The sequence below is a fragment of the Arthrobacter sp. BE255 genome, assembly GCF_031457335.1.
GTDB lineage: Bacteria > Actinomycetota > Actinomycetes > Actinomycetales > Micrococcaceae > Arthrobacter.
Genome location: NZ_JAVDWK010000004.1, coordinates 57,672 through 171,939 on the forward strand (window position 1 = coordinate 57,672; position 114,268 = coordinate 171,939).

Below are 114,268 nucleotides of genomic sequence, written 5' to 3' on the forward strand. Positions count from 1 at the left end.
GCTCTTGGTCCCGAGCTCGGCATGCAGCCGGGTGAACATCCGCTTCACCTGTTCAGGGTTGGCGTAGCCGGTCGTGTCCGAGAGTCCCACGGTGTCGGCGCCGGCTTCGGCGCAACGAACCGCCATTTCCAAGACCCAATCTTCGGAGACCGGGCCTTCCATGGTGCAGCCGAAGGCGGTCGACAGACCCACTTCAACACTGACCCGGCGACCTTCGATGGTGTCGCGGTAAGCGCAAACACGGGCAACCTCCTCGATCGCCTCTTCAGGCGTCTTGCCGATATTGGCCATGCTGTGGAGTCTGGAAGCGGAAACAGGCATCGTCAGCGCGTGAGTGCCGGCTCCGATCGCGGCTTCCGCCCCGCGAAGATTGGGCACGAGCGCCAGAACATTCAGCCCATCCAGAGTGAGCGCGTGGGCTACGACCTGCGCCGCGTCCGCCATCTGCGGCAGCCTTTTCGGAGAGACAAAGGAACCCACTTCAATTTCACGCAGGCCCGAAGCGGCCAGAGCCGCTATCCAGGCATTCTTTGCAGTCGTGGGCATGATGCGGTCAACGCTCTGCAACCCGTCACGGGGCCCCACCTCACTAACGAGAACGTCGATCTCTGAACTGCTGCTCATGATGCCTCCCGGCGTCGTAACCTCTAATTTACAGCTACCTTTCTGCTGTGCAGAATGATAGTGCGTCTGATAGAAAGTGTAAGAGGCGTCACAGCGCCACGTCAAGTGTCGGAGTCTCTTCAGACCCCTCACCTACAATCGAAGGATCGGTCCGCGCACTGGCGGAACGGGCAAAGGAGACTAAATGGCCGAGCAACGAGTGGAAGCCGTCGAAAGGGCGTTGGCCCTGTTGGACTGCTTCAGCGACGGTTCTGAAAGCCTGTCTCTCGCACAGCTGGCAGAGCGAACTGACATGTACCGGAGCACCATCCTGAGGCTTGCTGGGTCGCTTCAGCGCAACGGCTACCTGACTCGCAGCGCGGAGGGCCAGTTCCGCCTCGGGGCCACGCTCTGGCGGCTGGGTTCCCTCTACGAGCGCAGCTTTAAACTCGCGGACTACGTCCGCCCGGTACTGGCCGACGTCGCCGAGCAGGTCGATGAAACCGCGGCCTACTACATCCGCGAGGGCGAACACCGGATCTGCCTCTACCGCCACGAATCCCGCCAGTCCCTGCGCCACCACCAGGATGAAGGCGCGGAACTTCCCCTGGACCGCGGCGCAGGAGGTCACATCCTCACCGCCTACACCACCGGCACCGGAGAGTTCTACGACAACGTCCGCCAGGCAGGGTTCTACATCTCCATGGGGGAACGCAACCCCCAGGCAGCTGCCATCGCGGTTCCGGTCTTCGGCGTACACCATAGGTTCATGGGCGCCCTCGGAGTCATCGCAGCTCTCAGCCGGACAGATCAATCACGCGCCGAGGAGATCAGGGACATCCTGCTCGTCCGGGCAGCTGCATTATCGGCAACTCTCGGCGGAACCACAGATAACGCCGCCACCACCGCGCCGGCAGCCCTTTAGAAGGAACACCCGCGGACCTGCGACTGCGACGGTCGTTCCGCACGGACACACTCCGGCCTCTTGTGTGGGCATCAGCGGCGACTTCGATGCAATTCCGCACAGTCTCGATGACATCCGGAGCTCGCCCTACACTGTCGGCGCACTGATCGACGATCCTCGCGAACTGGTCTGACGAGCGACCACCAGATACGCGCGCGTGGACCACCGGAGTGGGGCGTGGCCGCTGTCGGAACGCACTCCTGTGCTAGTTTCGGCCGCGCCCCACGCCACGCGCGGCGGGACGCGTCGTCGCAACGATCGTCCTGTCAACCGGGAGATAGTGCTCGCTATGATGGTGCCATGACCCACTGACGTGCCGTCACTGGAGCCCCTCCTACAGGCCGCGGACGGCTTCTTCTTCCATGAGGGCATCCGCGCCTTGGGCATCAATCGCATCATGGAGACGTCCCACACGCCGATCATGTCGCTGTTTAGCAACGTGGGCTCGAAGGACGGGTTGGGGGCTGCCTACCAGGAGCGTCGTGGCGGACGCAACTCGCTGAGCTGGCGGCCGCGGCCGGCGGTCCCGATCCGTCGGGACTGCCCGCCCAGCTGATCTCGCTGCTCGACGGCGCACCGGCGGCCGCGGTCCTGTATCGCGACTCCTCGGGTGCCGCCCGAACGCCGGCCGAGACCCTGATCGATGCGGCGCTCGCCTCGGGACCGGCCAGCCACGCTCAGGCGGACGCTCACCTCGGCGCGTAGAGCTCGTCGATCTGCTCGGCGTACTTCGAGATGATACTCCTGCGCTTGATCTTCATCGTGGGAGTCAGTTCCTCGCTGCCGGGCAGCCACTCCTGGGCGACGATCTTGAACTTCTTGATCTGCTCGACACGTGACAACTGCGTGTTCGCACGCTCCACACCGGCCGCGACCTCGGCGATCGTGTCGGGATCATCTATCGATCGCCCCGCCGCTCCATCAGGGTCGAGCGTGAACAGCGCAACGTTGTAAGGTCTGCCGTCTCCGACGCACACCGCCTGGCCGATCAAAGGGCTGGAGGACTTCAGCCAGGTCTCGATGTTGGCGGGCGACATGTTCTTGCCCGCCGAGTTGATGATGATCTCTTTCTTGCGGTCGACAAGCCGTACGTAGCCGTCGGCGTCGATCGCGCCGATGTCGCCCGTGTGCAGCCAGCCGTCTGCGTCGAGAGCCTCAGCGGTCTGCTCGGGCTTGTTGCGGTAGCCCTGCATGACCGTCCCTCCACGAATGAGGAGCTCGCCGTCCTCAGCGACCTTGACCTCAACGCCGGGGATCGGGACCCCGACCGTGCCGACGCGGATGCCCTCCGGCGGGTTGACAGTCGCAAGGCACGAGGACTCGCTCATCGCCCAGATCTCGCAGATTGGGATGTTGGCGGCGGCGAAGAACTGGAACACATCGGGCGGCGTCGGTGCCGATCCGGTGAGGAACCACGCGGCCTGGTCGAGGCCGAGCTCCTCGCGGATCTTCGAGCCGATGATCTTCGAGGCGATCTTCGCCTTCAGCGCGAGAGCGGGGCGGGCAGTCTTGCCCGCCTGGACCACCCGAGCGTTCTCGATCCCGGTGCCGATGGCCCATCGCATGAGCGTGCCACTGATGCCGGGATCCGTCTCGATCTGGACCTCCAAGGCGGCCTTCGCCTTCTCCCATATGCGCGGGACGAGCAGGAACATCGTCGGGCGCACCTGCTTCACGACGTCCATGAGTGCCCGGGGGTCCGCGCAGCACGTGACAGTGAATCCCCAGGCGGCCAGCGGCGAGTAGTGCCCGCTCCATCGGTCACCGATGTGCGCGGCGGGCAGGAACGACACTGTGCGACCGCCCGGCGTTACCGGCAACGCCCGCTGCAAGCCGCGGATCTCGCTCATCATGTTGCCGTGCGAGAGCTCTACCCCCTTGGGCGAGCCCGTCGTGCCGGATGTGTAGATCAACGTGAGGAGGTCATCGGGGGTGATCGTCGACCACGCCGCCTCCAAGTCGAAGTCAGGATCGCCGAGCTTCTCCAGCTGGTCGAGGCCGAGGGTGCCGTTCGGCTCGCCGTCGACCACGATGATGCGATCGATCGGGATGCCGTCGTCGCGCACCGCCTCGATACGCTCGACAAAGTCCGTCTCGGTGATGACAATCTTGTTCCCGGCGTCCGCGAACATGTATGCGATCTGGGCCGGTGCCGACGTGTTGTATACCGAGAAGGCGACAGCGCCCAAGTGCATCACGGCGAGGTCGACGATGTGGAACTCAGGCCGGTTTGTCAGCATGATGCCTACGGTGTCACCACGTCGGACACCCAGGGCCGCGAGACCGGCCGCGATTCGGCGCACCCGCTCGGCGAGGGTGCCGTAGGTCACCGAGACGCTGCCGTCGGGGGTGCGCAGTGCAACCTGCCCCGCCCGGGCGGCCGCGGTGATCTGAAATGCCTCACACACCGTCTGCGCTTGCAGCGCGCGTTCGAATGCTTCGCCAGTGGCAGCATTGGCGGTGCTGGTTGCCTGCATGTGTGCCTACCCTTCCATCTTTCAATCGTCGGCACAGAGCGCATCTGTGCCGTCATTACGAGAACTCATGTATAAATCCGTCACAATATCGTCCGGGCGAGCCCGGCCACGAACCGGGTAGCAGAAATACCAGCAGCTGCTCCACTGTGGGGGGCCGTGCTGGCTGAGAAGGCTTCTACCTGCTGCCCGATGTCCATCAATTCATCTCCTTCATCGCATCAAGACCGGCGTCCAGCAACGGCTGGATCAGGTCACCGACGTCGTCGTAGCCTGACCCGACGGTCTGGCCGTGGAGGTGCCGGTAGTGGATGCCCTCGATGATCGCGACAAGCTTGAAGGTCGCGAGGCCCATATAGAACCCGAAGCCCGAGAGGTCACGCTCGCTGCCACGGGAGTAACGCTCGACTACCTCACCCGCGTCGAGGAAGCCAAGCGCGGTGGACACGTCACTGACGTCGTCAATGCCCGAGGCGCCGAGGCCGGCGTACACCAGCATCAGCGCAAGGTCGGTGAGCGGGTCGCCCAACGTGGCCATCTCCCAGTCGAGGACCGCCGTCACCTCGTCGGAGTCATCGACGAGCAGGTTGTCCAGACGGTAGTCGCCATGCACGATCCCGACGGCCGACTCGAACGGCACGGAGTCCGCCAATCGTCGGTACAGCTCGTCAGCCATCGGCAGGTCCCGCGTGTACGACGCGTCGAGCTGCTTCTTCCACAAGACAACCTGACGACCGAGGAAGCCGTCCGGACGACCAAAGTCGGCGAGTCCGACAGAAGCCGGGTCGACGGCGTGCAACGTCGCCAGCGTGTCGACCAGATGCTCGGAGATCGCCCGAGTTCGTTCAGGCCCGAGCGGTTCGACCTCTGCGGCATGGCGGTAGGGCGTGCCGGCACAGCGCTCCATGACGTAAAAGTCGGCACCGAGCACGGAAGCGTCCGTGCACATCGCAAACGTCTTGGGGACTGGCACCTCGGTGCCCTGGAGGGCCGACATGACGCGAAACTCGCGGGCCATGTCGTGAGCGCTGGTCAGCACGTGCCCGAGCGGCGGTCGGCGGACGATCCACTCATGCACCCCGTCGGTCATGGCGTAGGTCAGGTTGGACCGTCCCCCGGCGATGAGCGAACCCCGAAGTCGTGGACCGGCGCCGGGGATCTCGGCCGCGAACCATGCGCCGAGCGCTTCGAGGTCGATGCCGGGAAGACTCTTCATCTCGGTCATCACGCCACCACGACCGAGAGCACGTCCGCCACGCACGCTGGCTTGTCGCCGCCCTCGCGCTCCAACGTCACGCGGGTGGAGACCTTGAAGCCCGCCGAGCTGGCTTCGACAGCCGTCAGCTCAACGCCAGCGCGCACACGGGAGTCCACCGGCACGGGAGACGTGAAGCGGAGCTTGTCCGAGCCGTAGTTGACGGTCATCGAGACCCCGTCGACCGTGTAGACCTGCCAGCAGAGCATCGACGTCAGGCTCAGAACAAGGAATCCGTGGGCAATCGTGCCACCGAAGGGGCCCTCGGCCGCCTGCACGGGGTCGACGTGGATCCACTGATGGTCGCCCGTGGCGGTAGCGAACGCGTCGATCTGCGCCTGATCGATCGTGTGCCAGTCAGAGTAGCCGAGGTGCGTGCCCACCGCGGTCTCGAGATCGGCGATGCCGTCGAAGACCCTCATGCCTTCGGCCCACCCGCGACGTATAGCACCTGACCGGACACGAAGCCTGCGTCCTCGCCTGTGAAGAACGACACGGCATGAGCGATGTCGGCGGGTCGTCCCCCACGACCGACCGGGATATCCTTGACCACGAACGCCGCGAACTCGTCGAACGTCATGCCCATGCGCTCCGCGGTGGCCACCGTCATCTCGGTCTCGATGAATCCCGGGGCGATGGCGTTGGCGGTCACGCCGTACTTGCCAAGCTCGATCGCGAGCGTCTTGGTGAAGCCCTGGATCCCGGCCTTGGCGGCGGCGTAGTTGGCCTGGCCGCGGTTGCCGAGCGCAGATGTGCTGGACAGGTTCACGATGCGGCCCCATCCCGCCTCGGTCATGTATTGCTGCACTGCGCGGGTCATCAGGAAGGCACCCCGCAGGTGGACGCCGATCACGGCGTCCCAGTCCGCGGTGGACATCTTGAACAGCAGGTTGTCGCGGATGATGCCTGCGTTGTTGACTAGCACGGTCGGCTCGCCTAGCCCGGCGACGACCTTGTCGACGGCGGCCTTGACCGCCTCCTCGTCGGCGACGTCGGCGCCGACCGCGATCGCTCGGCCGCCGGCGGCCTCGATCTCGGCCACGGCGGCCTGGCACGCAGCTTCGTCCAGGTCGAGGACGGCGACGGCAAGGCCGTCTGCGGCAAGGCGCTTGGCGACTCCTGCGCCGATGCCGCGTGCGGCTCCGGTCACGATGGCGGTGCGGGTCGTGGTGGTGGTCATGCGGTGACTCCTTGGGGATAGGGATTGGGGTCGCGCACCAGCTCGGCGAGAGCGGCGCGGGTCGACAGATGGTCCACGTGAAGCAGGGCCCGCAGGCCCGAGGCCCGAGCACCAAGGACGTTGGGCTCGGCGTCGTCGATGAACAGGACGCGATCGGCGGGAAGACCAAGTCGTTCGAGGGCCAGCTCGTAGATCGCGGGGTCAGGCTTGCGCAGGCCCACCTCGCCAGAGATCACAACCGGGTCCATCAGCGCGTCGATCCGCGCGCGGGGATAGGTGTTGCCCCAGCTGTTGGACAGCAGACCGACCGCGAGCCCTGCCTCTCGCAGCTCCTCGGCGAGCGTGAACATCACGGGATCGGGCCGCATCGTGGCGAACAGCCGGCCCAGCATGCCCTCGGGCACGACGGCGGCGCCGTCAACGCTCCGCAGCTCGGCGGCCAGCAACATCTCGAATTCAGCGATGCTCAACTCACCGGTCTCCAACCGGTGGACCGGCGTTCCGGTCTCTGCGTCGCGCGACATCCATGCGCGCAGTACCTGGGAGAACGTCTCCGGCACGATCGAGTCCGCAGCCAGCCAGCTGTCGATCGACAGCTTCACGGACGTGGTGAGCACGCCACCGTAGTCGAAGAGAATCGCATCAATGTGCCGCACCGACTGACTCACTCCCCCGCTGTGGTGAGGCTGAGCCCGCCGTCGACGACGACAGTCTGGCCCGTGAGCCACCCGGCATCGTCGGAGAGCAGGTGGGCGACGATGCCGCCGATGTCCTCCGGCACACCCAGGCGGTTCATCGGGTACCCCTCGGTGACCTCGTCCTCCCGACCCTCGAACAGCTTGGAGGCGAAGCGGGTCTTCACGACGCCCGGCGCGACACCGTTGACCCGGATGTCCGGACCCAGTTCGACGGCCATGAGCTCGGTGAGCGAGTTGAGCATCGCCTTGCTCGCGCCGTAGAAGCCGATGCCCGGCGCCGTGCGGATGGCCGACAGGGACGACACGTTAACGATCGCGCCGCCGTGCTCCTTCATCCAGGCCCGGTAGACCTGCTGGACCCACGCGACCGCGGCGATGCAATTGACCTCAACGATCTTGCGGGCGGCGGCCAGATCGAGGTCCACGATCGGCCCGTATACCGGGTTGATCCCGGTGTTGTTGACCAGGAAGTCGATGCTCCCGAATGTCTCGATGGTCTGCCGCACGACGTCGGCCTGGTGGTCGGGGTCGTCGGCTCGGCCGGCGACGCCCAGCGCACTCCCGGGCCCACCGAGCCCGAGGACCGCCTCATCCAAAGCCTCCTTCTTCCGCGCGGTGATGACCACACGCGCGCCCTCAGCGACCAGCCGTTCGGCGATGGCCAGGCCGATGCCCCGGCTCGCTCCGGTGACGATGGCTGTCTTTCCGTCAAAACGCTTGCTCATGTCCGTGCCTTTCAGTTCAGTCGCTCGATGACCATCGCCATGCCCATGCCGCCGGCCATGCACATCGACTCGACGCCGTACTGCTTGTCGTGCCATTGCAGCGAGTTGATGAGGGTGGAGGTCATGCGGGCACCCGTCATGCCGTACGGGTGGCCGACCGCGATGGCGCCGCCGTTGACGTTCAGCTTCTCCAGCGGGATGCCGAGCTGCTGGGCGGATCCGAGTGCCTGGACCGCGAATGCCTCGTTGATCTCGAACTGGTCGATGTCGGCCAGGGACATGCCGGCGTTGCGCAGCGCGGCCGGGATCGCCTCGACCGGGCCGAGGCCCATGATTTCCGGCGACAGGCCGGTCACCGCCGTGGAGACGATCCGCGCCAGGGGCGTGAGTCCCAGCTCCTTGGCCCTCGTGTCACTCATGACGATCACTGCCGCAGCGCCGTCGTTAAGAGGACACGCGTTGCCGGCCGTCACGGTGCCGTCGGGGCGGAACACCGGCTTGAGGCCACTAACCCCCTCGATCGTCGTCCCCGGCCGCGGACCGTCGTCGGCCGAGACCACGGTTCCGTCGGGCAACGTCGCCGGCGTGATCTCGCGCGCCCAGAAACCCTGCTCGATGCGCTCACAGGCCAGGTTCTGGCTGCGCACGGCGAACTCGTCCTGCTCCTGGCGCGACATGCCCAGGACCTGCGCGACGTTCTCGGCTGTCTGGCCCATCGCAATGTAGAGGTCCGGCAGGTTCCCGGCGGTGCGCGGATCGACCCACGTCTCGGCGCCATCGCCCGACCGCCGCCCGGTCAGCGCCTGCGCGCCGGCGAAGACCGGGTTCCGTGCCTCCGGCGCGTCGGCATAGCCGTGCGCATACCGGCTGACCGTCTCGACCCCGGTCGAGATGAACGCGTGCCCCTCGCCTGCCTTAATCGCGTGGAAGGCCATGCGGGTGGTCTGCAGGCTGCTGGAGCAGTAGCGGTTGACGGTGACTCCGGGCACGTGGTCCAGCCCGCTCAGCACCGCGACCGCACGGGCCAGGTTGTTGCCTGACTCCCCCGCCGGCTGGCCCACACCGAGCATGAGATCGACCACCTCGGCCACATCCAGCTCAGGCACCTTCGCCAAGGCTGCGAGAACCATCTGGACCGCGAGGTCGTCGGGACGGATGTCCTTCAGAGAGCCCTTGCCGGCCCGTCCGATCGGGGAACGGGCGGTGGAGACGATGACTGCTTCAGGCATGGAAAGCCTTCCTAATTAATGGGAAACGTACTGGATTTCCGCTGTCGTTCCGGACGCGGTGGTGGTGATGTCCTCAGACCGGGTCGGCTACGTGGATCATTCGCTTGCCGACGTTCGTCCCGTTGAGAACGCCTATCAGGCCCTCTGGGGCCTTCTCGAGCCCCTCGAGGATGTCCTCGGTCACCGTCAGAGAGCCGTCGTCGAGCCACCCTTGCAGTGCGTGGTAGGCCTCGTCGTTGCGATCGGCGAAGTCGGTATAGAGGAACCCGCTCATCGTGAGGCTCTTGCCGATCAGAATTCCCGGCACACCGCGCGCACCGCGCGCCGGGTTTGTCGTGTCGTACTGCGACACGACCCCACAGCAGACCACCCGGCCACCGTTGGCCATGACGCTGAGAGCGTTGTCCAACGTCGTGCCGCCGACGTTGTCGAAGAAAACGTCAATGCCATCGGGGCAGGCCTCTTTCAACGACTTGCGGAAGTCGTCGTCTCGATAGTTCACTGCCGCGTCGAACCCAAGCTCGGAGGTGAGCCACTCCTGCTTCTCCTTGCTGCCGCAGATGCCGATCACCCGGCAGCCGTGCAGCTTGGCGATCTGCCCCACGAGCGTGCCCGTGGCGCCGGCAGCCCCAGACACGACAACGGTGTCCCCCGGCTTGGCCTCACCGACGGCGAGGAGGCCGAAGTACGCCGTCAGGCCGGTGATGCCCAGGACGCTCAGGTAGTACGACAGCTTCCGCGTGGGGACGAAGGGGTGTAGGTCGTCCGCATCGACGACGGCATAGTCCTGCCACCCAAGGTGGCCGGTGACGAAGTCGCCGACCGCGAAGTCCTTGCTGCGGCTCTCGACCACCTGACCGATGGCGAACGCGGGCATCGTGTCGCCGACCTGGAGGGTGCTGCGATATGCGACGCCCTGGAACCAGGCACGCTGGGCGGCGTCGATGGAGATCCACAGCACGCGGCACCGGATGTGTCCGTCGGGCACCTCCGACAGATCCACGCTCTCCAACTCGAAATGCGAGGTCTCGAGGTGCTCACTGGGCATCGCTGCGACGCGCCACCTCTGGTTCGACACAATCACGAGATGACCACTCCGGGAATCGCCGGCAGGAACTTCCGCAATCCTTCGTACTCCATGACCTTGAGTGTGTCGAGGTACTCGACGACCTCGACGATCTTGCCCTCGCGGCCCCGCACGAGGAGCACGTAGTCGTTCTCATAGCCCTCGCCGGTCGCCCGCACGGTCAAACGCGCCCGGATGCGGGCAACGCTCCTGCCGCCCTCGGCTTCGAACTCCTCGTGGATGTCTACGTCTGTGCCAGCCGCCCGGTCGTACGCCCCGAAGGACATCTTGTTCAACGCGACCACAGCCTCCTTGCCCTCGTGGGTGCCGCCGATGCGACCGAGTGTCACGGGCAGCGTCCAAGTGATGTCGTCGGCGTACAGCTCCTGCATCGCGGCAACATTGCCCAACGCGTGCGCCAGGTCTCCTGCAAGTGTGCTCATGTGCGGGTGTTCTCCTTGTATACGTAGTTTCTGGATGACAGCCGACCCAGCACTCCTCGCACCGTGTGTGCGTGAGTCACTGGGCCAGCCCTTGGGTGTCGTCAGGTCCGCCCTGGCGGATCGTGTCTCAGACCAGTGCCGAGTCCGGGACCTTATGGGACAGGTGCTCGAAAAAGAACTCACGCGCGGCACTCGACGAGATCTCGAACGCTTCACCGGTGTACGCGTCGAAGTGACCGCCCGGGATCCACACGAGACGCTTGGGCTCCGCCGCGGTGTCGTACGCCTCCTCGGACCACTCGCCCGGGGTCACGACGTTATCGTCCTTGGCGATCACCATCAGCAGCGGCGTGGGAGCGACGAACTTGAGGAACTCGCCCGCCTCGTAGCCCAGCTCCGTCGAGCGCAGCGTCACCTCATTGCGCCACGCAGTCCCCTCGTAGGCCGAGAAGAACGCGTAGGCATCGGGCGTCGGCAGGACTGCCAGCTGCGTGGGGTCCGCGGTGACCACGGGGATCATCGCGGGCGCCTCACCACGCGCTCGCGCGAGGCGATCGGCTGCCTGCCCGTCCCACGCCGCCTGCCAGAACTCCTTGGGAACGTTCGCTTCGAAGGTGCGCCGTCCCGCGACAGCCGGCACCTGGCCGCACACGGCTTTCACACGCCGGTCGATCGCCGCGACCACGAACGCGTTGCCGCCCGAGTAGCTGGAACCCCACACCCCGATCCGCGAGGCGTCAACATCGGGCCGCCCCTGCGCGTAGGTGATCGCGTGCTGGTAGTCGTGGATCTGGTCCCACGGGTCGATCTCCAGCCGCGGCTTGCCTGGAGCAGCATCTGAGGCGCCGAGCCCCCGGTTGTCGTAGACCACGCAGGAAAGGCCGGCGGCGCTGAACGCCTCGGCGAAGGGCTCCAGACCCATCTCCTTGGTGCACGAGAAGCCGTGCGACATGACGATGCACGGCGCCTGGCCGGACACACCCTCTGCCTTGTAGAACCAGCCGCGCAGGGTAGTGCCCTCAGCGTCGAACTCGATGTCTTCGCGCATCGGAGTCTCCTTGTCAGTAAACGTTACGAATGGTGGGTAGGTGGAACGGGGTGCGTGCCGCGCCGCTGCACGCACCCCGCCTCAAGGTTTAGGTTGATGCGAGGGTGCCTTTCATGCAGGCGACATTCGCATGTCCTCGCTCGGGTTCCCGGCGACGTACGGCGAGCTCCGGTTTTCCTTGTACCAGCGCTGCTCTGCCTCTGAGTGAGGCACCGGCGGAACCATACCGTCGATTTGCCAGGTTTCGAACGGCGCGGCTTCGACGTGGAACTCCACCTCGTAGCCGCGGTCAGCCGTGTACGGCTTGAGAAAATCGTTGACGTTCTCGAAGTACCGCCGGAGGATCTCCTCGACAGTGATGCCCGCAAGGGCGGCGGCCCCCTCGTTCGTACGGGCAATGTGGACGACCTCGATCTGGATGAAGTTGCTGCGCGACTCACCGCCGACGTAGAAGTCGTCCGCCTTGATCTCGTGGAAGACCACCGAGGTGTAGAACCGCGGCAGCACGAAGCCGAGATTCTCCCGCGACCAGTCAGATGAGTAGATGTTGGTGATCTTGTCGGCCAGATCAGCCTTTTCTTCAGGGGTGTAGGCATTCTCCGGGGTGAACAGCTGCCACAACGGCATGATGTGCTCCTTCTTCTGGATGATGGGTGAGTGCGAAATGGCACACCGCCAGGACTTGCCCGAAACGCTCGGCTTCTTTGCCCGAAACGCTCGGCTCCTTGTGTGCGGCACGCGGTTCGTGCGGACCCTCAGTAATGGACTTGCCAGCAGCACGAGAAAGTGTGCTCCCGGTCACATCCACCATACGAGTAAGTGACGCCAGCTATATAGGTGGAACGTGCCGAACACCGGTACAGAACCGACACGCGTGGCCACCGCCGGACTCACCCGATTTCGTAGGCCGTGCACGGGAACCGGAACCCGGTCCCGCCACCATGTCGTCATAGAAGTCGGGCATGGTGGACGCCCGCCCACGGAAGCCGGGCTTCCGCTTCTCGAAGAAGGCCGCCACGCCTTCCTTGCTCTCGCCAGTCCTGGTCCAGAACATGGCGAGGAAGTCGATCCGATGAGAACCCTCGGGTGCGCCAGGCTGCTGTTGCGGCGCATCATCTGGCGCGTGCGGGCAACGGTACGGTGATGGCCTGGCCCTCGTCGGCGCTTGGTGTCGACCGGATGTCTGCTGTCATGCCGGTCAGGGGGTAATGAGAACCTTCAGGCTCTCGCGCGCGTCCATCGACTTGTAGCCCTCGGGTACCTTGTCGAGCCCGATGGTGAGATCAAAGACCTTTCCGGGCTCGACGGTGCCGTCGAGGATGCCGGGCAGGAGCTCGGCCATGTAGGCACGGCTCGGCGCCGGCCCACCGTTGAGGGTGATGTTGCCGCCGAACAGGCTGCCGAAGCCAATCGGGGCCTTGTTGTACTGGGGGACGCCCACACGACTGATCGTGCCACCGGGGCGCACCACTCCGTACGCTTGCTCGTAGGCCGGCATATGGCCTACCGCTTCCAGGACAACCTCACTGCCGTACCCGCCGGTCAGCTCGCGGACCTTCGCGACGCCCTCCTCGCCGCGCTCGGCGACGACGTCGGTGGCGCCGAACTCGCGGCCAAGGTCAGTGCGTGCGCTATGCCGGCCCATCAGCACGATCTGCTCGGCGCCGAGCTGTCTCGCTGACAGTACGGCGAGCAGCCCAACCGCGCCGTCGCCGATCACCGTGACGGTGCTGCCCGGCTTCACCCCGCCCATTTTCGCCGCGTGATACCCGGTGCCGTAAACGTCCGACAACGTCAGCAGCGACGGCATCAAAGCCGGGTCGGGCGCGACAGGCAGCTTGAACAAGGTTCCATCCGCGAGCGGGACCCGGATCGCCTCGGCCTGACCGCCCTCCTGGGCAAGCGAGTCCCAGAAGGTACCGTTCTCACAGGCCGTCTGCAGCCCCGCGCGGCAGAACTGACACGTGCCGCAGGAGAATGCGAACGGCGCGACGACCAGATCGCCCTTGCTCAGCGTCGAAACTTCCGACCCGGTGTCCTCGACGATGCCGATGAACTCGTGGCCCATATGTGCGGGACCCTGCTCGGCACGCATCGAGTGGTAAGTGTGCAGGTCGCTGCCGCAGATGCAGCTGGCAGTGATGCGGACGAGGGCATCGGTAGGAGCCTCAACCTTGGAGTCGCGGACGTCCTCGACGCGGACGTCGCCTGCTCCGTATATCAGGGTGGCGCGCATGGTGATTCCTTTCTGGGCGGCGGTTCGCCGCTGGTGTCGCGCGGTGGCGCGAACGGTTTTTGGGGGCGGGCTGGGCTCGGGTCGTAGGGGTGCTCTCGGCGCCGCCTGACTTGCACAGGTACGGCGTGAATTTCGGGGTCAGCTCGGCGTTTGTGCCGGGACAGACACACGCGGGTCGCAGAGCTGCATCGGCCAGTCCACCTTGCTCATGAGGGTTCAGGCGCGCACGAAGTCGACTCCGCCGGCGGTGAAATCGGCTTCCAGGCCCTCGATATGAAAGGCGGCAATGTTGTCTCGCTCACCGCTGACGAAGCGCACCTCGCCGCCGTCCAGAACGATCCGGTCACCGTCGGCTTCCGTGCCGAGGGCGGCTGCCCACGTGGCTGCAAGCTTCGTCGGCTCGAGGGCTGTCACGGTCGCTCCTGTCACCCTGCCCGGACCCGTCACCGCCGGGGCCTGCGCGATCCACTCCGGACCTGCCCAGCGCCACGATTCCGGCTCCTTCATGCAGTCGAGCGTGATGATCGCGCCGGGAACGTCGCGCGGGTGAATGTGGATGTCCGTGTCGCCCTCGACCTCGTAATCGAAGATGACCCGAAGGCCGAGCCGGTCGATGCGCGCACGGGCGGCGGCGAGGTCGTCGACTTGGAACATTGCCATGTACGCGCCGTCGCCACCGAGCCGGTCGAGGTGCCGACCGGCGGCCGTGTTCTCCTGGACCGGAGAGATAACCTCCACGAACGTGTCTCCGAGCGCCATGACGGCGTTGTGGATACCGAAGAATGGGCCGACCACGGGGTCGCGGAACGGATCGGCGAGCGGGAGCGCCTCGCGAAGCGTCTCGACGACCGCGTCGAGGTCCTGCGCCACGAGAGTGGCCTGACGGAGGCGGAGCATGCGTTTTGTTGTTGTTGTCATGTCGACAACGTTAGTGACCGCTCTCCCCCATGGGCTAGGCGAAATCTGCCCCACATCGGTACAGTGTCGCCAACACACTTGGCGTCGGCGAACTCTGCCGCTGCCATCGCACTGGCCCCAATTTGCCGTCTCGCCATGACTCGTCGACGTCGAGGCTGTCGAGGCCCGGTGCCAACCCGGCAATGGCACGATGTGTGCCGATACAGAAGCCGCAGGAGTCTGCGTGCGAGACGACCGCGGCGAACGCGGACACGAGGTCGAAGGACACGAGCATCGTGGCCCGGTCGCCTTCGTGCACGGTCGCCACGCCTCGGTCGGGGCGGGTGGACTGCGTCAGAATGTTCGTTCGTCCTCGGCTTGGATGTTGGTCTTCCCGTCCCCTTAAGGTGTGGTCTTCTGGGTCGGTTGCGCCCAACTCGCCAGGAGCTGCAGCGCGGCGGGCTCGGGGAGCCGGCCTCGGCAGTAGGGACGGTGATGGCCTGGCCCTCGTCGGCGCTTGGTGTCGACCGGATGTCTGCTGTCATGCCGGTCAGGGGGTAATGAGAACCTTCAGGCTCTCGCGCGCGTCCATCGACTTGTAGCCCTCGGGTACCTTGTCGAGCCCGATGGTGAGATCAAAGACCTTTCCGGGCTCGACGGTGCCGTCGAGGATGCCGGGCAGGAGCTCGGCCATGTAGGCACGGCTCGGCGCCGGCCCACCGTTGAGGGTGATGTTGCCGCCGAACAGGCTGCCGAAGCCAATCGGGGCCTTGTTGTACTGGGGGACGCCCACACGACTGATCGTGCCACCGGGGCGCACCACTCCGTACGCTTGCTCGTAGGCCGGCATATGGCCTACCGCTTCCAGGACAACCTCACTGCCGTACCCGCCGGTCAGCTCGCGGACCTTCGCGACGCCCTCCTCGCCGCGCTCGGCGACGACGTCGGTGGCGCCGAACTCGCGGCCAAGGTCAGTGCGTGCGCTATGCCGGCCCATCAGCACGATCTGCTCGGCGCCGAGCTGTCTCGCTGACAGTACGGCGAGCAGCCCAACCGCGCCGTCGCCGATCACCGTGACGGTGCTGCCCGGCTTCACCCCGCCCATTTTCGCCGCGTGATACCCGGTGCCGTAAACGTCCGACAACGTCAGCAGCGACGGCATCAAAGCCGGGTCGGGCGCGACAGGCAGCTTGAACAAGGTTCCATCCGCGAGCGGGACCCGGATCGCCTCGGCCTGACCGCCCTCCTGGGCAAGCGAGTCCCAGAAGGTACCGTTCTCACAGGCCGTCTGCAGCCCCGCGCGCGGTGCGCTCGACGACGTATTGAGCACCCCCGGAGCGGGAGGTCAAGATGCGCCCCAGATCTTCTTTAGTGGGCCAGCACAGGATGATCGAGCGTTTTCTCCGCTGGCCTTGTCGGCCTTATGGCGACGGCACAATCTGCCTGGACTCAGACTGCGTCCGCGGCTGCCTTAGCGGTCTCGCGATACTGCAGTGCGCTTCCAGCGGAAAACTGCAGGCTCCAGAGATTGCCGTGATGTGGGTACTTCGTGACCATGACGGTCACCAATTCCTCCACATCCTTGGCAACCTCGTAGGCAGCGGCGAAGTCGCGGATGTAGGAGCGCGTCTGGGCGATCATGGTCTCGACCGCGTGGTCATCGCCGTCAGGCCTACGGTGTCCGGCCACGATCATACGAGGATTCAGGCTTTCCACCAGATCCACCGTCTCCAGCCAGTCGGACCACTCCTCGGGCGTCGCGAGGCCCAGCATCGGGTGGATCTCGTTGTAGATGGAGTCGCCCGCCACCACGACGTCGATCTCGGGCACGTGCACGATCGAGGTGGGATGGATGTCGGCCTGCTTGACCTCGATAATGTTCACCGCTGATCCGTCCACGAACAAGGTGCGTTCGTCGATCGGTTCCGGAAGCGGCCCTAGTGTCACGCAGGCGTCACCGAACAACATCCTCCACTGCTCCTTGTGCAGCTCCATTCCTTCCTTGATGGCATCGACCACGTCGGGCAGCGCCACGCACCGTGCGCCCGGGAACCGCTCGAGGAGCGGCCCGAGCCCCGCATAGTGATCGGCGTGCGCGTGGGTGATGTATATCGTCGTCAACGACTTGCCCGTGCGCTCGATCAAGTCCCCAAGTTCTCGGACGTCCTCCTTCAGATACAGCGCATCGATCAGGATCGCCTCCGTCGGGCCGCTGATCAGCGTTGCGCTGGTCGGCGAGAACTTGCCGCTGATCATCTCCGGCCAATCTGCCGGGATGTCGGGCCACCGCCCGACGAACGACGTGGCGCGGATCGGCGGAACGGTTACGGGCGAGTGCTTTTCAACGTCCATGACGTACATACCTCCTGGGTTCGACCTGAGAGCCGCACGAGTAGGGACGTGCTGCCGGTCATCTCGAACCTACGGGGGTGCGATGTGCGTCACATAGGCCGAATGCGCCCGACACCGGTACAAAAATGACACGAATCGGACACATTCCCTCTGTGTCAGCCTGCTTGTGAACCAGTGGTTCTTGATGTGAGGGTGCGCCGGTGTCGGATCCAACTGGTACAACAGCGCACACTCTCACAGCGGTATCGTCTGGCACACCCCGGATCGGCCTTCGGCGGCACCTGGATCGACGTACAGACAGCCCGCCAGGCCACCCTCGACACCGCTTGGCGGACCAACCCCGCCCGATTCAACCGGCGCCCCACCACACCCCAATTGCCAATCGAAGTCTAGACCAACGACCCCGCCAAGCGGTTCCAAACAGGTTGACATCTTCCGATTGGACTCACGACGGCGTAAAAGTCCGACGACGGTCCTCCTCACGGTCCGGACCTAACCGCAAGACTGGTCACAGAAGATCACGCTTCATCAGCTTTGCGGTGGGCGTGCAGTCCTCGGACAGCTCGGTGGGATGCGTATATTGACACCGAGATCGAGTTCAGGATTAGCCGAATGCAGGCGCGGACGTCAACAGGTCTCCGCCCAAGCGCGCGAAGACAGCAGATCCGAATGGAGTCTTGACGGTGTGACGGAGATTACTGTAGACATGAGCTCGACGTCAGGCTCAGATTCATCTTCCGGCCCTTGATCTCGGGTCGCGGACTACACGTCGAAACGATCACATCTTCTGGGCTTGGCCCGGGAGTCCTGCCTCGTTGCGCGAGCCGGCGACGAGACATCTACTGGAGAGGCCCCACCATGTCCACACGAAGGCGCTGCACGGCGCTGATCAGTTTCGCTCTCGCAAGCAGCCTCATCCTCGCCGGATGCGGTGGCAGGTCGACCGGCTCGAGCGATGACAGCACGGTCGACATCCTGGTGCTCACTCCCCTGAGCGGACCAGCCGCCACCCTGGGCCAGACAGGCAAGGACGCATTCACGGCGGCGGCAAAGGTCGTCAACAAAGAGGGCGGCATCCTCGGTCGCCAAGTCAAGCTGACCTTCAAGGATGACCGTTTCGATCCGGTCACTGCGCAGCAGATCCTGAAGGAGTCACTCAGCTCCGACAACCCGCCAGACCTGGTCTTCCCCGGTCAGACCAGCCGGGTAGCAGTGCCCCTCATGCCGCTGCTCACGCAGGCGAAGATCCTGTCGATCGGTTCGTCGGCTTCTCCCTTGGCCAACGATCCGAAGAAGTTTCCGTTCGCGTTCAACCTGCTGCCCCCGGCCGACGAATACGAGAAGCCCATCATCAAGCGCCTCAGCGAGCAGGGCGTCAAAAAGGTGGGCGCGATCCTCTCGGCCGAGGAGAGCGGCGCCATCGCCGCCGACGCGCTGGCGCGTCAGGCCAAGGAGTACGGACTCGAGATCGCGTTCGAGAAGATCGACGCCGAGGCCGTGGACGCTACCCCGGAGCTTTCGCGGCTGAAGCGTGACAACCCCCAGGCCCTCATCACCGAGGGCCTCACGAGCCCGGCCACTTTGGGCGTCTTCCTGAAGAGCAAGAGCAAACTCGGCTGGGACATCGAGACGTACTTCGGCCAGACCAATGCCGCGAACAGCATCGAGAATGGCACCGAGGAGCAGATCCGCGGCAGCTTCGTGCAGTCGGCAGCGATCAGCGTCAAGGGTACGAAACTGCAGCAGACCGACAACTTCAAGACCTTCCAGAAGGCTGTCGACGCTGAGGGAGCGACGAAGAACTACCCACTTTTCGTGTCCGCGCTCAACTACACCTCGCTCCTGATGCTGCGGGCCGGCGCCGAGAAGGCCGGCTCCCTCGATGGGACCAAGGTGGCCAAGGCGATCGAGTCGTTCAAGACCGCCGAGGACATCCCCGGCTGGTTCCTCACGGAGAACCCCGGCTTCTCCGCTGATCGCCACCAGCCGGTCTGGAACCCGGAGGACTTCGCGGTGGCGAAGCTCGGCTACCCGGGCTACGACCCGGCCTCGGGCCTGTTCCTCCCCGAGGGCAGTTGACGCACTGGCCGGCGTCCGTATCCACAACATCTTCCATCGGAGTCAGCATGACCATTGTCTGGGCCGGGCTATCCCTGGGGGCGGTTTACGCTCTCGTGGCGCTGTGTCTTAACATCACCTACTCGAACACCGGAATCTTCAACTTCGCCCAGCCTCACTTCCTCATGGTCGGCGCGTTTGCCGGCTACGAGCTGCAGAACCGTTGGGGCGTCCCGCTACCTCTGGTCCTGCTCGGGTGCGCGATCATCGGCGGACTCGTTGGCTACGTCGAGGAACGCCTGGCGATTCGCACCCTGGGCGGAAGCCGCGGACACACCGTTCTCGTCACGATAATCGGCTTCGCCGTCGTGCTCGAGGGATTCATCATCGTCGCGTGGAGCACCGATCCTTATACCTTCAAGTTCATGGAATCAGCGCAGGCCCTGGACCTCCTGGGCGGACGCGTGCTTCCTATCGACCTCGTGCTCATCGCCCTGGCCTTCAGCCTCATGATCCTGCTCGTCATGATCCAGCGGACGAAGTGGGGCCTCGCCGGCTCCGCGGCAACCATGGACAGCGACGTGGCCCGCCTCCGCGGCATCAACGTGGAACGCGTGACCACCGGCGCCTTCATCGCCGCAGGAGCTCTCGCCGGCGCAATCGGGCCACTCGTGGGATCCAAGATCGGCATCGTCCACAGCATGGGCAACAACCTCGTCGTGTTGGCGTTCGCCGCACTCGCGGTTGGCGGCTTCGGCAGCTACGTGGGATGCATCCTCGGCGGTTTCATCACCGGGCTGCTGCAGCTGGCCACGACATATCTATTCGGTAACGACCTGCCGCTCATCATTCTATTGGCATTCCTGCTGGTCACGCTGCTGCTGCGGCCTACGGGAGTTCTCGGCGCGAGGAGTCTGCGAAGTGTCTGAATCAACCAGCCCGGTGGTCGTTTCACGACCCGCGCTCAAGCATGGGTGGGTCATTCCCCCGATCATCGCCCTTCTGTTCATCCTGCTCGGCCCCAGCATCTTCGGGGTGCATGACCAACAGCAGATCCTGCTCGTGGCGATCTACACATTGATCGTCCTGGGACTCAACCTGAGCTTTGGCTTCGGAGGCGAGCTCGCCTTCGGTCAAGTGGCGATCTTCGCGGTCGGCGCCTACACGACAGCCATCCTGCACTCGTACGGCCATACGGACCTGTTGCTGGCCGGCATGGTGGCGATCCTGGCCGCAGCCGTCGTCGGGTTCGTGTCCGGCATACCGGGAATGCGGCTGAGCCATCACACGCTCGCGCTCACGTCGTTCTTCCTGGTCCTCGTGCTGCCCGACGTCATCGCGATCTTCGACATGTACACCGGTGGACAGACCGGACTGTCGGGGATCATCTTCCCGACGGTGCTCGGCCAGACGCTCGACACCGACGGCTTCTTCATCTTCGTCATCGCGACGTGCTTCGTAGCGATCGTCTGCATCAGAAACTTGGTGCTGTCCCACCACGGCGAGGCGCTCAGCGTGCTTCGCGAGAGCCCGCTCCTGGCGGAGTCCCTCGGGCTCTCGGTCTATCGTCTGCGGATCTTCGCGTACGTCGTCGGCGGACTTCCAGCAGGCGTGGCCGGCGTCCTCTGGGCCTACCTGTCGGGCTTCGTCTACCCGGACACCTTCCTGCTGTCCACCTCCATCGCGATCCTTGCGGCGTCCGTAGTCGGCGGATCGCGGAGCATCTACGGGGCCGCCATCGGGTCGGCCCTGCTGATCTTCGGACCCCTCCAGGCGTCGGCGGCGCAGGAGTACTCCCTGCTCATTTACGGCGTCTTCCTTGTCGTGGTGGCAGTCGTCGCGAGGGCGGGACTCGCCGGCCTCGGCTGGACTGCCATGACCCGTGTCCTGCGCCGGCTCCCGGCCACGCTCACCCAGCCCGGGGAGACTCTCGACGAGGGCTACGACAGTGCCTCCAGCCCTGGTGAGCGACTGGTCGTCGAGGGGGTCACCAAGGCGTTCGGCGGTCTCCAGGCGCTGCAAGGGGTCAACCTCGCGGCAGAGCCGGGCCAGATCACCGCGATCCTCGGCGCCAACGGTGCCGGCAAGTCCACGCTGCTCAACGCCGTCTCCTGCTTCGTACGCGCCGACAGCGGGAGGATCCTCGTCGGGGGCGAAGAGATCCAGAGCCTGCGTCCGCACCGTGCCGCTCGCTTGGGCATTGGCCGGACGTTCCAGACCCCGCTCATCCCCGAGGAGCTGACGGCGCTCGAGGTCGTGAGGACCGGGCGTCTGCACATGCGTAGGGCAGGGCCCCTCGCGACGCTGCTCCGGCTGTCGAACTTTAGGAGGATCCGCCGCGACGACACACAGGCGGCCCTCGCCGCCCTCGCGTTCGCGGGCCTGCTGCACCACGCCGATCAAGAGGCGCGGTCGCTGCCACTCGGCACCCGCCGGCTGCTGGAGGTCGTGAGAGCGTTCGCCGGCCAGCCGAGCGTCGTGCTGCTCGACGAGCCGGCCGCAGGTCTCGACGACACCGGCCTGCGGGACCTGGCAGAGCTGCTGGTCCGTTTCCGCGATGCTGGCGCGACGGTCGTGCTGGTGGAGCACAACGTGCCCTTCGTCCTCGGCTTCGCCAATGCCGTCCATGTCATGGGTCTGGGCAAGGTCATCGCCTCAGGCACTCCCGACGAGATCCGCAACGATCCCGAAGTCATCGCATCGTACCTCGGCAACCGGACCGCCCCCGTCCCGGCCGCCGAGTCGGCCACCATCCCTCCAGCAGATGAGAGCGACCATGTCTGAAGCCCTGATGACTGTGACCGGCCTCCGAGCCGGCTATGGCGACATGATCGCCGTGTGGGACATCTCCCTGGAGGCGAGGCCCGGTCGGGTCACCGCCTTGGTGGGCCGCAACGGAGCAGGCAAGTCGACGTTCCTCAATGCCGTGGCCGGCCTGCTCCCGGTCCGGGCCGGCACGATCACGTTGTCCGGCTCCGACGTCACCCACATCCCCGCACACGAACGTGTGACACACGGGTTGGCACTCGTTCCCGAGGGCAAGCGCATCTTTCGCGCCATGACGGTCCGTGAGAATCTCATGCTCGGGCAGTTCAGCGGTCGGTCGAAGGGCACGGAGAGCCAGACCATCATGGCCGAGATGTTCGACCGGTTCCCTGCACTGGGCCAGCGGCCGGACGCCCAGGCAGGATCGCTCAGCGGCGGTCAGCAGCAGATGCTGACGATCGCCCAGGCGCTGTCGTCGCGACCGTCTGTGCTGTGCCTCGACGAGCCGTCGTCGGGTCTGGCGCCGATCGTCGTCGATGAGGTGTTCGCCATCGTGCGCGACCTGCGCGCCGAGGGCTATGCGATCGTGTTGGTGGAGCAGCAGGTCGAGGCGGTCCTCAACGGGATCGCGGACGATATCGTGATCATCGACCAGGGTCGCATGGTCCTGGCCGACGAGGCTGCCAACGTCACGCTGGAGCAGATCATCCAGGCGACGCTGCACGGCGCAGCGTGAGGGCCGGCCCGTCCTGGCATTCCGGCAACGGATCGTGAGTTCGAGCGCGACAGATAACAGAGCATCGACTCTCCACACGTTGATCCGTGGCAGGAGGTCGGTGCGTTGTCTGTTGTCTGTTACTGGCGCGCTTATTGGCCGTCGCGACGATGGCTCGATCAGCTCGGCCGTCGGCGGACCGTCCTCGGCCAGGTTCACCGGCTCGTCCGGGGCGCGCCGTCGCCTTCGGCGATGATCGCGATCGTCCATATCCCGAGCGCCTCCCAGAAGGTCAGCGCACCGAGCTTGCGACCGGATTCGGCCGCGTAAGTCTCGGCTATCTCCTGCCGCGACGCGGATCCCTCCAGTGTGGAGGCCTCGAACAGGCCGCTCGGCGGGTCGGACGGTTCCGGCCAGTACGCCACCGTTGAACCGAGGTCGGCCAGGGGGTCCTCCAAGGTCGAAAGCACCCAGTCGAGCGTCGTCCGCAGGCCGGCCGTGATCGGGTCGTGGATGACGTTGCGGATGTGTAGGTCCCTGTGGACCACGGCGAGCGAGGTCTCGCTGGGGGTGTTGTTCTGCAGGCGCGGTCAGCCTGTCCAGGGTCGGACGGTCCCGGGTGCGGCTGGCATCCCACTGGCGACTCCAGCGCTTCAGCTGCTGCTGGGCGTACGCGGCGAGTGGCTTGCCCGGGCGCTCAGTCCGACGCGGTCGAGGTGGACGGCGTGGAGCCGCGCCAGGACCCGGGCCAGCTCGAGACCGATCTGGTGCCGTTGCTCCTGGGTCAGGGCCTCAGCGGCCGTCATCCGGTCCACGACGAGCCCGTCGACGTACTAGGCGATCAGCGCGGGAGCGTGCAGATCGCAGGGTCCTCGGCTAGGGCAACCACTCCAGGTGTCGGCACCGGCGTCCCGGCCAGAGCGGAGAGGATCTTGTGCTCGCGTGAGACGCCGTGGGCGGACGCCAGCAGATTTCCCAAGGGGGGCCGGCGTGCGACCCAGCGGTTGCCTACCTCGTCTGTCAGCTCGTAGGTGAGGTTGGACTGGCCAAGGCCGATCCGCTTCGCCGTGAACGTTCCCTTCTTTTTCTGTTCTGATCTGCGTCGCGACGCCGCACCGTGGTGATCCACAGCGCGGCGTCGCGGCACTTCAGCAGTTCAGCGTGCGACGACGGAATCCCGCATCCGCTTGAGCTCGACCCGGGCGATGGTGCGCTTGTGGACCTCGTCGGGTCCGTCGGCGAGCCGGAGGGTGCGCTGGTGCGCGTAGAAGCTGGCCAGAGGGAAGTCCTCGGTCACGCCGCCGCCACCGTGGACTTGGATCGCGCGGTCGATGATCTTGAGTGCCATCTGAGGACCGGCGACCTTGATCGCGGCGATCTCGACGCGCGCCTTCCGGTTGCCGACGGTGTCCATCAGCCACGCCGTCTTCAGTGTAAGGAGGCGGACCATCTCGATCTCGATCCGCGCCTCCGCGATCCAGTCCTGGATGTTCGAGCGGTTGGCGACGGGTTCACCGAAGGTCACCCGGGTCTGCGCGCGCTGGATCATCAGGTCGAGGGCACGCTCGGCCATGCCGATCGAGCGCATGCAGTGGTGGATCCGACCGGGTCCGAGGCGAGCCTGACCGATCATGAACCCGTCACCCTCGCCGGCGAGCAGGGCCGTCGCGGGAACCCGGACGTCCTCGAACAGGATCTCGGCGTGTCCCTCACGGTCCATGTAGCCGAAGACCGGCAGGCCGCGGACGATCGTGACGCCCGGAGTGTCGATCGGGACCACCATCATCGACTGCTGCCGGTGCACCTCCGCGGCCGGGTCAGTCTTGCCCATGACGATCAGGACCTTACAGTTCGCGTGGAGGGCGTTCGAGGCGAACCACTTGCGACCGTTGAGGACGTATTCGCCCCCGTCCCGCACCATCGAGAGCTCGACGTTGGTGGCGTCCGAGCTGGCCACGTCAGGCTCAGTCATGCAGAAGGCCGAGTTGATTTCGCCGGCCAGGAGCGGCTTGAGCCACTTCTGCTTGTGCTCCTCGGTGCCGAAGAGCTGGAAGACCTCCATGTTGCCGGTGTCCGGCGCGTTGCAGTTGGTCGCCTCCGGGGCGAGCTTGGGGCTTCGTCCCATGATCTCGGCGAGGGGTGCGTAGTCGAGGTTGCTGAGGCCCGGGGATCCCCACGCCTCGTCCTCGTGCGGGTGGAAGAGATTCCACAGCCCGCGCTTGCGCGCTTCGGTCTTCAACTCCTCCAGGATCGGGGGGTGGAAGTAGGGGTTGCCCGACTCCGCCATCTGTGCGTCGTAGATCCCCTCCGCCGGGTAGACGTGCTCGTCCATGAAGGTGAGCAGCTTCTCCTGGTATTCGCGGCTACGCTCTGAAAACTCGAAGTCCATCTCAATTCCTCGTCTCATTGTTGGGCAAAATCGTGGTGTCGCGCGGCGCGGTCGCGCCGGCGGGTCCTTAGGTCGTGTCGGCAACCCGTTGGGCCGTCATCGTCCTGTTACCCCCGTGCCAGCCAACGGGGAAGCTTGGGGTCTGCTTCGCGACGAAGGCGCCCACTGCCGCGGCGTGTTCGTCGGTCAGGCCGGTGGCCTTGTGCAAGGGCACCTCGGCGTACATCGAGGAAGTGAGATCCTCCTGGGGTGCCCGCAGAAGGTTCTGCTTCATCGCTTCGAGGGCATGGGAGGGTCCGGCGGCCAGGCGTCCGGCGATCTCGCGGGTGCGCTGCTCGAGCTCGTCCTCTGGGGCGAGCCAGTTGATCAACCCAAGAGACAAGCACTCCTCGCCGCAGATCCTGGGGTAGAGGAACATGAGCTCCCGCGCCTTGGCGGGCCCTACCAGCCGGTCCAGCAACCACGCCGCGCCGAAGTCACCGGCCAGCCCGACCGCACCGAAGGCGGTCGCGAACACCGTCCGCGGCGATCCGATGCGCAAGTCAGCAGCGAGGGCAAGTCCGATGCCCGCGCCGGCGGCCGCTCCAGAGATGGACGCAAGCACAGGCTTTGGGCACCGGTGGATGCGGCCGACCGTCTCCTCCTGATCGCGGCGCTGCATATCGACGGCGGCCCGGTCGATCTCGGCGGCGCCGCCTCCTTCGCCACCCTTCGCGTGAAAGGCCTGGATGTCCCCTCCGGAGCAGAATGCGCCGCCCGCGCCAGTGAGGACGATCGCTCCCACCTCGCGCAACGACTCCATCTCGTTCAAGGCGGCCGAAAGTCCTTTGATCATCGCGCCCGAGAGTGCGTTGCGGCGATCGGGGCGATTGAGCGTGATGGTGCCGACGCCGTTGGTGACTTCGGTCAGAACCTCGTCGCCGACAAGGCGGCTGTCCTCAGCAACCACTGGGAACCACCTGCCGCAGCGTGTCGGCTACTCGGGCGAAGCAATGAGTCCGCGCTCTGCGCGAAGGGATGGCATATGAACTTGAACTCACCCTCATATTCATAGGCATACGATACCACACGGAGAACGCGCCACTGCTCGCTGCGGATGGGGCCGCTTCCCCGGTGCAAGGCGAAGCCACACCCTACGTGACAGTGCGGTTGATGGCGGGCGCACCACTCCGTCGAACCACATCCGAGGGTGGAGTGGTCGTGGTCGCCAAGGACGCGAAGACGCGCTCTGCCCGGGCTCCGGCCTTAGCCGGTCGTCATTTCTTGTCGGCGGCTTGAGGCATGGTGAGGTCGTGTTCGATGCGTAAAGCGTTACACCAAAGCCGGGTCGCGGTGTAGACGAGCTCCTCGAAGTCGCCTCCGTCGTTGAGTACGAATGTGGCGAACGCGAACCTGCTGATCATGCCGGAGAGTAGGCGCGAGGCCATCACAGGATCGACGTCGGGATCGGCTAGACCTCGCGCTTGAAGGTCCTTGATCGCGCGGGCATTTCGTTCGACGAAGACCCAGCCGCGGGCCCGCCGCAACTCCCGGACCTTGGGGTCGATACTCGCGACCTCCTCCAGCAGCTGCATGAGTTTCGCATTGCGACGGAAGCTCTCCAGGTAGGCACGATTGCTCGCCTCGATGATCGCGGCGGGATTATCGACCCCGTCAACGTGCTCCATCCCGGGGTGGAGCATCTCGTTCTTGGTCGCCTCCATGACTGCGGCGAAAATCTCACCCTTGTCCAGGAAGTAGGTGTAGAAGGTGCCGGTGGCGCACTTGGCCTCGGCCGTGATGTCGGTCAGCCGGGCATCGAGGTAACCGTCGCGCTCGAAGACGACCCGCGCAGCGTCGACTAACGCCTGGCGGGTGCGGATGCCTCGTTGCGAGAGCGGTGGCCTGCGAGCGGTATCTTTGGTCACGAACGTCCTTCTCCTTCACCGGCTGCCAGATTGCCTCGTCCACGTCCGGCAAGGCGAGAACTCCGGACCTGGAGAGTCTATCGTCTCACCAGGTCGGAGGTCCTGGCGCCGCCTCTGCGGCAACGCGGTGCTTTAGGCCTTGGCCGGTTCCCGTTGCAGTCGAACCTGCGCGCGAATTTCGTATTCAATTCCAGCGCACCCCGCCGCAATGGCCGCGGACGACAGGCGACGCCGGCGGATCAGGTGATGCGCAGCGCGTTAGCCCACAACCGGGTCAGGGAGGCGACCAACTCCTCCATGCCCCACGGGTCGCCCATCACGAAGGCGCCGTAGGCCATCCGGCTCACCATGACCGACAGCGCGGTCGCGGCAAGGAAGGCGTCCACCTCGGGGTCCGCAATCCCGCGCGCCTGCAGGTCCTTGATGCTCTGGGCGTTGCGCTCCGCGAAGGCGCGGCCGCGGGCACGACGGAGCGCCCTAACCCCCTCATCGACTGCGCTGACCTGGTCCAACAGCCGCATCAGCTTCGCATTTCGCCGGTATGCGGTCAGATACGCCCGATTGCTGGCTTCTATCACCGCTAGCGGAGCGTCGCTGGGAAACATCCGCCTCACCTGCGGGTGGACCATCTCCTCCTGAACGGACTCGAGGACAGCCGCGAAGACCTCCTCCTTGCTCGTGAAGTACGTGTAGAAGGATCCTGCCGCCACTTTGGCCTCAGCGGTGATGTCAGAAAGCCGTGCGTCGAGGTATCCGTCACGCTCGAAGACAGTGCGCGCAGCCGCCACGAGGGCTGCCCGCGTGCGAGCCCCGCGCGCGGTACGGGGTGATTCCTTTGCCGAACCGCCGTCGCGTCTCGGCGCTGATCCCAACGAGTCCATGACTGAACCTAACCTGAAACCGACGTCAATGTCTATTCCCGTTCGATGCGACCGCGGGGGCACGGGGCACTGGGCAGGAGCCAGGGAGAAGTTACTCGGGGCCCAACACCGCTTGGATATCGTCTTCTCTCGATGTCGATCGCGTTCCTGCTGCTACGTGGACGCCCCCGCGTTCGGCCGTCCGTTCATCGCGAACCCTGACCTGCCGCGCCGGGTTCGCGATCGGTGCCGCGCTCAAGGAGCCGGGCGGTGTCGCCGATGATTGCGCTGCACGCACTCGCGTCGCGTCGCTGGTGGTCGGATCGCGTCGCTTCCGTACCGATGTCCGGCAGGTTTGACCTATGTCGCGGCGCGCGGCGCCTCCTATGCTGGCGTGACCAGCGGCACTTCGTTCGGGCAGTGTTCGAGTGGGACCCTGCCAGTTCGGACCGACCGCACCGCTTGCCGCCCCTCCCCTACGAAGCCACCCGCACCTACTCTCAATTGGCGCTGGCCCGAGTCGACCGATGGGTGGAAATTCCCGGGGGAAAAGCTGCAGCACAAACAAAACAATGAATTGCGATACGAAAGGCGCCACCATGAGAGACCATGCAGATTGGAAGGATTTGGCCGGCAGGCAGGTCCACGTTCAGAAAGAAGGCCGAACTATCCGGACCGGGCATGTCAAGGACGTAACCGTTACTGCAGACGCTCTCTGGCTGGAACCCTACGGCGTCGAACCTCGAACCCTGTATGAAAAAGCGCAGGGCTATAACGCCCTACTTATCCGACCCGGCGAGGTGCGCAAGTCATGATCATGCAGGATGTGGAACCCATCGAAATCAAGGTCCGAGACAGGGCCTCCATGGACCGCTGCATCACTGCGGCGGTCGACCGGATGATCGAGAGTGCCAGGCGGCAGCGGACGAACGGCATCTTGGTGACCCGGTTCGGAGACGGACACTTCGTCGTCGGCCTCAGCGATGCAGTCCCCTTTGGCTACACGGATCAACTCGATTCGCGACGCCAAACCGCTTAACTGACTGCGGACACTGTTCCCGATCGTCCATCCGGTCGGGCCCAAAAGATCCCCGGGAGATGGTCCGGGGCTGACACGCCCGCCATGCCAACGGACAGTCCCCATGAGGTTTGTGGCGTACGCCACTTCTTGATATCTGCGCCAACCCGGAATGCGACATTGTCTCTTCGACCGTTCGAAGGAGGAATCGAATAGCTCTGACGCGCATATGCGACTGAGGGGCGCGATTTTCCTATAGGGACTCGTTGTTCATCCGTAGCGTTGCAACAGTGGCGCCTCGTTCGGAGCCGCGCCAACCACACTGGAGGTTACGATGAGCAGCAAAACCCCTTCCTCGAAGCTAAGCCGACCGGTCCGTTAGTCTCTAGAGGAGCGAATTATGCCTGATTCCGATGTTGACCGGTCCCTGACGATCGATGACTTTGCCGTTGTCCGTCGCGCTGACACCCGCTGGGCGGACAATGACATGTTTGGTCACCTGAACAACGCGGTCTACTACCAGCTCTTCGATTCGGCCATCAATGGGTGGGTTCTGGAAGCCACGGGAGTGACGACAGGAGCTCTTTCGGCCCGCGGGGTTGTGGCGGAGTCCGGCTGCAAGTTTTTCCGGGAAGTCGGGTTTCCCGATGCGATCGTCATTGGCATACGTATCGCACACCTGGGGCGGAGCAGCGTCATCTATGAACTAGGGCTGTTCAGCCCGGTCCGGGATGGAGACCCGGACCCCGCGGTGGCTGCGCTGGGGCGCTGGGTTCATGTATATGTTGACCCTGCGGCGGGCAGGCCGGTCTCCATTCCGGAACCAGTCAGGTCGTTGCTGGAGCTGACCGCGGCATTCACTAGAGCCTGATTTAGTCGCGTCTGGGGCCCGCTTTCCGTGCGAAAGCGGGCTCCGAATGCAGCAGCGTTAGATGCCATCGGTGTTGAATCGTTTCCAGCCCGACCACAAATCGTGCGAGCCGATCCTGGGCGGTGTGCATAGCTTCTGTCCTACTTCAAGCTCCTACCCAACTTGTGCAAGTGCAGGAGATCCCACGCACGCCGTCGGGCAAATTCAGCGCTTTCGCCTGAAAGCATTTCTCTTCTCAACACAACCAAAGCTTAGGCAAGACCCAAAGGGCGTCCTGGGCGGAAGGAACGAACGTGAAAATCCTTGGTGCGGTACTCGAAGTCAGCGGAGCAGCACGGCCATTCGCCGCATCGCAACCAATATCTATTGCTGAGCTGGAGCTGGACGCTCCCGGTAAAGGGGAGGTCCTGGTCAAAATTGAAGCAGCAGGTTTATGCCACTCGGATCTGTCAGTAGTGGACGGCAACAGGTTGCGCCCTCTCCCAATGTTGCTCGGTCACGAAGCTGCCGGACGAATTGAGCAGCTTGGTGAGGATGTCCACGATCTGCAGCTGGGGCAGCGTGTCGTGATGGTCTTCCTCCCGCGGTGCGATCACTGCGCCGGTTGCGGCACCGGCGGCCTAATGCCCTGTGAACGGGGCAGCCGGTCCAATACCGCGGGAACCCTGCTCGCAGGAGGCGTCCGGCTGCACCGCGGATCCGAGGAAATCAAGCATCATCTCGGTGTATCCGGCTTTGCAACACATGCCGTCGTTGACCGACATTCCGTTGTGGCGGTAGATGATGATGTGCCCCCGGACATCGCTGCCGTACTGGGTTGTGCAGTATTAACGGGCGGCGGGGCTGTTATCAACGCGGGCAGACCCCAACCCGGACAAACCGTCATCGTTGTCGGATTGGGCGGTGTCGGGATGGCCGCACTTATTACGGCTCTTGCCCAAGACGGCGTCAAAGTCATCGGCGTCGACGGACTACCGGAGAAACTGCAGATGGCCCGGGAGCTTGGAGCATCAGCGGCGTATTCTCCGCAAGACATCCTGGACCACAAAATCAGGGGATCTGTGGTCATCGAGGCGGCGGGCAATGCGCGAGCCTTTGAAACGGCCGTTGCCCTGACCGCACCAGGGGGACGCACCGTAACAGTCGGCCTGCCAGCACCTGATGCAACCTCAGCAATTTCCCCGCTCGCGCTCGTAGCAGAGGCCAGAACCATCATCGGAAGTTACCTGGGCTCCGCAGTTCCGTCACGGGACATACCGATCTTCGCCCAGCTATGGCGTGAAGGGAAACTACCCGTGGAAAAGCTCATATCTTCAAGGATCGGACTCAACGACATCAACGAAGGAATGGATCAGCTGGCAGACGGTAGGGCCATTCGCCAGATCATCATGTTCAATGGCGACTCGACAACATGAGCGTTATTGATCCGCGGACACAAGCCAGGAGAACAGTCCGTCGTCTTCCTGAGGGTTTCGCCTTCGCTGGAAGTGCGACAGCCTTCGTCAGCCTCTATGTTGCTGGGGGAGCGCCCACCCCGCTCTTGACGTACTACCAGCAGCAATGGAACTTCGCCGTGCCCCTGCTGACGCTCGCATTTGCCGTCTATTCCGGCGGGTTCCTTATTGCCCTCCTCACTGCCGGGTCCCTTTCGGACCACCTGGGCCGCCGCCCCGTCCTCCTCGGCGCCCTGTTCGTTCAGCTCGCATCGATGGTCATGTTCCTCACTGCCACTGATATCGGGGCAGTCATCGCCGCCCGTATTGTCCAGGGAGTGGCCACCGGAGCCGCCACCAGCGCCTTCAGTGCCGCTCTGGTGGAGCTCGCCCCACCCAGCAAGAAGAAGCTGGGGACCGTCCTTGGCAGTGTTGGCATTGGAGGCGGATTGGCCGTGGGGGCCTTGCTGGCAGGATTGGCCATTGAGTATGTGCCACGGCCGGATGTGCCCGTCTTTATCGCCCTGACCGCGATCACCGTGGTTGGCATAGTGGTCATTGCCCTTGCCCCCGAAAGCGGCCTGCGCAGGCAGGGCGCCCTTCGCTCCCTTCTCCCCCGGATCACAGTCCCGGCGGCAGCCCGCGGTGAGTTCCTCGGAGCAGCTCCCGCGGTCGCCGCCGGCTGGATGCTTGGAGCCCTGTCCCTGGGCCTGGCCCCGTCCATCGTGCGGCACGTGTTCCAGATCGACAGTGGCCTCCTCATCGGTTTCACGGTTTTTGTTGGACCGGCCGCCTCTGCGGTTACGGGCCTGGCACTCATGCGGGTTGGTTCCCGTCATGGAATGATCCTCGGCGTCATAGCATTGATCGTCGGGACTGCAGGGATTCTGTCCGGCGTACTGGCCGGCAGCCTGGTGCTCATGGTTGCAGGCCAAGTGGTGGGCGGGATTGGCTTCGGGGCAGCCTTCGCGGCGGCATTGCGCCTGCTCATGCCTCTCGCCGCAGCACAGGAAAGGGGCGGACTGATGGCAGCGGTGTACATCCTGGCTTACGGTGCCTTCAGCATCCCCGTCATCCTGGTGGGACTACTGACCCCTTCGGTAGGCCTGGTCCCGGCACTTATCGCCTACGGAATCGTCACCGTCCTCCTCGGCGCCATCAGCCTGTTCCGCCAGATAAGCACCCCACCATCCCTGCGTTCAGACGGGCCCTAGATGGGCCCCGGCACGACAACCGTGGCTGAAAATACTAATCAGAAAGATTTTGATCTACGGACGGGATCCAGACGTCGGGTGCAGACGACCGCGTGGGCAGATATGTCTAATCGAGATCTTCACTTATAGCGGATGTTGTCGGCTGCGAATACCTGCCGCGCAGATGTACAAGGCGGAGCACCCCTTGGTAAGGGACGCATAGCTGTAAGGTTCGGGCTTTGCAGCAGCCGGGACGACAAATCAGCCATACCGACTGCCCGGTTGGGGTACACCCCAACCTGACATTAGGCAGAAAGGCAAGGAGGTGTGGCTATTATCGCTATTTGGCGGCGTTCTGTGATCGCTTTTGGCGTAAGCCTCGACATGCCCACAAACGATCGTTTCCGGCGAGAAGCCGCGACGGCCGTACGGGACTCCACTGCAGCGCCCCACGAACCAGGGTGAGCAAACTCAGCGCCGCGTTCGCCGCCGCCGTTGACGGTGTCCATGTGGTCCGGCGTTGCGCGGAGTTCGCGCCATCGCTCAGACCCGCTAAAGAAGATCGACGCATGCCCGGGGAGAATCCTACAAACGCAGATGACTCGTCGCGGAAAGGGGTGCCCGGGGCGAAAGACGCCCCGGGCTGAGGCTCAGCGCGGGTGATGCTGTGTGACCAGCTTCCCGAGGCGTCGGAGACCGATCGCGTCTGCGATGGTTGGTGATACGGCGTTCACCGCCGACATCATCCGGAGCATTCCGCCGCCCATGACGTGCAACGGACGTCGGGTTCGGATGGTGGTGAGGATTTCGCGCGCAACCTGCTCGGGCTCGACGAGAGAGACCCCCGCCTTGCGCCACATGTCGAAGAATGCCGACTCCGACTCGGTGTTGGCGGGCGCCGGGCCGAAGAAGGAAAGAGACACATCGGTCCCGGCGAGCTCGCGGTTGGATGCTTGCACGTAGCCTGCCAGCGCGCCGCGGGTTGCTGCGTAGGCGCTCATCATCGGGAGCCCCACCCGGCCGTCCATGGCGCCGCCGAGGTGGACGATGACACTGCCGCCGGCTTGTTTGAGCATTCCCGGCAGGAAAGCCTGGGTCGCGAAAATCGGCCCCTTCACGTTGACCGAGAGCAGCGAATCGATATCTGCCGGCGTGTACTCGTCGATTGCCTTGCGCGGAGAGATGCCCGCGAGGTTCACCACCGCGTCGATCCGGCCGAGGTGATCGAAGGACTTGGCCGCGAGCTTCTCGAGGCTCGCCGGATCGGAGACGTCGGCGCGCACATAGATGGCCGAACCGTCCTTGCGACCCGTCAGTGCTGCGGCATCGTTCTCACTCCGCGCGGCAAGCACCAACCGGAAGCCCTCGTTTGCCAGAAGCCTGGCCAGCGCATGACCGAACCCTCCGGTCACACCAATCAGCACCGCAGTAGGCGCGCCGCTCGCTCCGCCACTTCTGTTCATTCCGGACATCTTTTGTTCCCTTCATGTGTATTAGATACCACACAAGTATCTAAATTGGTTAAAAAAACTAAATTGGTTAAATAAATAGGTGAGGCGTGCCTCGGTCGGATCAGGGGTTAGATGGGCCGAGCCCTGATCTTCGCGACCACGTCCGCCAGTGAGGTTCTCCGCAGTTCTCCTTCGAGGACTACCTGCGCTTCAGCCCGCACTTCACCCAGAACGTCCTTGATGTTGCGGCTCACGACACAGTCGCCCCTCGCGGGATAGGTGTGGATAGCAAACGGCTCCGGCGGCGTGACAGCAGAGTAGATGTCCAAGAGAGAGATGCTTTCGGGATCCCTCGCCAAGGCGTACCCGCCGGACTTTCCGACAGTCGAATCCACCAGGTTCGCCTTCGACAGCTTGACGAGGATTCTCTTGACGAAAACAGGGTTCGCGTTCACGCTGCCCGCGAGATGTTCAGACGTGAACGTTCCGTTGAAGTGCGCTATCGCCGCCAGCACATGCACGGCGATGGAGAACTGGGTATTCGCGCCGGGCATATTTCGATACTACAGCAGTATCTATTCTCGCGCAATCGAACATGCTCAACTCCGATCCCTCGCGCGGCACGGCGCCCACGCCCCGCGGGATCCGCCCCTGTCAGCTGAGGCGTGCTTCAACGAGGTCGAGCGGGTCACTGCTTCGCCATGCGCGGGCCAGGATGACGGCACCTTCTGCGGCGATCACGAGGAGCGTGGCGCGTTGCGCCGCCTCGGCCGGCTCGACTCCAACCTGTTCGAGCCGAGCGGCAAGCGCCTCGCCTGTGGCGGTGAAAGCAGCCTGGGCCCGGTCCAGGATCACGGGGTCGCGTCCACCAGTCGTGACCCCGGCCATCGCACAGCCCGCACGAAAGTCTGTTCCCTCGACCACCCTGCGCCAGATGTCGATATAGCCGGAGACCACCTCCTGCGGAGTCCGCGCAGGAATCTCGTTGATCCGGTCTTGCATCCACTGCAGGGAGTGGTCGAGGGCGAGTTCGACCAGTTCGACGCGGCCGCGGGGGAAGTGATGGTAGACGGAGCCGCGCGGCGCCCCGGTACGCGCAAGTACTTCGCGGGTCGACATGCCCTCAAGTCCTCGCTCGGCGATCAGGAACCACGCCGCCTTGATCATCGCCTCGCGCACGCTCTCTGCCATACGGACCATCCTTTCTCATCGGGCCGCGGCTCTCCAATCGCGCGTCTATGGTATGTTACATAGCATAGCGGGTCGCTTGGACCCTGACCAGCCGCACGAATCTGTTGCCCTACGAAAGACCAAGGAGCCCCACATGGCCACCCTCCTCCACCTCGACTCCTCCATCAACGACAACGACAACTCCGCGTCCCGCGCTCTCACCGCCCTCTTCCGTCAGGCGTGGGAGAGGGAGCACCCGGAGGGCAAGGTGATCTACCGCGATCTCGCCGCCGAGCCACTGCCCCACATCGACACCGCCGCGCACTACGCGTGGTTCACCTCCGAGGGCGAGCAGAGCCCCGAGCAGCAGGCCGCCTACGCTCTGCGCATCCAGCTCATCGAGGAACTGGAGGAGGCGGACGCCATCGTCATCGGCGCCCCGATGTACAACTACTCGGTGCCCTCCACAGTGAAGGCGTGGATTGACCACGTCTCCGCCGCGGCCCGCACGATCCTAGCCGAGCACCGCACCGCCGCGGGCAAGCCGATCACGGTCGTCACCAGCCGGGGCGGCTCCTACGCCCCCGGCACCCCGCAGGAGGGCAACGACTACGTCCAGAACTACCTGGAGGCCGTGCTCGGTGGCCTGCTCGGCATGAAGATCGACTTCATCACCCCCGAGCTGACGCTGGCCCCGGTCAACCCGGCGATGTCCGAGCTGATCCCCCTCTTCGAGCAGTCCCGCGGCAAATCCCGCGAGGAGGCTGAGGCCAAGGGCAAGGCCATCGCCGCCCAGGTCGCTGCCTGAGCCGGGCGTTTCGCGCAGAGCGGCTCTGCTCGTCAGAGCACAGCCACAGCGCGGCCTCGGCGACCTCCTCGGCGTGGCCGATCCGTCCGAGCGGCACGGCTGCCGCTGCACCGGCTTGAGCGGCCCCTCCCGCCTCAGCAAGCCGGTCGGTGAGGATCGGGCCTGGCGTGATTGCATTGACGCTGATGCCTGATGCCGCGTAGTCGAGAGCGGCGGCGCGGGTCAGGAATCCGACGCCGAACTTACTGGCCACGTAGCCCTCAGTCCGGCGACGCCCTGCTCGCCTGCGGTCGAGGACACGTTCACGATTGCTGCACCATCTGGGGCGATTGACCGCGATCGCGCTGTCGAACTGCTTCGCTGGTCCACTCGGCCAGCGAAGCAGGCGGTCGGCCTCCGCCCGCGGCATTGTTAACGGCGGCGTCGAGCGGATGTTTCCGCATCCGGCTGCACCGAAGCTGCTGCGTCTTGGCCCGCAGGTTCCGCCGCTTCTTGGATTGCCGTTGCTGCTACCTCAGCAGTTTCAGCCCCGGGAACGCCAAGCTCGATGGCATGAGCTGCCACAGGCGCTACAAGTGAAATGGCTAGTACCGAAGCAGCAGTAAACATGGATAGTGGCATGAGTTTCATGCGTTCCCCAATCACGACTCAGAGCGGAATGTCCGTTCACCTCTAAAGACACGCCGGGCATCGGATCGTGACGGGCGTCACTTCCCTCGCCAGGCGACTGAATGCCATGGAGGTTGATCGGGTTCGGAACCGCGGCAGCGGCAGCAACGACGGCATTCGCGTCAGACTGAACCGCTTAAGAAACAACACGCACGATCGCTGGTGGTCCTGGGTCAAGCCGTCCTGGTGGTCCTGGGTCAAGCCGTCCTGGTGGTCCTGAATGAGGTTGACATGATCAAAACTCCGACTCTGCTGGACGCCGTTTCTGGCACACCCGCTGTGGTTTTCGGCGATAAACGGCGACTTTTTCACGGGTGCTATTTGGCGCTTCGGGTGGCGCTGTACCGACAGTGCGGACTAGTTTCGGACACCCCGCTCCCGGAGGGTCTCCACATCTTCCCGAGATGGGCGGACAGGTTCCAGGCGCGCCTCTGCAGGGACACATCCCCTCATCAGGTACTACTCAGCCGGCTGGTTCTCTGTGACCTGGCCCGTTACCCATCGGACCAGCGGAATCAGAAGCTCACTCAGTTCCGACCCGCTATTCGTGAGGCTGTACTCCACGAAGGGCGGGACCACTTGTCTGACGTCGCGGCGGACCAGGCCGTCGGCTTCGAGGGTACGGAGGGTTTGCCCCAGCATTTTTCACTGATTCCGCCTACTGTGCGCGAAAGCTCGGTCCACCGGAGCGTGCCAGTGGACAGGGCCAAAATGACCAATGTTCCCCACTTGTTGGTGACATGGGTCAGCAAAGTCCTTGAGGGGCATTGCGCTGCAAAGACGTTGTCTCCAAAGCCTTCGATGATGCTCTCCGTGCCGGGAACGGCCAAGGCATTTGGCAATTGGTTGAGGGGCATAAAAACGAACTTACCAAAAAGTGCGTACAGATGTTTTGGAATGTACCGGAAATACCCGCGGTTATCAGAAGTGATCGAGCGGTTCGATCGCTTGAATAAGCCCCCATCAAAAAAGGAAGACGCACATGTCAATCGTCATCACCGGTGCTACCGGACAACTCGGAAAACTCGTTATCGACAGCCTGCTTGACCTCGGCATCGCTCCGGAGGAACTTGTAGCCGGAGGCCGGAACCAGGAAAAACTGACGGACCTGTATGAGCCCAAGGGAGTGCGGACTGCCCGGATCGATTTCAATGATGCAGATTCTCTGGGTTCAGTTTTCCAGACCGGCGACAGGGTCCTGCTGGTCTCCGGCACCGAGGTGGGAAAGCGCGTGGAACAGCACATAAACGTCATCGACGTAGCCCGCAAGGCCGGCGTCGACCAACTCGTCTACACCAGCGCACCCAAGGCAGACACCACAACCCTGGTCGTGGCCCCTGAACACAAGGCCACGGAAGAAGCACTCATCGCCTCCGGTGTTCCCTACACAATCCTCCGCAACGGCTGGTACACCGAGAACTATGCAGCTGCCCTGGAGCAGGCCCGCCACACCGGAAAGCTTGTGGCCAGTGCCGGCACCGGGAAAGTGGCCAGTGCCGCCTGCTCCGACTTCGCCGCCGCCGCGGCCACCGTCCTCACCACCGACGGCCACCACAACACGGTCTACGAATTGACCGGAGATGTCGCCTGGGACTTCGAAGAGCTTGCCCAAGCTATCGGCACAGTCCTGGGCCGTGAGGTCACTTACGAAGCCGTGGATCCCGCCCAGCACCTGGCGATCCTCACGGGTGCAGGGCTGGACGAACAAACGGCCGGCTTCCTCGTGGCACTCGACGGAAACATCCGCGACGGCGAATTGGCCTTCGTCACGGGCGACCTGTCCCGACTGACGGGTCGCGCAACTGTGCCGCTGGTCGACGCACTGTCGTCGCTGGCCTGACCTGCCCCAACCCTTGCGCGAACTGGCGGTTAATGCCCGCAGTCGTGAGGTTCGTTGGCACAATTGCCGGTTCGCGCGGGACCCGCCCTCCTCACGGATCCAGCCTTTCACCCGTATTTCCCCTCTGGCGGACGTAACGGGATTGGCCGTAGTCCTAGTGGTCTCCTGAAGGCAATGAAGAGAGCCCGTTCCGGCTCGCAGGGGGCTCTCTGCGGCTACGGCGCTGGCCCTTTCGTCTTCCGGCCGTTCAGTTCAATTAGCGCAGGTCACTCCCTATACTCCCCACCTGATCCTGGTGTCACGGAATTAGCAGGGAGACGGTTTACTAGTACCTGCGCCAAGCCAGGCCAGCCGGAACCCTCTCCCCCGCCGAGCCGCCCTCCTTGCCGTAGCTTACGGAATCACGGTTATCGGCGTTGGTTGAGGGAGCAGGAGGACGGGGAATTGCCCTTTGTCGGCGCCTCAGGTGCAACTTTGGTTCGACAGCTACCGGCACGTGGTGGATGTTTCGGCACCTTCTTACAAGTTAACCTTCATGCCCTCAGGCTTGTGACAAAACCAAGCCTGTTTTAGAACCACTGGTTTTGGTTGATTCGCGAGAGTTTTCTCGCTGGCCACGCTGGACAGGTGGTCTCTCAGATGGGAAGAGGCTTCCTTGAGTTCACCGGCGAGCAGCAGTTTGGCCAAGCCGACATGCTCCTCACACCGGACTAGGGCCCGTTCGGGGACCAGGGCCTGACGATATTCGATGAGCCGGCGGAGCCGGTTGATGCGAGCCAGGCTCTCGATAAAGAAGTCATTATTGCTGCACTGGACAAGCGTCTCGTGGAACCGGGTATTGAGATCAAAGAGCTCTGAGCCTGAGATGGCCCAGATCCTGCCATCGACCAGTTCCTGCTGCTCGAGCATTCGCTCGCCCACGGCTTCCCGGTCCAGGACGAACGTGTGCTCCAGGATGGACGCGGGCTCAACGACAAGGCGGAAATGTTGCCGTTGCTGCGCGCGTGCATCTTGGCCAGCTGGGTGGTGATCTGGTTGAAGCCCGGGAAAACGAATCCGTCGAACTGGATTTCACAGACCGGGGTGTAGCCGCGCAGTGCGAGGCCGATGGCGCTGCCGGTTATGCCGGATTCGGCCAGCGGGTGTCCACTACGCGGTCCGGGCCGAACTCGCCGATCAGCCCGCCCGTCACGCGGTGCACGCCGCCCAGGGCGCCGATGTCTTCACCCATCAGCAGCGACTTGGGGTTGTCAGTTAGTGCTGTGCGAAGGCCCTCGTTGATGGCCTTGGCGATAGTCATGGTGGTCATCAGTGGCCTGCCTCTTGGGATGCCTGCGCTGTTACTGCCTGCCGGGCGGGTTCTTCTTCAGTTGCAAAACCCGCTGAGTACTCCTCGAACCAGGCCAGTTCCTCTGCCACCAGCGGGTGGGCTTCCACATAAGTGTTGGCGAAGGCGGACCGGATATCCGGGGTTTCCAGGTCATGGGTGGTGCGCCGGACGTAGGCTGCGAGCTCGTCACCGTCAGCTTTCACCTTGGCGAAGAACGCCTCGTCGGCCAGGCCTTCGGCGCGCAGGTACTTCTCCAGGCGCATCAGCGGATCCTTGGCCCGCCAGGCGTCCTCCTCCGCCGACTCGCGGTACTTGGTGGGGTCGTCGGCCGTCGTGTGAGCGCCAACCCTGTAGGTGAAGGCCTCGATCAAGACGGGTCCCTTGCCCTGGCGTGCGTGCTCCAGTGCCCACTCGGTGACGGCGTGCACGGCAATGACGTCGTTGCCGTCCACTCGGATGCCGGGGAACCCGTACCCCTTGGCCCGGTTGGACAGCGGCACCCGCGTTTGCACGTTGGTAGGGACGGAGATGGCCCAGTGGTTGTTCTGGCAGAAGAATACAACCGGCGCGTTGTAGGAGGAGGCGAACACCATGGACTCGTGGACGTCACCCTCCGAGCTGGCGCCGTCGCCGAAGTAGGCGATCACCGCGGCGTCCGGGGCGGCAGCCCCGTTGTCCTGACCGTCGGAGCGGACTGCCGCGGCACTGGAGGCTGCAAGCTTCTGGTCCCGCTGAATGCCCATGGCGTAGCCCACCGCGTGGAGCGTCTGAGCCGCCAGGACCATGGTGTAGAGGTGGAAGTTGGTGTCCTTCGGGTTCCATCCACCGTTGGACACCCCGCGAAACAGGCGCAGGAGCTCAGCCAGATCCACGTTCCTCGTCAGCGCCACCCCGTGTTCACGGTAAGTGGGGAAGATGTAGTCCTGCGGCTGGCTGGCACGGCCCGAACCGATCTGGGCGGCTTCCTGCCCGGTCAAGGGCACCCACAGAACCAGCTGTCCCTGACGCTGCAGGGCGGTGGCCTCCACGTCGAACCGGCGGATGGCAGCCATATCCGCATAAAATCCGCGCAGGGCATCCGGCGTCAGCCTGCTGGCGTACTCGCTGAATACCGGATCGGAACCCAGCTTTCCGTCCGGCCCCAGCAGCTGCACCATCTGGGCCGGGGGCTCGCCCATAACGACTTCCGCATCAAATTGCCGCTGGTCGTCAATCGCTGTTCCGTCGAACTCGGTGGAAGGCAGATGTGTGCCCATACCGTCTCCTTGCTTGCCGCATCGGATGCAATGCAATGTCGCTGTGATATATGCCTTACAGGAAATACATTCCGGCGCGGCATATAGATGGAATACTGATGTTACGAATTCACGTGGCGGGAAACAGGCCGTCGAGCCACTCATTGCGCTCCGGTTTACCCGCGAGGGACTCGCTCACTCGCCGGGAAGATCGACGCATGCCCGGGGAGAATCCTACAAACGCAGATGACTCGTCGCGGAAAGGGGTGCCCGGGGCGAAAGACGCCCCGGGCTGAGGCTCAGCGCGGGTGATGCTGTGTGACCAGCTTCCCGAGGCGTCGGAGACCGATCGCGTCTGCGATGGTTGGTGATACGGCGTTCACCGCCGACATCATCCGGAGCATTCCGCCGCCCATGACGTGCAACGGACGTCGGGTTCGGATGGTGGTGAGGATTTCGCGCGCAACCTGCTCGGGCTCGACGAGAGAGACCCCCGCCTTGCGCCACATGTCGAAGAATGCCGACTCCGACTCGGTGTTGGCGGGCGCCGGGCCGAAGAAGGAAAGAGACACATCGGTCCCGGCGAGCTCGCGGTTGGATGCTTGCACGTAGCCTGCCAGCGCGCCGCGGGTTGCTGCGTAGGCGCTCATCATCGGGAGCCCCACCCGGCCGTCCATGGCGCCGCCGAGGTGGACGATGACACTGCCGCCGGCTTGTTTGAGCATTCCCGGCAGGAAAGCCTGGGTCGCGAAAATCGGCCCCTTCACGTTGACCGAGAGCAGCGAATCGATATCTGCCGGCGTGTACTCGTCGATTGCCTTGCGCGGAGAGATGCCCGCGAGGTTCACCACCGCGTCGATCCGGCCGAGGTGATCGAAGGACTTGGCCGCGAGCTTCTCGAGGCTCGCCGGATCGGAGACGTCGGCGCGCACATAGATGGCCGAACCGTCCTTGCGACCCGTCAGTGCTGCGGCATCGTTCTCACTCCGCGCGGCAAGCACCAACCGGAAGCCCTCGTTTGCCAGAAGCCTGGCCAGCGCATGACCGAACCCTCCGGTCACACCAATCAGCACCGCAGTAGGCGCGCCGCTCGCTCCGCCACTTCTGTTCATTCCGGACATCTTTTGTTCCCTTCATGTGTATTAGATACCACACAAGTATCTAAATTGGTTAAAAAAACTAAATTGGTTAAATAAATAGGTGAGGCGTGCCTCGGTCGGATCAGGGGTTAGATGGGCCGAGCCCTGATCTTCGCGACCACGTCCGCCAGTGAGGTTCTCCGCAGTTCTCCTTCGAGGACTACCTGCGCTTCAGCCCGCACTTCACCCAGAACGTCCTTGATGTTGCGGCTCACGACACAGTCGCCCCTCGCGGGATAGGTGTGGATAGCAAACGGCTCCGGCGGCGTGACAGCAGAGTAGATGTCCAAGAGAGAGATGCTTTCGGGATCCCTCGCCAAGGCGTACCCGCCGGACTTTCCGACAGTCGAATCCACCAGGTTCGCCTTCGACAGCTTGACGAGGATTCTCTTGACGAAAACAGGGTTCGCGTTCACGCTGCCCGCGAGATGTTCAGACGTGAACGTTCCGTTGAAGTGCGCTATCGCCGCCAGCACATGCACGGCGATGGAGAACTGGGTATTCGCGCCGGGCATATTTCGATACTACAGCAGTATCTATTCTCGCGCAATCGAACATGCTCAACTCCGATCCCTCGCGCGGCACGGCGCCCACGCCCCGCGGGATCCGCCCCTGTCAGCTGAGGCGTGCTTCAACGAGGTCGAGCGGGTCACTGCTTCGCCATGCGCGGGCCAGGATGACGGCACCTTCTGCGGCGATCACGAGGAGCGTGGCGCGTTGCGCCGCCTCGGCCGGCTCGACTCCAACCTGTTCGAGCCGAGCGGCAAGCGCCTCGCCTGTGGCGGTGAAAGCAGCCTGGGCCCGGTCCAGGATCACGGGGTCGCGTCCACCAGTCGTGACCCCGGCCATCGCACAGCCCGCACGAAAGTCTGTTCCCTCGACCACCCTGCGCCAGATGTCGATATAGCCGGAGACCACCTCCTGCGGAGTCCGCGCAGGAATCTCGTTGATCCGGTCTTGCATCCACTGCAGGGAGTGGTCGAGGGCGAGTTCGACCAGTTCGACGCGGCCGCGGGGGAAGTGATGGTAGACGGAGCCGCGCGGCGCCCCGGTACGCGCAAGTACTTCGCGGGTCGACATGCCCTCAAGTCCTCGCTCGGCGATCAGGAACCACGCCGCCTTGATCATCGCCTCGCGCACGCTCTCTGCCATACGGACCATCCTTTCTCATCGGGCCGCGGCTCTCCAATCGCGCGTCTATGGTATGTTACATAGCATAGCGGGTCGCATTGGACCCTGACCAGCACTTCCGGAGGTATTTACCATGGACTCGAACGATCTCACCGTCGATGTCTACGTTGCGCCGATGCGCCCCTTCGCGGGCTCGCCAGCGCGAGGGCCGGGCGACGACCCGATGTGGTCGCCCATGAGCAGTACCCTGATCGCCGGTGCCGAGGAAGCCATCCTCGTCGACACGCTCGTCACCCGTGACCAAGTCGACTCGCTCGCTGACTGGGTACGGGGCTTCAAAAAGCGCATCACCGGTGTCTACATCACCCACGGTCACCAGGACCACTGGATCGGCCTCGCCCGCCTCCAGGAACACTTTCCCGAGGCTCGCGGCATCGCCACCGCCGAGGTGGTCGAACGTGCTCGGTTCGAGGCCAGCGACCCTAGCGTGTCGGCGTACTGGAAGGCGAGCTTCCCGGGCGAGCTGCCGCAGACCGCGGTACTGCCGGAGCCCCTGAGCGGCACCCAGTTCGAGCTGGAAGGTCAGATCCTGCGAGCCGTCTCATTGAGTCAGGGGGATACCGAGTTCTCCACAGTGCTTCATGTGCCGTCAGCTGCGGCTGTGATCGGGGGCGACGTCGTCTACAACGGCGTGCACATGATGACCGCGGAAACTGACGAGCAGAGCCGAGAAGCGTGGATCTCCAGCCTAAATGCCGTCGCCGCCCTGAACCCGAAGGTCGTCGTCGCGGGACACAAGAGCGTTGGCGCACCAGACCTGCCCGAGAGCATCGGCGCGAGCCAACAGTATCTACGCGACTTCAGCCGCATCGTCAACGAGGGTGGCGGCGCCGAGGACATCGTCAACGCGATGCTCGAGCTCCACGGCGACCGCGACAACCCCCGCACCCTATGGCACTCAGCCCGTACCGCCGTCGCCAAGCGAGGCTGAGCCGCCATCGCTGACGACGAACAGTCACCGGGAACGCGAACCACGCGTTTTTCTGCGGCCATGAGGAGGCGCACACCGCGCCCTCCCAGACCGTGACCACAAAAAGAAGGCAGGCATACACATGAATGACGTATCACCACGCAGGCTCGTTGCCGTCGCTGGCGCGACAGGTCGGGTCGGCAGCGTAATTGTCGAGGGACTTTCCGCTGGAGGAGCCACCGTACGTTCATTGAGTCGAACGCCGTCAGGTTTGGACACCGCAAACCCTCAGATCACAAACGTCCACATCGACTACGCGAACCCCAGCTCCATTGCATCCGCTGTCGAGGGGGCGAGCGTGCTGGTCATCTCCTTGGGCAGCTCCGACGACCAAGCCCACCAGGAGATAGCGCTGATCGACGCAGCCGTGCACGCCGGAGTCGAGCATGTGGTGAAGGTGAGCTCGTGGAGCTGGCCTTCCCGCATTCACCCACTGGACTGGCACCAGGAGGTAGAGGATCACCTCAGCAAGGTCGACATCGGCTACAGCCTGCTGCGACCCATGACCTTCACCGCCGTTATCGGCGCGCAGGCCGAACTCATCAAGAACAACCTGTGGGGCGGGGCGGCGGGGACTCGGCACGCAAACCTCATCGATGTCCGCGACGTTGCGGATGTGGCGACGCGCCTCATTCTGAGCGGCGAAGCGAGCGGCTCAAACCGTAGGGCCTATCACCTCACCGGGCCTGACGGGCTCGGCGTGGATGCCATCGCGGAGCACATCTCGCGAGCGATTGGGCGCACCGTGAAGTACACGCACCGAACCCCCGACGAACAGCGGGCTGCACTGCTGTCCCTCGGAATGTCCGAATGGACCGTTGAGCTCATTATCGGAATCGACGTCGAGTCTTTCGCGTCGGGCGCCAGCACCGAAAAGACCTCGACTGTTGAAACCGTGCTCGGGCGGCCGCCCCGCTCCATTCCCGACTGGATCACGGAAAACGCCGAACTCTTCCGGTAGCCAACACAGTCTCCAAGGCGCCGCTACGTAGCAATCAGTGCGCCGTTCAGGGCGGCCCCTTGGAGGCTGATGGGTTGTTCCCACAAGTCGAACGCGTCTATTGAATTCGTGCTGGGTGTGTTGGCGACATGTGTCGACGCGCTTGGAGACCTCCGCGCCTCGGGTTCCAACGAGCTGAGCGCCGAATAGCCGACCGTCTCTCATGTCTCCGGCAGTGCGGATGCTGATCGGCGTCGCTCCGGGTAATAACGCTTGTGATCATCCGCGATCGCGGTGCCGCTGTGCCGGGCGGATCCCGCGGGGCGAAGGTCTCCCGCGTTATGGACGATGCACAAGAGCGCACATCCCGAGCCCTCAGGACCCATCTCACTGTCAACATCTAGCACTCACACCTCCAGGGGCTACCCAGCACTGCTCAAAGGGACGTCCGAAACCGTCTCGGTTCGAAACTCCGAATCTGCTGGACGCCGTTTCTGGCACACCCGCTGGGGTTTTCGGCGATAAACGGTGACTTTTTCACGGCGCTATTTGGCGCTTCGGGTGGCGCTGTACCGACAGTGCGGACTAGCCCATACCAACCTTCAGTTCACTGAAAGGACCACCTTGCAGGTTAAGCTCTGCACACGATCGCCCTCGTCGTTCGAACTCATCAGGCGCCCTCTAGGACCGGGCCGCTGTCCAAAATGCTTGCTGAAAGGATTTAGTAGATCAATGAGAATACGGATGATTGAAAATGTCAACAAAAAGCTTGATGCATGGAACTGAAGTATGCGCTCCAGCACCTCCGTTCCGAGGGCGCGAGGACGCAAGGCGACAACATGAGAGCTCTCACCATCCAAGCTTTTGGTGAGAACCTCCGGCAGGGACGCTCTTCGTCGGCACATATCTAACAACGATTCCCCTGTGCACAACCATGGGGATCGCCCAATAAGAGGTACGTTGTCGGCCCTCGCACGCTCCAACCCTTAGTTCAAAATCCTGAGTTCGAAGGATCGGGAACGTCTAGCTAAATGCTTTTAGCACAGCTAAGGTGGGTTTACTCAGTTAGTGCGCCGTCCATGGGTAAGTGCGGACCGCACCTGGAAGCCTGCCTGTCTATGACGAGAGAGTGATGATCTTGAACGAAATGAGTTCCCTACAAGAAGCCAGTGAAAGGTCGGCACCTATGGGTTTTGTGGCCCCTGGTTTTGAGCAAGTTGGCGAAGCCTTCGGCGACGCTCTGGCCGGGTCGCACGGCCATGGATCGGCGTTGCATATCCGCCGGGGCGGCACTTGTGTGGTGGATCTGTGGGGTGGTCTCGCCCGCCGGGACGGGAGCCTGTGGCAGGCTGACACGACCTCGGTGGTTTTTTCCTGCACAAAGGCGCTGCTCGCAGTTCTGGTAGGTGAGCTTGTCAGGGAAGGCCGGCTTGACCTCGATGCGCCGGTGCGTGAGGTTTGGCCGGAGTTCGCCCAAAATGGCAAATCCGAGGTTCCAGTCCGGTGGCTGCTGTCCCATAAGGCAGGGCTGCCGGCCGTCCGGGAGGACCTGCAGATGAGTGCAGTGCTCGACTGGGACGTGATGGTCGATGTTCTTGCCCGTCAGGAGCCCCTCATGACCCCTGGTGAAGGGCATGTTTACCACGCCCTGACGTACGGCTGGCTGGTGGGCGAGGTTATTCGACGGGTTGCAGGAGTCTCTGTGGGAGAGTTTTTTGCCTCCCGCATCGCCGAGCCCTTGAAGGTCCGTGCTTGGATAGGGGCGCCGAAGCATGAACTCCCTGGTATCGCTGACCTCTTTAATGTGCCAGGGGCCATGCTCCCTTCGCTTCAGGACCCCGAGGTAGAGCGCTGGATGACCAGGGCCATGACGATGGGGCATGCCTTTCCTGCCGAGCTGGCCACACCGGATGATGGCTTCAATCGTGATGATGTGAGGATGGCTCAGGTCCCGGGGGCAGGGGGTGTGGCTAGTGCGCGGGCCATGGCGACCATTTGGAGTGCCACGGTTTCCGATGGGGAAGGGGTACGCCTGCTGGATGCTGATGTGATTGCCGAGATGACAAAAGAGCAGTCTGCGGGGACGCCCTTGTGGCCTTTCCCGGGCCCGCATCCGCGATGGGGGACGGGTTTCATGTTGAACTCTGAGAGGCGTCCCTTCCTGTCCGAGTCTTCCTTCGGGCACGACGGTGCCGGCGGACAGGTTACGTTCGCCGATCCTGTGCACGAGATCGGGTTTGCGTACCTGACCAACGACCTGCAGTCTGCCGACGATGAACGGGGCATCAAGCTGGTTCGGGCACTTCAGCAGAGCCTTAGAATCGGGGTCTGATTTCTCGTCTGCCGCGGCTGCATCCGCCCGGCCGTGCCGGGCGGATGCTCTCGTTAGGCGGCGGGCGGCGCAACCGAGTTTCTTAAGATGAGCGGCATCTCCATCAGGTGCTCAAGCCCGTCGGGTTTACCGAGTATCAGTTCGATGGCTTTTTCGCCCATGCGCTCGTGCGGTAGCCCTACGGTGGTCAGTCCCGGGCGTAGGTATGAGGCCAGTTCGTCATTGTCGAAAGAGACGACGGAAATGTCTGCCGGGACTGAGAGCCCATGGTCGGATATGGCCTGGTAGGCGCCGAAGGCCAGCCTGTCGTTCAGGCACAACAGAGCTGTGATGTCTTTGCGCTGCTCGAGCAGCGCAAAGACTGTCCGGTATCCGGCTTCCGGTTCCCACTCCCAAATCGACGCCTCGACGGTAAACCGTGCCTTTCTGACCGCCATTGCCTCACGGATCCCGCGGATTCGCCGGGCGATTGTTTCCGACCGGAATGTCCCCTGTTCCACGTCTTCATTGTGGCCAATCAAGGCGATGCCACGGTGGTGACCGGCGTCGAGAAGAACGTCGGCCGCCTTCCGTCCGCCCGCCTGCTCGTCCGGGAGGATGTGGGTGGAATGTGAAAGGCTGGTCGCATTTAGCAGGACGACGGGTTTTGCGGACGGAAAATCTGGGATGTAGAGCTCTCTGGACCGGGCCGAGGCAAAGATAATACCGTCGACCTCACGGTCCAGCGCGGCATCAATTGCCTGTATCTCCCGGGCAGGGAGGCCGCCAGTTTCCAGGACCATGACCACGTGCTGGACCCGCTGGGCCGCTTCCAGCACGCCCCGGATGAGTCCGTTGGCGAACCGAGTGGTGGCCACCAGATCCGAAATCAGGGCCAAACTCGAAGTCTTAGCGGTCCGCAGGCTCCGGGCCGCCATATTGGGCCGGTAACCGAGCTTGGCGGCGGCAGTCAATGCTTTTTCGTGTGCTTCGGCCGAGAGCCTGGCGTCCGTGCGCCCGTTGAGAATCTGTGAGACTGCAGTCGGCGACAGGCCGGCAAGCCGCGCGACGTCAGCTAGGGTCACACGTTTTGTATCTGCCACTGGACGACCCTTCCCACGCCTTCGCGGGGCAGAACGGGCGCCACCGCGTAAAACATTTTAGCAGTTCCGCCTTCCTCCCAGCTTAGGATGGGCCCGGGTGTTGCTAAATGCATTTAGCGGAGTCATACTGGTGTGGCGGCCGACACACCCATTAATGCCGTAATCAGACCCCGGTCAGAGGCGACCGGAAGAAACAGGAGAATGAGATGTTTGGATCCTTTTTCGGCCCGCGGAATCGCGGCCAGCGATGGGACAGAGTGGCGAGCCTGAAGGCAACGGCAGGCATTGCTCTGATGAGCGTGACAGCGTCGGCATTTATGGCCGGCTGTGGCGCCCCTGGCGCAGATAACACCGCCCCGACCAGTGCGCGCAGTATCAGCACGGAGGTCGGCAGCGACCCCGTCACACTCAAAATCACGGCGGGCGACGAAGCACCCGGGGTCAAGGAATTGGGTGCGCTGTTCAGCAAGAAGTACCCCATCGTCACCGTCGAGGTGACTCAGTCTGATTTCCAGACACTGACCACCAGCTTTCTGCGCATAGCTGGAGCCGATGACGCGCCGGACCTGCTTCGGACAGGCAACCTATCGTCACTGGTTAAGAACAAGCTCATCACCAACCTGGACCCTTATGCGGAGGCCTACGGTTGGGACAAGTGGCCTTCATCGCAGTTCGACACTGTACGTGTCAGCGAGGACGGATCCGCGCGGGGTAACGGACCAATCTATGGAACGGGTCCCGGATTTGGGTTCACTGGTGTCTTCTATAACAAGGAGATCGCCGCTCGGATCGGCATGACAACGCCGCCGGCCACACTGGAAGACTTCGAGGCAGCTATGGCCAAAGCCAAGGCGGAAGGCATCCAGCCCATGATCGTCGCCGGAAAGGACCCGATCACCGCTTTCCCATTGCAGGGCCTGGCCATCGATTACGCAGGCAAGACCGCCGACTTCCAGAACTGGGCGCTGAACAAACAGGGAGCCTCCATTGACACTGACGCAATGGTCAAGGCCGCGGCCACGCTGCAGAAGTGGGGCAAGGAGGGGTACCTTCCAGCCGATGTGAACGCCCTAGATATGACGACTGCAAGCGGCCAATTCACCTCCGGCGCTGGCCTTTTCATGGCACAAGGAACGTGGGCGGCACCGCCGATTGATAAAGCCGGCGCGGGTAAATTCGGGTTCTTTGCCTTCCCTGCCTCCAAGGACGGCGGCGTGGTGTCGGCGGCAGCAGCACCCAGCCTGTTTGTGATTCCGACCAAGGCCAAAAACGCAGATGTCGCCGCAGCCTTCCTGAACTTCGTTCACACCGACGCTGAGGCGCGGCAGGTAACCTACGACGTCATCGGCAACGTGCCAGCCGGTCCCGCTGACGGGTCGACGGTGAAGACTAAGGACGGCACGACGATGTCCGACGCCCTGAACGAGTTCAAGAAGGTAAGCGAAGGCGGGGGGCTGACCGAGTTCCTGGCCAACGCCACACCCGGTTTCGCCAATTCGACCTTGACACCTCAGATCCAGCTTCTCCTCGCAGGCAAGGCCACTCCCGAAGGGGTCGCGGCCAAGTTCCAGTCCGATTACCTGGCCCAGCTCAACAGAAAATAGTCATGAAAACGATCACCACTACCTCTGCGGCGCCGGCCCAGGACCCGGCGCCGCAGGCGTTGGCTACTCGTCGTCCGCGCAAGTTCACCGTCCGCCGGGCCGTGCGTGTCCTTTGGATACTGCCGGCACTGGCCCTTTATGGCACATTCGTGCTCTACCCCCTGACGCAAGGAATCCGTTTTTCGTTCTATGACTGGGACGGGGTCGGGGTGGCCACACCTGCTGGCTTCGAGAATTACACGAGAATTTTTACCCAGCCGGAATTCCTGTCGGCCATCGGCCACGCCTTCATCCTGATCATCTTTTTCAGCATCGTCCCGGTTTTCCTTGGTTTGCTGGTGGCAGCGATCATGCGTGAACTGAAACCCGGCCCGTTCAGCACCACTGCCCGTGTCGTGCTCTTCCTGCCTCAGGTCATGCCGTTGGCCGGCGCCGGTATTGCCTGGACCTGGATGTACTCAGAAAACGGGGTCGTCAACCAGATCCTGCGCGGTGTTGGTCTGGGCGCCCTTGCCAAGCCATGGCTCGGTGACTTTGCCTCGGCCCTTTCCGCCGTCGGGTTTATTGGTTCCTGGGTTGCGCTTGGACTGTGCACGATGCTGCTGTTGGCTGGCATTGGCAAAATCGATCATTCGTTCTATGAAGCAGCACAGATTGATGGCGCGGGCCCCGTTCGCCAATTCTTCGCGATCACGCTGCCCAGCCTCCGACGGGAACTTGTCGTTTGTGTCACTGTTACGGTCATTGCTGCGCTTGCGAGTTTCGACGTCATTTTTGTGACCACAAATGGCGGCCCCGGCTTCGAAACAATGGTGCCCAGCGTCTTCGTCTACCGTCTAGCCTTCGTTGACAACCAGGTTGGACAAGCGTCAGCGTTGGCAATTTTCCTCGCGATCCTAATCCTTGCCGTCATCCTGCCCCTGCAGCGGCTCTCTAAGGAAGACTAGAAATGCTGAACACAAAAAGCTCAACCCGGCTGCCAGGGAACCTGATCCTTCTGCTCATGATGGTCGTGACGATACTGCCGCTCCTGAGCATGCTTTTCACCGCCCTTCAACCGCAGGGATCACTCCCTGCGGGACTCTCGTTCCCCCGTGAAGCGCATTGGGAAAACTTTGCCACGGCCTTCGAAACATCCAATTTCCTAGCGCTGGCGCAGTCGTCGACCTTCATCGTCATCGCCACCGTGCCCGCCGCGGTGCTCATCGCAACTCTCGCCGGCTACGGTCTGGCCCACCTACAGATCCCTGGAGAAAGATTTTTCACGGTACTTTTCCTCCTTGGCCTCACCTTACCGATGGAAGCCATCATCACGCCGCTGTTTTATCAGCTAAAAGGCATGGGACTCGTGGGCAGCCAGTGGTCCATAATCCTGCCGCAGATGGCACTTCTGATGCCCTTCGGGGTCTTCTGGATGAGAGCGAACTTCCTTAACGCCTCCAAAGAGCTTTCCGAATCAGCACAACTGGATGGCGCCAATGTATGGCAGGTTTTCCGCCGCATTCATCTTCCTTTGGCCATTCCCGCGTGGGCATCGCTCAGTGTTCTCTACTTCATCTGGACATGGAATCAGTTCCTGCTGGCGATAGTCATGGTCAACGACCCCACGAAGCGGACCATGGCCGGTGCGCTTGGAGCTTTCAAAGCCGAGCGCAGCACGGACTTCGTTCTTCTATGCGCCGGTTCTCTGCTGATCATGCTTCCCTCGCTGCTGATCTTCCTGATCTTCCAACGGCACTTCATCAAGGCCCTGATGCAAGGCGCCGTCAAATAAGCGGCCTCTATACCGACCAGATCATCCGCCAGGATGGGAGCCTTTGCCGGTCGAATCAGTCTGACTTTCGCTTCAGGCCGTGCCTGTACCCACCCAATCATCCTGACGAGGAACAATGCCGCTGGATCCTTTCCTTGAACCATCGTCCGCCCGAGCCTGGCACAAAGAAGCGCTCGACACTCTGCACCGTTTCAACGCATAAAGAAATGACCCCGTGAAACGACGGAAGCCTCTGCTGTCCTGGAGTTCAGATCAAAGGCAACCCACAGCAACTATGAATGACGTCGCTGACATCGCCGGCGTATCTGGGGCGACGGTATCGCGAGTTCTGAGCGGGAAAGTGCCAGTCAACCCATCAACGAGAGCACGGGTTGAGCAAGCCATCAGGCAGATTGGCTATAGGCACAATCGGGTGGCAGGATCACTCGCCGGCGGGCGGACAATGACCATCGGCCTCGCAGTCCCTGTTCAAAACCTCCCGATCTTCGCCTCTTTCACCAGCGCTGTTATTCAGGCCGCCACGCGCCGCGGGTACGCCGTGCTGATCGGGGAATCAAGCGAAGACCATGGACAACATGGCAAGACCCTCACCCTGTTCCTGGAACGCAGAGTCGACGGGATAGTCGTCGCGGGCCGGCATACGTGCCTGCCGACCGAAATCCGGCAGGGCCACACGCCAGCCATCTACATCGACTCAAACGGCCAGCTCGAACACGAAAGAGCAGCAACCCGACTTGGCGCAGAAACGGTCGATCGTCTCCTGAACCGTCTCATGGGAGAGCATTGTTCCCCCAAACCGATTGGCAGTTAGGCCTAAGGCACGTCGACCCGCCCGTTGCGGTCGGTGGACTTTGATTTTGTTGAATCTGTGCACGTGATCGGCCCTCACATTCGACGGGCCTAATTCTGAAGTTGTCTGGGGTGGCAGCACGACCTTGGTCAGACAGACAACGCCCCGCTGCTCACCTTTCAATAGCTCAATAGCGACATCATTCTGATGTCAACGAACGATGTCCTTATGGGCAGCGACGAAAAAAGAAGGGCCATCATGCTCAATCCTGAAGACCGCTGGATCTGGGACTTCTGGCACGCCCACGACGGCGACCTGCACCACCTGTTTTACCTTCAAGCCCCAAAGTCGCTTGGCGACCCCGAACTACGGCACCGTAACGCGACCGTCGGGCACGCAACGTCCTCGGATTTGTCGAACTGGACAGAACACGGAACGATCCTTACGCCAGGAGGGGCCGGAACAATCGATGCAACCGCCACGTGGACAGGGTCTGTCGTCCGTGACCACAACGGGTTGTGGCGAATGTTTTACACCGGCTCAACTTTCCTCAGCGCCGACAACAACAGCAACATCGAAGCGATCGCGTCCGCGGTGTCCGTCGACCTCTACGAGTGGACGAAGGACACTACCTTCGGTCTTCACGCTGACCCAACATGGTACGAAACACTGGGCAGCTCTGACTGGCCCGAAGAGGCATGGCGGGACCCGTGGGTGTACCAGGACAGCGACGGCCTATGGCACATGCTGATCACAGCCCGGGCCAACGCCGGCGAGCTCATGGACCGTGGAGTGGTGGGGCACGCTACTTCCCCGGACTTGGGCATCTGGACCGTGCAACCTCCCATCACAAAACCCGGCGCTGGCTTGGCTCAGCTGGAAGTGCTGCAGACGGTCACCATCGATGGGGACGAATTCATCGTGTTCTCCACCCAGGTCTCAACGCTGACACAGCAGCGCCAGGACATTGGGGAGGAAACCGGTACTTGGATCGCACCCGCGCGTAATGACATCTGCTTGGAGGAGGCAGTTAACCTCACCGGCCCCAGCCTCTACAGCGGCCGGGTCATAGTCCACGACGGGAAGCCGGTGCTCCTGGCATTCCGTGCAGAGAACAGCAATGGCGATTTCCTGGGAGGCATAACTGATCCACTCGAGATCACACTCCTGAATCACAAGCCGGCACTTCTAACAGCCGAGGCACGCTCGTGAAACCACAAGACCCTCCGTGCCTGAGGCACTCTCTTTCCCAAGCACACCGGTAGCCCCAAACAGAGCAACTCCCCAAGTTTCCTTTCGGAGACATCAACTTCAACGAAAGCGTAAAGATGCCCCTTGATGCCTTCTTCAAAGACCGTCTCCGGCCTCTGGAGGGAATAACCGGAAAAATCATGGATTACCCCGAACTCCACAAAGAGTTCATGGCGGTAGCCGGTCCGTGGGAGGTTCCCGACAATGTGTCCATCTCCGAACGGGTTCTTCCGACCGAAGGGACCGGGGTGCGCGTTCGGATCTATGACGGACACTCCCCCACCGCCTCCCGACCAGGCATCGTGTGGATGCATGGTGGCGGCTTCGAGCACGGATCCATCGAGTGGCCGGAGGCGCACGTCGTCTCGGCAGAACTGGCGGCCCGCACCGGTGCCCTCGTGGTGTCCGTGGACTACCGACTTGCCCAGGACGGGATGGTATTCCCGGCTCCCCTGGACGATGTAACTTCCGCCTGGCAATGGCTTGTAGCAGAACGTCAACAGCTGGGAATCACCGGTCCGCTGTTCATTGGTGGTGGCAGCGCCGGCGCAAACCTCGCCGCCGCCGCAAGCATGCGCGAACGCGATCTGGGAAGAACCATCCCAGACGGGATGCTCCTCGCCTACGGCGCATTTCACTTCCCCATTCCAACAGCGGCGGGACCCGCCGCAGACATGAGCGAGGTCCCACCATTCCTGGGCGAACTCGCTGGTCGGGGTATCGAAATCTACCGTAACTACCTCGGATCCATCAACGCTGTACCTGCTTATGCCGCACCGGGGCTAGCTAGGGGATCTCCAAGGAATGCCACCGGCGGCGCTGATAGGAGCCGAATATGACGCGCTGCACCTGTCCAGCGTCATCTTCGCAGAGCAGCTCACGGACGCTGGAGTTGCCTCGACCACGCATATTGCCAAGGGCATGATCCATGGGCACCTGAACTGGGGAATCGGCGCAGATTTTGCAGAAGGCGAACGCAGAATACAGTTCTTCGCCGATTTCATCACCGGTGCCATCAAGCCCGCTCAACCCGCACCCATCCAGAAAGGTAGCAGGCGTCAGATGAACCGGCCGCTCCCACGAAACACCCCGTCCCAGAAGAACGTTGACGCACAGGGAATCACATCTTTCATCGAGGCTCTGGAAACGACACCGAATGTCGAACCGCACAGCATCATGCTTCTACGCTGCGGCAGCGTCATCGCTGAGGGATGGTGGGCCCCCTACAGTCAAGACGGGGTCCAACTGTTGTATTCGCTCAGCAAAACCTTCACGTCCACAGCCATCGGGTTCGCCGTGGAAGAAGGCCTTCTCAATCTGGACGACACCGTACTCAGTCATTTCCCTGAACTGGACAACGAAATAACCGATCCCCGAATGCGCGCCTTGCAGGTGGGTCACGTACTTACGATGGCGAGCGGCCATCGGGAGGACACTTGGGAGCGGGCCCAGCAAACCGATCCGACAAACGCGCTCCGCGGCTTCCTGCTCACACCACAGGACAGCGATCCCGGAACCATCTTCGCCTACAACCAGCCTTGTACGCTTGCCTTGGCCGCCATCCTTCAGGAAATCAGTGGTCAATCACTCGTCGAGTTCCTACGGCCCCGTTTATTCGATCCGCTTGGAATCGGTGAAGTAGCTTGGCTCAGTGACGATTCTGGCCGTCAACTTGGTTTCAGTGGGATGTTTGCACAGACTGACGCTATCGCACGTCTGGGCCAGTTTTACCTCCAAAGAGGAAGGTGGGACGGGCGCCAACTGCTGTCAGCCTCGTGGATCGATCAAGCAACGTCCAAGCAGGTCAGCACTGAAACCCTCGATCATCCTGACTGGCAGCAGGGCTATGGATTCCAGCTCTGGATGTCCCGGCACGGGTACCGCGGCGACGGCGTGTACGGACAGTTCTGCGTTGTGCTCCCCGAACACGACGCCGTGCTTGCTTTCACCGGCCAGAGCCTGGACATGGACAAGGTTCTGGCCCTTGCCTGGGAGCACCTGGTCCCGGCTTTCGACCGCACCACCTCCTCATCGGCACAACCAAAAGCGGACCTCGCGCTCGTGGAACGCCTCGTCACCTTGGCTCTGCCCCCTAGAACACATGCAGAGCACCTCCCGTCACCTCGCGCCCAGGTTTTCGAAGCAGCGCCAGGAAACGATCAGCCTCACCTCGTAAGGATCGAACTCCGGCCCGACGAGAACGCTCGTCAGTGGGAACTCACCCTCATTGAGGGAACCGAACGCATCATCATCACACCCGGCCTCGGAACCTGGAAGACCACACCGACCACCGCAGCAAGTGCCGGGCCCGCACTGGGGGAAGACGGGACCACCACCGACTCCAAAATCGCTGTTGATGTCATCTTCCTTGAAACTCCGCACCGCCTCCACCTCGTACTGGACCCTATCAATTCCACCTTCTCCGCAAAATGGGCAACGACGCCGCTCCACCAGCTGCCGCTTCACGAGATGTGCAGCCCGAAACGGCTCCCCTAACCCCACGCTCCTGCCCAATGAAGGAGGCAGATATGCCCACCAGTTCAGCTCTCAGCAGGTGCCATCCCCGAAGGCCCACGGCACTTATCGATCTTCCGGATCCTGCCACCAAGGCCGTCAGCATCGAGAACCATGCCGGTTCTGGGGAGCACCATCTCACTGCGCTGCCCGGCCTGTCCTAGGCCGGATCATTCTTGGCGTCTTGACGCGCAGACACTCCTCGTGCCGGATGAACGCGGACGCATAGTTCCCAAGGAATCATCTTGGCTTTTCAGTCTTCGAAAGGCATCAATGCTCCAGCCCTTAGCCCAAACCAACTCCGAATTTAGACTAGACGTCCTTGTCGATGACCCACAGGATCTGGGTCCGCTCTTAGATCAGGCGGTACAGCGACTGATTCCAGCAGCACTAGAACGCCGGCAGGGCATTCTCGTTACCCAAGTCTTCCCTGACAAATACACCGTGGAAGTCCACCAAGACGTCCTGTGCGGGGTGGTCCAGGAAAGACGAATCGACCCAAGCGCAGACAAGCCTCAGTTGTAGACCACGGGCATGACCTGAAAAGGCACTTGCAGCCTTCATGCAGCCCGCTATCACGACTGGAGGCAACCGCGATGAGAAGTACGAGGGGCCGGGCGATGTCCGATCGTTACCAACCACCTCTGTCCCCGACGCGACCCACGATGCGCCACGTGGCGGCACTCGCGGGTGTCGGAATCAAGACCGTTTCCCGCGTGATCAACGACGAGGCCGGGGTGTCTGAGGCCACTCGGCAAAAGGTGCTCGATGCCATCGCGCAGCTCAACTACCAGCTGGACGTCACGGCCGGCAGCCTCCGGCGGGCGGGCAGAAGGAACCTCTCGGTTGGCCTCCTGCTGCCCAGCGTCTCCGACCCATTCAGCGGTGAGATACACCGGGCCATGGAGGATGCTCTTGGCGCCCGGGGAATAGCCGTTTTCGCCGCCAGCCTCGACGACGAACCTAAACGGGAGCAGGCCATCATCGCAGCTTTCCTGGGCAGGCGGGTCGACGGCCTGGTCCTGACACCGATCGCTAAAAACCAGGCCTATATGATTCCGGAGCACTCCAGAAACCTGCCAATGGTCTTTATTGACCGGGAGCCGGTAGGGGTTGAGGCTGATGCTGTGGTCACTGACAACGCAGTGGGCGCGGGCAGAGCGGCGGCACATCTGCTGATGCACGGACACACCAAGTTGGCCTACCTGGGCGACCGCACAGACATCCAAACCGCGCGAGAGCGCCGGCGGGGCTTTCTCGAGGAGGTCGGTGGGGCAGGAATTCCAACCTCCGCACTGCCTGTCATCGACGATCTTCATGATGAGGAAGCAGCGAGGCGGGCAGCCCTGGAACTGTTGAGCTCCGAGGATCCTCCGACGGCAATCTTCTCCAGCCAGAACCTCGTCACCTTCGGAACGATGCGCGCGCTGAAGGAGCTCGGCGCACACAAGCGTGTGGCACTTGTCGGTTTTGACGACTTTACGCTTGCCGACATGGTGGACCCCGGGGTTACGGTCATCGCTCAACACCCGGAGCGGATTGGCGTCAAGTCAGCCGAACGGCTCCTGGCCAGAATCGACGGCGACGATCAACCTCCGCGGACCTACATTGTCCCCTCCGAGCTCAACCAAAGAGGCTCCGGCGAAATCCGCCCGGCGCTGCCGGCACCGTCCTCGTGATCACTCTGGGCTGGTCCCGAACACGGAATTGGGTCACCTTGGAAATCGATGGCCACAACGCCGGAAGAAGCGCCTCAGCCGTTGCCCTGGAAAGGCCGGCAGGTCGCGGGACGATACAGCTTTGTGCTGCAGCGCTGCTTATCCCACGTCGAGTTCTTGTTCTCCCCCGAACTGGTCATCGGCGGCGGCATCTCGCAGCGGTCACACGACTTCCTGCCCAGCCTAAAGCTCTGCACGCCCATCGTGCCTGCAGTCCTTTGCAACGAAGCAGGCATCATCGGTGCTGCAGGCGAAGCTGCATCCAATCATCTAGAAATCCCAACGCCCACATGAGTGCACAACGGCGCATATCGGTCATCAACGAATAACGGCCCTGCGCTCCTCCAGGGTGAATTCAAGTACACCCCAACCTGACGTCAGGATGCCTGTCTCGGGATTGTCAGGTTAGGGTCTCATTCACATTCATTGACGCGGTCGGGCCACGAGCCACATCCCTGATACTCCAACCTGACACTTTGGTCGGCCGATCGGGGAAAACGCCCCGAGTCCACAGCCGACGCCGAAACGCATCTCAAGACCGCCGGAACCCAATGATGCCTCAGCGCATGGACTTCGCCGGGAAGCTTTTCCTTGGACTCAAACTCCCACGGCATACTTCGAGTCCAGCAACGCGACTACAGCGCTCTCCCATCGCGCGGGATCCACATTCCACTCCTGAGAATGCCCCACGGAGTCGAAAGGAACGAGACGGAGTAGGTCGGGGCGCAGACCGGCGATGAGCTGTGACACTTGAAATGGTGTTGATGGATCGCCATCTCCATGCAGCACGAGCGTGGGGTTCTTGATCGCTTCGGCCCGCTTCAGCCAATCCATGTGCGCGAAGTTGATGGGATCCTGCAACCCAGTAACGAAGCCCATAATCGGTGATTGCAGCATACGCAGGCCAAGCGACGCAATTGAACGCGGTAGTCCGCTGGCACTGGCGTTTTCGGTCAGCGTCCTAACCCAGTCAAATACAGGCGCGTCTAAGACCATCCCCGAAATTCGCTTCGAGTGGGCGGATTGGTCGGCAACACGCAAGGCGATGGAGCCCCCAAGTGACCATCCGAACAGCACAATCTTCTGAGACCCGTTGTCGACGGCATACTGAACGGCGGCCTCAACGTCCCGCCATTCTGACTGCCCGAGATTATACCGACCATCGGTTGACGGTGGTGCTTCCCCATCATTCCGGAACGAGACAACCAACGATGTGTAGCCGCAGCGCACAGCCACCGGCACTCCGCGAAGGGCGCCGGACCGCTTTCCGCCCATTCCGTGAATATGAATTGCCCAGGCATTCGGCTCTGCCGATGCCTCCGCCGCTTCGAACTTCCAGGCCGGCGCTACGCCGCCCTCCACGGGTATCTCGACATCACTGTACGGCAATCCCAGCTGGTCCGGTTTGGAAAAAACATAGGCACTCCAGATCCCTGCCGTCGCACCCCGAAGATCCCCCGCGTCGACGCGCTCAACAACTCGCGTCACTGTACCGGCGTCAGGATCTCTGGCTACCACAGGCCCGACGCAAGCATGCCCAGTGCCGTTCGCAAACCAAATGCTGTATCGCCCCGTCGCGGATGTCTGCGGCGACGCTGGCAGCTCCACCAACAGCGCTCCGTCAGCACCGAAGAAGACCCGCCGGATGGGCAGGTCCTCCTTCCGCGTGGTCTTGGGCACCACAACCTGGCGAGCGAAGTAAGCGGCACCGAGGAACGCTGCCGACGCTGCGATTCCGGCAATTGCCGTCAATCCCACCAGGACCCTACGAACCGCCGTCGTCTCCCCCACCGCCCAACCGCTCATCGATTACCTTTCGGAGTTGCACCAAAGTTTCCGGCGAGATGCCCTGGAGTTGCCTCGCCGCAAAGCTTCGCACCCGAGCTTCCCGCATTGTGCGCAGGAGCTGAAGTTGGGCATCGACGAGGTCTGGAACTTCGTTGGTTTCGTCCAGCAGATAGTTGGAGTCGACGCCGAAGAACTCTGCGAGATTCCGGAGCAAGGCTGCATCCGTGGCCAAGGACCTGTCTCCACTGCGCATATAGGCCCACCGCGAGCGCGACAACGGCGTCCCACGCTGTGCCATGTGCTGGCTGATCTGCGGATACGTCAGCGGTTCTGAGCCCTGGGATTCGAACAGGTCAAGCAGGAGGTTGAGCTTGCGGGCGAGCCGGGCTTGTGGCGTCTCCCGAGGTTCGTCGGCCGTGTCTGCCACGAATTGCCGTCCTCCTTTCGATGTCCCCTAGCCTTCTATGCGGATCTACCCGTTGGCGCGCCGCCAGGTACTCCTCGGCTCGTGCCAGCACCTGAACGTCTCGATTGCTCAATAACTTACCAAGCGCTGGATCTACCAGCAGCGCATCTTGGGTCTCTACGAGCATCCTATGAAGGCGCCATCTCGCGGAGTCACGCTGGTCGGCATTGCTTGCACCTGAATCAAGCCGAACCTCCGTTCGGGTACCAGTGGTCTTTTCCCAAACCTCCGTGAGCCCGCTGACCAGAACGGACTCAGTTTTCGCCTCGCTCCTTCGGGCAAAACGGCGGGCGACCGGCGGGAGTGCCAGCCCTGCACAGAGAAAGGTCATGGCTCCAATCACTGCGCCGTCGTAAACCACCGATAAGGCACGCATCGAATCCAGGTCGCCGAGCAGATGGAAGATGTCCATCCCCAGGACTGCCAAGACCACCACCACCGCGAGCGCGCAGCCCACACCAATCAGCGTGAATGCGATGCGGAAGTAAGGCCGGCTCATATCTCCACGGAACCTGAAGCACGTATAGCCCGTCACGCCCACAACTACGCCAATATACACAAACTGCACCGCAGAATAGACGGCCGCAATCCACTGCCCGCCGTAGTCCAGCATGAAGCTGGTCGACGTTCGGGGAGCATCTATCAAGCTGAAGGTCATCATGAGAGCCACGACCACCAAGCCCAGGACGGTCAAACCGAATCTGTCCGGCGTAGCGGGCGATTCGCTGGGATCGGCAGCGTGGAGGATCGCCCTCGACAAGAAGTAGATTCCGACGACCATGAGCGTGTTGGAGCACAGGTCCAACACGTTTCGACCACCCAGGACCGCATCGCCGGCGACATACACGGGATCGATGTTGAGAGTGAGTGCGGTAGCTATGGTCACAGCTGCCGCGAGGATGCTGTGGTCGCTTCGGCGTCTCACCCCTGGCAGCAGGCACAGGACCAATCCCCAGATGACGGCGGCCGCAATGGTCTGGATCATCCGAAGACTCTCTCGAACGATCGGGGTTCAACCGTGCTGTCCCTGATGGCGGCTGCAAAGAGATCCGCCAAAGTCTCGGCTGCTGCCTCCACCTGATCGACAAAACTGCTCCGCATCAGGACCCGCCTGACCATCGCCTCGGGAATGTCAGGAAAGAGGATGCTGGCATAGTCTTTCGGAACGCCTACCTCATCGTGCCGCAGGACCATGTGGCCCAGCTCGTGGAGAACGAATTGCTGGCGATGAAGCGCCGATGGAGTCGCGGCATGGAGGATGATTTCCTTCGTGTCTGTTGAGAGCCACAGCCCGCAGACGGTACCGCCATTGAGTCCATCGGCAACATCGATGGTTATGGGACGATTGCGGATCGACTCGACTACCGCGACCAGCCGCTCGAGCGTGAGATGCGCCGGCAGCCGAAGCGAATTGAATGCCAGCGCCGCATTGTTCGCTGGCGTTGCATTCACGACGAATGAAGGATTTTCCATTGCCATCCCGTCATCGCATCTGCCGGCCAGGTGAGGCGACCGACCCGACGTCGAGCGGTCCAGGGGCGCAGGAACGTCGTAACTACTATTGAACCTCTCTGGCTCTGGACATGTCCAGAGCAAAAGCGATTGCCTTCCAAGAGTCTTACTGCTGCAAGCCATTCGGATGTGGCCGTAGGTTTCTGACAACAGAATTCGGCGTCCGTCATGCCGCCAACTTCCAATTTCGCCATGAATTGTCGGGAAGCAATTTTGCTTTGTCATTTTGATAATCCACGTTCGCTGTCCAACGGGACACAGCTTCCTGACCAGCGACTGCCGTTTTCAGGATGCCCATTCATCCAAAGCCCGGGCTCACGGCTCGCGCTGAGCCGGAGGAACAGGAAATGGAAACACTCGCTATCAAAACTCCCGCTGATGCTCTCAGCTTCATTGGCCACGCTCTTGGTTTCTGGCCCAAGGAAAGTCTGGTCTGCGTCACGCTGAACAAGCAGCGAATCATTGGTGCCACCCTGCGGGTGGATCTACCCAAGAACGACGGCGGTCGCCTCCAGTATGCGCGAATCGTCGCCGAATACGTCAAGAGTGATGTGAATGCCGAGAGCGTCCTATTTGCTGTGTACACGTCAGAGCCGTGGCGCCCAGGCCACGAAAAACCTCATGCAAAGACGGTGGCGGCGCTGACTGGTGCTTTGGCCGAATGCGGACTCTCCATCCGGGACGGATTGCTGGTCGGCGACGACGCCTGCCTTCCCTACGACAGCAACCAACTGAACATCCCTTCAATGCCTTTGGCGGCGACGCAGTCAAGCGCTATCAATGCGGAGTTCGTCTATCGCGGCAGCACTATCGGTTCAAGCGCGATCACCCTGCCCGCCCCGTCCAAGGAAACCATCGCGAGAGACGCAGTTTCTGATCAGATCGAGGCAATTCGAAAACTGCCTGGCCACGAAGCCATGGATCAGGCCCGGAGCCTCTGGCGCTCAATGCTGGAGGGCGAGAGCTACCCAACGGACGACGAAACGGTGACCCTGATCGCCAACTTCCAATTCGTGGCTCTCCGCGACAGACTCATGGCGGACATCCCCGGACTCGATGAGCCGCTCGAGTTGGTCCTGCTGGGTCAGACTCAGGGTAAGCCGCAGTGGTCGAGGGTTGAGTGGGCCCAGCAGTTGCTGCTGCACGCCTACACCCACTGCAGTTCCGAACACTCGGCCGCCCTGCTGACAACCATCGGATACATCAACTGGTGGGAGGGCCGAGGCAGCAAAGCCCATCAGTTCATGCAACTCGCCCTCGAAGCGGACCCCTCGTATCGACTGGCAAGGCTCAGCGACCAGATGGTCGGCTGCGGAATGCTTCCCTCATGGAGCACCGACAAGAACAAGGCATTCGGCCCCAGCGGTCTCGAAGCCTCATGAAGTAGAAATCAGTCAAGAACATATCCAAGAACCGCCGACTTCGCGTCGGCGGTTCTTTTGCATCCCCGTTGCCCGTCAACTCCCCATGGTGCCTCGGCACCTTTTCTCCCCCCGCACATAGCCGTCTGCACCAGCGGCCTCCGCCGACTCCGCCTTTCCGGCCCGCTCTGTCCCCGCAGCCAGGCCCCAAAGCGCTCTCACACCTCTGGCATCCAAGGCGAGCGCCGTGGGCAGTCGCTCACGCCAAGTCATGTCGGCGCCGTCGAAACCGCTGATGAACGAGCGTGAAGAAAAAGACTTGCGAGGAATGCCGTACAGCATTCGACGCGTCCCGCAATGGACAGCGGTTCTGCAGTACGCGGTGCGCCAACAGACAGCGCGACCGCCGGCGCCGGCAGAAGAAGCAGCTACTGGCGGGGCGATCCATCCCCCTAGCCGTTGCCCTCGGAACCTCCGAGACTGAGCCCGCTTCCCTCAGCACTACTGAACCACGCACCCGCGGGCGCTATCGCGAAGCAGCAACCAGACGCTGCCAACCTGCCATTGATGACCTGCAAACAAGACTCAGATCCCAGTCGCTGGACCTCGAGCATGCTGAAGCTGTGAACGCCGAGCAGCAGGCCCGTATCAGCAGTCTGCAAGGGGAACTGGCTCATCTCAAGCGGGCACAGCGAATCAACATCAAGGATCTGGCCCACGTCGCGGCCAGGCTGCTCGCTGTCACCAAGGCCAAGAGCCTCCCACTCGACCCAGGGACCGTCGAGATTCTCCGCCGCCGCGGTTGGATCTCACAGAAGCGCAGAGCGGAAGCCCTGCGGCCATGACCATGTCCATAGCCAGACTCTCGGCGCAGTCGGGCCTGAAGTATCTCTTCAAGACAACCATGATGGATGACCTGCAGGTGACTCCCACCGACGCCACCACGTACTACATGAAAGCAGGAACCCCGCCGGGCAGGTGGTTGGGTTCTGGCCTCAGCGGCATCGACCGCGCATCGGGGGACACCGTCACGGAGGCGGACGCCAAAGCCCTCTTCGACCACGCTGTCCACCCCGATACCGGGGCCCCTCTAGGCCGAACCTACGGACAACCCACCATCGCGCAATCCAACGTGAGCCAAACAGCCAAACGTCGTGCCGTCGTCGGATTCGACCTGACCTTTAGCGTTCCAAAATCAGTCTCCGTCCTTTGGGCCCTGAGCCACCGAACGGTGCAGGACCAGATCCTGGATACACATCACGAAGCCGTCGAAGCCACCCTCAAGTGGCTCGAAGAGTTCGTCATCCATACACGGGCCGGCCGCAACGGTGTAGCCCACATCGGCACGTACGGGGCAATCGCTGCGGCCTTTGACCACTGGGAGTCTCGCGCAGGAGACCCGCAGCTGCACACTCACTTGGTCATCGCCAACCGTGTCCAGCGCATCACCGACGAAGCCTGGGTCACCCTGGACTCACGGACCCTGTACAAGGCGGCGGTCGCGGCGAGCGAGCATTACAACGGTCTCCTCTTCGATGCTCTCCAGCGGAGCATCGGCACAGACACCGAGATCCGTGCGCCAGCCGCCAACACTCATAATCCAAGCCAGCAGCTCAGCGGGGTCGACGAAGCACTGATCCGAGAATTCTCGAACCGCTCGCGGCTGATCGACGTAGAAACGGACCGTCTTGTGGCCATATGGGCTAGTGAGCATGGCAGGCACCCAACGGCCACGACGATCGTGAAGCTCAGGCAGCAGGCGACGCTCTCAACCCGGGCGCCGAAAACGGAGGCTGTCACACCGCTCCACATGCTCTCCAGGCAGTGGCAGGCGCGCGCCATGAGGCTGGGTTACAACCCCAGCCGCGTCCTCAATGAAACAATTCGACGCTCACGAACGTCCCCTTTCCGCAGCTATGACTTCACCACAAATTGGACCGATACCGTGGCCACAATCGTCAAGGATCGTGTGGCGGCGAAACGCTCCACTTGGAACCGCTGGAATCTGCTCGCCGAGGCCGAGCGTGTCTGCGCCGAAATCCGGTGCCTGACGCCCGAGGATCGAAACCGCCTGATCTGCTCCATTGCGAGCGCCGCTGAGCGTCAGTCAGTTCCGCTCAACGAATACCGGTACAGCGTCGACGCGAATGCGGCACCCGATCTGCGCCGTGGGCAGCAGAGCGTGTTTGATTTCCATGGCTTGCGGCTCTACACCGACGCGGCGACCCTTGCGTGTGAGGAGGTGGTCATGGAGGCCAGGAATCACGACGGCGGACCTGCCGTGAGTGCCCCAGTCACCATGGATTCACTCGACTCCTACCTGCACAACGGCCGCTTCGAACTGCACGCCGACCAACGGGTCGCCGCTGCCAAGGTTCTGCTAAGCGGAAACCGACTCGACGCCGTCGTAGGCCCGGCAGGCACGGGCAAAACCACCACCCTCGGTGCCGTGAAGGCCGCTTGGGAGTCAGAGTTCGGCCGCGGAAGTGTCGTGGGATTGGCGCCAGCGGCGGCGAGCGCCGAAGTGCTTGGAAGGGAACTGGCCATGGTTACGGAGAACGTTGCGAAGTGGTTGTATGAGTCCGTCGGGAATGCGGCCAGCCAACGAGCCGCACGGTTCTTCGATCTGGAGCGCCAACTCGTCTTCGAGGTGAATCCTCAAAGCCTGCGGCGAACCCGGCTCGCACAGGAGACCGCTCGATTGGCCGCTGAACAGAACAGGTGGCATTTCCACCCGAACCAGCTCGTTGTGGTTGACGAAGCGTCCATGGTGTCGACGCTTCAACTCGCCGCGCTCGTGCACCAAGCACAAGACGCTGGGGCCAAAATCCTATTAGTGGGCGATCCTGCCCAACTGGATGCCATCGACGCGGGCGGCGTTCTCGGCTGGCTGGACCGGCAGGGAAAGACCGCGAGGCTCAGTACCATCTGGCGGTTCGAACAGGAATGGGAACGGGATGCATCGCTGAAGCTCCGGTCGGGAGACCTTGAGGCCATCGCCGCATACGATCAGCGCGGTCGCATCCGGCACGGCGTTTATCTGAACATGGTCGACCAGGCCTACGGGAACTGGCAGTCTGATGTCAGGTCGGGGAAATCGTCCATCCTCATCGCCGCTGACAACGACACGGTCAGCATGCTCAACGAACGCGCCCAGGCGGATCTGGTGGTCCAAGGTGTTGTCGACGCCGAGCACGCTGTTCTGCTTAGTGACGGGCTGAAGGCTAGCCGGGGTGACACCGTCATCGCCCGGCAGAACGACCGAACCATCTGGGACACAAACGGCGACTTCGTGCGGAACGGAACCATGCTCGACGTCGTCCGCGTTACCGACCGGGGTGGCTCTCTTGTAGCAGTCCGCCGGGACAACGGGGCGGCGGTGACGCTGCCGCACCATTACGTCTCGTCCTCACTTGAGTTGGGTTACGCGACGACGGCACATCGTTCGCAAGGCCTCACAGTGGATAGCGGCCACACCGTGGTAACGCGCGGGCGACTTACGCGTGAACTGCTGTATGTGAGCATGACCCGGGGCAGGGAGGGCAATTACGCCTACATCAGCGAGAACGATCCCTTCGATCACGATGCCCTGGACCCGTCCGTGCAACCGTCATGGCGAGAGATAATCGGTGAAGTTTTGGCCGCTGAAGGCGCCGAACGGACCGCCCATGAGGTCCGGGCTGCAGAACTTTCCAAGGCCGACAGCCTGGAACGGCTCAGCGCCGAGTACGACTACCTTGCCCAGATCGCAGCCGGTGAGGACTTGGCTAAGCTCCTCCAGTCTTGTGCGCCGGGGCGGATCGGCGAGCTCCAGCAATCACCGTCATGGGGTGCAACCGTCACCGCTTGGCGCCGCAGCAGTGCTGCAAGCCGTCCAAGCGCACAGCGTCTTGTCGTCGAAGCGCTGGATTCCGGCGCGCCTGCTCGAGACCTAACGTCCGTCATCCACTCCCGGCTCCGCAGCTTATTGTCGGGTTTGCCGTCGGCTGGCTATCCAGTACTACCCGAGACGCTTCGCACGGACCGCCCGGATTTGGCTGCCATGATCAGCCAGGTAACCAACCGGATGCGGCGCAGATCCGAGGCCGTCGTGACAGCAGCGGTGACGTCGGAGACGGAGTGGAAGCGTGATCTCCTGACGTTCATAGGGCCAGCAGGACCGGAAGACGCGAACAGCCTCATTCGCACGGTCGCGATCTTCAGAGATCGGTGGGGCATTGACCACTCCCCGCTGCCGCTGGGACCCGTGCCTCCCGACTACGAGTGGGAACAGAGACTGCAGCGGACAGAAATCGAACGACGCATGTCCCAGGCGAGTCACCAATCCTCGGTCGCCCCGCTGCAGATCGGAGCCTGGTCAGAGGAGCTCGACATCAGCGATTCAAGCCTTAGTAATGTCGGCTGGCAGCTCTAAACTGGACAGCAGTAGGCAATCATGAGCACGAACCCAGTCATCAGGCCAAAATTGGCGACCCCCGCACTGGTACTGACCAGCGTGGTGTATCTCATTGCGGTTGCTTACTTACTGGTCGCCCTGATCCGCGGGGCGTCCCCTGAGATTCTGATGGTCGGCTGCCTTGCCCTGCTCGTGGTTGCGGGAACGTTAGGTTCAATTTGGCTGGCACGTATCCGCCGGCGTCGCAAATGGATGGTGGACGCCGGCGAGAAGTGGCACTACTTCGACGACGCACGCAGCAGTCACCGGACGACAACCGAAATCACAGTGCTCAGCGTTGACGCCCTGGAGCCTACCGGGTCCTGGATCACCGTCAACTGGAACCGCTTCGACCACATTCAGCGGGCTTGGATCGAAGCGACGCCCGATCCGATCTGGCCCGGATCCGTTGTACTAATGACTCCGGATCCCGCCCAAGTCAGTCCTGGTCAGCCGTGGCCACAGACGTACTACATACGGGCCTCCGATCTGCTGGCATGGGCTCCGCCTAAGCACCCGGTGAGTCGACTGCGAACGTTCCCAGAGCAGGCCCAGCGGTAACACCGCCCTGATGGCCTAGCGCCGCGCCATGCATATCGTGGCCCTTGGCAGGCGTTGTCAGTGCCTTCCCTTAGGCTCACTGCCGAATCGAACGTATATTCGAATGAGGGAGTGATGATGTCTAGGCCGGCTGTGATGCGGCGGATGCCGCAGATAGTGCACGTGGATGTGAACTGCTTCTACGCGTCCGCGGAGCGGGCGTTCGACCCGTCACCGGAAGGCAAACCCGTCATTGTCCTGTCAAACAACGATGGGTGTGCCGTGACCCGGTCCCCCGAAGCAAAGGCCCTGGGCGAACCTGGTTCAGACTCGCCCCCGCAGGCCAACGAGCGGAGACTCATTGCCCCCTGTCGAGCCATTATGAGCCATACGCGGACAGGTGGCCCAGGAAACGCCAGTCTCCTCGACTTACCCACAGGCGCTCCTCGACCATGGATCTTCCACCGCCGATAGAGAAGCTTGACCGGTCCGCGAGACACGCCCAGAACCCTCGCCGCCGCACTGTCCGCGATGCCTTTCTCCAACCACGCTACAGCGGCCTCGCGCTGATCCCCCGATAACGAACTACGTGCATGCATAAAACTGCTCCCCGAGAGTCGGAACTGAATTTCTCAGTCCAACTTCCGGGGAGCAGTTCACAACATAATTGGGACGGCGGGACCCTTACTCTCGGTCACTTCGTTTTGCTGACCTGCTCGCCCAAAGCGTGAGCAGTGTCATCCGATGTCCTGTCGTGGTCCTCGCCTTGAGCGTCATTGCTCGCACTCTCGCGCTCCTCAAGAATGGATACTTCGATTTCAGGAGCCTTCCAAGGAATGTCGAACTTTTCCGTCAGCCCAAGCATGCCCACAACTGCGGCCGCTTGATGGCGACAGAAGTCGTAAAGGGTTTCTAACGCTTCCGAACCTTCCACCGCAATGGCGTAATCCGCGGCAGTGTCAACGACACCGGTGTTTAGGAACAGCGAACCGATGGTAACCGTGAATCCGGCTTCCTTGGTCGCGCCGTGCAGAGTCCCAATGACCACCCGTCCGTCGTCAGCTACTTCATCCCTGGAGTACGAAGCATCCCACTGTAGATGCTCCTCGGCATCATGGTAGGAATGTGCTTCAATGCTGAGTACCTTCGGGTCTACGAGAATGAAGGCCTTGTTAAAGGTACTCATGGTCGCGGCTGAACCAGCTTCTTGAGCTGATCCACGTCCTGGTGTCGCTCATGGACGTGCGCACTCCGCGGTCCGCCGCTATTGATGTAAGCGTTACGGATCAGTTGCCCGCGGGAAGGAGCGCTGGCCGGCTCTTCGACTTCGATGTCGAGAACAAGACGTGCGCCAAGAACATGGAGGGTTTTTGCAAGGTTCCGGACCGTGATGTTGCGGTCTCCCGCAAGTCTGGCCGTGACCTCGCTGCGGGAAATTTTCAGCATTCTGCCGAGCTCGGATCGCCCGACGTTCGCTTTCTCCATCGCGAGGGCAATCAGCTCACTGGCATCCACCATCGCGGCTTCCTCGGCGTAAACCGCCCCAAATGCGGCGTCCCCCACAGGAAAGACGTTTGACGTCTCCATAGCGCCTCTTCCTTTCAGTTCCCGTTCCACTCCCAGAAGATATTAATGGCCTTCTGGATCTCCGTGTTCACCCGACTATTCGCCGGTTTTTTCCGCCCGTGAGTTGCGTACCAAGTTACTTGGTGGCGGACCATATACAGCCGGTAATTGTCCGCTTTAAGCTCGAAGACATCGACGTCGTCGCGCTTGTCGAGATGCCTCAGGTTCTCCGGGCTCTTGATGTTGTGGTGGTCCCGCAAACGTTCGAAGTACCGAAAGTATCTCGCCCGAAACCGTAGATCCAGACCGCCCAAGAACTCCTCGGCATCGCACGCCCCCGATCTACGAATCATTGCCAGAACTGTGTCGCAGTCCGGCAATAAACGCTTGCAGTGTCCGTGTTCAGTCATAACTGAACAACCACTTTCAAGGTATCACAGGTGTCAAAGCTTGGACGTATCGGTCTGGTCACGCTTCTGAAGCCTTCCCCAATGAGGCCCGTTGGCTGGAATCGGCCAAGGCATAGACCATCAGCATAAACCGGGGATACGACATCCCCAGGTCAACGCCATCTTTTAGCTGCGGCCTTGAGCGACGTGCTCGCCCGCCGAGACCAACCACTCGACGGCCCCGTTCTGCCCCGACGAGTTAGTAACCACGAACGCCCGGCTCTCCCCTATCCTCCAGACCTGCAATCCATACCTGGCCTCAGGAAGGCTAAGGGCCTCCGCATAGTTCCGTGCCATTCCCATACCGTTGAAGACCACCCATTTGGAGGCGCCGCCGTGACTAGCTCCAGGAATCCCTGCATATCCCACATTAAAGGCCGTCGTCGTTCGCCTGGAAGTCGGTCTAGTTCAGGTCAGTCAGCCCGATCCCGAAGCTCGGCAGGGACGCGCGTCGGCCGCTGCCCTAGTCCCAGCCCTTGAAGGCTTCAATGACGAACGGGGCTACGACGGCCAGTGCCGCAAAGAAGAGCGAGCCCAGCGCCACCCAGTAGTTCTTTGCGGCCGCGCTTTTGGCTTCCCTGTCGCGGGCTTCCGCGACGACGGCTTGTGCATGCATTGTGGCTAGCATGTCGCGCATAACCTCGGCCGTGAGCTCAATGTTCTCGCTGTTGCGCTCTTCGCGCTCGTGTTCCAACTGTTTCGCCTCAGCCATATTGTCCAGCGTGTCCTGACTGATACTCGACGAGTAGGAGGCGATGCTCTCGATGTTTCGACGCATGGCCTCGACTGCACTGTTCCTCGTGATGTCAGCCGCGGGCGTTGCAAGGGGGGCCCTCTCCGGTACCGTTATCCTGCCTAACTTCTGAAACGCCGCCTTGTATGTGCCTGTCAAAGATTCTCGGCAACGGCCCACCGTTTCAAGCAACGAGGCGCGCTCGTCTTCGTAGTTGGCTCGTTCCTCCTCGCTGACATCCAGCGGACTTCCATCCCTGTCTGCCTTCTCAATCTCTGCGAACCGTTCGAAAGACATACCGTCCCCAGTTTTCTCCGGAAGTCTGAACACGTGGCTATCATCGGTCGTCTCTTCTTCACCCATAGAGAGCATCATAGGGTGGGGCTCCATCGTCGATGCCTCAAGAATGCCGCCCTATTTTGAACCGAACTGAAGTCCAACGCCTCGGGTCAATTCGTTCTGAGAGACGGGATCCGCCGTACGGTATCCGACCATCACTTCATAGGGGCTGTCCTCACCCGGGATCTTCGGAACCTCGTAACTGAGAATACAGGTTTCGCCGTCTAGCTTCCCGGAGACGATCCCCCCCGTGAGGACCAGCTTTGAGGCTGTGGTTATCGTGGCTTTGCTGTCGCCGGAGAGATCCTTCATCAGGCTGTTAGGCGAGACATTGCACTCCATCTTGGTTCCTGGCTTGAGCTTCTGAATGCCTGGTTTCAATGGAGAGGTCACGTGGAATTCGATGTGGCCTGTAAACAGCGTCGGGGCCTTGACAATGGTGCCGCCGAGCTTCTCTTTGATGTCGTTCTCACGGCCGCCGGCCGCCCAGACTATCCAATTGGGGCCCTCTACTATGACGGAATCCGCATCGGTCGGGTTTTTTGCTTTCACTTCGCGCTGCGTGGCGTCATTTGTGAATACGCCGATAATTGCTCGGTCTCCGCACGTGTCCTGGTCCCAGCCGTTCTCGGCTGATTTACCGGTACCCTTTCCGCAGTCAACTTCCACAACGGTTTTCACGGCACGTCCTAGCTCTTCCACAGTCCCATAGGTCGCGTCCTTCTCAACCGGAGAGCCGCATGATGTCAGACCCAATACCAACGCGCCGGCCATCACTGCTACTGCTGCCTTCTTCAATATTTTCCCCCCACTGATCCTGACGATGTCAGCCCCAGCGCTGACGTGTTCCTTAGCCTACTTCTGCGCGGTGTTCCTACCTGTTCCCCAAACTGCGGGCGGGCCTGTTCTATGACGCGGGAATGTGGCTGGGGATATCTGAAGACTGGTGGATGCAAATATGGAGCGGTGTGATAGGCGCTGGAGTCGCGGCTGCCGTTAGCGTCGTCGTGGCCTTGCTGGTCGTAACCAGGACCAATGCGCACCAATCCACCCTTGCTGAAAGTGCCTGCAAGTTGCAGCGAGAACGCGACGATGAGGCGCTAGAGATTCAGCGCGCCGGCATGCAGGAGCGGTTAGATGAACAGCGCCAGGAGGCGGATAAGTTAAGGATGATGGATATCCGGGCCGACGTCATATCTGCCGCTGCCCACATGGTGGAGGTGGCAAGCGTGGATCTGAAAGCCGTGGAGGCGGCGGCGCCCCACTTGGGTAAGGCCCTTACTCGATGGCGGGTGGAAACGGAAGATACGGCCCTAGTCGAGGAGCTCTCGTACTGGCCAGCGCTTATGCGGCTCCTAGCCATGGAGCATGCCATAGCGCGTCGTGAGAGCGAACCTGCCGCCCGCGTTGCCTCGTTCGACAACCTCAATGATGCCGTCTCACTTCTGACAGCCGTGGCGCTCCACCTTCGCCGGGATGACTTCGTGCCAGCAAATAGCGTGACAGGAATCCTGCGGAGGGGGAGACTCGACATCGAAACATCCCGCCCTGGCTGAGGAGGCGCAGTTGTCGGCTAAATCATGCGGGCTTCCCGCTGCCTGATCTGGACACCAGCCAGTAATCGCGGAACAGGAACCCGCCGCACGCGCTGCCAAGGACCGCTACAACAGGCAGCAACGGACTGAAGCGCCCCCGTTTGGCGCGGCTCGGGCATCGTCCCCCAAGTGGCTCGGGTCTCCCTTGAAATGCTGTCGCCATGAGTACTAGAAAAAAGTCCCGTAAGCTGGCCGACAGAACCGGCCCCACCTATAAGGATCCCGAGTACGCGAGCGCGATCCAGCTTGTATGGCGATGCTTCCTGCCGCCAACTGGGCGGCGTTTTGAGGACACACTCGGTCACCTTGGATCCTTTACCAACTCATCTCATTCCCCGTTGCCGGGCCAAAAGGGGGCACTACCACCGGGCTCTTCGTAGAAACAATGTAGGACGGCACCGAGGACAAGCCGGTGACGGAGGCGTGAGGGTCCGCGTGGACTTCAGCATCGGGACGAGGCGATGGGTGGGTGGAGCGCTGGTAGACCGTAATCCCGAAACGAAGGTCCGGGCCGATGGTCTCGGCAATGATGCGGCGAGACTCGCGCCGCTCACCGTCCTTGTCGTAGGCGCGGAATTCAAGCTCTCCGGCCACATGGACGGGGTCTCCCTTCTTCAACGAGTTCGCCACGTTCTCTGCCAGCGCCCGGAAAGCGGAGACGTTGTGGAAGACGGGTTCGCCATCGCGCCAAGTGCCGTCGGTCCCCTGGATTCGCTGGTTCACAGCGACGCGTAATTTGGCATGTGCGACGCCGCTTTCGCTGATGGTGAGTTCCGGATCCGCGACGAGGTTGCCGGTGATGCTAATTGGAATCTTGGTGCCCATTTTTGTTGTTTCCTTTCCTGTGCAAGCGGGCCCTTCCCGCTCGACAACGCTCGCGTTCGGAGTCACGGCCCAGCCATCTCTGGGCCGTCGACCGCCCCGGGCGACGGCCCGGGGCCCGCATAGCCCGCCGTCGGCGTGGCCTTCGGATCGCGTTCCGTGGTCGCGAGTTTGCCTCCGAATCCCGGCGGCTGAGTGATTTCGAGAATCCCCTTGGTCGCCGCCGTCACCCGGCCGAGAACCGACTTGGCAACATCCACGCGGGACATCGGGTGCAGGCTGTACATGTCCTGTTCGAAGGCGGCGCGCTGAGTCTGGATGACTGATTCGGCCCATCCCCACAGGTACAGCCCCGACTGTTCCCCGCGGTCGATGCCGTGGGCCTTCAGAACCGTGTAAGCGACGGATTCGGCTTCGACTTCTGCAAGACCTCGATGGTCCGCGCTGCTCCCGTAGAGCCTTCCCGTCTTGTCGTCAGGACCGTGAAGCATGACATGCCCCAACTCGTGTGCAAGGACCGCAACCCGCTCTTCGATGTTCATCCACATGCCCACTTCTATGCGTCGCTGTGCGAAATCCGTAAAGCCACTGGCGAGCCCGTGCTGAGCACCAGATTCGTGCAGCTCGAAACCATGCTTTCGGGCAACAAGGGCCAACGCGTCCCACAGTTTCTGGCTCGTAGCCTCCGAGTGGGTTTCTCCGCGGGGCACCAAAAGTGGCCGGCCCCTCGTTTGTGACACATCGAAAACCGCCTGGCCGCGCCAACCGGTCACTACTGACTTCTTCTCGTCGCTGAGAGCGTCCTTGGGCACAGCGCCACCAATCGGAAAGCGCTGCCGGGTGCCATCGGGCATCGTGATCTCTTGCACCCGGGCTGTTCGAGGCGCGATGACCCACAAGGCGTGTTCGCCCTTCAGTACCGCGCGGCCGTGGCGCTCCCACTCCCGGTACCCGGCCACAAGCGTCGGCTCCTGGGTTCCACGTTGAGCCATCTGCATCATGAGTAAAGCGACGTTGCCGCCCGAGTATCGCCACAGGGTGGCGGACGCATCAAGCAGGACCTGCCACTGGTCCGGAGACTCAACTGCCGATTCGAGCATCGCGTGAAGTCCTTGCGTCAGTACGGCAATGCGCTCTTCGGGTGTCGTCCCCTTCTTGCTGAGCTCGCCCAGTTGGGGCCCAGAAGTAAGGGGCACGGAATCACCCGCTAACTCAGACGTCGGTGCCACGACAGCAACCCTCCACGCTTCTCGGATCCGCTAGGAACAGTTACCTATTCATGTCGAAGCCGCGGGGAACCGCATGACGTCAGAAATCCGCCTCAAGTTGGTGGTGGCTACGCTGCCACTCACGGAACTCCGACTCCTCCGTCGTCAGCAGGCGAACGGTAGGCTCCTTATGCGCCTGGAGGCCGACGCACCCAGCTGCCCGGCAGTGCGTCCTCAAACGCTCGACGGCGTGAGGCAGCCGCTCGTGGAACGCAAGCGGGCCAAAGCCCGAGTCGTCCGGGGTGTACGAGGCGAGTTCTGCCCTCTGGAGGGCATAGAGCTCAGCCACAATCTCAGAGTGCCGCCACCAGCACTCGGGGACGACCGACGTCGTGAGCTTGTAAGTGGCGACCAACCACCTGACCCATGCAGCCAACGCTTGCCAGGCGCCCTCCGCCTGCTGGGGCTCCAAGTCCCGCCATCGATAGGTAATACCGTTGGCTCCTCCCGGCGGCCGAAATGCCGAGCGGAAGAGCTGAGCCGTCAGGTCGTCATCGTCCGATCCGATGGACGGGATTTCGAAGCGTTCCTCATCCTCATCAGTGCTCATCGTCCGTCTCCTCGATTCGCTGCTGACGTAACCGATGACCTTCAGCCAGCACCCGTTCAAGTTCCGCTTTGGAACGCCCCAGCTCAGCCGCATCCTTGCGTTTGTGCCATTCACGGAGGTCCAGGAGGATCGGCCTGGTACGCCTGCCAAGCATCAGGGCAGTCCCCGTTGGCAGACGACGGATCTCATCCAGGCGGATAACAGGGCTTTCCCGGATCTGCTCACCGTCCTGCCGGCCTTGGTTGGACCAGGACCGGGTATTCAATATCAGGCTGCGCTCCCCCAGCAGCCCGGCAAGGGAGCGGAGGTCCCGTTCGTCCGAGCCGCCCCCAAAAATCACCTTAATAATGGCCGAGTCCCAGATGGTGGCGGCTTCGTCGATCGACCAGCCCGTGCGGGCTTGGGACAGTGACTGGAGAACCACCAGTGTGGAAATGCCGATGCCACCGCCGTCTGACAGCGCTACCGGAAGACCTGGCCAGGGTGCCAAGTTGGCAATCTCGTCGAGGATGAGTGACAAAGGCGGATCGAGTCGGCCGCCGGGCGCCACAAAGGCCATTTCCCGGGCAGCATTGTCGATGTCATCGATCAGCGCAGAGAGGTATGGGCCCGCCGCAGCGGCTCCTGCCCGGGTGCCAATCAAGTAGAGGGTGCCGCGTTCGCGGATGAACGCCTTCGGATCGAACTCTTCGGAGGCGTCCTGCGGGTCGAGGGCGGCCAAGACCTTGGGCGACGACAGCGGCGCTACAGCTGCCGATACACCGATCCACGAGTTGGACGTGTTCCGAGGATCGTCCTCAATGATTCCCATGAGGTCTGCCTGCCAACCCAGCGCAGCCCTTGGATTGCCAAGCACCTCGAGAGCTTCCCAGGCCAGCACGGGGCTTGAGGACCAGCGCCGGAAAGCGCGCACACCGTCACCGCTTATCGCCGCGGCGTGGAGGAGACATTGGAGGACGATCAGCGAGCGCTTTTGCCATGCTGCGTTCTCGCCCTTCATCTCGGTGTCAGCCGTGATGACCAAGGCACGGCGCGTGGCGATGTCCGGGTCGTCGCATCCGCGCACGGGTGACCAGCGAAGAGTGGACGGCAGCCCCGACATTCCCTGCGGATCGAACACCGTCACTGGTCTGCCGCCAACAGCACGCGCCTGCATGGTGACCACCAGGTTGTCGGCACGCGTTGAGGTCGTCACCACTGCACCGGGCGCATCGAGGATGGCGTTGATGATCACGTACAGGCCCTTGCCAGAGCGGGGGGCGCCTTGGATGACCATAGATTCTTCCGTGGAGACGTGAATCGTTACTCCGCGGGACGTCCCCAGCGTCCACGAGACGTCCTGGATGCTTGGTTTTGCCAGCCCAGGTCTGGTGAACCTCCCCCGTTTCCTGACGGCCCGCGCACCGAAATCGTGAAGAATCTCGGCACGGCGGGCGATGCCGTCACGATTCAAGATGTCCAGGCGCAGCCACGCGCCCGACTGTTTCCATCGTCGCCAAACCAGAATGGAGCCAATCGCGAGCGCACTTAGGATGACCAGAACGGGAGCTGCCAACAGCCAGACGTCCGCGGTCGTGACACCGCAGCCGTCAACCGGGCGGACAATCCAATCGATTCGACCGGCAAGAAGTCCGACGGCGGCTGCCGGACTGAAGGGCGACGCTGGCGTGGTGCCGCAGCGCCAGCCGACTACAGAGCTCGCCAAGGCTTGGACTAGGTAGCACAGGCAAACATAGACGGCGATCGTCACGAGCCCGGCTGACACCAGCGGGCTGTTGTTGCCCCCGCGCGCGTTCATGCTCTCCGCCTCTCAGATCATCCGGTCGTCGGTGCCGAAGACCTCCAGCTCATCGGTGGTCACCCGGTTCGCGACGATGAAGGACCGGTTACCCACTTTCCATAGCCCTACGCCCTTGGGAAGATTCTCCACGTGCTCGCACTCCGCTTCGGTAAGCCCCAGCGCTTCCTTGGTCAGGCGCATGGCGTCGTGCTTTTGCCGGTAGATGATCCGTGTGTCAGCCTCTGTCAGCAGACCGAGGGCCTTTTGACGGTGCCCGCTGGAGCTGTCCCCGATCTCATTCAGGTCGGCGACCTTGTGCATGATCAGCAGATTGGCGATCCCATAAGTGCGCGCGAGCCGCCACTGCTCGCTCATCTTGGCCAGCATGTATGGATCGGCGAGCATCCGCCAACCTTCGTCGTAGACCACAAGCCGCTTACCGCCGTCGGGGTTTGTAATGGCAGCTTCCAGCCACGTGGCACCGCACGCGGCGGCCAGAGAGAGCGCCTGCTCGGAGGCTCCAATCAATGCAGACGTGTCCATGACCATGATCGGGGCATCCGCGTCGAACGCCACGGTGGAAGGCGCGTCGAACATACCCTCCAGGTCTCCCGAGACCGTGCGCCGGAGCGAGTGACTTACCGCGGTGCCGCCGTCGTTCCCGACCAAGGCAATCATCTCCTTGGACGGGTTGAGAAGGTGGTCCAGGACCATGGGTAGGGTCGGGTTGGAGTTTTGAGCCATGGTCTCCATGAGGGCCATGTCCAGCGCCGTATGTTCAACGGGACGCAGAGGGGTTCCTTGACGCATGAGCGAGACGAGGGCGACCAACAGGTAACGCCGGCGTTGCCGCACCACCGCCTGCCACTGGGCCTCCGTCAGAGCACTCGGCCGAGGTCCGGCGTCGAGCGGGTTGACCCGGGCCGCCCGCCCCGGACCAACCGAGATGACCTTCCCGCCAACAGCCTTAGCAACGGGCACCCACTCCCCCTTGGGATCAGAGGCGACGGCGGCCTTTCGGCCGAGAGTGATTGACCGCGCTACCAGCGATTTCCCGCACATCGATTTTCCTGTCCCCACCGTGCCGATGACGACGATCGACGGACCGCTGATGATGCCCTTGTCGTAGAGGATCCAGGGGTCGTAGGAGAACGCGCCGGAGCCGAAGACGTCTGTTCCGATGTACGTCCCTTCATGCCCCAGGCCGGATTCGGTGATGAACGGGTAGGCAGCCGCGAACGTCATCGTGGAAGCGCGGTGCGGTGCAGGCCTCAGCCGATGCGGTCCCCGGAGCGAATTCGGTTCCCGGCTCCCCCAGTCACCGGACAAGCCCGGTTTCCCCAGTCTCGTCTCTGCGAATTCCGCCAACCTCAGCGCCGCATTGTTTCCCTGACGGTCCTGGCGGGCGGCCTCGGCCCGACGTCGCTCACGTCGTTCGTGTCGGCTTTCACTCGACGGTAGATACTGAACAGCGTCCGGCTTCCCGGTCATCGCAATCCCCTTCCGAGAGGAAGGGCCCCTGCGACGAATGCGGCCCACTGCTGTCCGGCGAGCAGCCGCAGCTCCACGAACGCACCTGCCGCTGCCGACTCGAGTTCCTGTCTTTGCCTGGCCAGGTCATCCAGGGTGGCTGCCGTGATGGTGACAAAAGCCGCAGGCCGGACGTCCCCATGGCCGGCGACAATCTCCTCCTCGCGCTGGGCAACTTCGTCTTCTTCTGCCTTCTGTTCACGAGTCAGTGGCCTGTCGAAACGTGTGTTGATTCGTCGTCGCGTTTCGTGGGCTTCTTGGGCAGAACGGATGTCGCGCAGCGCTTCCGCAGTTGGCACAGCGCGGATCACCTGGGTCACCGTATGCCGGAAATCGCCGACGTAGACCAACGGATGAATGAACCCAGGAAAAACTTTCTGCCGCGGCCACTCGGAGACCCAGAACGTTTGGTGGAAGGCAGAGTCCGTGCGCAGGTAGGCCCAATGTTCTTCAACGGCCATCGGTCCACCGGTAACCGGTACCGGGTTGGAAGCCCTACCCGCCGCCCGGACGACTGCATCGGGATCGAACGCACCACGAACAACGCCTAGAAGTTCTGGCTCCGGCAGCCACTCTTCGACCTTCACGTTGTGGGTCGCCAGTCCTGTTGTCATGGCTTCGACTTCGAGCCGGATGACACGCTCAAGGCCTACCAGTCCGCCGCCGGACTCCCGGATCCGCCGTCGCGCTTTGGCTGTGTCGACGACCAAGGCGACCAACAGGTCATGCCTCGTGGTTGATCCCGCCGCGGCGACGAGGTCCGCATAGGCGCGCTCACCCCATGTAGGTTCAGCTCCGCCATCGGCACGTGCAGGAACACTCTTCTCATAGAAGTCCCGCAGTGCGGTTGATGGGTAGGGAACCGTGTAATCCTGAACTGCGATTCGGGCGATGCTCTGCCGCTGAGCCAGCCCAGCCTGCACTCTCGACCAGGCCTGAACCGCCCAAGCCTTGTCATCACTGTCTAACAAGGCAAAGGATCTCGTGCTGCACCGGAGGACTGCCACCGCCTCCCTGCCTTGGGCATCAACGATGAAAGACTCTCCCTGCCGCGCCTGCCGGACCTCGAGATTCCCCAGGCCCCCGGGCAGCGCAAACCGTCCCGCCAGCGGTGGCGCCTCAGGCCTCACCAGAAAACGGGTCTGCTTCAGCGCCGTTCTATAGAGGAAGAGGAAGATGTGGGTCGCCCACACCGGGTACGGGATCCGCGAGTACTGCAGGAGCCCAACAAGCATGAGAGCAAGCCACATCGGGCCGGAACTAAAGAGCGCGCCCGGCCCGCCGACAGCGGAAGCGACGCTGGCCACGAGCACGCCGCTGGCCAGAAGGACCAGCTGGTACCACTTCAGGCCCATGAACAAGCCGCGACGCTCGTGGCGGGGAAACTTGACTGCTTCGAGTGTCCTTGCATCATCGGACATGTGGATCGCCCCCTGAGCGAGGATCGGTTGGTGGCTGTGGACGCATAATCGGCGGTGCCTTCATCGGGCGCGTAGCTGAAGAGCTTCCGGCATCTGGCGGTGGCGGGGCTGACCTTATGTGAGGCCTGTCGGTGGGTGGGCCGATACCCTCCGACGGACCGGCCGCAGGTCGCGTCGATTGCGGATGGCCACGATGACCTCCACCGAGATTGGTTGTTCCTGGTAGCTCGGGCGTGCCTTTGGCTGAGTCAGAGCGTCCGGCGCCGATCATCCGCCTCCCACCCACGGGTGATCCCGAGGACGATGGGGCCGGCACAACCGCCGGGAGGGCCCTGGTGGGAAACTCGGGCCGGCTCGAACGGATGGGCCGGGTCATCGAGGACCGTGAGAGCATCCCCGCAAGAGTGAATCGGCCGCCGACTTGTCGGCTCATCTGACGGGCTGCAATGCTGCTTGTCCTGGAGAGCACGTGACCGCCTCCGGCCGTTTGTGCAGCGGCAGCCAACTCCCCGCCGGCGAAACTCACTAATCGCAATGCCATCAGTGGAGCTCCGCAAGCCAGAGCCATACCTACTGTTCCGGCAGCCAATCCGGCGAACGACTTTGAGTCGGCAAAGAGCTTGACGGCAACAGCCAGCACTGTGGCCGCCAGCGGTTTAGCCAGGAGCAGGGCCACAACGACCTCGCTCCACCGCCGAGCCCACGTCTTTGTCTTCTCCCACGGCACGAGCATCAAGGCGACAGGAGCGGCGGCGGCCAGCACTATCAGGGCAAAGGATCGGAAGATCATCGAACACATGAGGATGAAAGCCAGGATCCACACAACTATGACTGCCATGGCGGTCACGACGACGCCGCCTACTGGCCCGGCCGTCGTTCCCGGGGCCAGCGAAACCACGTTCCACTCCCTTCCGGACCCCGCGGCGGCGCGCTCAAAGCCGAACAGCCGCATGAACACGAGGTACGGGTCAGGGCCCATCGATTCGAGAAGGGCTGCCGAAGCGGAGTCGCTGACCTTGGTCAGCTGCCGGACCAAAAACACGGCGCCTGCGACCAGTGGAATGGCCATGGCTCCACCAACGAGGGCCCTCGCCAGTCTTCGTGGCTGCTGGCTCAAGAGACCCGAGAGCAGTTGAAGGATCATGACGATGACAAGCGGCGTCATCATGACGATCACCCACCAGTGGGTAATGCCGTCGATCGCTAGCCATTGCGAGTCGTCAACATCCGACGCACTAAACGCTCCGGTGATGAAAGCCCACAGCCAGGAGGCAACGTTCTGAAGGATGTTGGCAAACAGGGAGGTGACCGCACCGGTGGCACCGTCGTTCGCCTGCGAGACTAGTCCGCAGCCGGGCGGCCACCAGCCATTGAGATCGCACTCAACAGGCATGGCTACCGACGCTTAGAAGCCGAGCGGAAAAGCGGTTTGGGACCACAGTATGTAGCCGTTGATACCGCCGAGAATCGCGGCCACCGGTCCCGTCCACAACAGAATCACGCCACCTCCGGATGCGAGCCGGGATGACTGGCTCAGCTTGCCGGCTAGCAACATCGCGGCACCGATGATCGCCACAATGGCGATCACCACAAATGCACCAACGAGGATGCCTCCACCGATCTGCTTCAGGGATTCGAGAAAGGGGAAATTAGCGTTTGGGGTAATGCCAGGGTCGACTGCTGCCAAGTACATGGCGTGCTCCGTCCATAGTGTTCGTTGGGAATGAGCAGCTTGAGCTCACGACTTCATGGAGCTGAAGGGCCGGAACGACATGACGGGGAACGCAGCTCCACGCCCTTCCACTCACGTTACGGATGCTTGCTTATGTCAGGACGTGGAATTAGAACAGCAGGTCGAGTCGGACAGTGTTGATTGTTAGCGAGATCCATCTTGACGAAGATCTCATCAAAAGGTTTCGCTCGCCTCATGCACCGTCAACGACAGCATGCCAAGCTCGTAGTTTAGGAGCTTGGGCTCCGCTAGTTGGCTCGTCAGACCGTATCTGAGGTGTTGGAACGGTGCCCCCGACACGCGCCGGTAAGCCAGCCCTCCGATGTGCACCGATTGAACGCATGCTGCGGCCCAGGTGAAGTTTGAACTTTTGGGCTCCATGGATCTCTCAAATGACTCGCCGCAAAACTGCCCAGTAAGGAGCCCTATTTGAAGGCATCCTGAAAGCACCCAACTTGCTCATGCCCTAGAACGGCTGCCAGGAGCGAAGCCCGGGGGCGAAGATGATGGCGCTTCCTTTCCCGATCGGGTGCGTGGAATCAGCCCGGCAAAACTTAAAGGCCGAACTCTGAAGTTGACCGCCACGACCTTCGGGAACGCAAACCAACCCTCACGATGGAACAGTGTGAGCGAGGCTGCATCCCGATTGAGGTGCCTGATCATCTGCAGAACGTGATTGTCAGTGACGGTTAGGCCATCTCCCGCGCGGAGGACGACGTAGGGGATCTGCCGCCCCTGAGCGTGGAACTCGTAACGGAAGTTATAGCTAGGAAACTCTGACTCTAAATTCTGCTGGAGATCCGGGAGGATGAGCGCCAGAAGACGAGCAGTATCCTCCCATTCGTCCGGACCAATCCTGCGTGGTTCGATGTGTTCCGCCAATAGGGTGACGACCACCTGTGGTAAGAGATTGCGGCGCTTGAGTGCTGCAACTCGTCCGTGCCAAGCCAAGAGAAACTTCACTGCCTGGATAGTGAAGCCGATTGGCTTCATGAACTGGAAGATGGCCTCCACCGCCTCCACACCGGGGCCGCCCGCTGTCGCACCTATTCCTACCGGAGTCGCTTTTTGACAGTCGATCCCTGCGCCCCGCAAAAACACTTGGACGTGGTCCGATATGGCAACTTCATTCGGTCGAACAAACGGATTGCGTCTTACACCTCGTGAATGTACATCAACTCCGACTGTGTCGTCCCGGACGTCCATGTAGTCGAGGCGCCGTCGCCGATCCATTTGCTCCTGCTCGCTGTAGCTCATTGTGGTAGGTCCTTTGAGGGCATCTGGTAGCACCAGGTGACGCTTCTGAATCCAAGCAGCACTGCTAACAGAAGGGTATAACTAGAGCACTCTGTTGGGCAGAAAGTACGTTTGCACGTGGAAGTTCTCAAACTTGTTCGTCATTAAAGCCACGCCCCCATTTTCAGTTCGCTGCCGGGGCCCTGTGGCTGGCGGCGTTGAGGTCGTACCTGCTGCCACCGGCTCATTCGGGTTTTGGTCATTCGAACTCCCATGGATGGCACGTCGCTCTTCTTTGCGGCGTGCCAGCGTTGTAGCGTTTTGCTCACACCAGCTGCGCTCGGTCGGGCCCAGCCTCTGTGTCAACAGATGATGTCACAGAGGCTGGGCGCATTCGGTGGAGCGCATCTCTCACTAAAGCAGCGGTTGCACGACGACTTCTTCGTACTTCTTACGCCGATTCTCGAACGCCGGCCGCGCCCCTTCCAATACGTCGATGACCAATTCACCTGTCTTCAAGGATGCGAGCGGACCACTTTCCAGACTGAAGGAGACCCCGTCGAACGAACAATGCACTATCTGGTCCGCGTCACCCACCACGGCGAGATTTGCGTTGTGCGTCACCACCACTACCTGGCGCCGCAACTTCGCCTGTTGAAGGGCAGGGACTAGAACCCTACGCACGGCAGAATTGTCCAGATTTTCCTCGGGCTGATCCAAAAGGAGCGGCGTATCGCTTCTATCGAGCACCAAGTAAAAGAGCAGAAGTATCAAACCTCGTTCGCCTGGCGATAGCTGGGCGAGCGGAACCCCGTTACCCGACAAGTTGAAGGACGTTTCCAACCAGGTTAGTCCTGCCAGCCGTGCTACGGTCTCCGCTGGTGAGGCATTTGACTTGAACCCCGCACTTAGTGGGCGTGCCGGTTTCAGCCAATCTCCTCCTTCGCACTCCAGCCTCTTCAACATCTCAAACGTTGCAGCAAGCACCTCATCGCGGTCCATCGGATCTAGCGCTCCGCGCAGTTCCTCCAGTCGAGTCAGAAGGTCGGTGTTCCGCCGCCCGTCCAAGACCTCGGAGATCCGCTCCCATTTGCTCGAGAATCGGACGTTTGCGTCAAACGTAATTCCAGCAGCGCTAGCGAGGTCGTCGTTACGTGCAAAGTCCTCGGCGGGCTTGTAAACCTCCCGAATCGTGCGGATACGTAACATCATTTGATCAAAGATCGATGACGTCAGGGCCATCAGTTCGGTTAGTGCCTTGTCAAATTCAGCGGGGATGTCTCCCACGCGTCCGATCCTTAGGTCTAGGCCTTTTAGTGACTCGGGCTCACTGGCATCACCGGTCAGCGCCTCCAGTCGCTTCTTCAGTTGTTCAACCTCGCGTCGAGCCGCTTCACGAACCCCATCCTGAACGGAAAGGTTTGCACGGAGCGTGTCACACTTTTCGGCCAGCTGCGACAGGAATTGCCGGGAGACAAAAACTTCGCCTTTGATGACCGTCTGTCTCTCTTGTCGATCTGATCGAGCCTTCGCAATCGCCTGGGTGTCGACGACAACGGACACGATGTCTCCGACTTCAAGCTCCACAGTCTGTCGGTAATCCACGTTCAGATGTGTAGCCTGCTGTGACAAATGATCGGCGGCTTGCTCTACTGCGAGCAACTCCGTCAACTGTTTGGACAGCCGTGCGCCCTCTGCCGTCAGCGTCGTCACCCGTTCTGTGAGCCTCATCGACTCCGCAGTAGAGGTGGCCAGGGCCTCGCGGTCTGACTTGACCGAACTCGGCTCTTCGGCGCCGGCCTCCAAAGATTCAAGGTGCAGCTTGGCCGCCTGAAGATCGACATTGGCGGCCTCAACCTGAAGAGCGATCTCCGCTCGCCGCTTGGCGAGGTCCGTCAGCGAAACCTCGTTCCTTTCGTGGTCAAGGGCAACAAGCAAAGCCGCTTTGGCATCGACTTCTATGCGAGCCCTGGCGATCGCCGCGTCTATAGACTTCGTCCGAAGGCGGAGGAGAGACTCAAGGGTCTCTTCGCCTGCCCTGTCTACTTCGTCAATGTGATGGAAAAGCACCCTCGCCAGTTCCCCGTCGAAAGCGCCGTTTTCCGGACTCAGGGGATCACTTGCACAGATCGTTTCGATCAAGCGTTGGGGAAGGTATTCAACTCGTTCCAGATTTGCCGCCGCGTGTGGGTCGGCCAAACCTACTGAATGATTCGTCTTATCAGCCAACGTCAATTCAGCTAAGAACTGCGTTGACAGCTTATTCTTTGGGTTCAAGAATCGCTGCCGGTTCAGAAAAGCGAAATAGTCGGTACGAGAAGAGTTTCCCGCTCTTGCCAGGCAGTCCAGTAGAGCGGACTTCCCCTGGCCCTTATTCCCAATGATGGCAACCAGGCCCTGATTGAGGGGAATGGTGTAATCAAATAAGGCCGAGTTCGATCCCTTTATCGGGCGAACAGAAATCGAATCAATAATTCGTTCGGGCGCTTCGCGCCTTCTACGCAAGTCATCGGGCTCGTTTCCTACGTAGACTCTGCTGTCGAACTCTGAGAGTGCGTGCACGAGGCCCGCGAATGAAGGCGTCGAACGTATCCACGTTTCGCAGTTGCCTAAGCGGTCCTTGTTCGCCGTGTCGGTGCTCCATGTATGCGCGTCACTGCAATCGAGCAGCGTTGCCGTCACTTCATTGTCCACAAGAACCTGACGGCTCTTAGCCCAGGAGGAAGTTTCCTCGAATGCTGTGAAGACGATGTCGGCAACGTTTATCAGGTGCTTCTTGCTGGGAATCGCACCCTCAGCCCATTTGATGTCCGCCCACTCGGTTTTGCCGAGGGCCAAGATCGAGCGATTCTTGAAAGCATGTCCCTTGAGGATCTCCTGCACGGACTCAAGGGTAACGTTCAGACCGTTGAACCCTTCTTCCAGGTCGGAACCGTACTGGGAAAGACGGTCTTCTGGCACCGTCAACTTGATTTTTCGACCTAGATCCTGCAGCGACTCTCGTGTAATTAGAGCCTGCCATAAGTTCCCGCCAGCGGGATCGAGTTGGTAACTCGGCCGGAGCGCGTTCACGAATTGCGACTCTATGAGATCCGGATCAAGCTCAGGGTCGAAGATGACGTGAAGATTAGCTCGGCTGAGCTTCGATTCTGACCCTCCAAACTGATTGAGCCTCATCTCGATGACAGGGAAGAGCGCGCGAATATTCTGCATCCGGCCTTTGGCGTGCTCGCTACGCAGTCGCTTGTACCCGTCCAAGAACCAGTAGTCGTTTATCCCCAATACTGTAAAGGACGGCGGCAGGTTCTCAATCTCTTTGATGAAACGCTCCCAGACCTCAGGACTATCTCCCCCGTAGGACTGTCGCAGGGACGCAGGAGTATGTACGTGGAGGTCCCATTTCTTCCATTCGGAACCTCGGGCGTCTAGGGCAGTCATTGTCCGAGCCTAGTTGTGAATTGGGGCCTTTGAAGCCGTCGACACACCCGCCGCCCCCAACATTGGTCTTGGGATATTTTCCAATACTTGGGAAATGCGACTATGGCAAAGCCGCATGGCGGGACGTGACTAGGAGGCGGACGATGAAGCACCCTCGAGAGCGAAGCCACGTGCGGCTGCTGCCTACCGATTTCAATCGACGGCAGCCACCGCGGCTAGAGTCCGTAGAAGTTAAAGAGCCCGCAGAGGGCAACCGTTCCTGGTTACCGTGGCGACACGGGGAACGCGAGGTATTGACAGCGCGCTGGCGCCGCCACCGCCACAAGACCAGCTGGATTGCTGATCCGAGTGCCAGCCAGTCCCCTGTTGCCGGGCCCTCGACCTGCTATTCCCAGTTCATGCACTTCCGGATTCATGGAGAACAACTGCGCCAGCGGATCCCGCGTCTTTGAAAACTCGAAGGCTTCGCATACGGCGGCGTCGAAAACGTCCTGGAGATCTCGTCATGCTCTTGCCCTCAAGCCCTGCACGGTTGACCAAGCGGTCAGTGCCGGCCGAGACTTCACGCGTTCGGGGATCGTTCGTGTTCCACGGGCGCGGATTTCCCTGCATGTCCGAGCTTGGCCGGGGCAGCCTTATCCAACCTTCCCGCACCCCGCTCCGCAAAGTCGTTATCTCACCTCAGCAGATCGAAGTATGCGCTTCCTGAATTCCAGTCGACCGGATGCAGCAGAGTTCCCGCTGAAGGATTGAGGGCGCTGTACATCATCCCTTCGCCGGCGTAGATGCCTACATGACCCCAGTTGTCCGGCCCTTGCGGGTTTTGAACCACCAAGTCGCCCGGCTGCGGACTGTTGGTTCGGGTACCAACCCGCCACTGCTCCACACGTGGAAGCTCAATACCGGCTTGGCGATAGGTCCACTGCACATAGCCCGAGCAGTCCCAGGCTTTGAACGCCGTTCCACCCCAGACATAGGCCCCTCCCAGACCTTCCCGCGTGAATCGCAAGATCTCCAAGCGGATCTGACTCAAGCCGTCGGTCGACGTTGGCAGTCCGGTTGCGAGCTCACCTTCCACGCATTTGGGCGGCGGCGAAGTACCTGCGAGCGCACGAACTATGGCTTCCGCATCCTGCTCCCACCGCGCGTACAGTTCAGGGAAGGCGGAAATCTGGACAGCCTGAGCGGCTTGTCCTTTTTCCATTGAAGTCCAACCCGGCATATCAAGAAGCCCTCGAGGGCTGCCCTGATTGGGGCCATTAGGGCCCCCGTAAAATGCCCGGGCGTTGTACATCGGGTCCATCAACTGTGCGATGGTCCCCCAACCGGCGGCTGGTCGCTGCTGGGCCGTGCCAAGGGAATCATGGTCGTGTCCCACGCCTTCATGCGGGAACGAGAGGGAGCCGGGAACGTTGGTGTTGGCCAGGACCCTCAGACTGGACTCCTGCAGTGACATCATGATCGCGATAACCTGCCCCAACCTGGGCACCCCCATTTGTTGGCCGGTAAAAATGTAAGTCCTGGCCACGGCCAGCTGCGCGCTCGTCAGCCAGCTGGGCACCTGGCCATCAACACTGATTCGCAAGCCGGCTGGATCTTCATCCGATGGATCGGCTAGCGATTCATCGGGCGAGCAGACCGAAGCCGTTCCCGCCGGGCCTGATGCCAAAACCGCTACGCCGGCATAGATAGCCATCCCGGTCACGAGAACCACCACCGAAGCGGCAGCGGATATCACACGGAGGAGGACTCTTCGTCGTAGCAATCCGGCCAAAACAACCGGGGCCGACATTAGTAAACGATCCTGCTCGGCGTGGCATAGAAGCCAACCATGGCGCATCGGTCGTTGGGGGCAGTTGGTGCTGGTGGGCAATTCACCATGACACTCACCGGGGCCACGTAAGTGTTCTCGCCTCGTGCTGTGCGATCAACGACATTCACCTGCACCGTACAAACGTGGAGTCCGAGCCAAGGCGCTGGATAGTCGCGCACCTTGGCCAACTCGCTGTCGCAGGCAACAGATACTGCCGCGCCGGTGCGATAAGCCTCAAACCCCGCAAGAGTTGCGTACGTACCCGCGGTAATGCCAGTTGCTTCGAACTCTTGGATGAGCACCGTCAAGGGATTCGATCCGTCCGGCAGGAGCGTCCACAGGCCGCGAAGTCTGGCGTACACCTCCGAGTACGATGACGAGCGAGTGTCCCACGTGTAGATCTCCTGGGCGGCAATCAAAGCCAGCTGACGGTAGTCTGCACCCTTCGGATCCGTCTCGGGAACGGCCGCTCCGCCATCATGAGGTGATGCGAATGCGGAAGGGGAAGGCCGTGGCAGGAGAAGGGCCTCTGCCGTAGTCTCATGTTTGTATGATTGCGTCGGCGGCTGTGACGGCAAGAGCAGAATGACGACAACCGCTGCCAGGCAGACAACCCCAATCACTAGAACCAACAGCCGGCGCCGACCAAGTGGCGGCTTCCAACCGGAGCCCGGGAATCGTAACATGCCTAACCTCCTCAAGAAGCTCATGGTGAACAGGTAGGGTCTCAACGTGCCCTAGTCCGCTGGTCTCAGCTGTCCCCACAGAACTCGCCACGCTGCCCGGTACAGCTGTCTCACCGGTCCGATCTGCACCGCAATGTACCTTTCCGAAACACCGAACTCAGCGGCAAGGCGAGCAATTGCCCGGGTTCTGTCCGGACCGCTCACGCCGGGTTGGACGACAACTGAGGCTATTCGACGCAGTACCGGCGCAGGAAGGCAGTTAGCCGCAGCGGTGCCGACATCCTCCTCACGGGTAGATGCGGACGCCACCTCCAAAGCTGCAGTGATTGTCTTCGCGGTTTGCCGGACAACGGATGCAGCGTGCCATCGACGCCTATCGGTTGGCGACGGCGGACCGTAGCGTCGAGGCGCAGTGAGACTGTCTACAGCCAAGTCCCACACTTCATTCGAGACGTTCTCCCTCACGAGAGCGAGCACCATCCGTGCCCATTCCTGGTCAATGAACCTCTCCGTGGCGCGGTCACCATAGAAGGCCAGCCTGGCCCATCCGTTTAGGAGAACCGCACCTTCGCCAGTCACGGGGTCCAATAACAGGGGTGATGTGGCCCGGCTCAACTCACGACGGATGTGGGCGGAACATACGTTTGAACAAACGCCCTGCACCCAAGCACCGAACGGGACACCCGGGAGCTTACGGTAGCGACCCCGCATGACGCCGTCCCAAACAGCCACGCGGACGTCCTGCATCACGTCCTCGATGTCGCTGGCCCGACCGATCCGGGCGAGATGGGAGACCACGTAGCCGCGTACGCTCTCTACAGCCACCATGATTTGATCTACCGGGACTGCTGCTGCCTCGGGCGACGGCGCCCGTTGCAAGGAGATGTCCACGGCGGCTGACATTGGTTCATTCTGCTGGGCAACGATCGCCCATTCTTCTGCACTCACGGTCTTCACCGGCTTTAACAGAGTTCCATTACTTCCGACGCCGCCAAAGGCGTCCCTTGCGTGATGGCAGCTGGGCCGATCACGACCACGAAAGGCTATAGAAACTATTGTCAAAGATACTTAAAGTATCGTCAAGAGTCCTGTTCTTACTTTTTGCCTCGCGATCGACAAGAATGGGTGCCATGCCACGGCTTACTAAACCGCACGACGACGCATGGTCGCCTGATGTCGAGGCAGCGGTCGAGACGTTCGGCAATAGGTCGCGAAACGAAATCCTCCGGTACCTGACAGCACACGGCCCAGCAACCCGCGGAGACATTGTGCTGTCTGTAAGCGCCGGGGAGCCCAGCGTGGCAAAACACCTCCTGGCACTAGAGGAGGCCGGCGCCATTACGGTTGATGTGGAACCCGGACGTCGGCACGGCCGCTCGCCCCGCTACTCAGCGAACGCACCCCGGATCAAGGAGCTTCTGGACGCCCATCTTCGGTATCTTCTGGAGCAGTAACAGCTGCCTGCTCGCCACGGGGGTGAAGATCGATGTCTTTGTTGAGGTATTCGGAGATTAGACGTAGCGTTTCGGGAGAAACATCCCCAAGAGTCCGTGCAGCGAAGGACTTTACACGAGCTGCGCGTAAGGATTTTACGAACTCGAGCTGGGAGTCAATTCGTTCTGGCAATGCCGCATCACTGCCAGGAAGCAGGTACGACGGATCCACGTTGAATATTTCGCAGAGCGCCGTCAAGAGTTCCGGATCGCTGACCAGCCGTCCAGTCCCATCCTTCATGTAGAACCAGCGGGCACGTGACAGTTTCACACCCTTGGAAGCAAGCTGCTCCTGGACCTCCCGGAAAGTGACCGGCTTTCCCCGTTCTGCAACGACGATGTCGAGCAGGAGATTGAGTCGGCGGGCAAGTTCGGCCTGTGGTGACGGTGAATCACGTCCTAGTTTCGCCTCGTCAGCTGCCATTGCCCATCCCTCCTCTCCCCTGAGGACAGCCTAGAACTTATCCTTCCTGATCGGCACCTTGCGGGCTCAGTTTTGCCTCAAGATGCGGCTTCCTCAGAATTAGGGGGCGTCTGGTCTTTTCAGGAACTTCTCGGAGGCGTACTCTGCTGCTGTAGACCCGTCTACAGTAGCCTTCCTAAGCCGATATTCCGGGGTTGTGGCCTCCTTGACCAGTATCTTGATGAACAGAACACGAACCCGGATCCTCCGAGTCCTGCTCTTGGAAGGCCCTGCCACGTGTCCCGAACTGAGCTCCAAACTCCTGCTCTCACTCTCGGCTACCCGCCGGCACCTCAACCTGATGGCATCCGTGGGACTTATCGAATGCGTACCTGCAAGGAGGTTTCGTGCCAGCCCCGAGAAGGTGCGGGGTGAAGCGGAAGCAATCAGCGCGGCATATCTGGGCGGTGTCATGCCGCCGGTCTGCCCGGTTACAACGGAGTAGGAACGGCGCCCGGCAGGCCGCCAACGATCATGTAGATTCCGTGGCTCAGTACATGAACTCCAAAATGGCAGCGCACTTTTGGAGTTCTAATGGATCTGGAGTTCTTCGAACCGGCAGAGGCCGCGGCCCTCATGCGTTGCACTGAGGCCTGGCTGCGAGAAGGTGCCACTAGCGGAAAGTTCCCGCACGCGTGCTGGGGCAAAGGAAAGATCATCTTCACGTCCGAGCACATCGCTGAGATCGCCCGCCTGCGGGAAGTTCCAGTTCACACCGGTTCGTCCCCGCAGGAACGTCTCATCGGTACCAGAGCACGGCGGCGACTGGCACCAGTCCCCCGCTCGCAAGGCCTATGACGCAAAGGAACTGGTGTCAGCGCGCGAAGCCCGTGATAGCCCGCTCCGTCGCGTCCGCGGCATCCTGAAGCGCCTGCGGCATCAAGTGCCCATACACCTGCTCCGTCGTTCGCGTCGACGCGTGCCCCAGCCGCCTGGAGACGGTGAAAAGCGAGACCCCATCCTGAATCAGCCATGACGCATGAGTGTGGCGCAGATCGTGAATTCGGGGTGACTTCTCCAGCCCGAGGGTCTTCGCCGCTTCCACCGCCGGCACCCAGTAGTGATGCCAAAACAGCTTATGAGCAATCCGCTCGCCCTTGGGAGTCGTGAACAGAAGTTCTGAGCCAGGCCGGCTGGCGACCAAGGGGATCAGAATTTCGACCAGCCGCGGATTCAGCGAGACCGTCCTCTTGCCGGCACCCGTCTTCGTCGCGCCGAGGTAGTACTCGGAGTCAACACCACGCTTCCAGGCCTTGTTGATCCGCATAGTAGCCGGCTTGGACATCAGATCCACATCGCCGACGGTCACAGCTGTTGCTTCACCGAAGCGCGTGCCCGTCATGACCAGGAATTCAGTGAAGGCCTTGTACCGCTCCCCCATGCCCTCCATAATAAGGCCGAATTCACCGTGCGTCAGGAACCTGGCCTCGTCCTCTGCCTTTTCGCCTGACGGGAGTTGGACTCCTCTGCATGGATTATCTTTCCGGTAGCCGAGCCGGACGGCCGTCTCCATGGCCGAGAAAATCAGGCCATGGTTGTTCTTAATGGTCTTGGCAGACCGGCCTTTGGACTGCATCGACTTAATCCAGTACGTCAGATGCCGGTAGTCGAGCTTGTCCACTGGGATATGCCCGATGACGTCAGCGATGTGCAACTTCAACATCGTCTGATACGTGTGCACCGTTCCTACGGAAGGCCGAACCAAAAGGTCGATGTGTTCCTGAATCACGGCCGCCACGGTGGGCGCCTTGGATTGGTTTGCCAGCATCGCATGCTGCGCGATTTCAAAAGATTGGTTGTTGGCGTCCAGGAGGCGCTTCAGCGTGAGGGCCTCAACCGAAGTGGCGAGGGTGATCCCCTCTTGTTTTTTCGTCTCGGGGTTCCGCCAGCGGACCGTGAACGACGTGGATCCGTCCGATTTTTTCCGTTCCCAAATGCTGGCCATACCCAAAATTCTAGGCTTCGTGTGCACAGAAAACGAGTTTTTGTGCACACTCAGAGGGCTTATAAACCCCTGACCTGCGGTAACACTGTGCCCGAGGTGGGACTCGAACCCACACACCTTTCGATACCGCATTTTGAGTGCGGCGCGTCTGCCAATTCCGCCACTCGGGCGCGGAATACATGGAGCAACAGGGTACGCCCACAGCTGATTGTGAGCAACGCGATCGCTTCACGTACGCGGAATTACTCTACATGCAGATAGGCTGAATTCCAGAATCGCGCCGTTGACGCCGCAAACGACCATGCAGATCAAAGTACAGCCGCGGGCGCACCTAAGATAGTGATGTTCCCGCCGTACCTTTTCAAGGAGATCCCGTGACTGAACAGACGGAGTCAAACCCCACGTCCCAGCCGGCGCGCCGCGTCATTGTGGCTGAAGATGAAACCCTCATCCGCCTCGACATCATCGAAATCCTCCGCGGCGAAGGATACGAAGTTGTGGGCGAAGCAGACAACGGCGAGAAGGCCGTGCAGCTCGCCGAGGAACTCAAGCCGGACCTCGTCCTGATGGACGTGAAGATGCCCGTCATGGACGGCATCTCCGCCGCCGAGAAGATCGTCAAGGCCCGCATCGCCCCCGTGGTGCTACTGACCGCCTTCAGCCAGAAGGAACTCGTGGAGCGGGCCCGCGACGCCGGCGCCATGGCCTACGTGGTGAAGCCCTTCACCCCTGCGGACCTCATCCCGGCGCTGGAAATCGCACTCTCCCGCCACGAGGAAATCAAGGCCCTCGAAAGCGAGGTCTCGGACCTCCAGGAGCAGTTCGCCACACGCAAGCTCGTGGAGCGCGCCAAGAGCCTGCTGACCACCAAAATGGGCCTCACCGAACCCGAAGCCTTCCGCTGGATCCAGAAGACCTCCATGGACCGCCGCCTGAGCATGCGCGAGGTAGCCGAAACGATTATCAACCAGGTCAACTAGCACCCGGACACATGAAAAGGACCCCTGCCAACCGGCAGGGGTCCTTTTCGCTGGCCGAAGGGCCAACACAAAAGGGAGGATCCCCGCCAGCCGGCAGGGACCCTCCCTTTTTTGTCCTAGAGGGCTAGGACTTCTTCTTCTTTTCCGGCCACGGGCCGAGCTTTTCCTTGTTCCCGGCGCCCTCGCCCGGACCGGTGGTGTCGGCGAGGTCGCCCACCTTGTGGACCTTCAGCGAGTTCGTGGAACCAGCCTTTCCGGGAGGGGAACCGGCAGCGATGACAACGAGGTCGCCGTCCTCCACCAGTTCCATCTCCAGGAGGCTGCGGTCAACCTGGGCGGTCATCTCGTCAGTGTGGCCCACCATGGGGACCAGGACCGGCTGGATGCCCCAGGTCAGCGCCAGCTGGTTCCACACGTGCTCCACCGGGGTGAACGCGAAGACCGGCTTGATGGGCCGCAGGCGGGACAGTCGGCGTGCGGAATCGCCGGACTGGGTGAAAGTACAGATGTACTTTGCTTCCAGCTGGTCGGCGATTTCGACGGCGGCGCGGGTGATGGCGCCGCCACGAGTCTTGGGCTTGGTCCCCAGCGGAGGGACGCGCTCCAGGCCGTGGACCTCGGTGGATTCGATGATCCGGGCCATGACCTTGACGGTTTCGATCGGGTACTTGCCGACGCTGGTCTCGCCGGAGAGCATGACGGCGTCAGCACCGTCAAGAACGGCGTTGGCGCAGTCCGAGGCCTCCGCGCGGGTGGGGCGCGGGTTGTCGATCATGGATTCCAGGACCTGGGTGGCCACGATGACCGGCTTGGCCCAGCGGCGTGCCAGTTCGATGGCGCGCTTCTGCACGATCGGCACTTCCTCGAGGGGAAGCTCAACGCCGAGGTCGCCACGGGCAACCATGATCGCGTCGAACGCGTCGATGATCTCGTGGAGCTGCTCCACGGCCTGCGGCTTTTCGATCTTGGCGATGACGGGCACGCGGCGGCCTTCTTCGTCCATGATCTCGTGCACGCGGACAATGTCGGACGCGTCGCGGACGAACGAAAGGGCAATCAGGTCAACACCGCGGCGCATGGCCCAGCGCAGATCGTCCTCGTCCTTTTCGCTCAGCGCGGGAACGTTGACCGCAACGCCGGGCAGGTTGATGCCCTTGTTGTTGGACACCATGCCGCCAACCGTCACGGTAGCCACAACCTTGACGTCGTCGACCTCGATGGCGCGCAGCGCCACCTTGCCGTCGTCGATCAGCAGGGCATCGCCCACGTTGACGTCTTCGGTGAGGCTCTTCAGCGTGGTGGAGCAGATGTCCTTGGTGCCCGGAACGTCTTCGGTGGTGATCGTGAAGATGTCACCCTCGGCCAGTTCGTGCGGGCCGTCCACAAAACGGCCCAGGCGGATCTTCGGACCCTGCAGGTCGGCCATGATGGCCACCGGCTTGCTCAGGTCGGCCGCTGCCTTGCGGACATTCTCATAGGTGTTGTCATGCACGGAGTAATCGCCGTGGCTCATGTTCATCCGGGCAACGTCAACGCCGGCCTCGAGTACCGCAAGGGTGTTCTCGTAGCTGGCGATGGCCGGGCCGAAAGTGGCCACAATTTTTGCGCGTCTCATATACCTACCCTAGTAGTTTGCTGCATTGATTAAGTTGTTGCGGAGGTGAACCCGCGGCGAACTGCGCGGGTGTCAGAGAACCGCCATTGCACGGTCCGTCGGAGCCACCGGGGCAGGCAGGATGGTGCTGCCCATGAGGAACTTGTCCACGGCGGCGGCACATGCCCGGCCTTCGGCGATGGCCCACACAATGAGCGACTGCCCACGGCCGGCGTCTCCGGCCACGAAGATGCCCTCGGTGTTGGTCATGTAGTAACCGTCGCGGGACACGTTTCCGCGACCGTCGAATTCAGCGCTGACCTGCTCGCTGATTCCTGCCGGCTCGGCGCCGGTGAAGCCCAGGGACAGGAACACCAGGTCCGCCGGGATAATCCGCTCGGTACCGGCCTTGGGGAGCCGCTTGCCGTCAACGAATTCGGTTTCGGCGACCTTCACGCCGGTGAGCTTGCCGTTTTCGCCCACAAACTCCACGGTGGACGCGAGGTACGTGCGTTCGCCGCCTTCCTCGTGCGCGCTGGCCATTTCGAACAGCGTGGGGAACGTCGGCCAGGGCTGGTGCCCGGCGCGTTCCGACGGCGGCTGCTTGCCGATTGCCAGGGTGGTCACCGACGCGGCGCCATGGCGGTGCGCGGTGCCGAGGCAGTCAGCGCCGGTGTCGCCGCCGCCCAGGATCACCACGTGCTTGCCCTTGGCGTGGATCTGGTTCTCGACGGTCTCCCCCGCCACCACCCGGTTGGCCGGTACGAGGTAGTCCATGGCGTAGTGCACGCCGTCGAGGTCGCGGCCCGGGATGGGCAGGTTCCGCGGGACGGTGGCGCCGGTGGCAATGACGACGGCGTCGTAGCGGCGGCGAAGCTGCTCCCACGTCACGTCGGAGCCCACAGCGACGCCGGTGCGGAAGCGGGTGCCTTCCGCCTTCATCTGCTCGATGCGGCGGTCGACCTGCTCCTTCTCCATCTTGAAGTCGGGAATGCCGTACCGGAGGAGCCCGCCGATCTTGTCGTCGCGCTCATAGACGGCGACGGTGTGTCCCACGCGAGTCAGCTGCTGGGCCACGGCCAGGCCGGCAGGGCCGGAGCCGACGACGGCAACGGTCTTTCCGGTCAGGCGCGTCGGGGGCAGCGGGTTGACCCAGCCGTTTTCGAACGCTTCGTCGATGATGGAGACTTCAACCTGCTTGATGGTCACCGCGGGCTGGTTGATCCCCAGCACGCAGGACGCTTCGCACGGCGCCGGGCAGAGCCGGCCGGTCCACTCGGGGAAGTTGTTGGTGGCGTGGAGCCGCTCAATCGCTTCTTCGCCCTTGTCCCGCCATGTGAGGTCGTTCCACTCCGGAATCAGGTTGCCCAGCGGGCAGCCCTGGTGGCAGAACGGGACACCGCAGTCCATGCAGCGGCCGGCCTGTGCCTTCAGGACACCCTTTTCCTGGGCCTCATAGACTTCCTTCCAGTCCATGATGCGGACCGGAACGGGACGGCGCGGCTGCGTTTCACGCTGGCGTACTTTCAGAAATCCGCGTGGATCAGCCACCGGTCACCTCCAGGATTCGAGACCATACTTCTTCGCCGTCGGGGTCAAGGCCCTCTTCGATGGCGTCGAGACGGGTTTGCAGGACTGCCGCGTAGTCGCGCGGCAAGACTTTGGTAATGCGGGCAGCGGTGTCGTCGAAGTTCTCGAGCAGCCGCTGGGCGTGCAGCGACTCCGTCTCCTCGACGTGCTTGACCAGCAGGCCGTGGACGATGTCGCGGTCCTCGGCGTCAAGCTCGCGGAGCTGGAGTTCGCCGGACTGCAGCGCATCCTTGTTCACACGGGTGGTCTGCAGGTCCAGCACGTAGGCGGTGCCGCCGGACATGCCGGCGCCGAAGTTGCGTCCGGTGCGGCCGATGATCAGCGTCTGCCCGCCGGTCATGTACTCGCAGCCGTGGTCGCCGATGCCTTCAACAACGGCGGTGGCGCCGGAGTTGCGGACCAGGAAGCGTTCGCCCACCTGGCCGCGCAGGAACATCTCACCGCTGGTGGCGCCGTAGCCGATCACGTTGCCGGCGATAACGTTGCTTTCCGCCTTGAACACGTTGGTGCGGTCCGGCCGGACGATGATCCGTCCACCGGAGAGGCCCTTGCCCACGTAGTCGTTCGAGTCGCCGAACAGGCGCAGCGTGATGCCGGCGGGCAGGAAGGCGCCCAGCGACTGTCCCGCGGTACCGGTCAGCGTGATGTCGATCGTGTCGGTGGCCAGCAGGTCGGTGCTGAACGTCTTGGTCACGACGTGGCCCAGCATGGTGCCCACCGAGCGGTCGGTGTTGATGACGTCCACGGCGATCTTCACCGGGCTGCGGTCTGTCAGTGCCTCGGTGGCCATGGTGATCAGGCGCTGGTCGAAGTGCTTGTCCAGCTCATGGTTCTGCGAGGTCAGGTTGCGCAGCGGCGCGTCGTCGTCGAACTCGAGCCCGTGCAGGATCGGGTCCAGGTCCAGGCCGTCGGCCTTCCAGTGGTTGATGGCCTCACGGGCATCCAGCACCTCGGCGTGGCCGATCGCTTCCTCGATGCTCCGGAAACCGAGTTCCGCGAGGATCTCGCGGACTTCCTCGGCCAGGAATTCGAAGAAGTTGACCACAAACTCGGGCTTGCCGGTGAAGCGGGCCCGCAGTTCGGGGTTCTGCGTGGCAACACCCACCGGGCAGGTGTCCAGGTGGCAGACGCGCATCATGATGCAGCCTTCCACCACCAGCGGTGCGGTGGCGAAACCGAACTCCTCGCCGCCGAGCAGCGCGGCAATGACGACGTCGCGGCCGGTCTTGAGCTGGCCGTCCACCTGCACCACCACGCGGTCGCGCAGGCCGTTGAGCATCAGGGTCTGCTGGGTCTCTGCGAGCCCCAGCTCCCACGGCACACCGGCATGCTTCAGCGAGTTCAGCGGGGAGGCACCCGTGCCGCCGTCATGGCCGGAGACGAGTACGACGTCGGCCTTGGCTTTGGTGACACCGGCGGCAACCGTGCCGATCCCCACTTCGGAGACGAGCTTGACGTGCACGCGGGCCGAGGGGTTGGCACGCTTCGCATCGTAGATGAGCTGCGCGAGGTCCTCGATGGAGTAGATGTCGTGGTGCGGGGGCGGCGAGATGAGTCCGACGCCGGGGGTGGAGTGGCGCGTCCGGGCAACCCAGGGGTAGACCTTCTGCGCCATCAGCTGGCCGCCTTCGCCGGGCTTGGCACCCTGCGCCATCTTGATCTGGATGTCGTCGGCGTTGCTCAGGTACAGGCTGGTGACGCCGAACCGGCCCGAGGCGATCTGCTTCACGGCCGAGCGGCGCTTCGGGTCCAGCAGACGGTCAACGTCCTCGCCGCCTTCACCGGTGTTGGACTTGCCGCCCAGCTGGTTCATGGCGATCGCGAGCGTTTCGTGGGCTTCCTTGGAGATGGACCCGTAGCTCATGGCGCCGGTGGAGAAGCGCTTGACGATGCTGGAGACGGGCTCGACCTCTTCGAGCGGCACGGCGGGACGGTCGTTCTTGAACTTGAGGAGCCCGCGAAGGGTCATCAGGTTCTCGGACTGGTCGTCCACACCGCGGGTGTAGGACTTGAAGATGTCATACCGGCGCTCACGCGTGGCGTGCTGCAGGCGGAAGACGGTCTCCGGGTTGAACAGGTGCGGCTCGCCGTCGCGGCGCCACTGGTACTCGCCGCCGCCCAGGAGCGGGCGGTGCGGCTGCTCGATGCCGCCTTCGGGGTAGGCCATCTGGTGCCGCGCCGAAACCTCGGCGGCGATGACGTCCAGGCCGACCCCGCCCAGCTGCGAGTGCGTGCCGGCGAAGAACTCGTCCACCAGTTCCTGCCCGAGGCCCAGGGCTTCGAACGTCTGCGCGCCGGTGTACGACGCCACAGTGGAGATGCCCATCTTGGACATGATCTTCAGGACACCCTTGCCGAGGCCCTTGATGAGGTTGTAGACGCCGTCCTGCGGGGTGACCCCGACAACGTCGCCGGCGGTGATGAGCTGCTCCACCGATTCCATGGCCAGGTACGGGTTCACGGCGGACGCGCCGTAGCCGATCAGGACAGCCACGTGGTGCGTCTCGCGGACGTCGCCGGCCTCGACCACCAGGGCGGTCTTGGTGCGGTTGGCGCTGCGCAGCAGGTGGTGGTGCACGGCGCTGACCAGCAGCAGCGAAGGAATCGGGGCCCACTGGGCGTTCGAGTCGCGGTCGGACAGCACAACGTACTGCACGCCGCGGTTGATCGCGCCGGAGACCTGTTCGCAGATCTCGGTGAGCCGGGCACGCAGCGCGTTCTCGCCGCCTTCGGGGCGGTACAGGCCGCGGACCTTCATGGCCACGCGGTCGCCGTCGGGCGTTTCGATGTTGGCGATCTTGGCGAGCTGGTCGTTGTTAATCACCGGGAACGGAAGCATGACCTGCGGCTGGCGGACCTGCTTGGTGTCCAGCAGGTTGCCGTTCGGGCCGATAGCGCAGGTCAGCGACGTGACCAGCTCTTCGCGGATGGCGTCCAGCGGCGGGTTGGTGACCTGCGCGAAGGACTGCACAAAGTAGTCGAACAGCAGGCGGGGGCGCTTGGAAAGCACAGCCACCGGGGTGTCCGATCCCATCGCACCCAGCGGTTCGGCGCCGGTGCGGGCCATCGGGCCGAGCAGGATCTTCAGCTCTTCGGTGGTGTAGCCGAAGGTCCGCTGGCGGATGTTGACCGAAGCGGCCGTGTGGACCACGTGCTCGCGCTCGGGGAGGTCGTTGAGGTCGATCAGGTTGTCCTTGACCCACTCGGCCCAGGGGTTGGCCGCGGCCACCTCGGCCTTGACCTCTTCGTCGTCGATGATGCGGCCGGTGTCGGTGTCCACGAGGAACATCTTGCCCGGGGAAACGCGGCCCTTCTTGACAATCTTGGAAGCCTCGACGTCGATCACGCCAACTTCGGAGGCGAAGACGATCAGGCCGTCCTCGGTGATCCAGTAGCGCCCGGGGCGCAGGCCGTTGCGGTCCAGGGTGGCGCCGACGAGGTTGCCGTCGGTGAAGGACACGGCTGCGGGGCCGTCCCACGGTTCCATCAGCAGGGAGTGGTATTCGTAGAACGCACGCCGTGCCGGATCCATGGTGGCGTGGTTTTCCCAGGCTTCGGGGATCATCATCATGATCGAGTGCGTGATGGGGCGGCCGGAGAGCCACAGCAGCTCGGCTACCTCATCGAAGGACGCAGAGTCGGACGCACCGGGAGTACAGATCGGGTACAGCTCTTCGGGCGAGTCGCCCAGCAGCGGGTTGGCAAGCTGTGACTGGCGGGCGCGCATCCAGTTCCGGTTGCCCTTGACGGTGTTGATCTCACCGTTGTGGGCGATGGTGCGGAACGGCTGGGCCAGCGGCCAGGACGGGAACGTGTTGGTGGAGAAGCGCGAGTGCACGATCGCCAGCTTGGTCTTGAAGCGCTTGTCCGAGAGGTCCGGGTAGAACGGCTCGAGCTGGGCGGTGGTGAGCATGCCCTTGTAGACGATGGTCCGGGAGGACAGCGACGGGAAGTAGACACCGTACTTATTCTGGGCACGCTTGCGGATCCGCCAGGCGCGGGAGTCCAGCTCGTTGCGGTCCAGCTCTTCGCCGGTGGCCGAGGCAAGGAAGGGCTGCGAGAAGTACGGCATGCAGGCGCGTGCCATGGCACCAACCAGGTCAGCGACGATGGGGACCTCACGCCAGCCCAGGACGGTCAGGCCCTCATCGGCGGCGAGGCCTTCGATGCCGGCCTTGGCGGCATCGGCTTCGCGCTGCTCGGCGGGCAGGAAGGCGGTACCGGCCACGTACTGGCCGGGCGCCGGAAGTTCGAATTCAGTGACGGCACGGAAGAACTCGTCGGGGATCTGCATGAGCAGGCCCGCGCCGTCGCCGGTGCCTTCATCGGCGCCCACGGCACCGCGGTGCTCGAGGTTGCGCAGGGCGGTCAGGGCGGCGTCGACGATGTCGTAGCCGGGCTCGCCGCGGAGGGTGGCGATGATCGCAAGGCCGCAGGCGTCCTTCTCCTGCTCCGGGTTGTACAGGCCACGGGCCTCCGGCAGAGACGCAAAGCGCTTGAACGGCGACATGGCAGCCTCAGGCTGGTCCGGTTCGGACCAGCTGGGAGTGTGAAGAGTTTGGCTCATGGGAGACGTCCTTCCTCCTGATCGTGCGTATGGAAGGGACACCGTTGGCCCCACTCAGAGCGCCTCTGTGATGGGCACAACAAAGTGTTACTTACTGGAAATTGTAGGTCAGCACGGCCTGCTGAACTAACAGTTACGCAGGCCCCCGACCCGGGCTTGACCGGCCAGCAGCTCTATGCTGGTCCGGGGCTGTCCCGATGCCACGACGCTGTGGTGTTTGGGCGCTGCGAGCGGTGGCTCTGCGACCCTGCTTAATGGCTGGCTACTTGGTACTGCCAGCCTCCGGCGCGGTCCCCGCGGCTTTGCCGCCGGAGCTTTCGGCTGCCGGCGATTCCGTGAGGGTCTGCCCGCCAGCCGAAGTTTCCGGCTCCTCTTCCGTTGGGGTGGAAGGGCGCCTGGAACCGCTTTGGTTATCAGGGAGATTATCACGCGATTCACTATCTGAGACAACAGAGTCCGTATCACGGACCGGTTCGGCCCCGTCTTCGGGCCCCTCGACGGCGGGTTCCCGGCCGTCCAGATAGACACTGTCCGGCTCCGGCTTGCCCTTCATTCCCAGGAGAACAAAGACAACCAGCGCCACCACGAACACCAGGATGCTGGTCCAGACGTTCAGCCGTGCGGTGATGCCGAAGAGGTTGATCTGCTCCGCGTCATCAATGCGCATGGCTTCGATCCAGACCCGGCCCAGGGTGTAGTACATGGCGTAGGCCCAGAAAAGGCGGCCGCGGCGGAAGTGGAATCTCCGGTCCAGGGCCAGGAGGATCAGCACGCCGGCGATGTTCCACAGCGACTCGTACAGGAACGTCGGGTGGAACAGCGTGTCCGCCGGCAACCCGGCAGGGAAGTTGGCGTTGTCCGCGTCCACCTGCAGGCCCCACGGCAGGGTGGTGGGTCCGCCGAAGAGCTCCTGGTTGAAGTAGTTCCCCCAACGTCCCACGGCCTGGGCCAGCAGCAGCCCCGGAGCGGCGGCGTCCAGGAACGCGGTCAGCTTCACGCCCGACCGGCGGCAGCCGATCCAGGCGCCGACGACGCCCAGCACCACGGCACCCCAGATGCCCAGCCCGCCCCGCTGGATCTGCGGGATCAGCCACAGGTCCCCGGTGCCGTCAAAGCCGGGCCCGAAGTACGCATCCGGGGAGGACACCACATGGTAGAGCCGCCCGCCGATGATGCCGAACGGGATGGCCCAGATGACGATGTCCCAGACGCTTCCCTCCGGCGCACCACGCCGTGCCCAGCGGACGGACGTGAGCCACAGGCCCACGATGATGCCCGCAAGGATGCACAGGGCGTAGGCATGGATGCGCAGCGAACCCCACGGCAGCGGGATGTCGAAGCCGGACCAGTCCGGACTCGGGATGCTCGCCGGCACCATGGCCGCGGCGTGGAGGAGGGTCTGCATGGGGGCTACTTCCTGGTCAGTCCGGTGCTGAGGTCTTTGGTCAGCTTCGCAACGGCGTCCACGCCGCCGTCCCTGATGGCGGACACGAGGGCGGTGCCCACGATCACGCCGTCGGCGTAGGCGGCAATCTCCGCCACCTGCCCAGCGTTCGAAACCCCGAGGCCAACGCAGACGCGTTCGGCGCCGGCCGCCTTGGCCGCAGCCACGACGCCTTCGGCAGCCGAGCTGACGGAGGAGCGTGCACCAGTGACACCCATGATCGAAACCGCGTATACAAAGCCGCGGCTGGCCTCCACCGTGCGCTTCATGCGCTCCGTGGACGACGACGGCGCCACCAGGAAGACCCGGTCCAGGCCGTACTTGTCCGATGCTTCCATCCATTCCGCGGCCTCATCAGGGATGAGGTCGGGAGTAATCAGGCCGGCTCCGCCGGCTTCGGCGAGGCGGCGCGAGAACTCGTCCACGCCCATCCGGACCACCGGGTTCCAGTAGGTCATGACCAGCACGGCGGCGTCGGTCTGGCTGGTGATGCCGGCAACCACGTCGAAGACCTGGCGGACCGCGAAGCCGTTGGCCAGCGCCTCGGTGGTGGCGGCCTGGATGACAGGGCCGTCCATGACCGGGTCCGAGTACGGGATGCCGATCTCGATCAGGTCCGCGCCGTTGCGCGCCAGGGCGATGCCCGCGGCGATGGTGTCCTCAACGGTCGGGTACCCGGCAGGCAGGTAGCCGATCAGGGCCGACCGTCCTTCTGCGCGGGCCTTATCGATGGCGATTGCCGATTTGCTGGTGCTGCTGATGTTCTGAACGCCGGTCACAGCTGCTCCCCTTCCTTGCCGATGGCGGCCTCTGCGGAATCCTTGTCCAGCAGGTCGAACCACTCCGCTGCGGTGGCAACGTCCTTGTCACCGCGGCCGGACAGGTTCACAATCACGATCTTCTCTGCTGCCCCTGCAGCGCCGGCCTCTGCTGCCAGCCGCTGGCCCACCTTGATGGCACCGGCGAGGGCGTGCGAGGACTCGATGGCGGGAATGATGCCCTCGGTGCGGCACAGGAGCCGGAACGCGTCCATGGCTTCGCTGTCCGTGATCGGCTCGTAGCTGACGCGTCCGATGTCGGCGAGGTAGGAGTGCTCCGGGCCGACGCCCGGGTAGTCCAGGCCTGCGGAAATGGAGTGCGACTCGATGGTCTGGCCGTCGTCGTCCTGCATGAGGTAGGACCGCGCGCCGTGCAGCACGCCGGGCTTGCCCAGCGTGATGGTGGCTGCGTGCCGGCCGGTTTCGACGCCGTCGCCGCCTGCCTCGAAGCCGTAGATCTTCACGGAAGGGTCATCCAGGAAGCCGTGGAAGATGCCGATCGCGTTGGAGCCGCCGCCGATGCAGGCGCAGACGGCGTCGGGAAGACGGCCGGCCTGCTCGATGATCTGGGCGCGGGCTTCCTCGCCGATGACCTCGTGGAAGTAGCGGACCATGGCCGGGAACGGGTGCGCTCCTGCGGCCGTGCCCAGCAGGTAGTGGGTGTTGCCGACGTTGGCCACCCAGTCGCGGAGGGCCTCGTTGATGGCGTCCTTGAGGGTCTGCGAACCGTTGGTCACCGGGATCACGGTGGCGCCGAGGAGTTCCATCCGGGCCACGTTCAGCGCCTGGCGGCGGCAGTCTTCAGCGCCCATGTAGACGACGCATTCCAGGCCCAGCAGCGCGGCGGCCGTGGCGCTGGCGACGCCGTGCTGGCCAGCGCCAGTCTCGGCGATGACGCGGGTCTTGCCCATGCGCTTGGCCAGCAGGGCCTGGCCCAGGACGTTGTTGATCTTGTGCGAGCCGGTGTGGTTCAGGTCTTCGCGTTTGAGGAAGATCCGCACTCCCCCGGCGTGTTCGGCAAAGCGCTTGGCCTCCGTCAGCAGGGAGGGCCGGCCCGAGTAGTTCTTGTTCAGCTCGGCGATCTGCGCGATGAAATCGGGATCGGCCTTGGCCTTTTCGAACGTGTCCTCAAGCTCGTCCAGGGCCGCGATCAGTGACTCGGGCATCCACCGTCCCCCGTAGGAGCCAAAGTAGGGTCCCGGGGCGTGCTTGAGGGAGCCGCCCTGCAGGAATGCATCCACCGAGCCTTCGTCAGAGCCGGCTGTCGGCGCTTCGGCCATCAGTCTCACCATCCTGTTCACTTTTTCACTAATGAGTACATGCGGCATCCCTTCCGCGGTGGCCTGGGCAACCGGCGGCGGGATGGTGCCGGCGCGGCTAGGCGCGTGCGGCGATGGCCGCGGCGCCTGCCGCGGTAAATTCGGCGATCCGGTCCCGCGGCGTCGAGTCGCTGACCAGGGCTTCGCCCACCAGGATGGCGTTTGCGCCGCTGGCAGCGTAGTGCGTGACGTCGTCGACGCCGCGCACCCCGGACTCTGCGATGACCAGCGCTCCGGCGGGAATCATCCCGGCGAGGGACGCGAAAACGGAACGGTCGACGTCGAGCGTCTTGAGGTTGCGCACGTTCACGCCGATGATGCGCGCCTCAGCCGCCACCGCGCGTTCGATTTCCTCTTCCGTGTGCGTCTCCACCAGCACGTTCATGCCAAGTTCGCGGCTGAGTGCGCTGAAGTCCCGGAGCTCGCCGTCCGACAGCGATGCGACGATGAGCAGGATCAGGTCCGCACCGTGGGCGCGGGCCTCCCAGATCTGGTACTCGTCGAGCGTGAAGTCCTTGCGCAGCAACGGCACGTCCACGCGGGCACGGACGGCATCCAGGTCCGCGAGGGAGCCGTTGAAGCGCCGCTGTTCGGTGAGGACGCTGATGACCGCGGCCCCGCCGTCGGCGTACTGCTCAGCGAGCGAGGCCGGATCCACGATGGTCGCGAGGTCGCCCTTGGAGGGGCTGCGCCGTTTGATTTCGGCAATGACCTTCAGCTGGTCCCGCCGGGCTGACGGGCCGTCAAGGGCGGCCCAGGCGTCACGGGCCGGGGCAGCCGCAGCTGCCAGCTCCTTCAGTTCCGCAAGCGAAACGAGGCGCTTCCTGGCCTCCATATCCTCCCTGACACCAGCATTGATGTCATCGAGAACAGTCGCCATCAGTGGCCGGAGTTCTTCAGCTTGCTGCCTTCGACGCCGTAGCCTGCCTTGCGCATGACGAAGCCCAGGATCAGGCCGAGGACCATGACCGCTGCACCGGCGATGAAGATCGGGGTGTTGGCGATGACGAAGGCGATGGAGCAGACCAGCGCGCCGACCAGCATCACGATCACGCAGGTCCAGGCTGCCGGGCTGTTGCCGTGGCCGAGTTCCTGGCTGTGGTCAACGCCGTGGTGGACAGCGGATTCCGTGGCGGACTTGGACGCGGACGCGGGTGCTTTGCTCATGTGAATCTCCTCAGGATCAATACTGCTTACATTCTGCCATTTTTTGGCCGGGACCCGGTTATCGGCTGCCCGCACGGGGGCATGTGACCGGCCCGGCGCCCCTGGTGCGCTCAGGTGGGGTCGTCCCCGCGCGAGAGCCTGTCCCAGCTGTCGATCTCGTCAACTGGTCCGGCGGCCGCGGCGGCGCCTGTGGTCCGCGCGTCGTACTTTGTCCGGGACTTCCAGTAACGGCCCGCCGGAATGATCAGCAGGGCACCCAGGGCGAGCAGGGCACCGACGACGACGGCGATCGCCGGGAAGGCGGTCACGCTGACGTCTGCGCTGCTTCCGGTAACTCCGGTGGCGGCGGCGATGGAGCCCTGGGCGGCGGACAGCGGGTCAGCCAGCACGGTGGCTGCCGCCGCCACGATGCCGGCGGAGGCCAGCACGATGATGGCCGTGATGATCCAGCGCGCGATCCGCCCGGCGATGGCCGCGGCCAGGCCTCCGGCGAGGGCGACAAGGGCCAGCGCCGTCACCGTGGTGGCCGCCTTGCTCCCCTGCACCTGCAGGGCGGTCTGGGCACTGCCGGCCTGGCCCACCTGGTCAGGGTCAAGGGTGACCGAGATCCAGGTCTGCGTGGTGGTGCCAAACACGGCCAGTGCCAGCACAGCGACCAGCAGCACCAAGGTGGACTTGCGGGCCCACGCCGGCGTGCCCGCGGCTTTGGACGTATTCCCGGCAGTGACGTCCGGAACCGGCATCAGGCGCCCGCCTGCGTGGTGCTGCCCGCGTCGGCGGATCCGGTGCCCGTGGCTCCGGCGTCGGGGATGGTCTCTGCCGAGATGTTGTGCAGGGAACCGGCCGTGTGGACGGCCCGCAGCGGGGCGGCAGCCTTGTTCACGGTTTCCAGGGCTTCGGTGGGGTTGACGGAGTCCGCCACGATGCCGCCGCCGGCCTGGACGTAGGCGCGGCCTTCGCGGAGCAGTGCCGAGCGGATGGCGATGGCCATGTCCATGTCGCCGGCGAAGTCCAGGTAGCCCACCACGCCGCCGTAAATGCCACGGCGGTGGGGCTCCAGTTCGTCGAGGAGCCGCAGGGCCCGGGGTTTTGGCGCGCCGGACAGGGTGCCTGCCGGGAATGTGGCTTTCAGGACGTCGTACGCCTTGGCCTGTGGTGACAGCTTGCCCACCACGGTGGAGACCAAGTGCATGATGTGGCTGAACCGCTCCACTTCCATGAACTGCGTGACGTCCACCGTCCCCGCGACACAGACCTTGGACAGGTCGTTGCGGGAAAGGTCCACCAGCATCAGGTGCTCGGCCCGTTCCTTCTGGTCGGCCAGGAGTTCCTCGGCCAGGGCCTTGTCCCCCTCGACCGTCTTGCCACGGGGCCGCGAGCCGGCGATCGGGTGCGTGATGACTTCCTCGCCGGTCACAGTCACCAGCGCCTCCGGCGAGGACCCGACGATCGAGTACTCCCGGCCGTCCGCGTCCTCGAGGCTGAAAATGTACATGTAGGGGCTGGGGTTCGTGTTGCGCAGCACCCGGTACACGTCCAGGGGCGAGGCGCCGCATTCCATCTCGAAGCGGCGCGAGATCACCACCTGGAAGACTTCGCCGTCGATGATGGCTTCCTTGCCGCGGTCCAGGGCGGCGAGGTAGTCGGTTTCGTCCCAGCGTTCCTGGACGCTGGAGGCGAAGTCCAGCGCGGCGGGCTCAAGGACGGAAACCGGCTGGGCCACGGGAGTGCTGATCTGTGTCAGCAGGGCTTTGACCCGGGCCACGGCGTCGTGCCAGGCCTCATCCACGCGGTCCGAGCTGCCGTCGAAGTTGACGGCGTTGGCAATCAGCAGGACCGTGCCGTCCACGTTGTCGTGCACCGCCATGTCGGTGACCAGGTTCAGGGCCATCTCGGGCAGGTGCAGGTCGTCTTCGGGCGGGCTGGTCAGCCGTTCCCAGTGCCGGACGGTTTCCCAGCCCAGGAATCCCACCAGGCCGGACGTGAACGGCGGCAGCCCGTCGAACCTGTCCGTGCGGAGGGCCTCGATGGTGTCCCGGATGGCGTCCACGGGATTGCCGTCCACGGGCACACCCACGGGCGGCTGGCCCAGCCAGTGGGCATTGCCGTCCTTGGTGGTGAGCGTGGCGCGCGACTTGGCGCCGATGAACGAGTAGCGGGACCAGGTCCCGCCTACCGCCGCGGACTCCATCAGGAACGTGCCGGGCTGGCCCTGGGCCAGTTTCCGGTAGAGGCCGATGGGGGTCTCCGCGTCCGCCAGCACCTTGAGGCGGACGGGAATGACACGGCTGCTGCCTGCGAGTTCGCGGAACTCCTCGAGGCCCGGGCTGATGATTCCAAGGTCCTGCATGGCTATGCTTCTCCGCCTGTTCTTCTTCGACGCCGGGTGGAGGGCGTCAGTTGTATGCTGCCGAAAGTATATTTGGGTGCGGGCCGGTCCCGCCTGGGAAAGTCACCCGGGAAATGCGCTCAGACGGCGGTGCCGGCCTGGACGTCAAGGCCCCTGCCGTCGAAGCAGGTGCGGGTCCCCGTGTGGCACGCGGCGCCGACCTGGTCCACGCGCACCAGGAGCGCGTCGCCGTCGCAGTCCATGGCAACGGACTTGACCCACTGGACGTGCCCGGACGTGTCGCCCTTGCGCCAATACTCCTGGCGGGAGCGGGAATAGAACGTGACGCGGCCGCTGGTCATGGTGCGGTGCAGCGCTTCGTCGTCCATCCAGCCGAGCATCAGCACTTCGTTGGTGTCGAACTGCTGGACGACGGCGGCCACCAGCCCGGCGCTGTCCCGCTTGAGCGCAGCGGCGAGATCAGCGGGAAGCGGGCTGGCGTCGGGGGTAGCTGCCGGGGCGGCCGCAGCAGGTGCGGGCAGGGGCGATCCGGGGGCTGGGGCGGGGGCGGGCTGCTCAGACATCAGACCAAGTCTAGTGCCTCTGCAGGGCCCCGGCCGGTGTGTGAACAACGGCACGTTCGGGCTGGCGGTTCTGCTGCCCAACTCCCCCGGTGTCGTGCTAGTTTCACAAGTGATGCATTTCGTCGATCCGTCCCGAGAAGTCCTGGCCGAAACCCTGCTGGCGGCCGGCCCTGATGCCCCTACCCTTTGCAGAGGCTGGCGCACCAGGGACCTTGCCGCGCACCTTTACCTGCGCGAACGCAAGGCCGCCGTGGGACTGGGCCTCATCATCAAGAGCCTGTCCAAAGCTTCGGACAAAGCCACCGCCAAGCTGGCCGCGAAGCTGAAGACCGGCGATGACTACACCCGCCTGGTGAACACCTTCCGGGCAGGTCCGCCGGCGCTGTCCCCCATGAACATCAAGGCCCTGGACGAAAGCTCCAACCTCATCGAGTACTTCGTCCACACGGAGGACATCCGCCGTGCCGTGGACCGCTGGGCTCCCCGGCAACTCGACGAAGCCTACTCTGAGGCACTCTGGGACGAGCTGATCAAGCGCGCCGCCATCCTGTACCGGGGCGTGGACCTGGGCATTGTGCTGGTCCGGCCCTCCGGCCCGCGGCACGTGGCCAAGCGCGCCCCCGTATCGGTGGCGATCGTCGGCGAGCCCGGCGAACTCCTCATGCACGCCCACGGCCGCACACGCCACGCCCTGGTCACCTTCGAAGGCCAGCCAGACGCCGTCGCGCTCCTCCAGTCCGCCGAAGTGGGCCTCTAACAAAGCAACGCGAGGTCACTTCCGGCCCAATAACCGTGGTTTATCGGGCCGGAAGTGACCTCGCGTTGCTTTTGCGGGTGGGGGTCAGCGGACTTCGAAGCCTGCGTCGCGGATGGCCTGCTTGACCTGGGACATCATGTCGTCCGGGCCCCAGTGGAAAATCGAGGCAGCCAGCACGGCGTCCGCTCCGGCAGCGACAGCAGGGGCGAAGTGCGCCGGCTCCCCCGCTCCGCCCGAGGCGATGATCGGAACCCGCACCGCTGCCCGGACCAGGCGGATCAGCTCCAGGTCGAAACCGTCCTTGGTGCCGTCGGCGTCGATGGAGTTCAGCAGGATTTCGCCGACCCCGCGGTCCGCGGCCTCCTTCGCCCAGGCGATGGCGTCGATGCCTGTGCCCGTCCGCCCGCCGTGCGTGGTGACTTCAAAGCCCGACGCCGTGGGCTGGGATCCGGGGCGGGTGCGGCGGGCATCCACCGAAAGGACCAGCACCTGCGATCCGAAGTGGCGCGTAATTTCGTCGATGACGTCCGGGCGGGCCACCGCGGCCGTGTTGATGGAGGCCTTGTCGGCGCCGAAGCGCAGGAGCTTGTCCACCTCCGCGACACCGCGGACGCCGCCGCCTACGGTCAGCGGGATGAAGACTTCCTCGGCGGTCCGGCGGACCACGTCGAAGGTGGTTTCGCGGTTGCCGGAGGACGCTGTGACATCCAGGAAGGTCAGTTCGTCGGCGCCGGCGTTGTCGTAGCGGTGTGCCAGCTCCACCGGGTCCCCGGCGTCGCGGAGTCCTTCAAAGTTGACGCCCTTGACGACGCGTCCGGCGTCGACGTCGAGGCACGGGATGACTCGTACAGCTACAGCCATGGGTACTCCTGGAATTCCTTGTTTGATTCTGCTGTGCCGCGCGAAGCCGGCGGGAGGCTCAGATGCGGCAGGCGTGGATGCTGCTCACGAGGATGGCGCGGGCGCCAAGGTCGTAGAGCTCGTCCATGATCCGGTTGGTTTCCTTCTTGGGCACCATGGAGCGGACAGCCACCCACTCCGAATCGCGCAGCGGCGAGACCGTGGGTGATTCCAGGCCGGGGGTCAGCGCCGCGGCCTGCTCCACCAGTTCCTTGCGGATGTCGTAGTCCATCAGGACGTACTGCCGGGCCACCAGGACGCCTTGCAGACGCCGGATGAGGACTTCAATTTCCTTGGCGGTGCCGTTCGCGGCGCCGCCTTCCTCAGTGCGCTTGATCAGCACGGCCTCGGACTTGAGGATCGGCTCCCCGAAGATCTCCATCCCGGCGGCCTTGAGCGTGTTGCCGGTTTCGACGACGTCGGCAATGGCGTCCGCGACGCCGAGGCGCACGGAGGACTCAACGGCGCCGTCAAGGCGGACCACCTTGGCTTTGATGCCGAGCCCGGCGAGGTAGCCGCGGAGCAGCCCGTCGTAGCTGGTAGCCAGGCGCTTGCCCTCGAGCTGTTCGACGCCGGCGAAGTCTCCCACCGGGCCGGCGAAGCGGAAAGTCGAGGCGGCGAACCCCAGGGGCATCAGTTCCTCAGCCTCAACCTCTGCGTCCAGCAGGAGGTCGCGGCCGGTGATGCCGACGTCGAGCGTTCCCTGCCCGACGTAGACGGCGATGTCGCGGGGGCGGAGGAAGAAGAATTCAATGTCGTTGTCCGGGTCCACCATGACCAGTTCGCGGGTGTCGCGGCGCTGGCGGTAGCCGGCTTCGGACAGCATGGCGGAGGCGGCTTCGGACAGGGAGCCTTTATTGGGGACGGCTACTCGCAGCATGGGGGGGTCTTTCTAGGTTGGGAGGTCTGTTGATCAGGCAAACGGGCCACGCGGGGACAGGACTGGTGATGCCAGCCGCTGCCGCAGTGGCTACAGATGCTTGTAGACGTCTTCCAGGGTCAGGCCTTTGGCGAGCATCAGAACCTGCAGGTGGTACAGCAGCTGGGAGATTTCCTCGGCCGCGGCTTCATCGGATTCGTACTCAGCGGCCATCCATACTTCGGCTGCTTCCTCCACGACTTTCTTGCCGATGCCGTGGACTCCGGACTCCAATTCAGCGACGGTGCGGGAGCCTGCCGGGCGGGTGGCTGCCTTCTCACTCAGTTCAGCGAACAGCGTCTCGAAATTCTTCACGCCCTACAGCCTACTTGCTGCGGGCCGGAGGGCGCCTGTCGGGCCGTTGCATGACGGGCGCGATGTGAGTGAAGACACACCGCGCCCGTCAGCATGCTACGTGTACTGCTTAAGCACGACGGCGGTGGCCAGCGCCGCGGTGACGGCCTCGTGGCCCTTGTCCTCGCTGGATCCGGGCAGCCCGGCGCGGTCAAGGCCCTGCTGCTCGGTGTCGCAGGTCAGGACGCCGAAGCCCACCGGCACCCCGGTGGCGACACTGACGTCGGTGAGGCCCGACGTCGCGGCCTCGCAGACGTATTCGAAGTGCGGCGTGCCGCCGCGGATCACCACGCCGAGGGCCACCACGGCGTCAAAGTGCGGTGCCAGCCGTGCGGCGGCGACCGGCAGCTCGAAGGCTCCGGGGACGCGCAGGACCGTGGGTTCGCTGATGCCGGCGTCCTTGGCGGCGCGGAGCGCGCCATCCAGCAGTCCGTCCATGATCTGGGTGTGCCAGCTCGCGGCCACTATGGCCAGCCGGAGCTGCGACGTTTCCGCCGGGTTGAGGGTAGTGAGGTCGATATCGGGTGCGCCGTGGCCACTCATATGTATGTAGGTTCCGTTCTTCAGTCTTGTTCGTGCTGGAAAGTTTCGGGCGCGGAGCCGGGCACCGCCACCACATGGGTGTCCAGCGTCAGCCGGTGCTCCATGCGGTCCTTTTTGGTCTGCAGGTAGCGGATGTTCTGGTCGCGTGAGGGCACCTCGGTGGGGACCATCTCCACCACCTTCACCCCTGCTTTGGCGAGCCTGTGCTTTTTGTCCGGGTTGTTGCTCAGGAGCCTGACTTCGTGGAGGCCCATCTCCGCCAGGACCTGGGCGGCTGCGTTGTAGGAACGCGCGTCCACAGGCAGGCCCAACTGCTCATTGGCTTCCACGGTGTCGAAGCCGGCCTCCTGGAGGGCGTAAGCCTTGATCTTGTTGGCCAGCCCGATCCCCCGGCCTTCCTGTCCACGCAGGTACAGCAGGGTGCCGCCGTACGCGTGAATCATTTCCAGGGCGTAGGCCAGCTGTTCACCGCAGTCGCAGCGGTAGGACCCAAAGATGTCGCCGGTGAGGCACTCTGAATGGAGCCGGACCAAGGGAGCCTTGCCGTCCCTGGGCGGGTTGGGGGAACTCACCGCAAGGTGCTCGGCGCCGGTGACGAGATCGGTCCAGGCCTGGGCGATGAAGTCGCCGAACGCCGTCGGCAGCTGCACGATGGGCCCGCCGCTGACCGGATGGTGGACCTTTCCGTTGCCGGTGGTCCCCTGCTGGCTGCTGTGGTGGGCGTTGCCCGTAACCCCGGAAGCCGTCATCGTTTCTCCTCTTCTCCGCCCGGGCGTCCTGCCCGGGTACCGCTGTGGGCCGGCGTGCCGGCTGCCTCAAGGTAGGCCACCAGGTCCTCGATCGAGATCAGGGGGCACCCATGTTCGGCAGCGAAGGCACGGAGCCCGTCCAACCGCATCATTTCACCGTCGTCGTACACAACTTCCGCGATCACGCCCACCGGCTCCAGGCCGGCCAGCCGGCACAGGTCCACGGCCGCTTCAGTATGGCCGGGGCGTTCACGCACTCCACCGTTAACCGCCCGGAGCGGGAAAATATGCCCGGGCCGGGTCACCGATGCCGGACCCGCGGCGGGGTCGGCCAGGATGCGGGCCGTGAGGGCCCGGTCCGTTGCCGAGATGCCGGTGCTGACGCCCACGGCGGCGTCGCAGGACACCGTGTAGGCGGTGCCCTTGGAGTCCTGGTTCACCGCGACCATCGGCGGCAGCGCCAGGTCATCGGCGCGTTCGCCGGACAGCGGGACGCAGATGACGC

General features: G+C 63.0%; 103 protein-coding genes, 1 tRNA gene and 6 pseudogenes (2 of these 110 only partly in view). 34 read left to right on the top strand and 76 right to left on the bottom strand.

Translation table 11 applies throughout. The annotated features are described in order from the left end of the window. Positions 1-624 carry the 5' portion of a hydroxymethylglutaryl-CoA lyase gene (locus tag J2X42_RS08995; protein WP_310164380.1) on the bottom strand. It extends 327 nt beyond the left edge of the window, so 624 of the gene's 951 nt are visible here — the first part of the coding sequence; it begins with the start codon at positions 622-624; the stop codon falls past the left edge of the window. 184 nt (positions 625-808) lie between these two features. On the opposite strand from J2X42_RS08995, the gene J2X42_RS09000 reads away from it, so the two are divergent. Next, positions 809-1,528 (top strand): IclR family transcriptional regulator, encoded by a 720-nt coding sequence (locus J2X42_RS09000; protein ID WP_310164382.1) that lies wholly within the window; start codon positions 809-811, stop codon positions 1,526-1,528. A gap of 728 nt (positions 1,529-2,256) precedes the next feature. Here J2X42_RS09000 and J2X42_RS09005 read toward each other — a convergent pair. From J2X42_RS09005 to J2X42_RS09075, 15 genes and pseudogenes are all read right to left on the bottom strand, one after another. After that, complete coding sequence (locus tag J2X42_RS09005) at positions 2,257-4,044, bottom strand: long-chain fatty acid--CoA ligase (RefSeq protein WP_310164384.1); 1,788 nt, start codon at positions 4,042-4,044, stop codon at positions 2,257-2,259. A gap of 196 nt (positions 4,045-4,240) precedes the next feature. After that, the gene (locus J2X42_RS09010) at positions 4,241-5,266 is read right to left on the bottom strand and encodes a phosphotransferase family protein (protein ID WP_310164387.1); all 1,026 of its coding nucleotides are present in this window, start codon (positions 5,264-5,266) and stop codon (positions 4,241-4,243) included. After that, positions 5,266-5,718, bottom strand: a complete 453-nt coding sequence (locus J2X42_RS09015; protein WP_310164389.1) for a MaoC family dehydratase — start codon at positions 5,716-5,718, stop codon at positions 5,266-5,268. The genes J2X42_RS09010 and J2X42_RS09015 overlap by 1 nt, the downstream gene beginning before the upstream one ends. Next, on the bottom strand, positions 5,715-6,476 hold the full coding sequence (locus J2X42_RS09020) for an SDR family oxidoreductase (RefSeq protein ID WP_310164390.1): 762 nt from the start codon (positions 6,474-6,476) through the stop codon (positions 5,715-5,717). The genes J2X42_RS09015 and J2X42_RS09020 overlap by 4 nt, the downstream gene beginning before the upstream one ends. Further along, the gene (locus J2X42_RS09025) at positions 6,473-7,144 is read right to left on the bottom strand and encodes an HAD family phosphatase (RefSeq protein WP_310164392.1); all 672 of its coding nucleotides are present in this window, start codon (positions 7,142-7,144) and stop codon (positions 6,473-6,475) included. The genes J2X42_RS09020 and J2X42_RS09025 overlap by 4 nt, the downstream gene beginning before the upstream one ends. Continuing rightward, the gene (locus tag J2X42_RS09030; protein WP_310164393.1) at positions 7,141-7,899 is read right to left on the bottom strand and encodes an SDR family oxidoreductase; all 759 of its coding nucleotides are present in this window, start codon (positions 7,897-7,899) and stop codon (positions 7,141-7,143) included. The genes J2X42_RS09025 and J2X42_RS09030 overlap by 4 nt, the downstream gene beginning before the upstream one ends. Before the next feature lie 11 nt (positions 7,900-7,910). Then, positions 7,911-9,128, bottom strand: coding sequence for an acetyl-CoA C-acetyltransferase (locus J2X42_RS09035; RefSeq protein WP_310164395.1), 1,218 nt, complete (start codon positions 9,126-9,128; stop codon positions 7,911-7,913). A gap of 73 nt (positions 9,129-9,201) precedes the next feature. After that, positions 9,202-10,212 carry an NADP-dependent oxidoreductase gene (locus J2X42_RS09040; protein ID WP_310164396.1) on the bottom strand — a complete coding sequence of 337 codons (1,011 nt, stop codon included), beginning with the start codon at positions 10,210-10,212 and terminating at the stop codon, positions 9,202-9,204. Next, positions 10,209-10,637, bottom strand: a complete 429-nt coding sequence (locus tag J2X42_RS09045) for a nuclear transport factor 2 family protein (protein ID WP_310164397.1) — start codon at positions 10,635-10,637, stop codon at positions 10,209-10,211. The genes J2X42_RS09040 and J2X42_RS09045 overlap by 4 nt, the downstream gene beginning before the upstream one ends. 127 nt (positions 10,638-10,764) lie before the next feature. Continuing rightward, on the bottom strand, positions 10,765-11,685 hold the full coding sequence (locus J2X42_RS09050; protein ID WP_310164398.1) for an alpha/beta hydrolase: 921 nt from the start codon (positions 11,683-11,685) through the stop codon (positions 10,765-10,767). A 111-nt stretch (positions 11,686-11,796) separates the two neighbouring features. Further along, positions 11,797-12,312, bottom strand: a complete 516-nt coding sequence (locus J2X42_RS09055) for a tautomerase family protein (protein WP_310164399.1) — start codon at positions 12,310-12,312, stop codon at positions 11,797-11,799. Between the two features lie 571 nt (positions 12,313-12,883). Continuing rightward, positions 12,884-13,921 carry a zinc-dependent alcohol dehydrogenase family protein gene (locus J2X42_RS09060; RefSeq protein WP_310164403.1) on the bottom strand — a complete coding sequence of 346 codons (1,038 nt, stop codon included), beginning with the start codon at positions 13,919-13,921 and terminating at the stop codon, positions 12,884-12,886. A 216-nt stretch (positions 13,922-14,137) separates the two neighbouring features. Continuing rightward, complete coding sequence (locus J2X42_RS09065) at positions 14,138-14,839, bottom strand: VOC family protein (RefSeq protein ID WP_310164405.1); 702 nt, start codon at positions 14,837-14,839, stop codon at positions 14,138-14,140. Between the two features lie 529 nt (positions 14,840-15,368). Continuing rightward, a pseudogene (locus J2X42_RS09070) lies at positions 15,369-16,121 on the bottom strand (zinc-binding dehydrogenase); the annotation flags it as partial. A gap of 146 nt (positions 16,122-16,267) precedes the next feature. Further along, positions 16,268-17,170: an MBL fold metallo-hydrolase gene (locus tag J2X42_RS09075; protein ID WP_310164407.1), complete on the bottom strand. Its 903-nt coding sequence runs from the start codon at positions 17,168-17,170 to the stop codon at positions 16,268-16,270. An 858-nt stretch (positions 17,171-18,028) separates the two neighbouring features. Between J2X42_RS09075 and J2X42_RS09080 the strand changes: the two genes are divergently transcribed. From J2X42_RS09080 to J2X42_RS09095, 4 genes are read left to right on the top strand one after another with little or no spacing between them, the layout of a single operon-like run. After that, positions 18,029-19,249 carry an ABC transporter substrate-binding protein gene (locus tag J2X42_RS09080; RefSeq protein ID WP_310164410.1) on the top strand — a complete coding sequence of 407 codons (1,221 nt, stop codon included), beginning with the start codon at positions 18,029-18,031 and terminating at the stop codon, positions 19,247-19,249. A gap of 47 nt (positions 19,250-19,296) precedes the next feature. Beyond that, on the top strand, positions 19,297-20,157 hold the full coding sequence (locus tag J2X42_RS09085) for a branched-chain amino acid ABC transporter permease (protein WP_310164412.1): 861 nt from the start codon (positions 19,297-19,299) through the stop codon (positions 20,155-20,157). Between the two features lie 13 nt (positions 20,158-20,170). Beyond that, the gene (locus J2X42_RS09090; protein ID WP_310164414.1) at positions 20,171-22,012 is read left to right on the top strand and encodes a branched-chain amino acid ABC transporter ATP-binding protein/permease; all 1,842 of its coding nucleotides are present in this window, start codon (positions 20,171-20,173) and stop codon (positions 22,010-22,012) included. After that, on the top strand, positions 22,005-22,730 hold the full coding sequence (locus J2X42_RS09095; protein WP_310164416.1) for an ABC transporter ATP-binding protein: 726 nt from the start codon (positions 22,005-22,007) through the stop codon (positions 22,728-22,730). Before J2X42_RS09090 ends, J2X42_RS09095 begins: the two co-directional genes overlap by 8 nt. A 194-nt stretch (positions 22,731-22,924) precedes the next feature. On the opposite strand, the gene J2X42_RS09100 is transcribed toward J2X42_RS09095, so the two are convergent. From J2X42_RS09100 to J2X42_RS09130, 7 genes are all read right to left on the bottom strand, one after another. Then, positions 22,925-23,293 carry a phosphotransferase gene (locus tag J2X42_RS09100; RefSeq protein WP_310164807.1) on the bottom strand — a complete coding sequence of 123 codons (369 nt, stop codon included), beginning with the start codon at positions 23,291-23,293 and terminating at the stop codon, positions 22,925-22,927. Positions 23,294-23,362: 69 nt separating this feature from the next. Next, on the bottom strand, positions 23,363-23,515 hold the full coding sequence (locus tag J2X42_RS09105) for a hypothetical protein (protein ID WP_310164417.1): 153 nt from the start codon (positions 23,513-23,515) through the stop codon (positions 23,363-23,365). A 35-nt stretch (positions 23,516-23,550) separates the two neighbouring features. Further along, positions 23,551-23,856: a phosphotransferase gene (locus tag J2X42_RS09110; protein WP_310164419.1), complete on the bottom strand. Its 306-nt coding sequence runs from the start codon at positions 23,854-23,856 to the stop codon at positions 23,551-23,553. Between the two features lie 9 nt (positions 23,857-23,865). Beyond that, on the bottom strand, positions 23,866-25,098 hold the full coding sequence (locus J2X42_RS09115; RefSeq protein WP_310164421.1) for an acyl-CoA dehydrogenase family protein: 1,233 nt from the start codon (positions 25,096-25,098) through the stop codon (positions 23,866-23,868). A gap of 67 nt (positions 25,099-25,165) precedes the next feature. Then, positions 25,166-26,047 (bottom strand): enoyl-CoA hydratase-related protein, encoded by an 882-nt coding sequence (locus J2X42_RS09120; RefSeq protein WP_310164423.1) that lies wholly within the window; start codon positions 26,045-26,047, stop codon positions 25,166-25,168. A gap of 307 nt (positions 26,048-26,354) precedes the next feature. Next, positions 26,355-27,005, bottom strand: a complete 651-nt coding sequence (locus J2X42_RS09125; RefSeq protein ID WP_310164424.1) for a TetR/AcrR family transcriptional regulator — start codon at positions 27,003-27,005, stop codon at positions 26,355-26,357. A gap of 239 nt (positions 27,006-27,244) precedes the next feature. Continuing rightward, positions 27,245-27,793, bottom strand: a complete 549-nt coding sequence (locus J2X42_RS09130; protein WP_310164426.1) for a helix-turn-helix domain-containing protein — start codon at positions 27,791-27,793, stop codon at positions 27,245-27,247. Between the two features lie 883 nt (positions 27,794-28,676). Between J2X42_RS09130 and J2X42_RS09135 the strand changes: the two genes are divergently transcribed. The 4 genes from J2X42_RS09135 (at position 28,677) to J2X42_RS09150 (ending at position 32,401) form a co-directional block, all read left to right on the top strand. Further along, on the top strand, positions 28,677-28,904 hold the full coding sequence (locus J2X42_RS09135) for a hypothetical protein (protein ID WP_310164428.1): 228 nt from the start codon (positions 28,677-28,679) through the stop codon (positions 28,902-28,904). Positions 28,905-29,283: 379 nt separating this feature from the next. After that, on the top strand, positions 29,284-29,754 hold the full coding sequence (locus J2X42_RS09140) for a thioesterase family protein (RefSeq protein ID WP_310164429.1): 471 nt from the start codon (positions 29,284-29,286) through the stop codon (positions 29,752-29,754). 293 nt (positions 29,755-30,047) lie between these two features. Beyond that, positions 30,048-31,169, top strand: coding sequence for an alcohol dehydrogenase catalytic domain-containing protein (locus tag J2X42_RS09145; RefSeq protein WP_310164431.1), 1,122 nt, complete (start codon positions 30,048-30,050; stop codon positions 31,167-31,169). Next, positions 31,166-32,401 (top strand): MFS transporter, encoded by a 1,236-nt coding sequence (locus J2X42_RS09150; protein ID WP_310164433.1) that lies wholly within the window; start codon positions 31,166-31,168, stop codon positions 32,399-32,401. The genes J2X42_RS09145 and J2X42_RS09150 overlap by 4 nt, the downstream gene beginning before the upstream one ends. Before the next feature lie 629 nt (positions 32,402-33,030). Here J2X42_RS09150 and J2X42_RS09155 read toward each other — a convergent pair. From J2X42_RS09155 to J2X42_RS09165, 3 genes are all read right to left on the bottom strand, one after another. Further along, the gene (locus tag J2X42_RS09155) at positions 33,031-33,852 is read right to left on the bottom strand and encodes an SDR family oxidoreductase (RefSeq protein ID WP_310164434.1); all 822 of its coding nucleotides are present in this window, start codon (positions 33,850-33,852) and stop codon (positions 33,031-33,033) included. Positions 33,853-33,959: 107 nt separating this feature from the next. Next, positions 33,960-34,385 carry an Rrf2 family transcriptional regulator gene (locus tag J2X42_RS09160; RefSeq protein WP_310164435.1) on the bottom strand — a complete coding sequence of 142 codons (426 nt, stop codon included), beginning with the start codon at positions 34,383-34,385 and terminating at the stop codon, positions 33,960-33,962. Between the two features lie 100 nt (positions 34,386-34,485). Further along, entirely contained in the window at positions 34,486-35,022 is a 537-nt protein-coding gene (locus J2X42_RS09165) for a TetR/AcrR family transcriptional regulator (RefSeq protein ID WP_310164438.1), read from the bottom strand. Between the two features lie 133 nt (positions 35,023-35,155). Here J2X42_RS09165 and J2X42_RS09170 point away from each other — a divergent pair, with 133 nt between their 5' ends. Beyond that, positions 35,156-35,809 (top strand): NAD(P)H-dependent oxidoreductase, encoded by a 654-nt coding sequence (locus J2X42_RS09170; protein ID WP_310164439.1) that lies wholly within the window; start codon positions 35,156-35,158, stop codon positions 35,807-35,809. Here the strand turns inward: J2X42_RS09170 and J2X42_RS23370 are convergent. Both J2X42_RS23370 and J2X42_RS23375 read right to left on the bottom strand, forming a co-directional pair. Next, positions 35,700-36,218 (bottom strand): SDR family oxidoreductase, encoded by a 519-nt coding sequence (locus J2X42_RS23370; protein WP_396134052.1) that lies wholly within the window; start codon positions 36,216-36,218, stop codon positions 35,700-35,702. The two genes, J2X42_RS09170 and J2X42_RS23370, sit on opposite strands and share 110 nt — an antisense overlap. Positions 36,219-36,937: 719 nt before the next feature. Then, positions 36,938-37,335: pseudogene (locus J2X42_RS23375) on the bottom strand (winged helix-turn-helix transcriptional regulator). A gap of 125 nt (positions 37,336-37,460) precedes the next feature. Between J2X42_RS23375 and J2X42_RS09185 the strand changes: the two are divergent. Further along, entirely contained in the window at positions 37,461-38,318 is an 858-nt protein-coding gene (locus tag J2X42_RS09185) for an SDR family oxidoreductase (RefSeq protein ID WP_310164442.1), read from the top strand. 519 nt (positions 38,319-38,837) lie between these two features. Here J2X42_RS09185 and J2X42_RS09190 read toward each other — a convergent pair. From J2X42_RS09190 to J2X42_RS09215, 6 genes and pseudogenes are all read right to left on the bottom strand, one after another. Next, a complete protein-coding gene (locus J2X42_RS09190) occupies positions 38,838-39,239 on the bottom strand; it encodes an FCD domain-containing protein (RefSeq protein WP_396134053.1) in 402 nt (133 codons plus the stop codon). A 59-nt stretch (positions 39,240-39,298) separates the two neighbouring features. After that, a pseudogene (locus tag J2X42_RS09195) lies at positions 39,299-39,627 on the bottom strand (alpha-ketoacid dehydrogenase subunit beta); the annotation flags it as partial. After that, complete coding sequence (pdhA, locus tag J2X42_RS09200; protein ID WP_310164446.1) at positions 39,627-40,904, bottom strand: pyruvate dehydrogenase (acetyl-transferring) E1 component subunit alpha; 1,278 nt, start codon at positions 40,902-40,904, stop codon at positions 39,627-39,629. The gene pdhA and the pseudogene J2X42_RS09195, both read right to left, overlap by 1 nt. Positions 40,905-41,182: 278 nt before the next feature. After that, positions 41,183-42,004 (bottom strand): SDR family oxidoreductase, encoded by an 822-nt coding sequence (locus tag J2X42_RS09205; protein ID WP_310164434.1) that lies wholly within the window; start codon positions 42,002-42,004, stop codon positions 41,183-41,185. Positions 42,005-42,111: 107 nt separating this feature from the next. After that, positions 42,112-42,537: an Rrf2 family transcriptional regulator gene (locus J2X42_RS09210; RefSeq protein WP_310164435.1), complete on the bottom strand. Its 426-nt coding sequence runs from the start codon at positions 42,535-42,537 to the stop codon at positions 42,112-42,114. A 100-nt stretch (positions 42,538-42,637) separates the two neighbouring features. After that, positions 42,638-43,174 (bottom strand): TetR/AcrR family transcriptional regulator, encoded by a 537-nt coding sequence (locus J2X42_RS09215; RefSeq protein WP_310164438.1) that lies wholly within the window; start codon positions 43,172-43,174, stop codon positions 42,638-42,640. A gap of 112 nt (positions 43,175-43,286) precedes the next feature. Between J2X42_RS09215 and J2X42_RS09220 the strand changes: the two genes are divergently transcribed. From J2X42_RS09220 to J2X42_RS09230, 3 genes are all read left to right on the top strand, one after another. Then, on the top strand, positions 43,287-44,144 hold the full coding sequence (locus J2X42_RS09220) for an MBL fold metallo-hydrolase (protein ID WP_310164447.1): 858 nt from the start codon (positions 43,287-43,289) through the stop codon (positions 44,142-44,144). A 121-nt stretch (positions 44,145-44,265) separates the two neighbouring features. Then, positions 44,266-45,144 carry an NAD(P)H-binding protein gene (locus J2X42_RS09225; RefSeq protein WP_310164449.1) on the top strand — a complete coding sequence of 293 codons (879 nt, stop codon included), beginning with the start codon at positions 44,266-44,268 and terminating at the stop codon, positions 45,142-45,144. A gap of 1,165 nt (positions 45,145-46,309) precedes the next feature. Continuing rightward, positions 46,310-47,455 (top strand): serine hydrolase domain-containing protein, encoded by a 1,146-nt coding sequence (locus J2X42_RS09230; RefSeq protein WP_310164451.1) that lies wholly within the window; start codon positions 46,310-46,312, stop codon positions 47,453-47,455. Positions 47,456-47,508: 53 nt separating this feature from the next. On the opposite strand, the gene J2X42_RS09235 is transcribed toward J2X42_RS09230, so the two are convergent. Next, positions 47,509-48,537: a LacI family DNA-binding transcriptional regulator gene (locus J2X42_RS09235; protein WP_310164453.1), complete on the bottom strand. Its 1,029-nt coding sequence runs from the start codon at positions 48,535-48,537 to the stop codon at positions 47,509-47,511. Between the two features lie 257 nt (positions 48,538-48,794). Between J2X42_RS09235 and J2X42_RS09240 the strand changes: the two genes are divergently transcribed. From J2X42_RS09240 to J2X42_RS09285, 11 genes and pseudogenes are all read left to right on the top strand, one after another. Beyond that, positions 48,795-50,141 carry an extracellular solute-binding protein gene (locus J2X42_RS09240; RefSeq protein WP_310164455.1) on the top strand — a complete coding sequence of 449 codons (1,347 nt, stop codon included), beginning with the start codon at positions 48,795-48,797 and terminating at the stop codon, positions 50,139-50,141. Between the two features lie 2 nt (positions 50,142-50,143). Further along, positions 50,144-51,088 (top strand): sugar ABC transporter permease, encoded by a 945-nt coding sequence (locus J2X42_RS09245; protein ID WP_310164457.1) that lies wholly within the window; start codon positions 50,144-50,146, stop codon positions 51,086-51,088. A 2-nt stretch (positions 51,089-51,090) separates the two neighbouring features. Continuing rightward, positions 51,091-51,915, top strand: coding sequence for a carbohydrate ABC transporter permease (locus tag J2X42_RS09250; RefSeq protein ID WP_310164459.1), 825 nt, complete (start codon positions 51,091-51,093; stop codon positions 51,913-51,915). Positions 51,916-52,189: 274 nt separating this feature from the next. Then, positions 52,190-52,312, top strand: a pseudogene (locus J2X42_RS23380) (LacI family DNA-binding transcriptional regulator); the annotation flags it as partial. Positions 52,313-52,357: 45 nt separating this feature from the next. After that, positions 52,358-52,726 (top strand): hypothetical protein, encoded by a 369-nt coding sequence (locus J2X42_RS09255; RefSeq protein ID WP_310164461.1) that lies wholly within the window; start codon positions 52,358-52,360, stop codon positions 52,724-52,726. Positions 52,727-52,933: 207 nt separating this feature from the next. Then, positions 52,934-53,917, top strand: coding sequence for a glycosyl hydrolase family 32 (locus J2X42_RS09260; protein WP_310164463.1), 984 nt, complete (start codon positions 52,934-52,936; stop codon positions 53,915-53,917). Positions 53,918-54,096: 179 nt separating this feature from the next. After that, entirely contained in the window at positions 54,097-54,795 is a 699-nt protein-coding gene (locus J2X42_RS09265; RefSeq protein WP_310164465.1) for an alpha/beta hydrolase, read from the top strand. Next, positions 54,761-56,452, top strand: a complete 1,692-nt coding sequence (locus tag J2X42_RS09270; RefSeq protein ID WP_310164467.1) for a serine hydrolase — start codon at positions 54,761-54,763, stop codon at positions 56,450-56,452. The genes J2X42_RS09265 and J2X42_RS09270 overlap by 35 nt, the downstream gene beginning before the upstream one ends. A 32-nt stretch (positions 56,453-56,484) precedes the next feature. Then, the gene (locus tag J2X42_RS09275; protein WP_310164468.1) at positions 56,485-56,634 is read left to right on the top strand and encodes a hypothetical protein; all 150 of its coding nucleotides are present in this window, start codon (positions 56,485-56,487) and stop codon (positions 56,632-56,634) included. Between the two features lie 501 nt (positions 56,635-57,135). Next, entirely contained in the window at positions 57,136-58,149 is a 1,014-nt protein-coding gene (locus tag J2X42_RS09280; protein WP_310164808.1) for a LacI family DNA-binding transcriptional regulator, read from the top strand. A gap of 10 nt (positions 58,150-58,159) precedes the next feature. Next, positions 58,160-58,482: pseudogene (locus J2X42_RS09285) on the top strand (ROK family protein); the annotation flags it as partial. A gap of 303 nt (positions 58,483-58,785) precedes the next feature. Here J2X42_RS09285 and J2X42_RS09290 read toward each other — a convergent pair. Genes J2X42_RS09290 through J2X42_RS09305 form a run of 4 tightly spaced genes read right to left on the bottom strand, consistent with a single transcriptional unit; the run spans position 58,786 to position 61,921 of the window. Further along, positions 58,786-59,940 carry an alpha/beta fold hydrolase gene (locus J2X42_RS09290; RefSeq protein WP_310164469.1) on the bottom strand — a complete coding sequence of 385 codons (1,155 nt, stop codon included), beginning with the start codon at positions 59,938-59,940 and terminating at the stop codon, positions 58,786-58,788. A 13-nt stretch (positions 59,941-59,953) separates the two neighbouring features. Beyond that, positions 59,954-60,403 (bottom strand): hypothetical protein, encoded by a 450-nt coding sequence (locus J2X42_RS09295; RefSeq protein WP_310164471.1) that lies wholly within the window; start codon positions 60,401-60,403, stop codon positions 59,954-59,956. Next, entirely contained in the window at positions 60,330-61,427 is a 1,098-nt protein-coding gene (locus J2X42_RS09300; protein ID WP_310164473.1) for a hypothetical protein, read from the bottom strand. Before J2X42_RS09300 ends, J2X42_RS09295 begins: the two co-directional genes overlap by 74 nt. After that, positions 61,424-61,921, bottom strand: a complete 498-nt coding sequence (locus J2X42_RS09305) for a hypothetical protein (protein ID WP_310164475.1) — start codon at positions 61,919-61,921, stop codon at positions 61,424-61,426. The genes J2X42_RS09300 and J2X42_RS09305 overlap by 4 nt, the downstream gene beginning before the upstream one ends. Before the next feature lie 380 nt (positions 61,922-62,301). Here J2X42_RS09305 and J2X42_RS09310 point away from each other — a divergent pair, with 380 nt between their 5' ends. The 5 genes and pseudogenes from J2X42_RS09310 to J2X42_RS09330 form a co-directional block, all read left to right on the top strand. Beyond that, entirely contained in the window at positions 62,302-63,336 is a 1,035-nt protein-coding gene (locus J2X42_RS09310; protein WP_310164477.1) for a DUF4192 domain-containing protein, read from the top strand. Between the two features lie 602 nt (positions 63,337-63,938). Next, positions 63,939-64,160: a hypothetical protein gene (locus J2X42_RS09315; RefSeq protein ID WP_310164479.1), complete on the top strand. Its 222-nt coding sequence runs from the start codon at positions 63,939-63,941 to the stop codon at positions 64,158-64,160. Further along, positions 64,157-67,729 (top strand): MobF family relaxase, encoded by a 3,573-nt coding sequence (mobF, locus tag J2X42_RS09320; protein WP_310164481.1) that lies wholly within the window; start codon positions 64,157-64,159, stop codon positions 67,727-67,729. The genes J2X42_RS09315 and mobF overlap by 4 nt, the downstream gene beginning before the upstream one ends. A 21-nt stretch (positions 67,730-67,750) precedes the next feature. After that, the gene (locus J2X42_RS09325; RefSeq protein WP_310164484.1) at positions 67,751-68,311 is read left to right on the top strand and encodes a hypothetical protein; all 561 of its coding nucleotides are present in this window, start codon (positions 67,751-67,753) and stop codon (positions 68,309-68,311) included. 117 nt (positions 68,312-68,428) lie between these two features. Further along, positions 68,429-68,688 (top strand): annotated as a pseudogene (locus J2X42_RS09330) (DNA polymerase V subunit UmuC); the annotation flags it as partial. Between the two features lie 296 nt (positions 68,689-68,984). Here J2X42_RS09330 and J2X42_RS09335 read toward each other — a convergent pair. From J2X42_RS09335 to J2X42_RS09355, 5 genes are all read right to left on the bottom strand, one after another. After that, a complete protein-coding gene (locus J2X42_RS09335; protein ID WP_310164486.1) occupies positions 68,985-69,476 on the bottom strand; it encodes a hypothetical protein in 492 nt (163 codons plus the stop codon). Beyond that, a complete protein-coding gene (locus J2X42_RS09340) occupies positions 69,473-69,877 on the bottom strand; it encodes a helix-turn-helix transcriptional regulator (RefSeq protein WP_310164488.1) in 405 nt (134 codons plus the stop codon). Before J2X42_RS09340 ends, J2X42_RS09335 begins: the two co-directional genes overlap by 4 nt. Positions 69,878-69,891: 14 nt before the next feature. Continuing rightward, positions 69,892-70,266 carry a hypothetical protein gene (locus J2X42_RS09345; protein ID WP_310164490.1) on the bottom strand — a complete coding sequence of 125 codons (375 nt, stop codon included), beginning with the start codon at positions 70,264-70,266 and terminating at the stop codon, positions 69,892-69,894. A 502-nt stretch (positions 70,267-70,768) separates the two neighbouring features. Continuing rightward, a complete protein-coding gene (locus tag J2X42_RS09350) occupies positions 70,769-71,401 on the bottom strand; it encodes a hypothetical protein (protein WP_310164492.1) in 633 nt (210 codons plus the stop codon). 51 nt (positions 71,402-71,452) lie between these two features. Continuing rightward, complete coding sequence (locus J2X42_RS09355; protein ID WP_310164494.1) at positions 71,453-72,175, bottom strand: hypothetical protein; 723 nt, start codon at positions 72,173-72,175, stop codon at positions 71,453-71,455. Positions 72,176-72,450: 275 nt separating this feature from the next. On the opposite strand from J2X42_RS09355, the gene J2X42_RS09360 reads away from it, so the two are divergent. Continuing rightward, on the top strand, positions 72,451-72,933 hold the full coding sequence (locus tag J2X42_RS09360; RefSeq protein WP_310164495.1) for a hypothetical protein: 483 nt from the start codon (positions 72,451-72,453) through the stop codon (positions 72,931-72,933). Positions 72,934-73,287: 354 nt separating this feature from the next. Here J2X42_RS09360 and J2X42_RS09365 read toward each other — a convergent pair whose 3' ends face one another. The 13 genes from J2X42_RS09365 to J2X42_RS09420 form a co-directional block, all read right to left on the bottom strand. Further along, positions 73,288-73,797, bottom strand: a complete 510-nt coding sequence (locus J2X42_RS09365) for a single-stranded DNA-binding protein (protein WP_310164496.1) — start codon at positions 73,795-73,797, stop codon at positions 73,288-73,290. Positions 73,798-73,859: 62 nt separating this feature from the next. Continuing rightward, entirely contained in the window at positions 73,860-74,894 is a 1,035-nt protein-coding gene (locus J2X42_RS09370; protein WP_310164497.1) for an ArdC-like ssDNA-binding domain-containing protein, read from the bottom strand. Between the two features lie 208 nt (positions 74,895-75,102). Next, on the bottom strand, positions 75,103-75,612 hold the full coding sequence (locus J2X42_RS09375; RefSeq protein ID WP_310164499.1) for a hypothetical protein: 510 nt from the start codon (positions 75,610-75,612) through the stop codon (positions 75,103-75,105). Continuing rightward, positions 75,602-77,410 (bottom strand): TraM recognition domain-containing protein, encoded by a 1,809-nt coding sequence (locus J2X42_RS09380; protein WP_310164501.1) that lies wholly within the window; start codon positions 77,408-77,410, stop codon positions 75,602-75,604. The genes J2X42_RS09375 and J2X42_RS09380 overlap by 11 nt, the downstream gene beginning before the upstream one ends. 12 nt (positions 77,411-77,422) lie before the next feature. After that, a complete protein-coding gene (locus J2X42_RS09385) occupies positions 77,423-78,637 on the bottom strand; it encodes an ATP-binding protein (protein WP_310164503.1) in 1,215 nt (404 codons plus the stop codon). A gap of 242 nt (positions 78,638-78,879) precedes the next feature. Beyond that, positions 78,880-80,343, bottom strand: coding sequence for an SCO6880 family protein (locus J2X42_RS09390; protein WP_310164505.1), 1,464 nt, complete (start codon positions 80,341-80,343; stop codon positions 78,880-78,882). Then, positions 80,333-81,736: a type IV secretion system protein gene (locus tag J2X42_RS09395; RefSeq protein WP_310164507.1), complete on the bottom strand. Its 1,404-nt coding sequence runs from the start codon at positions 81,734-81,736 to the stop codon at positions 80,333-80,335. Before J2X42_RS09395 ends, J2X42_RS09390 begins: the two co-directional genes overlap by 11 nt. A gap of 12 nt (positions 81,737-81,748) precedes the next feature. Further along, entirely contained in the window at positions 81,749-82,036 is a 288-nt protein-coding gene (locus J2X42_RS09400) for a hypothetical protein (protein WP_310164509.1), read from the bottom strand. A 498-nt stretch (positions 82,037-82,534) separates the two neighbouring features. After that, entirely contained in the window at positions 82,535-83,332 is a 798-nt protein-coding gene (locus J2X42_RS09405) for a hypothetical protein (protein WP_310164511.1), read from the bottom strand. A gap of 393 nt (positions 83,333-83,725) precedes the next feature. Then, entirely contained in the window at positions 83,726-86,749 is a 3,024-nt protein-coding gene (locus J2X42_RS09410; RefSeq protein WP_310164513.1) for a TrlF family AAA-like ATPase, read from the bottom strand. Between the two features lie 676 nt (positions 86,750-87,425). Beyond that, complete coding sequence (locus J2X42_RS09415) at positions 87,426-88,445, bottom strand: C40 family peptidase (protein ID WP_310164515.1); 1,020 nt, start codon at positions 88,443-88,445, stop codon at positions 87,426-87,428. A gap of 854 nt (positions 88,446-89,299) precedes the next feature. Beyond that, entirely contained in the window at positions 89,300-90,151 is an 852-nt protein-coding gene (locus tag J2X42_RS23385; RefSeq protein WP_396134054.1) for a sigma factor, read from the bottom strand. A 504-nt stretch (positions 90,152-90,655) separates the two neighbouring features. Continuing rightward, positions 90,656-91,165 carry a hypothetical protein gene (locus J2X42_RS09420; protein ID WP_310164517.1) on the bottom strand — a complete coding sequence of 170 codons (510 nt, stop codon included), beginning with the start codon at positions 91,163-91,165 and terminating at the stop codon, positions 90,656-90,658. 220 nt (positions 91,166-91,385) lie between these two features. Here J2X42_RS09420 and J2X42_RS23390 point away from each other — a divergent pair, with 220 nt between their 5' ends. Continuing rightward, complete coding sequence (locus tag J2X42_RS23390; RefSeq protein WP_396134055.1) at positions 91,386-91,649, top strand: winged helix-turn-helix domain-containing protein; 264 nt, start codon at positions 91,386-91,388, stop codon at positions 91,647-91,649. A gap of 369 nt (positions 91,650-92,018) precedes the next feature. Here J2X42_RS23390 and J2X42_RS09425 read toward each other — a convergent pair whose 3' ends face one another. Further along, positions 92,019-93,149, bottom strand: coding sequence for a tyrosine-type recombinase/integrase (locus J2X42_RS09425; RefSeq protein WP_310164518.1), 1,131 nt, complete (start codon positions 93,147-93,149; stop codon positions 92,019-92,021). An 88-nt stretch (positions 93,150-93,237) separates the two neighbouring features. Then, positions 93,238-93,319 (bottom strand) — tRNA-Leu (locus tag J2X42_RS09430). Between the two features lie 204 nt (positions 93,320-93,523). Between J2X42_RS09430 and J2X42_RS09435 the strand changes: the two genes are divergently transcribed. Next, positions 93,524-94,129: an ANTAR domain-containing response regulator gene (locus tag J2X42_RS09435; RefSeq protein ID WP_066285573.1), complete on the top strand. Its 606-nt coding sequence runs from the start codon at positions 93,524-93,526 to the stop codon at positions 94,127-94,129. 124 nt (positions 94,130-94,253) lie between these two features. On the opposite strand, the gene pyk is transcribed toward J2X42_RS09435, so the two are convergent. From pyk to hisI, 11 genes are all read right to left on the bottom strand, one after another. Continuing rightward, on the bottom strand, positions 94,254-95,744 hold the full coding sequence (pyk, locus tag J2X42_RS09440) for a pyruvate kinase (RefSeq protein ID WP_310164521.1): 1,491 nt from the start codon (positions 95,742-95,744) through the stop codon (positions 94,254-94,256). Between the two features lie 72 nt (positions 95,745-95,816). Continuing rightward, a complete protein-coding gene (locus tag J2X42_RS09445) occupies positions 95,817-97,274 on the bottom strand; it encodes a glutamate synthase subunit beta (RefSeq protein ID WP_310164522.1) in 1,458 nt (485 codons plus the stop codon). After that, positions 97,267-101,880 carry a glutamate synthase large subunit gene (gene gltB, locus J2X42_RS09450; protein ID WP_310164523.1) on the bottom strand — a complete coding sequence of 1,538 codons (4,614 nt, stop codon included), beginning with the start codon at positions 101,878-101,880 and terminating at the stop codon, positions 97,267-97,269. The genes J2X42_RS09445 and gltB overlap by 8 nt, the downstream gene beginning before the upstream one ends. 262 nt (positions 101,881-102,142) lie before the next feature. Continuing rightward, entirely contained in the window at positions 102,143-103,285 is a 1,143-nt protein-coding gene (gene lgt / locus J2X42_RS09455; RefSeq protein ID WP_310164524.1) for a prolipoprotein diacylglyceryl transferase, read from the bottom strand. Positions 103,286-103,290: 5 nt separating this feature from the next. Next, positions 103,291-104,103, bottom strand: coding sequence for a tryptophan synthase subunit alpha (gene trpA / locus J2X42_RS09460; protein ID WP_310164526.1), 813 nt, complete (start codon positions 104,101-104,103; stop codon positions 103,291-103,293). Continuing rightward, entirely contained in the window at positions 104,100-105,422 is a 1,323-nt protein-coding gene (gene trpB, locus J2X42_RS09465) for a tryptophan synthase subunit beta (RefSeq protein ID WP_310164527.1), read from the bottom strand. Before trpB ends, trpA begins: the two co-directional genes overlap by 4 nt. A 97-nt stretch (positions 105,423-105,519) precedes the next feature. Beyond that, complete coding sequence (gene trpC, locus J2X42_RS09470) at positions 105,520-106,341, bottom strand: indole-3-glycerol phosphate synthase TrpC (RefSeq protein WP_310164530.1); 822 nt, start codon at positions 106,339-106,341, stop codon at positions 105,520-105,522. After that, entirely contained in the window at positions 106,341-106,628 is a 288-nt protein-coding gene (locus tag J2X42_RS09475; protein WP_066285586.1) for an HGxxPAAW family protein, read from the bottom strand. Before J2X42_RS09475 ends, trpC begins: the two co-directional genes overlap by 1 nt. Positions 106,629-106,738: 110 nt before the next feature. Beyond that, the gene (locus tag J2X42_RS09480; protein WP_310164533.1) at positions 106,739-107,371 is read right to left on the bottom strand and encodes a Trp biosynthesis-associated membrane protein; all 633 of its coding nucleotides are present in this window, start codon (positions 107,369-107,371) and stop codon (positions 106,739-106,741) included. Continuing rightward, positions 107,371-108,978, bottom strand: coding sequence for an anthranilate synthase component I (locus J2X42_RS09485; RefSeq protein WP_310164534.1), 1,608 nt, complete (start codon positions 108,976-108,978; stop codon positions 107,371-107,373). The genes J2X42_RS09480 and J2X42_RS09485 overlap by 1 nt, the downstream gene beginning before the upstream one ends. A gap of 119 nt (positions 108,979-109,097) precedes the next feature. After that, positions 109,098-109,541 (bottom strand): phosphoribosyl-AMP cyclohydrolase, encoded by a 444-nt coding sequence (gene hisI / locus J2X42_RS09490; RefSeq protein WP_310164535.1) that lies wholly within the window; start codon positions 109,539-109,541, stop codon positions 109,098-109,100. A 112-nt stretch (positions 109,542-109,653) separates the two neighbouring features. On the opposite strand from hisI, the gene J2X42_RS09495 reads away from it, so the two are divergent. Then, complete coding sequence (locus J2X42_RS09495) at positions 109,654-110,298, top strand: TIGR03085 family metal-binding protein (protein ID WP_131134311.1); 645 nt, start codon at positions 109,654-109,656, stop codon at positions 110,296-110,298. Positions 110,299-110,382: 84 nt separating this feature from the next. On the opposite strand, the gene hisF is transcribed toward J2X42_RS09495, so the two are convergent. The 6 genes from hisF to ribB all read right to left on the bottom strand — a co-directional run. Continuing rightward, the gene (hisF, locus tag J2X42_RS09500) at positions 110,383-111,159 is read right to left on the bottom strand and encodes an imidazole glycerol phosphate synthase subunit HisF (protein ID WP_131134310.1); all 777 of its coding nucleotides are present in this window, start codon (positions 111,157-111,159) and stop codon (positions 110,383-110,385) included. 58 nt (positions 111,160-111,217) lie between these two features. Next, a complete protein-coding gene (gene hisG, locus J2X42_RS09505; RefSeq protein WP_310164536.1) occupies positions 111,218-112,078 on the bottom strand; it encodes an ATP phosphoribosyltransferase in 861 nt (286 codons plus the stop codon). A 90-nt stretch (positions 112,079-112,168) separates the two neighbouring features. Then, positions 112,169-112,432, bottom strand: coding sequence for a phosphoribosyl-ATP diphosphatase (locus J2X42_RS09510; RefSeq protein ID WP_028270786.1), 264 nt, complete (start codon positions 112,430-112,432; stop codon positions 112,169-112,171). A gap of 96 nt (positions 112,433-112,528) precedes the next feature. Beyond that, a complete protein-coding gene (ribH, locus tag J2X42_RS09515; RefSeq protein ID WP_310164538.1) occupies positions 112,529-113,014 on the bottom strand; it encodes a 6,7-dimethyl-8-ribityllumazine synthase in 486 nt (161 codons plus the stop codon). Positions 113,015-113,034: 20 nt separating this feature from the next. Then, positions 113,035-113,763, bottom strand: coding sequence for a GTP cyclohydrolase II (gene ribA, locus J2X42_RS09520; protein WP_310164540.1), 729 nt, complete (start codon positions 113,761-113,763; stop codon positions 113,035-113,037). Beyond that, on the bottom strand, positions 113,760-114,268 hold the 3' portion of the coding sequence (ribB, locus tag J2X42_RS09525; protein ID WP_310164543.1) for a 3,4-dihydroxy-2-butanone-4-phosphate synthase. 202 nt of this gene lie beyond the right edge of the window; 509 of the gene's 711 nt are visible here — the last part of the coding sequence; its start codon lies off the right edge, out of view; the stop codon is at positions 113,760-113,762. Before ribB ends, ribA begins: the two co-directional genes overlap by 4 nt.

Bases quoted from the DNA above. Each gene is read 5' to 3' on its own strand.
- trpB (WP_310164527.1), bottom strand. From the start codon at position 105,422: ATGGCCGAAGCGCCGACAGCCGGCTCTGACGAAGGCTCGGTGGATGCA.
- J2X42_RS09275 (WP_310164468.1), top strand. From the start codon at position 56,485: ATGCCCACCAGTTCAGCTCTCAGCAGGTGCCATCCCCGAAGGCCCACG.
- J2X42_RS09205 (WP_310164434.1), bottom strand. From the start codon at position 42,004: ATGTCCGGAATGAACAGAAGTGGCGGAGCGAGCGGCGCGCCTACTGCG.
- J2X42_RS09400 (WP_310164509.1), bottom strand. From the start codon at position 82,036: ATGTACTTGGCAGCAGTCGACCCTGGCATTACCCCAAACGCTAATTTC.
- mobF (WP_310164481.1), top strand. From the start codon at position 64,157: ATGACCATGTCCATAGCCAGACTCTCGGCGCAGTCGGGCCTGAAGTAT.
- J2X42_RS09230 (WP_310164451.1), top strand. From the start codon at position 46,310: ATGGGTTTTGTGGCCCCTGGTTTTGAGCAAGTTGGCGAAGCCTTCGGC.
- J2X42_RS09045 (WP_310164397.1), bottom strand. From the start codon at position 10,637: ATGAGCACACTTGCAGGAGACCTGGCGCACGCGTTGGGCAATGTTGCC.
- hisG (WP_310164536.1), bottom strand. From the start codon at position 112,078: ATGCTGCGAGTAGCCGTCCCCAATAAAGGCTCCCTGTCCGAAGCCGCC.
- ribH (WP_310164538.1), bottom strand. From the start codon at position 113,014: ATGAGTGGCCACGGCGCACCCGATATCGACCTCACTACCCTCAACCCG.
- trpC (WP_310164530.1), bottom strand. From the start codon at position 106,341: ATGGCGACTGTTCTCGATGACATCAATGCTGGTGTCAGGGAGGATATG.
- J2X42_RS09000 (WP_310164382.1), top strand. From the start codon at position 809: ATGGCCGAGCAACGAGTGGAAGCCGTCGAAAGGGCGTTGGCCCTGTTG.
- J2X42_RS09010 (WP_310164387.1), bottom strand. From the start codon at position 5,266: ATGACCGAGATGAAGAGTCTTCCCGGCATCGACCTCGAAGCGCTCGGC.
- J2X42_RS09150 (WP_310164433.1), top strand. From the start codon at position 31,166: ATGAGCGTTATTGATCCGCGGACACAAGCCAGGAGAACAGTCCGTCGT.
- J2X42_RS09395 (WP_310164507.1), bottom strand. From the start codon at position 81,736: ATGCCTGTTGAGTGCGATCTCAATGGCTGGTGGCCGCCCGGCTGCGGA.
- J2X42_RS09140 (WP_310164429.1), top strand. From the start codon at position 29,284: ATGCCTGATTCCGATGTTGACCGGTCCCTGACGATCGATGACTTTGCC.
- J2X42_RS09220 (WP_310164447.1), top strand. From the start codon at position 43,287: ATGGACTCGAACGATCTCACCGTCGATGTCTACGTTGCGCCGATGCGC.
- J2X42_RS09080 (WP_310164410.1), top strand. From the start codon at position 18,029: ATGTCCACACGAAGGCGCTGCACGGCGCTGATCAGTTTCGCTCTCGCA.
- J2X42_RS09060 (WP_310164403.1), bottom strand. From the start codon at position 13,921: ATGCGCGCCACCCTGATATACGGAGCAGGCGACGTCCGCGTCGAGGAC.
- hisF (WP_131134310.1), bottom strand. From the start codon at position 111,159: ATGGCTGTAGCTGTACGAGTCATCCCGTGCCTCGACGTCGACGCCGGA.
- J2X42_RS09385 (WP_310164503.1), bottom strand. From the start codon at position 78,637: ATGACGTTCGCGGCTGCCTACCCGTTCATCACCGAATCCGGCCTGGGG.
- J2X42_RS09415 (WP_310164515.1), bottom strand. From the start codon at position 88,445: ATGGCTATCTATGCCGGCGTAGCGGTTTTGGCATCAGGCCCGGCGGGA.
- J2X42_RS09030 (WP_310164393.1), bottom strand. From the start codon at position 7,899: ATGAGCAAGCGTTTTGACGGAAAGACAGCCATCGTCACCGGAGCGAGC.
- J2X42_RS09055 (WP_310164399.1), bottom strand. From the start codon at position 12,312: ATGCCGTTGTGGCAGCTGTTCACCCCGGAGAATGCCTACACCCCTGAA.
- J2X42_RS09210 (WP_310164435.1), bottom strand. From the start codon at position 42,537: ATGCCCGGCGCGAATACCCAGTTCTCCATCGCCGTGCATGTGCTGGCG.
- J2X42_RS09050 (WP_310164398.1), bottom strand. From the start codon at position 11,685: ATGCGCGAAGACATCGAGTTCGACGCTGAGGGCACTACCCTGCGCGGC.
- J2X42_RS09270 (WP_310164467.1), top strand. From the start codon at position 54,761: ATGCCACCGGCGGCGCTGATAGGAGCCGAATATGACGCGCTGCACCTG.
- J2X42_RS09420 (WP_310164517.1), bottom strand. From the start codon at position 91,165: ATGGCAGCTGACGAGGCGAAACTAGGACGTGATTCACCGTCACCACAG.
- J2X42_RS09105 (WP_310164417.1), bottom strand. From the start codon at position 23,515: ATGACGGCCGCTGAGGCCCTGACCCAGGAGCAACGGCACCAGATCGGT.
- J2X42_RS09170 (WP_310164439.1), top strand. From the start codon at position 35,156: ATGGCCACCCTCCTCCACCTCGACTCCTCCATCAACGACAACGACAAC.
- J2X42_RS09300 (WP_310164473.1), bottom strand. From the start codon at position 61,427: ATGATCCAGACCATTGCGGCCGCCGTCATCTGGGGATTGGTCCTGTGC.
- J2X42_RS09260 (WP_310164463.1), top strand. From the start codon at position 52,934: ATGGGCAGCGACGAAAAAAGAAGGGCCATCATGCTCAATCCTGAAGAC.
- J2X42_RS09005 (WP_310164384.1), bottom strand. From the start codon at position 4,044: ATGCAGGCAACCAGCACCGCCAATGCTGCCACTGGCGAAGCATTCGAA.
- J2X42_RS09185 (WP_310164442.1), top strand. From the start codon at position 37,461: ATGTCAATCGTCATCACCGGTGCTACCGGACAACTCGGAAAACTCGTT.
- J2X42_RS09495 (WP_131134311.1), top strand. From the start codon at position 109,654: ATGCATTTCGTCGATCCGTCCCGAGAAGTCCTGGCCGAAACCCTGCTG.
- J2X42_RS09425 (WP_310164518.1), bottom strand. From the start codon at position 93,149: ATGGCCAGCATTTGGGAACGGAAAAAATCGGACGGATCCACGTCGTTC.
- J2X42_RS23385 (WP_396134054.1), bottom strand. From the start codon at position 90,151: ATGTCAGCCGCCGTGGACATCTCCTTGCAACGGGCGCCGTCGCCCGAG.
- J2X42_RS09255 (WP_310164461.1), top strand. From the start codon at position 52,358: ATGACCATCGGCCTCGCAGTCCCTGTTCAAAACCTCCCGATCTTCGCC.
- J2X42_RS09340 (WP_310164488.1), bottom strand. From the start codon at position 69,877: ATGGAGACGTCAAACGTCTTTCCTGTGGGGGACGCCGCATTTGGGGCG.
- J2X42_RS09280 (WP_310164808.1), top strand. From the start codon at position 57,136: ATGCGCCACGTGGCGGCACTCGCGGGTGTCGGAATCAAGACCGTTTCC.
- J2X42_RS09345 (WP_310164490.1), bottom strand. From the start codon at position 70,266: ATGACTGAACACGGACACTGCAAGCGTTTATTGCCGGACTGCGACACA.
- J2X42_RS09065 (WP_310164405.1), bottom strand. From the start codon at position 14,839: ATGACAACAACAACAAAACGCATGCTCCGCCTCCGTCAGGCCACTCTC.
- J2X42_RS09485 (WP_310164534.1), bottom strand. From the start codon at position 108,978: ATGCAGGACCTTGGAATCATCAGCCCGGGCCTCGAGGAGTTCCGCGAA.
- J2X42_RS09310 (WP_310164477.1), top strand. From the start codon at position 62,302: ATGGAAACACTCGCTATCAAAACTCCCGCTGATGCTCTCAGCTTCATT.
- J2X42_RS09405 (WP_310164511.1), bottom strand. From the start codon at position 83,332: ATGAGCTACAGCGAGCAGGAGCAAATGGATCGGCGACGGCGCCTCGAC.
- J2X42_RS09135 (WP_310164428.1), top strand. From the start codon at position 28,677: ATGATCATGCAGGATGTGGAACCCATCGAAATCAAGGTCCGAGACAGG.
- J2X42_RS09350 (WP_310164492.1), bottom strand. From the start codon at position 71,401: ATGGGTGAAGAAGAGACGACCGATGATAGCCACGTGTTCAGACTTCCG.
- J2X42_RS09325 (WP_310164484.1), top strand. From the start codon at position 67,751: ATGAGCACGAACCCAGTCATCAGGCCAAAATTGGCGACCCCCGCACTG.
- J2X42_RS09480 (WP_310164533.1), bottom strand. From the start codon at position 107,371: ATGCCGGTTCCGGACGTCACTGCCGGGAATACGTCCAAAGCCGCGGGC.
- J2X42_RS23370 (WP_396134052.1), bottom strand. From the start codon at position 36,218: ATGCCGCGGGCGGAGGCCGACCGCCTGCTTCGCTGGCCGAGTGGACCA.
- J2X42_RS09095 (WP_310164416.1), top strand. From the start codon at position 22,005: ATGTCTGAAGCCCTGATGACTGTGACCGGCCTCCGAGCCGGCTATGGC.
- J2X42_RS09410 (WP_310164513.1), bottom strand. From the start codon at position 86,749: ATGACTGCCCTAGACGCCCGAGGTTCCGAATGGAAGAAATGGGACCTC.
- lgt (WP_310164524.1), bottom strand. From the start codon at position 103,285: ATGCAGACCCTCCTCCACGCCGCGGCCATGGTGCCGGCGAGCATCCCG.
- J2X42_RS09165 (WP_310164438.1), bottom strand. From the start codon at position 35,022: ATGGCAGAGAGCGTGCGCGAGGCGATGATCAAGGCGGCGTGGTTCCTG.
- gltB (WP_310164523.1), bottom strand. From the start codon at position 101,880: ATGAGCCAAACTCTTCACACTCCCAGCTGGTCCGAACCGGACCAGCCT.
- J2X42_RS09085 (WP_310164412.1), top strand. From the start codon at position 19,297: ATGACCATTGTCTGGGCCGGGCTATCCCTGGGGGCGGTTTACGCTCTC.
- J2X42_RS09390 (WP_310164505.1), bottom strand. From the start codon at position 80,343: ATGTCCGATGATGCAAGGACACTCGAAGCAGTCAAGTTTCCCCGCCAC.
- J2X42_RS09245 (WP_310164457.1), top strand. From the start codon at position 50,144: ATGAAAACGATCACCACTACCTCTGCGGCGCCGGCCCAGGACCCGGCG.
- pyk (WP_310164521.1), bottom strand. From the start codon at position 95,744: ATGAGACGCGCAAAAATTGTGGCCACTTTCGGCCCGGCCATCGCCAGC.
- J2X42_RS23390 (WP_396134055.1), top strand. From the start codon at position 91,386: ATGAACAGAACACGAACCCGGATCCTCCGAGTCCTGCTCTTGGAAGGC.
- J2X42_RS09375 (WP_310164499.1), bottom strand. From the start codon at position 75,612: ATGAGCACTGATGAGGATGAGGAACGCTTCGAAATCCCGTCCATCGGA.
- J2X42_RS09215 (WP_310164438.1), bottom strand. From the start codon at position 43,174: ATGGCAGAGAGCGTGCGCGAGGCGATGATCAAGGCGGCGTGGTTCCTG.
- pdhA (WP_310164446.1), bottom strand. From the start codon at position 40,904: ATGGGCACACATCTGCCTTCCACCGAGTTCGACGGAACAGCGATTGAC.
- J2X42_RS09370 (WP_310164497.1), bottom strand. From the start codon at position 74,894: ATGCTCGAATCGGCAGTTGAGTCTCCGGACCAGTGGCAGGTCCTGCTT.
- J2X42_RS09305 (WP_310164475.1), bottom strand. From the start codon at position 61,921: ATGGCAATGGAAAATCCTTCATTCGTCGTGAATGCAACGCCAGCGAAC.
- J2X42_RS09155 (WP_310164434.1), bottom strand. From the start codon at position 33,852: ATGTCCGGAATGAACAGAAGTGGCGGAGCGAGCGGCGCGCCTACTGCG.
- J2X42_RS09335 (WP_310164486.1), bottom strand. From the start codon at position 69,476: ATGAGTACCTTTAACAAGGCCTTCATTCTCGTAGACCCGAAGGTACTC.
- J2X42_RS09115 (WP_310164421.1), bottom strand. From the start codon at position 25,098: ATGGACTTCGAGTTTTCAGAGCGTAGCCGCGAATACCAGGAGAAGCTG.
- J2X42_RS09015 (WP_310164389.1), bottom strand. From the start codon at position 5,718: ATGAGGGTCTTCGACGGCATCGCCGATCTCGAGACCGCGGTGGGCACG.
- hisI (WP_310164535.1), bottom strand. From the start codon at position 109,541: ATGTCTGAGCAGCCCGCCCCCGCCCCAGCCCCCGGATCGCCCCTGCCC.
- J2X42_RS09020 (WP_310164390.1), bottom strand. From the start codon at position 6,476: ATGACCACCACCACGACCCGCACCGCCATCGTGACCGGAGCCGCACGC.
- J2X42_RS09380 (WP_310164501.1), bottom strand. From the start codon at position 77,410: ATGAACGCGCGCGGGGGCAACAACAGCCCGCTGGTGTCAGCCGGGCTC.
- J2X42_RS09265 (WP_310164465.1), top strand. From the start codon at position 54,097: ATGGATTACCCCGAACTCCACAAAGAGTTCATGGCGGTAGCCGGTCCG.
- J2X42_RS09365 (WP_310164496.1), bottom strand. From the start codon at position 73,797: ATGGGCACCAAGATTCCAATTAGCATCACCGGCAACCTCGTCGCGGAT.
- J2X42_RS09225 (WP_310164449.1), top strand. From the start codon at position 44,266: ATGAATGACGTATCACCACGCAGGCTCGTTGCCGTCGCTGGCGCGACA.
- J2X42_RS09160 (WP_310164435.1), bottom strand. From the start codon at position 34,385: ATGCCCGGCGCGAATACCCAGTTCTCCATCGCCGTGCATGTGCTGGCG.
- ribA (WP_310164540.1), bottom strand. From the start codon at position 113,763: ATGACGGCTTCCGGGGTTACGGGCAACGCCCACCACAGCAGCCAGCAG.
- J2X42_RS09250 (WP_310164459.1), top strand. From the start codon at position 51,091: ATGCTGAACACAAAAAGCTCAACCCGGCTGCCAGGGAACCTGATCCTT.
- J2X42_RS09475 (WP_066285586.1), bottom strand. From the start codon at position 106,628: ATGAGCAAAGCACCCGCGTCCGCGTCCAAGTCCGCCACGGAATCCGCT.
- J2X42_RS09035 (WP_310164395.1), bottom strand. From the start codon at position 9,128: ATGCCTGAAGCAGTCATCGTCTCCACCGCCCGTTCCCCGATCGGACGG.
- J2X42_RS09075 (WP_310164407.1), bottom strand. From the start codon at position 17,170: ATGGACGTTGAAAAGCACTCGCCCGTAACCGTTCCGCCGATCCGCGCC.